Annotated in this window: 87 protein-coding genes, 1 tRNA gene and 2 rRNA genes; 53 read left to right on the forward strand and 37 right to left on the reverse strand. The window is 35.3% G+C overall.

Annotation, left to right across the window (positions count from 1 at the left end):
- The 49 genes from KJA15_01080 to KJA15_01320 all read left to right on the forward strand — a co-directional run.
- On the forward strand, positions 1-440 hold a 440-nt coding region (locus KJA15_01080; protein MBZ9571916.1), incomplete at its 5' end, for a hypothetical protein.
- 146 nt (positions 441-586) lie between these two features.
- Complete coding sequence (locus KJA15_01085) at positions 587-859, forward strand: hypothetical protein (GenBank protein ID MBZ9571917.1); 273 nt, start codon at positions 587-589, stop codon at positions 857-859.
- A gap of 213 nt (positions 860-1,072) precedes the next feature.
- A complete protein-coding gene (locus KJA15_01090) occupies positions 1,073-1,285 on the forward strand; it encodes a hypothetical protein (protein MBZ9571918.1) in 213 nt (70 codons plus the stop codon).
- A gap of 117 nt (positions 1,286-1,402) precedes the next feature.
- Positions 1,403-1,726: a hypothetical protein gene (locus KJA15_01095; protein MBZ9571919.1), complete on the forward strand. Its 324-nt coding sequence runs from the start codon at positions 1,403-1,405 to the stop codon at positions 1,724-1,726.
- Positions 1,727-1,824: 98 nt separating this feature from the next.
- A complete protein-coding gene (locus KJA15_01100; protein MBZ9571920.1) occupies positions 1,825-2,259 on the forward strand; it encodes an NUDIX hydrolase in 435 nt (144 codons plus the stop codon).
- Positions 2,260-2,374: 115 nt separating this feature from the next.
- Complete coding sequence (locus KJA15_01105; GenBank protein MBZ9571921.1) at positions 2,375-3,547, forward strand: hypothetical protein; 1,173 nt, start codon at positions 2,375-2,377, stop codon at positions 3,545-3,547.
- Between the two features lie 131 nt (positions 3,548-3,678).
- Positions 3,679-3,936, forward strand: a complete 258-nt coding sequence (locus KJA15_01110) for a DUF4190 domain-containing protein (GenBank protein ID MBZ9571922.1) — start codon at positions 3,679-3,681, stop codon at positions 3,934-3,936.
- Positions 3,937-4,531: 595 nt separating this feature from the next.
- Entirely contained in the window at positions 4,532-5,128 is a 597-nt protein-coding gene (locus tag KJA15_01115) for a hypothetical protein (protein ID MBZ9571923.1), read from the forward strand.
- A gap of 139 nt (positions 5,129-5,267) precedes the next feature.
- A complete protein-coding gene (locus KJA15_01120; protein ID MBZ9571924.1) occupies positions 5,268-5,495 on the forward strand; it encodes a hypothetical protein in 228 nt (75 codons plus the stop codon).
- A gap of 599 nt (positions 5,496-6,094) precedes the next feature.
- Positions 6,095-7,342, forward strand: coding sequence for a DUF642 domain-containing protein (locus tag KJA15_01125; GenBank protein ID MBZ9571925.1), 1,248 nt, complete (start codon positions 6,095-6,097; stop codon positions 7,340-7,342).
- 53 nt (positions 7,343-7,395) lie between these two features.
- Positions 7,396-8,370, forward strand: coding sequence for a hypothetical protein (locus KJA15_01130; GenBank protein MBZ9571926.1), 975 nt, complete (start codon positions 7,396-7,398; stop codon positions 8,368-8,370).
- Positions 8,371-8,444: 74 nt separating this feature from the next.
- On the forward strand, positions 8,445-9,506 hold the full coding sequence (locus KJA15_01135; protein ID MBZ9571927.1) for a hypothetical protein: 1,062 nt from the start codon (positions 8,445-8,447) through the stop codon (positions 9,504-9,506).
- Between the two features lie 239 nt (positions 9,507-9,745).
- Positions 9,746-10,228, forward strand: coding sequence for a hypothetical protein (locus KJA15_01140; protein ID MBZ9571928.1), 483 nt, complete (start codon positions 9,746-9,748; stop codon positions 10,226-10,228).
- Between the two features lie 98 nt (positions 10,229-10,326).
- Positions 10,327-10,935, forward strand: a complete 609-nt coding sequence (locus KJA15_01145; GenBank protein MBZ9571929.1) for a hypothetical protein — start codon at positions 10,327-10,329, stop codon at positions 10,933-10,935.
- Positions 10,936-10,940: 5 nt separating this feature from the next.
- Positions 10,941-14,282 (forward strand): DUF11 domain-containing protein, encoded by a 3,342-nt coding sequence (locus KJA15_01150; GenBank protein ID MBZ9571930.1) that lies wholly within the window; start codon positions 10,941-10,943, stop codon positions 14,280-14,282.
- A gap of 240 nt (positions 14,283-14,522) precedes the next feature.
- A complete protein-coding gene (locus KJA15_01155; protein MBZ9571931.1) occupies positions 14,523-15,122 on the forward strand; it encodes an HD domain-containing protein in 600 nt (199 codons plus the stop codon).
- Positions 15,123-15,396: 274 nt separating this feature from the next.
- Complete coding sequence (locus KJA15_01160; protein ID MBZ9571932.1) at positions 15,397-15,648, forward strand: hypothetical protein; 252 nt, start codon at positions 15,397-15,399, stop codon at positions 15,646-15,648.
- Positions 15,649-15,826: 178 nt separating this feature from the next.
- Positions 15,827-16,399 (forward strand): hypothetical protein, encoded by a 573-nt coding sequence (locus tag KJA15_01165; protein ID MBZ9571933.1) that lies wholly within the window; start codon positions 15,827-15,829, stop codon positions 16,397-16,399.
- A gap of 101 nt (positions 16,400-16,500) precedes the next feature.
- Positions 16,501-17,157 (forward strand): hypothetical protein, encoded by a 657-nt coding sequence (locus KJA15_01170; protein MBZ9571934.1) that lies wholly within the window; start codon positions 16,501-16,503, stop codon positions 17,155-17,157.
- A 91-nt stretch (positions 17,158-17,248) separates the two neighbouring features.
- Positions 17,249-18,052 carry a transglutaminase family protein gene (locus KJA15_01175; protein MBZ9571935.1) on the forward strand — a complete coding sequence of 268 codons (804 nt, stop codon included), beginning with the start codon at positions 17,249-17,251 and terminating at the stop codon, positions 18,050-18,052.
- Positions 18,053-18,083: 31 nt separating this feature from the next.
- Positions 18,084-19,685, forward strand: a complete 1,602-nt coding sequence (locus KJA15_01180) for a hypothetical protein (protein MBZ9571936.1) — start codon at positions 18,084-18,086, stop codon at positions 19,683-19,685.
- Positions 19,686-19,758: 73 nt separating this feature from the next.
- On the forward strand, positions 19,759-20,124 hold the full coding sequence (locus KJA15_01185; GenBank protein MBZ9571937.1) for a response regulator: 366 nt from the start codon (positions 19,759-19,761) through the stop codon (positions 20,122-20,124).
- A gap of 27 nt (positions 20,125-20,151) precedes the next feature.
- Positions 20,152-21,504, forward strand: coding sequence for an aspartate--tRNA(Asn) ligase (aspS, locus tag KJA15_01190; protein ID MBZ9571938.1), 1,353 nt, complete (start codon positions 20,152-20,154; stop codon positions 21,502-21,504).
- Positions 21,501-22,457, forward strand: a complete 957-nt coding sequence (locus tag KJA15_01195; protein ID MBZ9571939.1) for a D-alanyl-D-alanine carboxypeptidase — start codon at positions 21,501-21,503, stop codon at positions 22,455-22,457. Before aspS ends, KJA15_01195 begins: the two co-directional genes overlap by 4 nt.
- A gap of 16 nt (positions 22,458-22,473) precedes the next feature.
- Entirely contained in the window at positions 22,474-23,535 is a 1,062-nt protein-coding gene (locus KJA15_01200; GenBank protein ID MBZ9571940.1) for a hypothetical protein, read from the forward strand.
- Between the two features lie 323 nt (positions 23,536-23,858).
- Complete coding sequence (locus KJA15_01205) at positions 23,859-24,107, forward strand: hypothetical protein (GenBank protein MBZ9571941.1); 249 nt, start codon at positions 23,859-23,861, stop codon at positions 24,105-24,107.
- A gap of 140 nt (positions 24,108-24,247) precedes the next feature.
- Positions 24,248-25,678 carry a hypothetical protein gene (locus tag KJA15_01210; protein MBZ9571942.1) on the forward strand — a complete coding sequence of 477 codons (1,431 nt, stop codon included), beginning with the start codon at positions 24,248-24,250 and terminating at the stop codon, positions 25,676-25,678.
- Between the two features lie 33 nt (positions 25,679-25,711).
- Positions 25,712-25,849: a hypothetical protein gene (locus KJA15_01215; GenBank protein ID MBZ9571943.1), complete on the forward strand. Its 138-nt coding sequence runs from the start codon at positions 25,712-25,714 to the stop codon at positions 25,847-25,849.
- Positions 25,850-26,001: 152 nt separating this feature from the next.
- Positions 26,002-27,372, forward strand: coding sequence for a UDP-N-acetylmuramoyl-L-alanine--D-glutamate ligase (murD, locus tag KJA15_01220; protein MBZ9571944.1), 1,371 nt, complete (start codon positions 26,002-26,004; stop codon positions 27,370-27,372).
- A complete protein-coding gene (locus KJA15_01225; GenBank protein MBZ9571945.1) occupies positions 27,356-28,465 on the forward strand; it encodes a cell division protein FtsW in 1,110 nt (369 codons plus the stop codon). The genes murD and KJA15_01225 overlap by 17 nt, the downstream gene beginning before the upstream one ends.
- Positions 28,462-29,586: a UDP-N-acetylglucosamine--N-acetylmuramyl-(pentapeptide) pyrophosphoryl-undecaprenol N-acetylglucosamine transferase gene (locus tag KJA15_01230; GenBank protein MBZ9571946.1), complete on the forward strand. Its 1,125-nt coding sequence runs from the start codon at positions 28,462-28,464 to the stop codon at positions 29,584-29,586. Before KJA15_01225 ends, KJA15_01230 begins: the two co-directional genes overlap by 4 nt.
- 25 nt (positions 29,587-29,611) lie before the next feature.
- Complete coding sequence (locus KJA15_01235; protein ID MBZ9571947.1) at positions 29,612-31,228, forward strand: glutamate--tRNA ligase; 1,617 nt, start codon at positions 29,612-29,614, stop codon at positions 31,226-31,228.
- A gap of 311 nt (positions 31,229-31,539) precedes the next feature.
- Positions 31,540-31,884, forward strand: coding sequence for a hypothetical protein (locus KJA15_01240; protein ID MBZ9571948.1), 345 nt, complete (start codon positions 31,540-31,542; stop codon positions 31,882-31,884).
- Between the two features lie 394 nt (positions 31,885-32,278).
- Positions 32,279-32,536, forward strand: a complete 258-nt coding sequence (locus KJA15_01245; GenBank protein MBZ9571949.1) for a hypothetical protein — start codon at positions 32,279-32,281, stop codon at positions 32,534-32,536.
- 13 nt (positions 32,537-32,549) lie between these two features.
- Positions 32,550-32,999 (forward strand): DUF1385 domain-containing protein, encoded by a 450-nt coding sequence (locus tag KJA15_01250; protein ID MBZ9571950.1) that lies wholly within the window; start codon positions 32,550-32,552, stop codon positions 32,997-32,999.
- A 170-nt stretch (positions 33,000-33,169) separates the two neighbouring features.
- Complete coding sequence (locus tag KJA15_01255) at positions 33,170-33,814, forward strand: hypothetical protein (protein ID MBZ9571951.1); 645 nt, start codon at positions 33,170-33,172, stop codon at positions 33,812-33,814.
- Positions 33,815-33,963: 149 nt separating this feature from the next.
- Positions 33,964-34,317: a hypothetical protein gene (locus KJA15_01260; protein MBZ9571952.1), complete on the forward strand. Its 354-nt coding sequence runs from the start codon at positions 33,964-33,966 to the stop codon at positions 34,315-34,317.
- Between the two features lie 12 nt (positions 34,318-34,329).
- Positions 34,330-34,611: a hypothetical protein gene (locus tag KJA15_01265; protein MBZ9571953.1), complete on the forward strand. Its 282-nt coding sequence runs from the start codon at positions 34,330-34,332 to the stop codon at positions 34,609-34,611.
- 90 nt (positions 34,612-34,701) lie between these two features.
- Positions 34,702-35,121 carry a hypothetical protein gene (locus KJA15_01270; protein ID MBZ9571954.1) on the forward strand — a complete coding sequence of 140 codons (420 nt, stop codon included), beginning with the start codon at positions 34,702-34,704 and terminating at the stop codon, positions 35,119-35,121.
- Between the two features lie 364 nt (positions 35,122-35,485).
- Entirely contained in the window at positions 35,486-35,665 is a 180-nt protein-coding gene (locus KJA15_01275; GenBank protein MBZ9571955.1) for a helix-turn-helix domain-containing protein, read from the forward strand.
- Complete coding sequence (locus KJA15_01280; GenBank protein MBZ9571956.1) at positions 35,646-36,806, forward strand: hypothetical protein; 1,161 nt, start codon at positions 35,646-35,648, stop codon at positions 36,804-36,806. Before KJA15_01275 ends, KJA15_01280 begins: the two co-directional genes overlap by 20 nt.
- A gap of 12 nt (positions 36,807-36,818) precedes the next feature.
- Positions 36,819-38,318 carry a phosphatidylserine/phosphatidylglycerophosphate/cardiolipin synthase family protein gene (locus tag KJA15_01285; GenBank protein ID MBZ9571957.1) on the forward strand — a complete coding sequence of 500 codons (1,500 nt, stop codon included), beginning with the start codon at positions 36,819-36,821 and terminating at the stop codon, positions 38,316-38,318.
- Positions 38,319-38,404: 86 nt separating this feature from the next.
- Positions 38,405-38,887 carry a hypothetical protein gene (locus KJA15_01290; protein MBZ9571958.1) on the forward strand — a complete coding sequence of 161 codons (483 nt, stop codon included), beginning with the start codon at positions 38,405-38,407 and terminating at the stop codon, positions 38,885-38,887.
- Positions 38,888-38,998: 111 nt separating this feature from the next.
- The gene (locus KJA15_01295) at positions 38,999-40,549 is read left to right on the forward strand and encodes an ATP-binding protein (GenBank protein MBZ9571959.1); all 1,551 of its coding nucleotides are present in this window, start codon (positions 38,999-39,001) and stop codon (positions 40,547-40,549) included.
- Positions 40,550-40,554: 5 nt separating this feature from the next.
- Entirely contained in the window at positions 40,555-41,418 is an 864-nt protein-coding gene (locus KJA15_01300) for a hypothetical protein (GenBank protein ID MBZ9571960.1), read from the forward strand.
- Between the two features lie 18 nt (positions 41,419-41,436).
- Positions 41,437-42,552, forward strand: coding sequence for a Fe-S oxidoreductase (locus KJA15_01305; GenBank protein ID MBZ9571961.1), 1,116 nt, complete (start codon positions 41,437-41,439; stop codon positions 42,550-42,552).
- 386 nt (positions 42,553-42,938) lie between these two features.
- Positions 42,939-43,370: a RusA family crossover junction endodeoxyribonuclease gene (locus KJA15_01310; protein MBZ9571962.1), complete on the forward strand. Its 432-nt coding sequence runs from the start codon at positions 42,939-42,941 to the stop codon at positions 43,368-43,370.
- A 127-nt stretch (positions 43,371-43,497) separates the two neighbouring features.
- Entirely contained in the window at positions 43,498-43,935 is a 438-nt protein-coding gene (locus KJA15_01315) for a hypothetical protein (protein MBZ9571963.1), read from the forward strand.
- A gap of 249 nt (positions 43,936-44,184) precedes the next feature.
- Positions 44,185-45,141, forward strand: a complete 957-nt coding sequence (locus KJA15_01320) for a tyrosine-type recombinase/integrase (GenBank protein MBZ9571964.1) — start codon at positions 44,185-44,187, stop codon at positions 45,139-45,141.
- 489 nt (positions 45,142-45,630) lie between these two features.
- Here KJA15_01320 and KJA15_01325 read toward each other — a convergent pair whose 3' ends face one another.
- The 9 genes from KJA15_01325 to KJA15_01365 form a co-directional block, all read right to left on the reverse strand.
- A complete protein-coding gene (locus KJA15_01325; GenBank protein ID MBZ9571965.1) occupies positions 45,631-46,032 on the reverse strand; it encodes a desulfoferrodoxin in 402 nt (133 codons plus the stop codon).
- A gap of 21 nt (positions 46,033-46,053) precedes the next feature.
- Positions 46,054-46,638, reverse strand: a complete 585-nt coding sequence (locus KJA15_01330) for a rubrerythrin family protein (GenBank protein MBZ9571966.1) — start codon at positions 46,636-46,638, stop codon at positions 46,054-46,056.
- 153 nt (positions 46,639-46,791) lie between these two features.
- The gene (locus KJA15_01335; GenBank protein ID MBZ9571967.1) at positions 46,792-47,337 is read right to left on the reverse strand and encodes a LemA family protein; all 546 of its coding nucleotides are present in this window, start codon (positions 47,335-47,337) and stop codon (positions 46,792-46,794) included.
- Between the two features lie 83 nt (positions 47,338-47,420).
- Positions 47,421-49,217: a DUF2207 domain-containing protein gene (locus KJA15_01340; GenBank protein ID MBZ9571968.1), complete on the reverse strand. Its 1,797-nt coding sequence runs from the start codon at positions 49,215-49,217 to the stop codon at positions 47,421-47,423.
- Positions 49,218-49,835: 618 nt separating this feature from the next.
- Positions 49,836-50,306 carry a hypothetical protein gene (locus KJA15_01345; protein ID MBZ9571969.1) on the reverse strand — a complete coding sequence of 157 codons (471 nt, stop codon included), beginning with the start codon at positions 50,304-50,306 and terminating at the stop codon, positions 49,836-49,838.
- 339 nt (positions 50,307-50,645) lie between these two features.
- Entirely contained in the window at positions 50,646-50,807 is a 162-nt protein-coding gene (locus KJA15_01350; GenBank protein ID MBZ9571970.1) for a hypothetical protein, read from the reverse strand.
- A gap of 442 nt (positions 50,808-51,249) precedes the next feature.
- Positions 51,250-51,405, reverse strand: coding sequence for a hypothetical protein (locus KJA15_01355; protein ID MBZ9571971.1), 156 nt, complete (start codon positions 51,403-51,405; stop codon positions 51,250-51,252).
- A gap of 20 nt (positions 51,406-51,425) precedes the next feature.
- Positions 51,426-52,148: a di-trans,poly-cis-decaprenylcistransferase gene (gene uppS, locus KJA15_01360; protein MBZ9571972.1), complete on the reverse strand. Its 723-nt coding sequence runs from the start codon at positions 52,146-52,148 to the stop codon at positions 51,426-51,428.
- A 60-nt stretch (positions 52,149-52,208) separates the two neighbouring features.
- Complete coding sequence (locus KJA15_01365; GenBank protein MBZ9571973.1) at positions 52,209-52,439, reverse strand: hypothetical protein; 231 nt, start codon at positions 52,437-52,439, stop codon at positions 52,209-52,211.
- An 82-nt stretch (positions 52,440-52,521) separates the two neighbouring features.
- Here KJA15_01365 and rpmA point away from each other — a divergent pair, with 82 nt between their 5' ends.
- Positions 52,522-52,794: a 50S ribosomal protein L27 gene (rpmA, locus tag KJA15_01370; protein ID MBZ9571974.1), complete on the forward strand. Its 273-nt coding sequence runs from the start codon at positions 52,522-52,524 to the stop codon at positions 52,792-52,794.
- 36 nt (positions 52,795-52,830) lie between these two features.
- Here the strand turns inward: rpmA and KJA15_01375 are convergent, their stop codons facing one another.
- From KJA15_01375 to KJA15_01445, 15 genes are all read right to left on the reverse strand, one after another.
- On the reverse strand, positions 52,831-54,459 hold the full coding sequence (locus KJA15_01375; GenBank protein MBZ9571975.1) for a CTP synthase: 1,629 nt from the start codon (positions 54,457-54,459) through the stop codon (positions 52,831-52,833).
- Positions 54,460-54,599: 140 nt separating this feature from the next.
- Entirely contained in the window at positions 54,600-55,046 is a 447-nt protein-coding gene (rplI, locus tag KJA15_01380) for a 50S ribosomal protein L9 (protein ID MBZ9571976.1), read from the reverse strand.
- 227 nt (positions 55,047-55,273) lie between these two features.
- The gene (locus KJA15_01385; protein MBZ9571977.1) at positions 55,274-56,458 is read right to left on the reverse strand and encodes a S41 family peptidase; all 1,185 of its coding nucleotides are present in this window, start codon (positions 56,456-56,458) and stop codon (positions 55,274-55,276) included.
- Between the two features lie 220 nt (positions 56,459-56,678).
- A complete protein-coding gene (locus KJA15_01390) occupies positions 56,679-57,593 on the reverse strand; it encodes a hydroxyacid dehydrogenase (protein ID MBZ9571978.1) in 915 nt (304 codons plus the stop codon).
- A gap of 172 nt (positions 57,594-57,765) precedes the next feature.
- Positions 57,766-59,841, reverse strand: a complete 2,076-nt coding sequence (locus KJA15_01395; GenBank protein MBZ9571979.1) for a hypothetical protein — start codon at positions 59,839-59,841, stop codon at positions 57,766-57,768.
- A gap of 147 nt (positions 59,842-59,988) precedes the next feature.
- Positions 59,989-60,059 (reverse strand) — tRNA-Lys (locus KJA15_01400).
- A gap of 161 nt (positions 60,060-60,220) precedes the next feature.
- Positions 60,221-61,123, reverse strand: a complete 903-nt coding sequence (locus KJA15_01405) for a D-2-hydroxyacid dehydrogenase (protein ID MBZ9571980.1) — start codon at positions 61,121-61,123, stop codon at positions 60,221-60,223.
- Positions 61,124-61,125: 2 nt separating this feature from the next.
- Positions 61,126-62,271 carry an alanine--glyoxylate aminotransferase family protein gene (locus KJA15_01410; GenBank protein MBZ9571981.1) on the reverse strand — a complete coding sequence of 382 codons (1,146 nt, stop codon included), beginning with the start codon at positions 62,269-62,271 and terminating at the stop codon, positions 61,126-61,128.
- 69 nt (positions 62,272-62,340) lie between these two features.
- Entirely contained in the window at positions 62,341-63,459 is a 1,119-nt protein-coding gene (gene dnaJ / locus KJA15_01415; GenBank protein MBZ9571982.1) for a molecular chaperone DnaJ, read from the reverse strand.
- Positions 63,460-63,471: 12 nt separating this feature from the next.
- A complete protein-coding gene (gene dnaK / locus KJA15_01420; protein MBZ9571983.1) occupies positions 63,472-65,376 on the reverse strand; it encodes a molecular chaperone DnaK in 1,905 nt (634 codons plus the stop codon).
- A gap of 261 nt (positions 65,377-65,637) precedes the next feature.
- Complete coding sequence (locus tag KJA15_01425; protein MBZ9571984.1) at positions 65,638-66,333, reverse strand: trypsin-like peptidase domain-containing protein; 696 nt, start codon at positions 66,331-66,333, stop codon at positions 65,638-65,640.
- 13 nt (positions 66,334-66,346) lie between these two features.
- On the reverse strand, positions 66,347-66,691 hold the full coding sequence (locus KJA15_01430) for a hypothetical protein (GenBank protein ID MBZ9571985.1): 345 nt from the start codon (positions 66,689-66,691) through the stop codon (positions 66,347-66,349).
- A complete protein-coding gene (locus KJA15_01435; protein ID MBZ9571986.1) occupies positions 66,692-67,210 on the reverse strand; it encodes a nucleotide exchange factor GrpE in 519 nt (172 codons plus the stop codon).
- A 78-nt stretch (positions 67,211-67,288) separates the two neighbouring features.
- On the reverse strand, positions 67,289-68,017 hold the full coding sequence (locus KJA15_01440; GenBank protein MBZ9571987.1) for a hypothetical protein: 729 nt from the start codon (positions 68,015-68,017) through the stop codon (positions 67,289-67,291).
- 112 nt (positions 68,018-68,129) lie between these two features.
- Positions 68,130-68,330, reverse strand: coding sequence for a hypothetical protein (locus KJA15_01445; GenBank protein ID MBZ9571988.1), 201 nt, complete (start codon positions 68,328-68,330; stop codon positions 68,130-68,132).
- A gap of 120 nt (positions 68,331-68,450) precedes the next feature.
- Between KJA15_01445 and KJA15_01450 the strand changes: the two genes are divergently transcribed.
- Together KJA15_01450 and KJA15_01455 are read left to right on the forward strand one after the other, a co-directional pair.
- Positions 68,451-70,034 carry a glycosyltransferase family 39 protein gene (locus KJA15_01450; protein ID MBZ9571989.1) on the forward strand — a complete coding sequence of 528 codons (1,584 nt, stop codon included), beginning with the start codon at positions 68,451-68,453 and terminating at the stop codon, positions 70,032-70,034.
- A 6-nt stretch (positions 70,035-70,040) separates the two neighbouring features.
- On the forward strand, positions 70,041-71,804 hold the full coding sequence (locus tag KJA15_01455; protein MBZ9571990.1) for a glycosyltransferase family 39 protein: 1,764 nt from the start codon (positions 70,041-70,043) through the stop codon (positions 71,802-71,804).
- Positions 71,805-71,836: 32 nt separating this feature from the next.
- Here KJA15_01455 and KJA15_01460 read toward each other — a convergent pair whose 3' ends face one another.
- The 3 genes from KJA15_01460 to KJA15_01470 form a co-directional block, all read right to left on the reverse strand.
- The gene (locus KJA15_01460; GenBank protein ID MBZ9571991.1) at positions 71,837-72,631 is read right to left on the reverse strand and encodes an FtsQ-type POTRA domain-containing protein; all 795 of its coding nucleotides are present in this window, start codon (positions 72,629-72,631) and stop codon (positions 71,837-71,839) included.
- 184 nt (positions 72,632-72,815) lie between these two features.
- Positions 72,816-73,841, reverse strand: coding sequence for a peptidoglycan bridge formation glycyltransferase FemA/FemB family protein (locus KJA15_01465; protein MBZ9571992.1), 1,026 nt, complete (start codon positions 73,839-73,841; stop codon positions 72,816-72,818).
- Entirely contained in the window at positions 73,831-75,105 is a 1,275-nt protein-coding gene (locus KJA15_01470) for an aminotransferase class V-fold PLP-dependent enzyme (protein MBZ9571993.1), read from the reverse strand. Before KJA15_01470 ends, KJA15_01465 begins: the two co-directional genes overlap by 11 nt.
- Before the next feature lie 42 nt (positions 75,106-75,147).
- On the opposite strand from KJA15_01470, the gene KJA15_01475 reads away from it, so the two are divergent.
- Positions 75,148-75,366: a hypothetical protein gene (locus KJA15_01475; GenBank protein MBZ9571994.1), complete on the forward strand. Its 219-nt coding sequence runs from the start codon at positions 75,148-75,150 to the stop codon at positions 75,364-75,366.
- A gap of 72 nt (positions 75,367-75,438) precedes the next feature.
- Here KJA15_01475 and KJA15_01480 read toward each other — a convergent pair whose 3' ends face one another.
- From KJA15_01480 to KJA15_01525, 10 genes are all read right to left on the reverse strand, one after another.
- The gene (locus KJA15_01480) at positions 75,439-77,178 is read right to left on the reverse strand and encodes a UDP-N-acetylmuramoyl-tripeptide--D-alanyl-D-alanine ligase (protein ID MBZ9571995.1); all 1,740 of its coding nucleotides are present in this window, start codon (positions 77,176-77,178) and stop codon (positions 75,439-75,441) included.
- Between the two features lie 26 nt (positions 77,179-77,204).
- Complete coding sequence (locus tag KJA15_01485; protein MBZ9571996.1) at positions 77,205-77,981, reverse strand: alpha/beta hydrolase; 777 nt, start codon at positions 77,979-77,981, stop codon at positions 77,205-77,207.
- Positions 77,978-79,246, reverse strand: a complete 1,269-nt coding sequence (gene serS, locus KJA15_01490) for a serine--tRNA ligase (GenBank protein MBZ9571997.1) — start codon at positions 79,244-79,246, stop codon at positions 77,978-77,980. The genes KJA15_01485 and serS overlap by 4 nt, the downstream gene beginning before the upstream one ends.
- A gap of 51 nt (positions 79,247-79,297) precedes the next feature.
- The gene (locus KJA15_01495; protein ID MBZ9571998.1) at positions 79,298-79,849 is read right to left on the reverse strand and encodes an HDIG domain-containing protein; all 552 of its coding nucleotides are present in this window, start codon (positions 79,847-79,849) and stop codon (positions 79,298-79,300) included.
- A 67-nt stretch (positions 79,850-79,916) separates the two neighbouring features.
- Complete coding sequence (lysS, locus tag KJA15_01500) at positions 79,917-81,380, reverse strand: lysine--tRNA ligase (GenBank protein MBZ9571999.1); 1,464 nt, start codon at positions 81,378-81,380, stop codon at positions 79,917-79,919.
- A gap of 133 nt (positions 81,381-81,513) precedes the next feature.
- A complete protein-coding gene (gene mrdA / locus KJA15_01505; GenBank protein MBZ9572000.1) occupies positions 81,514-83,529 on the reverse strand; it encodes a penicillin-binding protein 2 in 2,016 nt (671 codons plus the stop codon).
- Positions 83,498-83,800: a hypothetical protein gene (locus KJA15_01510; protein ID MBZ9572001.1), complete on the reverse strand. Its 303-nt coding sequence runs from the start codon at positions 83,798-83,800 to the stop codon at positions 83,498-83,500. Before KJA15_01510 ends, mrdA begins: the two co-directional genes overlap by 32 nt.
- 2 nt (positions 83,801-83,802) lie before the next feature.
- Positions 83,803-84,582 carry a rod shape-determining protein MreC gene (gene mreC / locus KJA15_01515; GenBank protein MBZ9572002.1) on the reverse strand — a complete coding sequence of 260 codons (780 nt, stop codon included), beginning with the start codon at positions 84,580-84,582 and terminating at the stop codon, positions 83,803-83,805.
- 273 nt (positions 84,583-84,855) lie between these two features.
- Positions 84,856-84,972, reverse strand: a 5S ribosomal RNA gene (gene rrf, locus KJA15_01520).
- Positions 84,973-85,015: 43 nt separating this feature from the next.
- Positions 85,016-85,526 (reverse strand): 23S ribosomal RNA (locus KJA15_01525); the annotation flags it as partial.

Genomic DNA, 85,526 nt, shown 5'->3' on the forward strand with positions numbered 1-85,526 from the left:
ATACAGAGAAGGCAAAGCAAGCGTGCAGTGAAATTAAAGAATTTGATGAGGTTCATAGTAAAGAAGGGTGTTATAGTATGGTTGAAAGGTCAAAGGAGGAAAGGTTAGCTGAATCTGCGGTTGTTGCCTTTATGGAGGCTCGTTTACAAAGAGATTATGAAGGGGCTTTAATTTGGCTTACAGATAATGCTGGAGGACAATATCTTTCCCGAAGCGATTTACCTCTAACTGGGCTTTCTAATCCTCATTTTGCCGACTTTCAGATTCTAGAAAAAGAAAAATTAGAGACTACTCAATTTCGATTCAAAGTAAGAATTTATGAAGAATATACTGGTGAGGGAATAATTGGTTATTTTGATGAAACAGTCATTGTAATTAAAATTAATGAGAACTACATGATTGATTCGCTAGAAGAAAGGAGTGCATTTTACAACCTATAAAAAGTTAAGAATGCCCTGACCGAGGGGCGTTTTTAAAACCTCTCAAAATCCTTGGATTTTCCCTTAAAATTTGGGTTCTGGACCGAGCAGGGGAGCACCGTTCAGAAAATCGCCAAGAAGGCGATTTTTTGGTAGAATAGGAGAATATGGTTCAACAGTTTCTAAAACCAGACTGGAGAAAGATTGTTTTAGCAACTTTTCTAATGATAATTTCCTTGCCTGGTTACCCTCCTTATTATAGAGGTGGCGGAATTCCACTTCCTTATTTTACTTCTGGAAAGTGTCCTATCATCGGTCCAAATTTACCGTCTTGTGCTATAAGGTTTATTCCAGTAAATCTTGTTCTTGATATCATAATTTTATATCTTCTCTCCTGTCTCATATTCTGGATTTACGATAAAGTGAGAAAAAAATCTTAACTAACCAGATTCTAGTACCGTCCGCACAATTCCTTCATTTGTCTTAACATCCCTTCAGGATATTTAAACACTTCTTCCCATCTCAAGGTTCGAAAATCGTCCCACCCGGGGAGCTTTTTTATTTCCGCCCGCCCCGCCCTAGGGGTTGATTTTTTTTATGGGATTTGATAAATTATCTACAATAGGAGAGACAGCTCTTTAGGAGGTTAAAAAATGGGTGAAATTATTGCTGAATGGCTAAAGAAATGGTTGAAAAAGCATCAGAGACATCGAACAGTTAATAAAGGAAGCACTCTTGTTTGTCCTAAAAATATGATTACTATAGATGTTACGAATATAACTCATTTTAAATACTGTCCCTTGTGCGGAACAGACTTGGGAAAGATTAAGATAGAAGGAGAGCATAATCATTCTTGGGAGCATTAGAAAACTACCTCATAGAGACAAACCCCCATATTTGTCTCTTTTTTATTTCCGCCCGCCCCCGAGAGTTTTTCTCTCGGGGTTTTGGTTTGCGGGCGATTTGAAGTATAATTAGATAATATGAAATTAAAGCAGTTTTTAAAATCAGACCGGAGAAAGATTATAGTATTTATTATCTTATTTCTTATCTCTGCCTTTGTACCTTATATTCCATGTGAGAGACACTGGCTGAAGCATCGTTTTTATCCCGAACTTTTTCCTAGTCCTAAATGGACGTTTTGCTCGGCTTTTCCAATTGGACCTACTGAAGTTAGGTATGATTATCTCGGTATAGAAAATCCAGAGTTATCAAAATTTATAATTCTATTCTTTCTGTTTATTTTTCCCTATCTCCTCTCCTGTGTCATAATCTGGATTTATGATAAATTCAGGAAGAAACCTTAATTAAACAGGTCCTAATATCGTCCAGCCAGGGGAGCCGACCTGGACAACGCTTTACGTAAACTAACAGAAAATCGCCAACCAGGTGGTTTTTTGGTAGAATGAGAACGATAACAAAGATGAAAGAAAGCATAAAAAAAGATATGGTTGCCGGGTTGGTTATTAAGAATGGGAAGCTGCTTTTAGTCCACAATATAAAACACAATGGTTTAAGAATTGAACCTCCTGGTGGTAAAAAGAATGAAGGCGAAGAATGGGAAAAGTCTATTGTTAGAGAAATAAAAGAAGAACTCGATATAATAGTTAATCCAACAAAACTCTTTGGTATATATGACACCTCTTCTCCAGAAGGTGACTTTTCTGTTCATATGTATTTTTGTGAAATAATAAAAGGTAAACCAAGAATTACCGAACCAGACAAGATTAACGAATTTAAATGGTATTCTTTTAATCAATTAGAGGAATTAAAAAAATCTGGTCGTTTAGTTCCAAATATGTGCAAAGCGTTAATTGATTTGAAACCATTTTTAGCTTAAACAGGTTCTAACATCGTTCACGCCCCGCAGTTATTTAGCCCGAGCCCTTGGTTTGGGCTTTTGTTTATGGTAGAATAGAAACACAAGGTCGGCATAATAATCCAATAATAAAAACATGTCTAAAACAATAATTGCAATCATTATTATAATAATTGTCGCAGGATTAGGTTATTGGGTTTATCAATCAACGATAACACCTGAAGGATTAACTGAAATGGAACAAGCCTGTCTAGATTCTGGAGGGCAAGTATCAACATCATTGTGTTGTAAAGCAACTGGTGATTTCCCTAACCTATGCCTCATTGGTCCTTGTGGTTGTTCACCAGATAATAGTCATCAGGTAAAGATTTGCGATTGCGGACCTGATAAATGCTTTAATGGAAGCGAATGCGTATCTTTAGATGAGATTTCAAATCTTCTTGAAAATCTTAAGCAAGAAACTGACATAGATTTTTCAGAAGTACAAGATATTGAATTTAAGTGGATTGTTAAGGTAGATCCACAAATAGAAGAGGAAACTGTGGCTGGAAAAGGATTTGAGGCTAATAGAATATCAAGTGAACAATATGATAGTATTGAGCAGTTTTTAAAAGATAATGGCTTTGAGGTAGATCTTTACAATATAGCTGACGGTCTCTTTACTGGATTGGTGGGATATAAAAAAGACCAGATTGTCTGTACTGTTTCCGGAGGGTCTACTCCGCAAGAACCTGATATCAAAGATGTAACGGTGAATTGTGGAAAGTTAGAGAAAACCGAGATGGAATACGCAACAGAAGATTGGCAGGTTTATACGAATGAAAAGTATGGATATTCTTTAAAGTATCCTCAACCCTGTCTCTTTGGTCCTTTGCCGGGTTATTGCAAACAAAGTCCACCAGAAGAAAGACCCCGGGAATGCTTGTGCTATTTTAACGCTGAAAATCCAGACGAGGTATCTCTGGGAACCTTTACTGGCACAAAATCTGATTTAACCGGCGCTTCATTCGTTGTTTTCCATTCTATTTACGTTGATTATTATAGTCCTCCTGCTGGCACAGACCTGGTTGAATGGGTTAAAGAAAACTTTTCTTACTATGACGATATTCCTGATGAAATAAATATGGAAATAGACGGCATACCAGCTTTGAGGGTTTATACTCCTAAATCACCCATGGCTTGGTCTCAAGAAGATATTTACTTTATAAAGAATGATAAAGTCTTTCAGATTAGCATGTTAAACGTGGACAACAAAGATAATAGGGCACTGTACGATAAAATACTTTTTACCTTCAGTATCTCAGAGTAATTAATTTCACTAAACAGGTTCTAACATCGTCCGTCCCTCGGAGCCGCCGCCCCGAGAGCGAAGCCGTGAACCGAATTTATTCTGGTTCTGCGGTTTTTCTCGGGGGTTATTTTATGGTATAATAGAACAATATGGAAGAAGAAAAACAAATTTCACCACAGCCTCAAAAGAAAAATAAATGGGCATTGGCCTCTTTAATTTGTGGAGTTTTGAGTATTTTTTCCATGTTTGGAATTTTTGGTATTTTTCCCTTCCTCGCTATCGCATTCGGAACTATGGGACTTATTAAAAAAGAAAATAAAACTTTTTCAATCATTGGAATCACTCTTGGAATTTTAGCACTCATTTTTAAATCCTTTCTCTTTTTCTTAAGTTGGCTTTGGAAGTGAAGGTTTAGAGGTTCGAGTCCTTTCTGGGGAGCTTTAATCCCGAGAGTTTTTCTCGGGAGGGGTTTGTTCTTCCAGGACTTGACAAATTTAAAATCAATATGGTATAATTGAGACATAAATAAGGAGGGGCTGAATAGGAGGCGAGAAGAATGAATATCCACGCTAAAAAGGGTGACAAGGTCATTTACAAGCATCCAAATAGTGGTTACAAACACCACCAAGAGACAGCAAGGAAACACTTAGTGCTAAATCAGGTATACACCGTTGAGAGAACTGAAGTAGGTGATTGGCATACAGATGTATATCTACAAGAAGTTCCTGGGATTGCATTCAATAGTGCTCATTTCGAAGATACGTAAAAAACCAGAAATAGCATCTATATAGTCTACATGTATGTTGTCTCAAACTCTCTAACTACGGTTGGAGAGCTTTTTTATTTCCGCCCGCCCCGAGAGCGAAGCCGTGAACCGAATTCTTGCCCCGTAGTGAACTCCGTTCTACTACTGGGGTATTCTGGTTCTGCGGTTTTTCTCGGGGTTTTGGTTTTGGGATATTTTTGCTAAAATAATAATATAGTATTTTATTAGGAAAAATTATGGAAGAAGTAATTCCCAAAGAAGAATTTAATAAATTGATGAAAATTGAAGGAGAGGTAAAAGGGTCTGCAATTAAGGAGGCCATAAGATTTATTTTCAAAGAAAAAGGGGGAGAGGGAATAAAGAAATTAGAGGACACGATAATAAAGCTCGGTTATCCAAAATACAGAGAGATAAAAACAATGGATTTTTATCCTATAGGGATAGCCGCTATTACCCAGATAGTCATTAAGAGGCTTTTTAATTTCGACGACAAAAAGCTTCAGGAAATGGGAAAATTTGAGGCCAAATTTTCTTTAATCATCAGACTTTTAACAAAGTATTTATTTTCACTTGAGAAGGCAGTTAAGCAAGTCCCAGAAATGTGGGAAAAATACTATACGGTCGGAGATCTTAAAGTGGCTGAATATGATGAAGAGAAAAAATATTTAATTTTAAGACTAGAAAATTTCCGTGTCCACCCACTTTTCTGTCAAGTCTTAAAAGGGTATTTTTCCAGCATACTTCAAATGATAGTTAGGGATGAAATAACCTGTAAGGAAACAAAGTGTATTTTTCGCGGTGATGAATATGATGAATTTTTACTAAAGTGGTAAGCAGTAGCATAGGGTTTTATTAAAAAAATTTGTGAATTTCTTGGTTGACAAACCTTAGATAAAAAAAGAGAATAAAATAAGAACTTTGATTATACTCAAGGTCGAATCGAATAAATAATTTTAATTAAATAAAATTAAAATGATAGAAACTATTTTTTGGATAATTTTAATTGTCGTAGTAATAGGTCTGATTTGGTATTTTCTTCGGCAAAAAGGAGCACCAGCACCAACCGAGGAACCTGAGGAAAAACCGGAAGTTCCATCATCAGAGATTCCTTTGGAGGTTCCTCCCTCAGCAACTCCCCCTGAAATTCCACCATCAGAGACTCCACCTGAAGTTCCACCATCGGAAACACCAACCATTTAATTTTTAAATACGATATAAATATGAAATGTTTTGCCCGGTAGGACAACTTGGTTGTACTACTGGGTTTAGTTGTTAGATATTGACAGAAATTTTGAGTTTGTTATACTCAAAATTAGAGATATTTAAACCACCGAGGAGGGATTAGGAGGAAAGAAATTCAGATAATGAATCAAATTCAGCCAAAACCGACTTGGAGGGAGGAAAGGAGGTGGTTTTTTTCGTTGGTACAGTTAAAAAACTGTGTTTTTTTATTGAAGGTTTTTTATTGAGGGAAGCTACCTCTGGACACCAAGTTAGATGAGATGAGTTATCTCATTTCCTCCCTAACTTTGGTGTCCGGAGATAATTTCTTTTAATGTTTAAGATAGAATGGCCTGTGGAAAACTTTTACTTGACCTACCTTTTGACTTAATTATACAATAATTAAATTGAATAATTTGCTTAGAGGAGGAGCTAAGTAAAAAATCAGTGTCCTACCCATCAAAGTTAGGAAATAAAAATTTTATACCTCAAACAAAAACTTCTCAAGAAGGGGAAGTTTTTATTTTTTTATAAATAAAGGTCAACCAAAAATTAACAATTATAGATTTGTTAAAAAAATGAAAAAAATAATCTTAGCAATAATTTCAGCAACACTATTATTTACTATTCAGTCAACCTTAGCTACACCTACAAACTTAGTTGTCAATGGAGATTTTGAAACACCAGAAGTCACCAATTCTAGTAAATGGCAGGTTTTTTCCTCAGACGCTGTTCCAGGCTGGACAGTAGAATGGGCAGCAGAATATTCAGGAGCACCAGACCCTGCCAATCTTGAGCTGCATGAGGGTGTTCTTATGTCTGCATATGACGGCGATCAGTCTGTAGAGATGGACACTGATTGGAGTTCAGCCAATGGAGAGCCAGCTTCAGTTAAAATTTATCAGGATATTGAAACATGCGTAGGCGGTGAATACACTTTAAGTTATGCCTGGTCTCCGCGTCCCAGACACAATAATAATGCAATGGAAGTTTACTGGAATGGAAGTTTAGTTGGAAGTCATTCAGGATCAACTTCTGGTTGGAACTTAGAGACAATAACCGGTTTAACTGCCTCTGGAGCTACAACCCGAATCGAATTTATTGAAACAGGTAATCCTGATTCTTTGGGAATGTTTTTAGATGCAGTAAGCGTTGAGCAGACCAAGGATTGTCTTTTAAGGGAAGCAGAAATTACTTCGCCAGCAGCAGGAGATACTATAGTTGGTTCAGTTGATTTCACAGCTTACTTAATTGATGATGACCAAGATCCTGTCCAGTGGGCTGTTAGAAAAGGAACTTGCGCTATGGGACAAGGCACGGTTTTAGGAAATGTTGATGGACATAATGACCCCTATACTTGGACATATGATTCAGGTACCCACACTCATACTTTCTTAGCCACAGCTGATACTTGTGCCTGGGAGCCAGGAGATTATTGTTTTGTTTTTAATCCCAAAGAAGATAGCGGCGAAAGTGATATCCGCTTAACCCGTGAGTTTATAGTTGCTTCCTGCGATGAAGACGGTGATGGTATTGATAATAATGAAGATATGTGTTTAGGAACAGGGGCAGATGTTCCCGAGGAAGAATTAGGAACTAATAGATGGATATGGGATGGGACTGACTGGATAACAAACAAACCAAAAGGAAAAGGCAAAGGACTTGATAGAGATTTTACTATTGAACAAACTAATGGATGTAGCTGTTTTCAGATACTTTATTGGCTTAATGAAAATTATCTTGCGGAATATGGTGAAATGAATGGTCATTGGAAATTTGGTTGCAGTAAGAGCGTTATAGAAGATTTTATTTCTCTTACTGACTAAGTAATACAAAAATAAAAAGGTCGAACAAAATTATTTTAAAATTTTGAAAAAGAGTGAAAAAAATATTTTTAGTAACAATCATAGTAACTCTGTTATCTGTAGCAAGTATTGCAATGGCAGGTATTCCTGATGGAGCAGCTGGTCCCTGGGCAGATGAAATGGTGAGCTTTAATCAAGGAAACAGAGCTAATGGTACGCCAGTTGTGCCCGAAAGAAGCGACCCTACTCAAGCTCTTGGTCCAGCAGAAGGTACTGATACAATCAATTTTGTTTCTCTTGGTTTTGGTGGAATATTAATCTTGAAATTTGATAACTGCATTTTAAACGGCGAAGGTGACGACATAGACATTGTTGAGACAAGTTATGGCAGTCCAAGTTGTGGCGCTTATCCAGAAACAGTTAGGATTTATGCTTCTCAAGATAATAGTACTTGGGAGGATTTGGGAACGAGCTGTTTAGATGGAGCTTGTGACTTGGGGTCATTGCCCTGGGCTCAATATATAAAGTTAGTTGATGAAAGTAATACTAGTGATTTTGGCGGGACAGCTGATGGTTTTGATGTTGATGGAGTAAAAGCAATTCATACCGCTGAAGAATGTCCAGAAGAACCTTGTTGTGGAGGAAAACAGATTAATGTAGGTAATCGTGCCTTTGTCATAAATGATGTAACAGCTGTTGGAAAGACCGGTGGAAATAAAATCATTAATATTGCCAGTAAAGGTGGCTCAAATGGTGGCAACAACACCATTAGGACCGGTGATGCCCAATCTGTCGCTGTTACTACTACTGTAGTTAATTCTAATTTAAGAGAACCTTGTTGTAGAGGAAAGCAAATTAATGTAGGTAATCGTGCTTTTGTAATGAACGATGTAACAGCTGTTTCAAAGACTGGCGGAAATAGAATTATTGACGTAGCCACAAAAGGTGGTTCAAGCACTGGCCATAATTCAATCACTACTGGTTGGGTCTATTCCGGATCTTCAGCAATGACTGTTGTTAACAGCAATAAAAGAGGAATTGTCCGCTAAATAATACAAGGCTCAGGCATTTAGAGCCAAGAAAAGGTCGGCTAAAAATTTAAAAATTTTTAGAAATTAATCAAATGAGAAAAATAATTGCAATAACAGTTTTGACAGTTTTAACTCTTACTGCTTTTCCAGTAAAAGCTAATGGAAACTTAGTTGTCAATGGTGGCTTCGAAGAGCCAGTAGTTACTGATTCAGCCCAGTGGGATATTTTCCCTGACGGTACAACTGGTTTAGGTTGGACTGTTGAGTGGAGAGGAGATATTCCAACCAGCTGGGGCGGCTACCCAAGACCAGATCCTTCTTTGCAGGAGCTTCATGCCGGAGTAAATGGCTGGCTTCCTTACGAAAGAGACCAATATGCCGAGCTCGATACAGACTGGTATGGTCCAGGGCATCCTCAAAACAATGAACCGGCTTCTGTAAAAATTTATCAGAATCTTTCTACTGGATGCGGATGCCAATACGAGTTAACATTTTGGTTTTCACCTCGACCTGGAACACCCGAGAGCGACAACGTTCTTGAGGTTCAGTGGGGCGGTACGGTTTTAGGCACTATTTCTCGAGCAGGCAATAGCCAGACTGACTGGTCAGAACACACATATACAGTAACTGCCACAGGTTCTACTACAAGATTGCAGTTTACTGATTTAGGTACTGCTAACTCTCTTGGAACTTTCCTTGATGATGTAAGTGTTACAGAGATTTCTTGCCCAGAAGAACCATGTTGTGGAGGAAAACAAATCAATGTAGGAAATCATGCCTTTGTGATAAATGATGTAACAGTTGTTTCAAAGACTGGCGGAAATAGAATTATTAATATTGCCAGTAAAGGCGGCTCAAATGGTGGCAACAACACCATTAGGACCGGCGATGCCCAATCTGTCGCTGTTACTGATACGGTGGTTAATTCTAATTTAAGAGAAGGTTGTTGCGAAGGAAAGCAAATTAATGTAGGAAATCACGCCTTTGTAATGAACGATGTAACCGCTGTTTCAAAAACTGGTGGCAATAGAATTATTGATGTAGCCACAAAAGGTGGTACAAGTTATGGCAATAATTCAATCACTACCGGTTGGGTTTATTCTGGAGCCTCAGCAATGACTGTTGTTAACAGCAATATTATTAGAAGCTGGTAAGAATTAATAGAGCTCAGATCCGCGCCCCCTATAGAAACTAGTGCTTAGGGGGCGGGACTTGGGCTCTGCCTTGAGCCATGCCCCGATCCTTTAGGATTCGGGGCGAAACCCCGGGTTCTTCGGAATTCGGAGCAAGGTTCAGGTATTTAAAGAACCCAAGCCCGCCTAAATTTTTCCCAAAATTTTGGTGGGCAAGAAAGGTCGAAGGGAAAAAATGAATTAAATAACATACAAGTAAAATGAGAAAGATATTTGTTGGTTTAGCAGTTCTAGCTTTAGCCTTGATGGCAGTTGCTCCAGCTTTTGCTCGTGGGCCCAAACAGGTTGCTGTAGATAATTGCGCTTTTGTAATAAATGATGTAACAGCTGTTGGAAAGACTGGTGGAAACAAAATTATAAATATTGCCAGTAAAGGTGGCGATAACGATGGTAACAATACCATTAGGACCGGTGAAGTCGAGTCTGTTGCTTATGCTGAGACTATGGCTAATTCTAATTTACAAGAAGGTTGCTGCATGAGAAAGCAGATTAATGTAAATAATCATGCTTTTGTAATGAATGATGTAACAGCTGTTGGAAAAACTGGTGGGAACAAAATTGTTGATGTAGCCACAAAAGGTGGTGCAAGTGGTGGCAACAATTCAATTACTACTGGTTGGGTTTTGTCTGGAGCTACAGCAATTACTGTTGTTAACAGCAATATTACTAGAGGTGTAGAGTAGTAGGACCATAGATATAAGATTGATTGTTAAGAATAAGGAAGAGGGTTCCTTGCCTCTTCCTCTGGATAAGCTCTTATAAAACCTTATAAAAGATTGATATGAGGGCTTATACAAGGGAAGACTACGACCCACCCACCCTAAATATGAAAAAAAATCTTACAATTATCATTTTGGCTTTAATAATTATTCCTTTATCTGTTCAAGCTTTTTCCTTTGAAGAACTTTTTAACGAACTAGGAGAACTATTCTCCGATGAAGAATGGTTTTCTGAAGAATGGGTTTCTAATGAAAATGGCGATAGTCAAGTGATAAATAGGATTAATGTTTCAACCAATACTGGCGATACAGTAATAAATGGTGAAGTAAAAGAAGGTGAGACAAAGAGTAAAGTCTATGTAAAAAATATTATTAACGGAACAGAAATAGATCCAATTGAGATTGAATCTGAGGCAAACGAAGTTAAAGTGGAAAGCGAAATTAAAGTAGAGGATGACAAAGCCATTGTTCAAAGAGAAATCCAGATTGATTCTGAAACCGAGACAGAAACTTATGAGGTAGATTTGGAAGATGCTGATTCTTGTCTTTCTGAAATGGAAGCTTGTGAAGGGAATTTAGGAGAGACTGAAGAGAGTGTAACCGGCAGCTGGTGGGGCAACTTCGTTGATAATCTAAAATCTTTTTTCTGGAATATTTTTAGTATTTTTTAAAGAATATGAAAAAAATAAATAAATCAAAAATTATTATCTTAATTTCTTTACTAATTACAGGATTAGTGGTTTTTGCTTTCTCTGCTTTTTCAGTTTTAGCTGAAGAAGGGGAAGGTGAAAATGGTGGTATCCAAATTGAAACAGCTGAACCTTATTGTGGCGATGGTAATGTAGATGAAAGTGAAGAGTGTGACGACGGCGCAAACAACGGCCTTGAATGCCTCCCTGAATATGGCTCAACTTGTAATTATTGTTCAACAGATTGTCAAACCGTTGAACTTCAGGGTCCCTATTGCGGAGATGGCAATTTAGACGATGGTGAAGAATGTGACGATGGAAATAATGAAGACGGAGATGATTGTTCAGCTAATTGCCTAACTGAAGAAGTTAGTGAACCAATATGTGGAGATGGAGTTATAGAAGGAGATGAAGAATGTGACGAAGGAGAAAATAATGGAACAGAGTGCACTCCTGAATATGGTTCAACCTGTAATTATTGTTCAACAGATTGTGGAATCGTCGAGCTTACAGGCGCTTACTGTGGCGATGGTAATTTAGACGAAGCTGAAGAATGCGATGACGCTAACAATGAAGATGGAGATGGTTGTTCAGCTAATTGTACAATTGAAGAAGTTGCGGGCGAAGAAGGCACTGGCGAGGGAGAAAATGAACCACTATGTACCGACGTTGATGAAGACGGTTACGCAGTCGAAGGTGAAGATTGCGGAGCCATAGATTGTGATGATACTAACCCAGATGTTAATCCAGGTGCTACTGAAACTAGCGACAATCAAATTGATGACAATTGTGACGGCGAAATAGACGAAGAAGAGCAAGGAGATTCAACTGACGAAGGAGACGAGGGAGACGAAGTAGACGAAGGAAACGAAGAATGCGAGGAAGAGATAGAGGAGATTATAGAAGATTTCGAAGAAGAAAACTGCCAAGAAGAAGATTGTGCGATAGAGCTTGTCGAAAATAATGAGGCAGAAGTAGAAAATGAGATTGTAAATGCAGGGTCAAGCGGCAGTAATGAGGTTGAAAGTCCTGGCGATGCCATAATCGACACTGGAGATGTAAATTTGGTCGTTGGTTTAGTTAATACTGTAAATTCTAACGTTATTGGCTTTGATTTTGCTCAATTCTTATTCAACATTTTTTCGCAATTACAAGGAAATATTGATCTATCAGAGGAAATCGGAGAATCTTCTGAAGAAGGTTGTTCTCCAGATATGGATTGCATGAATATCGTTAGTGATAACGAGGGCTCTATTGAGAACGAAGTTTTAATTGATGCTTCAACTGGTAACAATTCAGCTAGCAGTAACAGCGGAGATGCGATTATTAACACAGGAGATGCTAATGTTGTTACCAATGTCTTTAATTTTCTCAACAGCAATATTATTGGTTCAAACTGGACCCAGATTATTATAAATGTCTTTGATAATTGGATTGGTGATTTAATTTTCCCTGGAAAAGAGGCAATGCAAGATTTTTTAGGACAAGGATCATCGGTCTGCGGAGGAGATTGCGGAGGAACCAATATAGTTAGTTCGAATGAAGGCCAAATCGAAAACGAAGTTACTGTAGTTGCAGATACCGGTCAAAACACAATCACAAGAGGCTCTGGTATAATCAATACCGGTCATGCCAATGCCCAAGCCAATGTTTTTAACGTAGCTAATTCTAATATAAATGGTGGAAGCTGGTTCCTTTTAGGAATCAATGTTTTTGGCAACTGGAAGGGGAATGTATTTAGTTTACCTCCCGGCTTTGGAAATAATGTAAGCTCTAATGGTGTTAAACTTTATAATCTTGGACCCGAAGATCTCGATAATCCATCAGAGAATAGTTCTTTGAATATCGTTAACGATAATACAGGGACCATTAAAAATAGTGTTCTAGTCAATGTTTCAACTGGTGGAAACACGGCCAATTCCAATGAAGGCTCAGCTGTGATAAACACTGGAAATGCTAATGTTCTAACTAATCTCACCAATATTTTAAATTCAAATATTACTGGAGCCAATTGGCTTTTGGGGATGATTAATGTTTTTGGTAACTGGCAAGGGGATTTAGCTTTTGGCCGACCTGACCTTTGGATAGGAATTAGTGCAGAAGCTCCGAGTAATATGCCAAAAACTGGTGAGCAAATTACATACACCTTGACTTATATTAATAATGGAAATGCTGATGCCACCAATGTTACTATGACTGACGATTACAATGAAGAGCATCTTGACGTTAATAATTCTGGTTCAGGTACGGTTATAGATAATCCGGGGGAAGTGTACTGGAACATTGGCACAGTCCCACCAGGTGGTTCAGGTTCAGTTTCATATACTACGACAGTCAATGGAAATATGCCCCGTGGAACAGGCCTTTATATTACTAACACCGCCCAAATTGACTGTTTTGAAGATGATGCAAATTATGCAGATAATATTGATGAGATTTCAATCGGAATAGCTAAAATTTATGAAAATTCTCCCTGTGGCATGTGGCCCTGCCCATCAACACCTGCTCGACCAAACTTAGAAATTACCAAAACTAATAATGTTGATGATTTTGTTTATGCTGGAAGCGAGGTTGATTATCAGATAGTACTTTACAATGACAGTAGCGGCCCGGCCTATGATGTAGTTATTGAAGATGTTATAATTATTGACCAAGATTCTTTTGAAGTATTTAATACTCAAAGTTGGGATTTAGGGAAAGTTTTTCCTTATGAAGAAATAATCATTGACTATACAGTAGCTATTGGCTCTGAAGTCCCGGTTGGTTTTTATAAAAATACTGCTAAAGCTACGGGTACAGACAGCAAAGAAAATCCTGTTTGGACTTCTGAAGTCTCTACTGTAATTGAGGTAAGGGTAGAAGAAGCCCCTCCTCAGGAAGGAGCTGGAGAGGAATTAGAAGAAGAGGAAATAGTAGAAGAGGAAATTTCTCTTGAGGAGATAGAAAATGAACTAAATGGAATAGAGGATAAGATAGAGAAAATAAGGGAAGAAATAGAGAGAAGGATAAAAGAAGCTCCCCCTGAGGTTTCGCCTGAGCCCGAAAGCACTCCAATTCATTTCCCAGAAATATTGATACCAGAAGTTTTAGCTCAAGAAGAAGAGCCCGGCCCATTAGAAGAACCCAAAGAGCCAAAAATTGAGAAAAATGGACTAGAAAAGCTTTTAGAAAAACTTCTGGGTGCAATCAGTAGAATGTCACCTGAAGATATTCCAATTGGTATTGGCCTCCTTACCCTTTCAATAATTATTTTATTCTTTTTAATGCGAGAACGAAAAAATAAAAAAGGGAAGAGAAAAAAGGGAAGAAAAAAAGTAAGTAAAACCTAAAACATTTTATCAATTAAGAAATTAAAAACGGCAAGAGAATATCTTCTCGCCGTTTTTTCTTGACTAATTTTCAAGAAATTGTATCATAATTAAGATGGCCTCAAATTCACTTCTAACCATTAAGAATACTGTTATAGAAAAAGGTGAGTTTTTAATTTAAAAATTCCGCGAGAAGCGGAATTTTTTGTTCTTAACAATCAAAGGTCGATTTGTCATCGAAAACTAAATTTTATTAAAAATATGAAGAAAAAGTCAAATGTGGAAAAATTAGCCAACTTTTTATTAGAATTAAGGGTTTTCAAGTACGCTCCTCGAGCCTCTATTTCTTATTTAAAAGGACCGATAAAAGAAAATGTAGCCGAGCATTGTTTTTTTACTACTATGATTGGGTGGGTGTTAGCGAGACTCGAAAAAGCCAATGAAAATAAAGTTATAAAAATGTGCCTTATCCATGATTTAGCCGAAACAAGAGGAGGGGAGAGAAGTCTCATTAATAAATTTTATAGCCAACCCTTGAATGAGCCAAAAATGATTCAAGAAATATGCCAGGATTGTAGTTTGGAGGATTTTCAATTTACTAAGCTTTTTCGAGAATTTTTTGAAGAGAAGACTAAAGAGGCAAAAGTGGCTAAAGACGCTGATATTTTATCCCAAATGATGTGGGAAAAAGAATGCTTAGATTTAGGAAATCAAAAGGCAAAAAAATGGGTTGATTTCTCTTTAAGCAGGTTAAAAACAAAAAGTGGCAAGAAATTGGGAAGAAAACTCAAAACAGTAGATAGCGATGAGTGGTGGATGGAAATATTTAAAAAATACATTTTAAAAACAAAATTCCTCTAAATTGATGGGTGAAGGTAAATTAAATATAAAACTTCCAAAGAGCCCCGCGCCGAAGGCGCGGGCTCTCTTGTTTTTGGGAAGATTGAGTTATAATATAAAATAGTGGTTTGGCCCCGCCCGAGGCGGGCGGGGGAGAGAAAAAGTTAAAAAATTGTGTTCAATTCAAATTTTTGGGCAAACTATCTCAAAGATGCAAAACTTGACAGTGATATCTATAAGTTTATTATAAAAATAGAGAGCACTAAAGTCTAAAATCTAAAATAATTTATAAATTATGCTTACAGAAGAAGATGTCCAAAAAATTATTGAGGCTAATCGGGAAGTTTTCCCTACCAAGGAAGATTTTGAGAATTTCAAGCAGGAGTTAAGGGAAGGCTTTTCTGATTTACAAACCTCTGTAGATGCTTACGCAAAGAAAGCTGATGACTATTTCAAAGAAATGGTAGCATTATCACATAAAGTTAACCGTCATGAGAGGTGGATTCAACAAATCGCCGAAAAACTTGGAATAAAGTTAGAATATTAAATTAAATCAAATTACCTTTTTTAAGAGCCAGCCGAAGGCGCGGGCTCTTTTGTTTTTGGGAAGATTAAGTTATAATATAAAATAGTGGCTTGGCCCCGCCCGAGGCGGGGCAGGGGATAGAACAGGTCGAACTACCCTCGTTTTCTATGTAACCTTTTTAATTAAAAATTAAAATTTTATGTCGGATGAAAGTTTAGAAAACAAAAAAATTCTTATTGGAATAAGTGGCGGTATTGCTATGTATAAAATCTGTAGCCTAGTCCGGTTACTTGTAAGAAATAGGGTTCAGGTAAAAGTAGTTATGACGGAAAATGCAACGAAATTTATTTCTCCCTTAGTGTTTCAATCTTTGACACAATCTCCTGTATATGTTTCGATGTTTAACCCTATAAGGTTGGGTTTTAATGACTTAAAACATATAAAATTAGCCAAATGGTTAGATATATTTATATTAGCTCCTGCGACAGCTAACACGATTGGTAAAATAACCAATGGTATTGCAGATAATCTTTTAACAACAGTTATTTCAGCTTTGCCCGAAAAGATACCTTTAATTGTTATTCCAGCCATGAATGTAAATATGTGGAAAAACGTTTTTGTTCAAGAAAATATTAAGAAACTAAGAAAAAGAAACAATTGTTATATCGTTGGACCCATAAAAGGAAGGTTGGCGAGCGGCGAGATAGGAGAAGGAAGAATGGTAGAAATAGAGGAAATTTTCAAAATTACGAAAAAGCTCCTTTTAAAATAAAAAATCTACTTTAAAAGGAAGATATTAAATTTGAATTTAGTTACTAGGGAATAAAGGTTCTAGTTCTATTTTTACACAAAGAGCTTTAAACTAATCACATTATGCGCCAATTGAAAAACAAAAAAATCCTTATTACCGCTGGGCCGGTATGGGTTCCCATAGATAAAATAAGGGTTATTACTAATATTTTTAAGGGTGCTTTAGGTTTGCTAATAGCAAAGGGGGCAATAAAAAGAGGGGCAAGGGTAACTCTTTTATTAGGGCCTGGATCTCTATGTTTTCCCGAGCGATGTCCTAAAAATTTAAAAGTAATCCGATTTAAATTCTTTACTGAGCTTTATAGATTAATGAGGGATGAAATATCTTCTCGAAAATACGATGTTGTGATCCATTCGGCAGCTGTGGCTGATTATATGCCGATAAAATATTATAAAGGTAAGATAAAATCTAGAGAGAATCTTGTAATAAAGCTAAGACCAACAGAAAAAATAGTAGATCAAATTAAAAAATGGTGCCCAGAAGTGTTTTTAGTAAAATTTAAACTCGAAGTCAACTTAAATAAAAAAGAGCTTATCAAACGAGCCTATAAAAGTATGATGGCTTCAAATGCTGATTTAATGGTAGCCAATGATTTTAAAGATATTAGTAAGAAAGACCATAAGGCTTTTATTATTGATATTAATAAGAATATTATTCCTTGTAATCAAAAAAAAGGAATTGCAAAAAAGCTTTTAAATGTTATCTTCAACAAGATATGAGCTCTTTCTTCTGACCCGTGCTGATTCATTGGAGCCCTGAAGATATTTCAGAAAAGGTCAAAAAAAAGAGATTATCTAAAAAAGATAATATATGAATGAGGATATTAAATGTTTTCTTAAAGAGACAGAATTTTGTGATTTTGCCCATCCAGATATTCAAGAGATAGCTTATAAGATCACAGATAGCTACACCAATAATAGGGATAAAGCTGTCAGTTTGTTTTATTGGGTGAGAGACAATATTTTATACCGGGTCGGGAACTGGCAAAAAAAAGCTTCAGAGACTTTAGTAGAGAAAGAAGGCGCCTGTACTAACAAGGCTAATCTTTTAGTTGCTTTATTACGCGCCAATAATATTCCTGCTGGTTATGGAATAATGAAAGTTGATGGTCAGAGATACTTTGGTCCTATTGCTATACCAATGTTGAGAAAATTTATAGGTAAAATCTCCACCCATATCTATGTATCGGTTTATCTAAATAATAAATGGATTAAGTGCGATCCCTCTGACGATAAAGAGCTTTGTGAAAGTACTTATTATTTTAACCCTCCAAGTAAATTAGTAGAATGGGATGGGATTCAGAATGCGATGTTAAATGTAGATGAAAAACATATTTTAAAGGATAGTTGTCCAATAGCCAATATTGACCCCTGGATGCACAAAAGACCCAGACATGCTCGAGGTATTCCTTTAGAAGTAGCTAATATTTTCATTAGATTTGCCAGAAAGAATAAACAAAAAGTTACTAATACTAAGGATTTAGAAGTTTTATTTAAAAAATGGTTAAGGGTAAATTGTCCCTTATATTTTTATTCATTTTCTATAATTTCTTGGTATAAAATTTTTAAGTCAAATTCTAAACGGTCTTGTAATGATACTATCGAAAATAATTAGTTCTAATTTAAAATAATTTATATTTTTATCAATGTTATACTTTTATGCCATAGGAGTTTTAATAGCTGGAGCTGTAAACACGTTTTTTGGGTGTATGGTTTATTTTAGAAATAAGAAGGCTTTACCTAATATTCTTTATGGGTTTTTATCTTTAGCTTTTGCTGTTTGGTGTTATGCTTGGGTCGCGATGATGTTATTAGTTAACGAAAATGTAGGCCTTGCTTACTTCCTTGCTCGTTTACTTAATCTCGGTGCTATCTTTATCCCAATTTTTTATTTTCATTGGGTATTGTCTGTTCTGGGAATTACTAAAGAAAAGAAAAAAATTATTATATTGGGGTATGTGGTAACATTTGTATTTACTATCTTTAGCTGGACCTCGTTATATATTAAAGGCGTGCATCCTATCTTGTTTTTTCCATATTGGCCTACCGCAGGTTCTTTATATAAGTGGTATTTAATATTTGGATATTTTACTTTTGTGTTTTATGGGTTATACCTTTTATTAAAATATTTTATTAAAACTACTGGAGATAGAAAAAACCAGATAAAATATGTCATTTTAGGGTCATTAATGGGGTTTGGCGCAGGTGCAGTAAATTTTCCTTTAATGTATGGCGTTAATCCATTTGGTTATTTTAGTATATTAGGAATATTTATATTTTTAGCTATCTTCATACCATTCCCAATACCTCTTAGTTATGCTGTGATTAAATATCATCTTATGGACATTAGAGTTATTTTAACCGAACTCTTGGTTGGAGTAATTGCTCTGATCCTATTAGTCCAGGCTTTTGCCGCCGAAACTCTCGGGTTGAAGATTTTTGGATTTGTCCTCTTGGGTTTATTTGGTGTTGTGGGTTACTTTTTAATCAAGAGTATTTTAAGGGAAATTGAATTGAGAGCACAACTGGAGGTGGCAAATGTTGAGCTTGAGAGATTAGATAAGGCGAGAGCAGAGTTTATTTCTATTGCTTCCCATCAGTTGAGAACTCCTTTAACAGCTATCAAAGGTTATATTTCAATGGTTCTTGAGAAAGCCTATGGAAAAATTCCAGGGAAAATTGAAAAGCCTTTAAAAAATGTCTATGAATCAAATAAGAGATTAACAAGGCTAGTTAATGACTTATTAAGCGTTTCCAGGATTGAATCTGGGAGACTGGAAATGAAATTTGAGAAAGTTTCTTTAGAAGATATAATTTCAAGTATAGTTGGAGAATTAAAGACTAAGGCAAAAGAGAAAAAACTTTATTTGAAATGGGAAAAACCAAAAATATCTTTGCCAAAAATTTCAATAGATAGAGATAAAATCAGGCAGGTTATTCTGAATGTAATTGACAATGCCATTAAGTATACTGAAAAAGGAGGAATAAAAATAAATCTCAAGAGCCAAAACTCAAATCTCAGGATTACTGTAGAAGATACTGGAGTAGGGTTAACAAAGGAAGAGTCAGAGCTCCTTTTTGAAAGTTTTGTTAGGGGAAAGGCAGGGGTTCAGTTCTGGACAGGAGGGGCAGGCCTTGGTCTTTATATATCCAAGAAATTTGTTGAAATGCACAAGGGAAAGGTTTGGGTAGAAAGCGAGGGTAAAGGAAAAGGAAGTACATTTTATATTGAATTGCCGGTAAGATAGTTTCTATTTAATAAATTTTAAAAATGGTCAAAATAAAATATAATTAATAAAATATAATTAATAATAAATTAATATGAAAAAAATACTTTTAATTGAAGACGAAAAAATTTTAGCCGATATGTACAAAGATAAATTTACTCAGTCAGGCTATAAAATAAGCATTGCTTTTGATGCCAGGGAAGGTATGAAATTAGCTAAAAAAGAAAAGCCAGATTTAATAATTTTAGACATTTTACTACCCAAGGAAAATGGAGTTTTCTTTCTCGAAAAACTAAAAGGTGACCCTGAAGTTTCTTCTATTCCAGTTGTTGCCTTTTCGAATTATGATGACCCAGGAACAAAAAAAGAAGCCCTGAGACTTGGGGTTAAAGCCTATTTTATCAAAACCAATTTCACCCCTCAGGAATTTGTCGAAAAAATAAAAGAGTATCTCATGTAAACATCCAAACATATAAACAAAATTAAGATGCGAAGAATTTTCAACATAGAGACGGTAAAGTATATTGGGAAGGAAGTGAAAATTTGTGGATGGGTCCAGAAGAGAAGAGACCATGGAGGCATAGTTTTTTTAGATTTAAGAGATAAATCAGGAATTTTGCAGGTAGTTTGCTCTCCAAAGTTGGTTAAAGATGTAAAAGATGAATATGTCTTAGCAGTAGAGGGAAAAGTAAAAAAAAGACCAATTAAGATGATAAATCCTAAATTGGAAACTGGGAAAATAGAAGTTTCGGCCTCAAAAATTGAAATTTTAGCTGAGGCAGCCCCCACTCCTTTTGACTTAAAAGATCAAGAATTAACTGTAAGCTTACCAACCCTTTTGGATTATCGACCCCTAACCTTGCGTCATCCAAAAATTAAAGCCATTTTCAAGATTCGAGAAGAAATTATTGAAAGTTTTAGAAAAAATATGAAAGCTCTGGGCTTTTTTGAATTTCAGGCCCCAACTATTGTTCCGGTTGCTACTGAAGGAGGGGCTGAGGTTTTTCATATCGATTACTTTAATTATGATGCCTATCTTGCTCAAAGCCCTCAGCTTTATAAACAGATTTTAGTTGGGGTTTTAGAGCGAGTTTTTACTGTTACCGGAGTCTACCGGGCTGAGCCCAGTATTACTACCCGCCATCTTTGTGAATACACCAGTTTAGATATAGAAATGGGCTTTATTGATTCCTGGGAAGAGTTAATGGATGCCTGCCAGGTTTTAATTTACAATATTTTTTCCGACCTTAAGAAAAACTGCAAAAAAGAGTTTGAGATTTTTGGTCAAAACATTCCCAAATTAAATCCAAAAATCCCTCGCCTAAAATTGCGAGAGGCTCAAAAAATTATTTTTAAAAGAACCAAAAGAGATAACCGAAAAGAACCAGATTTAGAACCAGAAGACGAAAGGGAAATTTGCCGCTGGGCAAAAGAAAAAAAGAACTCTGAATTAGTTTTTATTACCCATTTCCCAGTTGAAAAACGACCATTTTATACCTATCCTGACCCTAAAAATCCAAAATATACTTTAAGTTTCGACCTCCTTTATAGAGGATTAGAAATAGTTACCGGTGGCCAGAGAATTCACCAATATAAAAAACTCTTAAAAAATATAAGAAAATTTGGCTTAAAAATAAAAGATTTTAAATATTATTTGCAGGCCTTCAAATATGGAATGCCACCTGAAGGAGGTTTTGCCCTAGGGGTTGAAAGAATAACAAAACAAGTTTTAGGATTAAGAAATGTCCGGGAAGCCAGTTTCTTCCCTCGGGACATGGGAAGAATTGACCAAAAACTCTCTACCTTACAACCAAGGAGGAAAAAGAAAAAAAAGAAATGAGGAAAAATCTAAAATATTTTTTAATTGCTTTTTTGATTAGTCTTCCTTTTTTTTGGGAAATAAATCTTTTAGAAAAAAGCTTAGAAGATTTTTTCTTTTGGCATGAAATTTCAAAAAATCCCCAAATATTAACTGCAAAAATAAATCTATCTGAAATCAAAAGAAATTCAAAATCTTTTGAAATTAAAGAGGGGGAAGTTGAGGAATTCCAGGCCCAGGCAGAATCAGTAATTTCTACCTGGATTGGGCCAGATAATCAAAAAGAAATTCTTTTTAAAAAAGAAATTGAAAAAAGATTACCAATTGCCAGCCTAACCAAATTAATGACTGCCAATGTTGTTTTAGAATACTATGATCTTTCCCAGGCTGTTAAAATCTCCAAAGAGACAGTTTTCCAAGAAGAGGAATTTGGAAAATTGAAAGTGGGAGAAATTCTTACGGTAAAAGATCTTCTTTATCTTTTACTAATAGAATCGAGTAATGATGCGGCTTATGCCTTATCTGAGGTAATTGGCCAACCTGCCTTTGTTGAATTAATGAATTTGGAGGCAGAAAATTTACTTTTAAAAAATACTCATTTTTCAGATTCCATTGGCCTCGATCCCAACAACTATTCAACCGCTACAGATTTAGTGAAATTTACTCAGTTTTTACTCCAAAAACCTTTAATCTGGGAAATTCTGGCTCTCCCTGAATTCAATCTTTACTCTCCAGAGAACATTTTCCACCATAAACTTTTAAATACTAACGAATTTTTAAGAGAGTGGGGAAATGACCTGGAAATAGTTGGGGGCAAAACTGGCTATACCCCTGAAGCCAAAGATTGCTTCCTGTTAGTTTTAAAAGTTCCAGAAAAAGAAGAGTTCTTAATAAATGTGATTTTGGGGTCAGAAAATAGATTTGAAGAAATGAAAAAACTGGTTGATTGGATAATCACAAACTACAAACTATAAACTACAAACTGAAATTATGCCGGAATTAGCTATTAATGTTATTAAAATTTTTACTCTGGGAGCAGCTGGATTTATTTTAGCATTTTTACTTACACCGATTTTAACCCATTTTTTATATAAATATAAACTTTGGCGAAAATCAGTAAGGGAAAGGGCCATTGATAGGGGAGAGGTACCCTTTTTTAAAAAATTTCATGGAAAAGAAGAAATTAGTATTCCGAGATTTGGAGGCTTACTTATCTGGGTAACAACTCTGATTTTAATTTTTTTATTTTTCATAATCTCAAAATTTACTGACATTTGGTGGCTTAAAAAACTAAATTTTTTAAGCCGAGGACAAACTTGGTTGCCTCTATTTACCTTAGTTGCAGCTTCTCTGTTAGGGCTGGTTGATGATATTTTACAGGTTTTTGGCAAAGGGAAATATGTTGGTGGGGGATTGAGCCTTAAAACCCGCCTTATTTTGGTTTTCTTAATTGGTCTGATTGGTGCCTGGTGGTTTTATTCAAAACTTGACTGGACAACTCTGCATATTCCGGGAATAGGGGATTTTAAAATTGGAATCTGGTACATACCTTTTTTCATTTTGGTGATGATGGCAACTTATTCAGGAGGAGTAATTGATGGGCTAGATGGTTTAGCCGGTGGAATTTTTGCCACGATTTTTGGAGCCTACTCAGCAATTGCCCTATTTTTAGGCCAGATTGATTTAGCTGCCTTCTCGGCTGTAATTTTGGGAACAATCTTGGCTTTTTTGTGGTTTAATATTCCGCCGGCCAGATTTTATATGGGAGAAACAGGAATTTTAGGACTTTGTGCCACTTTAACCGTTATTGCCTTTTTAACTGATTCAGTGTTGGTTTTGCCAATAATTGGATTTTTATTAGTCATTGAATCGGGATCAGTAATTTTACAGCTCCTTTCCAAGAAATTTCGCAAGAAAAAACTATTTTTAGCTGCCCCAATCCATCATCACTTTGAAGCCAAAGACTGGCCCCACTACAAAGTCACAATGCGATTTTGGGTTATCGGAATTGTAATGGCAATTATAGGAATAGCTATCAGATTGCTTGGATAATATGTAAAACCGTCACAAAAGAAAAATAACCCAAAATCGGAGAGGGGCGATAGGGGAACTGGGTGTTCCCCCGAGGTGGAAGTATTGAAACCGCAAGGTTTCAAGGAGCGGAGCGAAGCCCCAAAGGGGGCGCTCGAGCGAAGCGCGAGAGAGCGGAGCGACGATTTTGGGTAATTGCCATTGTAATGGCAATTATAGGAATAGCTATTAGACTTTTGGGCTGAGCTTGAACCGTAGTATATTTTCTACGATCGTAGAAATCGCACTATTGACAAAGTTTTTAAATTTGCTATAATCGAAATAGTAAAAATGGGGGAAATGGAATGGAACTTAAAGTAGGAACGTTGGTGGTGAACAGATATCACAAAACTTTCGGAATTGTCGTAGAAGAAAAAGGAGGAGGAGAGTGGGTGCTACGATGCTGTTCTCCTCTTGGAACTGATGTTCGGGATGTTCTTAGTAAGGCTCAATTAAAGCCGCTCTTGGATATTCCAGAATCGGAGCGAGAGCTTCCTATTAAAGAAATTCTTGAAAAATATCAATGGGGCATACTTGCTAGGGCGTTTTGCTAGAACATTTACTTAAATTGAAAATTCTTCAAAAATCCTTAAAAACATCGAAACCACCACCTTAAATTCCCAAAAAGGGGTTATCCAAAATAAGGATTGACCCCGTTTTTTATTTTAAGAAAATTTTGTTAAAATATTATAAGATGCCAAAGAAATATCTTATTTTAAGAAAAAAATATCCAAGATTTGTTTTTAATAAGTATTCTTGGAGAATCTTGAATAAAAACTTATACATCTCTTTTGATTTTAAAATTACACCTGATATCTCCTTTAAACCGAAAATAATCATAGAAAATGTTGATAAAAATAGAATTAAAAAAATAGGAGATGGGGTATTGAACAATTTAATCTTTAATTTAGGTTTAATTGAAACCTTGAGTTATTGGAAAGCAACCTGTTCACCTGAAATTAAAATTTTAGCTGGCCCTTTAGATAAAAAACAAATTAAATGGTGGAAAGATTTAATCTTAAACGGCATGGGCCAGTTTTTTTATGAAAACAAAATTAATTTTCGAAAACCAAACTTCCTCAAAATAACAAATTTACAGAGGACGGGCCTCTGGAAGCTTTGTCACGGAGAGTTAAGAAATCGGGTTTTGGTTCCAATTGGGGGAGGGAAAGATTCAATTGTTACTTTGGAAATTTTGAAAAAGGCGAGAAAAAATATTACCTGTTTTTCTCTTAATCCAACAAAGGCCTCAAGAAAGATAATGAGAATCGCCGGCTGTAAAAAGCCAATTATTGTTCGAAGAGAAATTGATAAAAAGTTATTTGAATTGAATCGCCAAGGATTTTTAAATGGTCATACCCCTTTTTCTGCCTATTTAGCCTTTTTAAGCGTTCTTTGTGCAGTGATTTTCGATCAAAAACATATTGCTTTTTCAAATGAGAGAAGTTCAAACGAAGGGAATTTAAGATATTTAGGGAAAGTAATTAACCATCAGTATTCAAAAAGTTTCAATTTTGAGAGAAAATTTCGAGATTATTCAAAAAAATACTTAGCCAAAAATGTTGAATACTTTAGTTTTTTAAGACCACTTTACGAAATTCAAATTTCTAAATTATTCAGCAAATATCCTAAATATTTCTCTTCTTTTATGAGTTGTAATGAAGCTTTTAAAACTTATTCCGGGACAAAAAAACCTTTAAAGGGGTGGTGCAAAAAATGCCCAAAATGCCTATTTATTTTTACAAGTTTATATCCATTTTTAGGAAAATACCGATTGGTTAAAATTTTTGGAGAGAATATCTTTGAAAAAATTTCTTTTTTGCCAACAATGTTAGAATTAACAGACTTAAGAAAATTCAAGCCTTTTGAATGTGTTGGAACAAAAAAAGAAAGCCTGGTTGCCTTTTATTTGAGTTGGAAGAAAAATAGGGTAGGGAAGAGGTTTTTTCTTTTAAAATATTTTGAAAAAAATATCTTACCAAGACATCTAAACCTTAAAAGAGAATCAAAAAAAATAATGAATTCCTGGTCAAATCAACACAATTTACCAAAAGAATTCGAAAAAATATTAAAAAACCCCGAAATTATGGGTTATTTCTTGACAAATTTTGATGATTTGCTATAATATAGATATAAATAAAACGGCGGAGGTGTAACAATGAAAAGTAGTATAGTGGTCATTGACAAGAAAATGAAGGAACTATTGAGAAATAGCACCCATAGAGTGAATGGGGGAACAGTAGCTCCAATAAGAAACAAAAAAGAAAGAGACGGCCTAAGAAACTTTGGACGCTGATCTTTCTAAGGTTGTCTCCTATCTCCTTTAGTCTCTAGTGGAAATCCTATTTTTTTTCAGGGATATCCTACTAGAGACTTTTTTTATATTTTTAAAATAGTGTTTATTTTCACTAAAATTTATGGTATTTTATAATTAGATAGGGGATAAAAATGATTTTGAATGAATTAAAAAACAAAAGAGTATTGATTTTAGGCTTTGGAAGAGAGGGGATAGATAATTTTAGATTTTTGAGGAAATTGTTTCCAAAGAAAGTTTTTGGGGTAGGGGACAGGTTAAAATTAAGCGAATTAAGTAATCGAGCAAAGAAAGTGATTAAGCCGGATAAAAAGGTTAAACTTCATTTAGGCAAAAATTATCTAAAATCTCTTAAGAATTATGATCTTATAATTAAATCACCGGGAATTCCACCAAAAGAAATATTGTCCTTTTTAAAAAAGGGACAAAAAATTACCTCTCAGACTGAAATTTTCTTTGAAAATTGCCCAGGAAAAATCATAGGAATTACCGGAACAAAGGGGAAAAGCACAACTGCCTCTTTGATTTATCAAATATTAAAAAAAGGGGTCGCCTCAAAGAAGCGAACCTCGCCCCTCGGGCGGGGGCTAAAAGTTCATTTAGTTGGAAACATTGGAAAGCCGGTCTTGCAACTCTTATTTTCAGCTACCAAAAAGGATGTTTATGTTTACGAATTATCCAGCCATCAATTGTTAAATCTTAAAAAAAGCCCAGGTTTTGCCGTATTTTTAAATTTATATCCTGAGCATTTAGATTATTACAAGGATTTTAAAGAATATATTTCAGCTAAAGCCAATGTAACTCGCTATCAGACAAAAAAAGATTATTTAATTTTTAATTCGCGAGACAAAATTGTCAGAGAAATTGCTAAAAAGTCAAAGGCTAAAAAAGTTCCAATCAATACGAAAAGTATTGAAAAAATTATTAAAATCAAAGATATTCCTTTGAAAGGCAAATTCAATCTCCAAAATGTGGCAGCAACAATTGAAATCGGAAAGATTTTTGGAATTTCATCAAGAGATATTGCTTTGGCAATTAAGAAATTCAAACCCCTGCCTCACAGATTAGAATTTATTGGCAAATTTAAAGATATAAAATTTTATAACGATTCTCTGTCAACAATTCCTGAGACTACAATTTTGGCAATGGAGGCTTTGGGGGAAAATATTCAAACAATTATCCTTGGAGGGTTTGAGAGAAATCAGGATTTTAAGAAGTTAGTAAAGAAAATTCTAAATAGTAAAATCAAAACTGTAATATCTTTTCCAACTACCGGAGAGAGAATATGGAATAACATCCTTCAACAGAAAAAAGGTAGACTAGCACCTAAATATTTCTTAGTCAACAATATGAGAGAAACAGTAAAATTAGCCTATCAATACACGAGCGGGGGAAAAATCTGCCTTTTATCTTGTGCCTCCCCGAGTTTTGGTATTTTTCGAGATTATAAAGAAAGAGGTAATTTATTCAAGAAATATGTAAAGAAATATGCCAAGAAACCCTAGTCATTTAGATTATGCTTTAGTTGGGATAACAGTTTCGCTCTTAGTGTTAGGGGTCTTGATAATATCCAGTGTCTCAGCCTCTGTCTCTCAAGAAAGATTTGGTCAAACTCTTTATTATCTAAAACACCAGGTTCTTCTTGGAATTTTACCGGGGGTAATTTTAGCAATTGTTTTTTTGAAAATTCCTCTAAATTTTTTAAAAAAAAGGGTTCCGGTTTTGTTTTTAATTAATCTTGGGGTTTTGGGGATGGTTTTTTTACCTAAAATTGGAGTTTCTCTTGGGGGAGCAGCTAGATGGATAAATTTAGGACCTATTTCTCTACAACCAACAGAGTTTTTAAAACTTACTTTTATACTTTATTTAGCCAGCTGGTTAAGTAGTAAAACTGAGAAAGTAACTTTAACTAAAAAATCAAAAAAGTTTAGCCAAACTCTGGTCGCCTTTTTAATAGTAATGGGATTAACGAGTTTACTTTTAATCCGTCAACCAGATATTAGCACTTTGGGAGTAATTGTTTTGGTAGGAATACTAATTTATTTTTTAGCTGGTACGCCTCTTTGGCATAGCATTTTAATGATTTTGGTTATGATAGCTGGCTTATTGGTTTTAATAAAAATTGCTCCTTATCGAGCAGAGAGGCTTTCAGTTTTTTTTAACCCCGAAATTGACCCGATGGGAATGGGTTATCAAATAAAACAAGCCTTAATTACCGTAGGGTCAGGAGGAATAACAGGTCTTGGATTAGGAATGTCTAAAGCAGGCTTTTTGCCTCGCTCAATGTCAGATTCAATTTTTGCCATTTTTGCCGAAGAGACAGGATTTATAGGAAGTTTAATTCTAATTTCCCTTTTTTTGATTTTTTTCTGGCGAGGGTTTAAAATTGCAAAAGAGGCTCAAGATAAATTTTCTCAATTAGCTGCTTTAGGAATTAGCTCCTGGATTATCATTCAAGCCTTTGTTAATATTGGATCAATGGTAGGTATTCTGCCCTTAACTGGCATTCCTTTACCATTTATTAGTTACGGTGGATCACATTTAATTTCAGAACTCATCGGAGTAGGAGTACTATTAAATATATCAAAACATTTATGAAAATACTTTTCACTGGTGGAGGCACCGGTGGTCATGTTTTTCCAATAATTGCAATTTGTAGAGAACTAAGAAGAATTTATCCAAAGAAAGATCTCCAACTCTTTTATACGGGTCCAAAAGATGAATTTGGGGCAATTTTACTTTCCCATGAAGGAATAAAAGTTAAAACAATTTTGGCTGGGAAAATTAGAAGATACTTAGGAATAAAAAGTTTCTTTTTAAACTTTATTGATCTTTTCTTCAAAACTCCAATAGGAATTATTCAGGCATTTTTCTCCAACTTCTTTTTAAACCCTGACTTAATATTTAGCAAAGGGGGGTTTGGTTCAATTCCGGTAGTAATTTCTGGCACGATTTTGCAAATTCCAATTTTTTTACATGAATCAGATATTTCACCGGGCCTAGCTAATAGATCTTTAAGTAGATTTGCTCTAGAAATCTTTATCTCTTTTCCTAGAACCGAATATTTTTCTCCAAAAAGAATGATTTTGGTTGGCAATCCAATTAGAAAAGAAATTTTGGAAGGAGAAAAAGAGAAAGCAAAAGAGATTTTTAGATTAAGTTATGATCGACCTATAATTTTAATTTTGGGGGGTTCCCAGGGGGCTCAAAGAATCAACGATGTCATACTTTTGATTTTGCCAGAAATCCTTAAAAATTTTGAGTTAATTCATCAGTGTGGAGAGCGAAATTTTAAAGCGGTGGAAGCCCAGGTAAATGCTATAATTTCTGAGAGATCAAGAAAATACTATAATCTTTTCCCATTTTTGAAAGAGGAAGAATTAAAACAGGCTTACAAAGTTTCTGATTTAATTGTTAGTCGGGCAGGGTCAGGAAGTATTTTTGAGATTGCAGCTTTAGGTAAACCAAGCATTTTAATTCCCCTTTCTGAAGCTGCCCAGAATCATCAGTTAAAAAATGCCTATTGCTTCGCTCAAAATAAGGCCTGCCTTGTAATGGAGGAGATAAATTTCACTCCCCATTTTTTCTTAGAAAGAATAAAATATCTATTTTCTCATCCCCAGGAAATGGAGATTATGAAAAGCCGAGCCAAAGAGTTTTCTAAACCCCGAGCAGCTAGAATAATTGCTGAATATATTTCAGAATATTTAAGCCAATAAAAATTTTGATAGACTAAAATAGAAAATGGAAACCTCTGATTTTAAATTTATTAAACCGGGAGAAATTCGAACAAGAATAGCTCCTGCCCCTACTGGTTTTCTACATATTGGTACAGCCAGAACTGCTCTTTTTAATTATCTCTTTGCTAAAAAAAACCAGGGCGTTTTTATTTTAAGAATTGAGGACACTGACATTGAAAGATGCAAAACCGAATATGAAAAAGATATTATGGAGAGTTTAAAATGGCTAGGAATTGAGTGGGATGAAGGACCAACAGAAAATAAAAAATATATTAGGGATTATGGACCCTATAGACAAAGTGAAAGATCAGAGATTTACAGAAAATACCTGGAAAAATTATTAGATGAGGGTATGGCTTATCGTTGTTTTTGTTCAAAAGAGGAGTTAGAAGCCCAGAGGCAGTATCAAATGTCAATTGGTGAACCTCCGCGCTATTCTGGAAAATGCTCCCAGCTTTCTTCAGAGGAAATAAAAAAATATTTAGCTGAGAGGAAAAAATCGGTCATTAGATTCAAGATGCCCTCAAAAAAGGTAGTTTTTGAAGATATGATCAGGGGACGTGTAGAATTTGATTCTGGCCTAATTGGAAATATTGTCATTGCCAAAGACCTTTTTACTCCTCTTTATAATTTTGCCTGTGTCATTGATGATTTTGAAATGAAGGTATCTCATGTAATAAGAGGGGAAGACCATCTTCCTAACACTCCCAAGCAAATTCTAATCCAAAAGGCCTTGGGCTTCCCTCAGCCCAAGTATGCTCATTTACCTTTGATTTTAGGCCCAGACAGGACTAAATTAAGTAAAAGACATGGTGCAGTTGCTATCGCAGAATTTAAAAAAGCCGGCTATTTACCCGAGGCTTTAATTAATTTTATGGCCTTTTTGGGGTGGAATCCCGGAGGGAAAAGAGAAATTTATTCCCCGGCTTCTCTAATAAAAGAGTTTTCAATGGAAAGGGTCCAAAAAGGAGGGGCAGTTTTTAATACTAAGAGGTTAGATTTTTTAAATGGATTCTATATTCGCCAAAGATCGATTGAGAAACTAACTGAGCTTTGTCTACCTTATCTAATTGAAGCAAGATTGATTGAGGAGTTAGAACAAAGTCCTGGCGATAGAAAAATATTAGGGTTTTTTAAAACTAAGGGAAAAAAGTTTAAAATTAAAGAAACAGGAGAGATTATAGATTTAGATTATTTAAAAAAAATTGTTTCAATATATCAAGAAAGATTAAAAAAATTATCTGAAATTTCAGAATTAACTGATTTTTTCTTTAAAGAAAAATTGGGATATGATAAGAATCTTTTGAAATGGACGCTACCCTTCCGTCATCCTCTGACAGAGCAAACTCCTGAGATGATAAATAAAGAAGTCAGAGTTTGTCTTGATAGATTAAGAAAGATATTGTCTAAAATAAGAGGGGGGAATTGGAATAAAGAAAATTTAGAAAGGTTTTTAATGCCAGAAGCCGTGAAAATAGGGGATAAGGGAAAGATTTTATGGCCTTTTAGGGTTGCCTTGACTGGCAAAGAAGCTTCGGCCGGACCTTTTGAAATTGCTGAGATTTTGGGGAGGGAGAAAGTCTTAAAAAGAATAAAAGAGGCCAGAGAATTAGTAAAATAACCAGAAAATTGGTGAAATAAAAAAGGCCAGTTCTTTTAACAGAATCTGGCTTTACAAAAAAGTTTATTGGGCTTCTGGTTCTTCTAAGATCTCTAAGCCTTCCTAGTTGCTCTAAGTCCCTTAAGACTCCCTGAGTCTTCTTGGTTCTTCTAAGATCTCTAAGCCTTCCTATGTTTTCTAAGATCTCTAAGACTCCTTGAGTCTTCTTGGTTCTTCTAATATATCTAAGTCTTCCTATATTTTCTAAAGTCTCTAAAACCCCTTTTCCTGTCACTTTTTTCACCTCCAAAGAGCTATTTATTTAGCAGACTATGTCCGCTAAACATAATCTATTATATAAAATTGTAATAATCTTGTCAATGGCTAGTTTAATTTTGCCTATTTTCTCATTGGCCAGGGAAACTGAGGACGTAAAAGTTGTAGTAACGCATGAAAAACCAATAGGGGAAAGGCTTGATGATTTACTTCAGGGTTTAAAGCAGGGTTTAATAGGGGCTTGGCAGGAAGCTTTGGGAATCTGGAAAAAAATGTTAGATGGGGTGAAAAATCTCTGGGAGCAAAAAATCTGGTCCTTTTTCTTTAGAAAAATAGAAGAAGGAATACAAAAAATTGGAAACGTTATTTTAGAAAAATTCAGAGCATTATTAAATAGATAATACTAGGATAGAATAATATTGTGCGACATTTAATTAGCGGGCATAACCGTTAGGCCTGCCTGCCGCGGGCAGGGTAGGGGACTAACGGTTTTTGTTTGCCTCGGCTTGCTATTGACAAATTTTGTATATTTGCTATAATTAAAATATAAAGTGAAATAGTTCTTTAAAATAAAATATGGGGAAGGGAAGAATTTCATCTCCCGCAGAGAGGAAATCAAAAACTGGTTTTTTGCCTGCGGGAGAGTGAAAAAATGAAGAGAAAAATGTGGGAGAAAATACTGAGATACTTCGCTGTGGGAGGAGTCTTTGTAATTATCATACTAGCAAGCGCGGGGGTGATAGTGTTTCTAATAGCATTCTCAGGCCTTGGTCTAGCGTCTCTACCGTTAGTAGCATGCTTTATCTGTATATTTGCATTCTTCCTACAGGAAAAAGGGATAAAAGCGATACTCGAGTTATTGTGAGCAATTCTCCTTTCCCCTCTTTTTTCGAGCCCGCAAATAGTTGTGGATTCGAAAAAGGAGTTAGTTCTTTAAAATCAAATATGGGGAAGGGAGAGAATTTATCTCTCGCAGAGAGGGAGTTAATAAAAATAGCTTCTTGCCTGCGGGAGATGAAAAGAGTTGCGGAGGAAAACGGTTGGGAGAAGTAATTTTCTCGGATTCATGATTCGCGATAAACGGGAAAGGAAAGTAAGAAGTAAACATTATAGGAAAGGGAAGATAATACTCCTCGGAATACAAGTGGGTATCATTATTATCATCGGGGGTTCCTTGCTTGATTTAGCGATTATCAGAATTATAAGTGGATTATGGTTTTTAACATTTTTAACACTAACTGCTTTTGTTTTTTTACTATTTTCAAACTGGTTAATTTATAGTTTGCTGGCCCCTATGCCTTATATTGGCAGGAGTTTCAAAGAATGGCACGCGACAGAGCATAAACTCATATACCTGCTAGAAAATGGTGAAAGATTGACATTAGAAAATCTAAGAGCAGCACCATCGCGTAATCGTAGATGCGCAAGCAGAAACATGTGGCTAAAGGAACCTTCGGACGATAAACTAGAAGAAGCCTTTAGGGTAGGCCGTGAATATCTCAATCTGTTTACTTGACGAATTTAAAAAATCTCCACTTTCCCTCTTTTTTCGAGCTCATAAACCTTGTGGGCTGAAAAAAGGAATTGTTCTTTTAAAAATATAAAAAAGGGGAAGTTCACGTAGGTGAATTGTCTATCAAAATTTGGTAAATAGCTCACCTACGTGAAAGGAGGTGAAAATCAAGTATGAGTGCAAGTGTAACAAGTAAGAAAAGTGAGACAAGTGAAACGAGAGAAGAAGAACAAGTGAGGCAAGTGAGAAAGGCGTTTGAGAAAATGCTCGCAAGTTTTATGTTCGAAGTTAAAAAGAAAGATAAGGTTGATGATATAAGGAAGATGATAAAAACTTTCATTGAGGCTGGAATTCTCCAAGAACGAGCAGAACGAGCGCAAATATCCTTTGACATTCGAAAAGGAATCGCTTCTGTCAGTCTTCTTTCCTACGAGAAATATTTTACTAAGCTGTGGAAAGATACGTTAGAAAAAATGTCTAAATGGTTCGAGGCCACAATAAAGAGAGAAGCAAAGGCTTTGGGGTTCAATTTTAATTGGCGAGAAGTCGATGGATTCTTTCTTGACATTCGTACGTCTGACGAAAAAGAAGATCACGAATATGCGAGAGCAACATTATACCGTCCTGAGGCATTTAAGGAAGCACAAAAGATAATGCACTATACCCACACGAAGCTAAATGAGTTAGGATTTTCTGCGCAAATCATCAAGGTCGTTACTCCTGGAAAAGTTTACACCATCGATGCATTAAAATACATTGTCCGAAACATCACTGCCGTCGCTTACTTAAGAACGGGAGTCGAAATTCGTTCCCTCTAATACAGAATCTTTAGATTTCTCCTACTTCCCCTTTTTCTTTCTATTCAAAAAGCCCGTTGCTGGGCAGTTTTTATTTTGCTCGGTACGCTATTGACAAAGAAAAATTTAGTGTGCTATAATATAAACACAAATTAAGGAGGGATAGATGAATGCTGTTTGTTTGGGTAAGGATAACGCTTCAAGAAGTATCTAAACATGTAGCGGTGATAAAGGAGCTCATTGACAATCTACCAGGAATAGTAGCAGAAGCATTGAGCGTACCAGGTACTGATGGGGAATTGACTTCAGATGAGATAGAAGTAAAATTCGAAACCTTTGGGCCGTTCGATGTTCATAGCAAAGACATAGAAATCATAATCTTGGCTAACGATTACCCGGAAAGAAAGAAAAATCTTGACGAAAGACAAACGCTTATCAAAGAAGGGGTGAAAAGAATCCTGTATTCCGGCATTACCGGTTTCGTCTGGGTACTTCCGTTGCCAGGTTCTTTCGGAGAATTCTAGCCAAAATCGGTGATGGAAATGAGAGTCAGCCTCAAGGTTGTAAATATTGAAGATGGGCTAGAGAAAGCTAGAGTTGCCAAGATTCACCTTTTCAAAGAAGGGGACAATGATGAAAAGTTCGCTGAAGCCGAAAGAATAGTCAGGGAAATCTTTGGTGATATACGAGAAGGGGTAGAATTTGTAGCCAAGGGTGAGAAGACTACTGAGATTCATATCCGTCCGAACGCTCGTTTCCTTGAGAAATTCAGAGAAGCAAACCGAAGAATCAGAGAGATTTTCTTTCATAAAGCGTAGAAGTATAAAAAACTACGAATTTCCATTAAGGGGCTTTCCAAAAAGGATTGACCCCATTTTTTATTCTTAGGGTAAGGAACTGGCGGTTTTTTGATAATATTGACAAAGGGAAAATTAATATATTATAATGAAATATCAACTGAATATGGAGGGAAAGAAATGGAAATTAAAGAGAATGTACTTGTGGCGGTTAGTTCTCCAAAGCATACTTTAGGAAAAGTAGTGAGCAGAGAGGAAAAAGAAGGTGTCTGGATAGTTGACTGTTGTTCCCCTGTCGGACTTATTAAGGTCTCCGAGAACTTTCTGATACCGATTATTGAACTCCCTGAATCAGATCAAAAACTTAACCCTGAAGAGCTTGCCCGAAAATGTAGCCCCAGTATTTTAGCCTATCTCTTTGTCGAAAGACAAACAACCTGGGGTTCCATCGGTTCACTGCATAAGGATCTCGAAAAGCTTTACGACTCTGTAAGAAAAATACAAGAAGGACTTAAACAAGCAGTAAAATAACCAACCGTCCTGAAATTTCCAGCAAGGGGTTATCCAAAAAGGATTGACCCCGTTTTTTATTTTAACTCCCTCCAAACAGGTTCTAACATTGTCTTGCAACATGTGTTGTTAGGCCGAGCGTCTCACAAGACATATTAAGCGACATTTCTTTTGATTTTTTGATTTTTTAATCAAATTTTTGACTACTTTTATCTTAAATCGAAGCGCTTCACTTTGAAAAAAATCAAATTTAATCAAATTTTTTCAAAAAGTCGATTGCATACCCTGGGATGCAAGGGGTAATATTTATCAACATTTTATTTTGATCTTGACAAAAATTGACAAAATTTGACAGGGAGTAATTTAAAACTTAAAATAAAACAACATGGATCATCTTTTAACCATTAAAGAGGTTGCTAAATATCTCAAGGTCAGCGAGAGGTCTATTTTGCGTTATATTGAATCTGGTCGACTTAGAGCTTCTAAGATCGGCCAATGGCGTATCAAGAAAGGGGATTTAGAAAAATTTTTAAAAGAAAACTCAAATGTCAAAAAGAAAATTTAAAAAAAGAGATGGCTGGGATTTTACAGAGGTACCTTTAAGAATCAGACAGGGTGGGGTTCATTTCTTTCATCACTATACAGCTAAATTTATACCTCAAATTCCAGAAAAATTTATTAAAATGTACTCCCAAAAACGAAATAATATCGTGGTCGATCCGTTTATGGGCTGTGGGACTACTTTGGTAGTTGCTAAATTGATTGGTTGTCATTCCTACGGTGTAGATACCAATCCTTTAGCAGTTAAAATTACTAAAGTAAAAACAATGGTCGTTAACAAAAAAATTGTAGAGGAAATAGATGATTTCATTCATTGGATTTCATCTCGTAAAGAATATAGAAAAACAAATAATACAAAATCTCTTTCCAAGACAGATTTTCGACAAGGGGAGAAAGGCACATTTCTATTTGAAGGCAGTAAAGAGTGGTTTAGAAATGACGTAGCGGGCAAGATTAAAAACATATTAAATCGAACAAAAGTTTACGACGAACATGTACGGGACTTTATAAAAGTCGGGGTTTCGGATTTATTAAAAGGTATGAGTAATGCCCGTATGGATATCAATGTTCCCACGCTTCCATCTCGCCCGATTTACATAGATAAAAAGCATTATTATAGAAGGGTAAACAATCGGACAAGATACATTCCGGTTTATTCAAGAGTATTATCGCAAGTTTTAAGAATGAAAAAAGCAATTTTAGAGTTTAACAAGAACATAAATCATAATTTAATTTGTAAACCTAAGCTGGGCGATGCTAGAGAGTTAAGTAAACACGTAAAGTCGTGTAATCTTGTTATAACTTCTCCACCATACTGGTCAGCTCAAAATTATCAGAAACTTCACATGCTCTCATTTAAGTTATTTGGTCTGAACATAGATGAGGAAGATGAAATTGGAAGGAATGGTCATGACCATTATCAAAAGGACATGGTAAAAGTTCAAGAAGAAATCGCAAAAATTCTTAAAGGATACTATGGTCTTGTTATAGGTAAAGATAAGCGGAATCGAGAACATTTGAAGCTCGTAGAATCGGCTAAAAGAGTTGGTTTTAAATTAGTTGATAGGTTTGTTAGACGCTTAAGCAACCAAACATTTTTTTCTAAACAAATTAAAAATGAGTTTATTTATGTTTTTAAAGTTTAAATTTTGATTATTATGAAAACTTTTGATTTTAGCAAATCAGTAATTCAGGAGGTTATAGATGAATTCGATCGAGCAGAAAAATACATAAAAATAGCTATGTTTCAAATCCACAATGATTTAGTTATTGATAAATTATTCAAAAAAATTAAGGAGGGGTTAATAGTAGAAATAATAACATTACCTTATGATAGTATTCACGAGAACGTAAGAGAACATGTAACAGAGAGACTAGAAAAGCTTAAATCTAGAGGGGGTAATATTCTATTCTGTAAATGGAATGTTGGAGACCCTGAAAGAACCACGACAGCAGTGGGAAGGTGGTATTTATTTCATGGAAAGTTCATCGTAACGGATAAGGCAGCGATTAGTCTTTCTGCAAATTTTATCCAAACTCCTGAGCTAGACGCAATCCTAATTTTCAGAAATGAGCAAGATAAGATTCAAGAATTTAATAATAAATTCGAGGAACTAAAAGAGTTATTCATAATTGAAAATAATGGTTATGAAGGGAATATTAGACAAAAAATATCGGAGACAAAGCACCCAAGAGCTAAAGAAGTTTTTGCACTTCCAAGGGGAATAAGCGAAGTATATAAAAAAACATGGATACAACATTATCCATCTGAATTATGTCCTAAGGATGTAAATATAGAAGAAAAACTATATATAACTCCATTTGATTGTAGGGGAAGAAATTTTCTTATGAAGATTATTGATGAGGCCGAAAAATTCGTTTATATTTCCTCTGAAAGTTTCACTGATAAAGAATTTCCTAATTTCTTAAAAAAAATTAGATTCAAAAATATAGAGATAAAGTTATTAACTGAATTTGGAAGCATGGATTTTTCTGATAGAATACAAATTTTTATGAAAGAATTATTAGCAGCGGGCGTACAAATGAATACAACAAGAGAAGATTTACATGCCAAACTAGTAATTACAGATAAATTAATCGCTATAACCTCAATAAATCTTAATAGAATAAATTTAGGATTTAAGAAAACCGGAGATTTTTGGAGAGAGAACACAGAGACAATACTAATATGTAGAGGTCACAACATAATAAGGAAAGCAAGACAGAAATATAACGCAATTTTTAATGCATCGGAAAAAATTATTGATAAAATGGCTGAGAGAAATTCATCAGTTGCTGGGAGACTATTTAGGGATGTGTTCAAAATTAGATCGGGTTCAGATGCTAAGCTATTTTTAGCTAAACTGAAATTGAATGTAGATATTAACAAAGAGAAATTTTTATTAGATGTTTTAAAACTAACCATTAAGCTAGCTAATAATTTTAATGTGAGAATAATTTCAAAAAAAGAAGTATTGATGGCTTTAATATTAAATTATCTAAGTGAGAGGAAGCATGATTTCAATGAATTATCCGAGAAATTAGATCCAATTATAGAGCGAGCAGAAATAGAACCCGTCTTAGACATTCTTGTTTCACGTAATCTAATTGTAAAGCAAGGAGAATTTTACAAGATAAACGTTGATGCAATTTTCTAAGGCAAAAAAGCCCATCGCTGGGCTGTTTTTTTATCCAGTTTGACACTTATTAAAAAGCCAGCTACTTTGAAAGTGGGAGATTACTTATGAAAGAAAAAAATAAATTAAAAAAGATAAAATATAAAATTAAAACAGCTCTCGATCAATTATACAAAACTGATTATTTTCTATTCGAAAAAGATTTGTGTGAAAGATGTATAAATCATAAATTTGCAATATATTTGGAACAACAAAGTTTTGGTAAAGGATACTTTATCGACTGTGAATATAATAAATCCCATCTTAATCAAAGAACTAGCCCAAAAAGAGTCTCTAGTGAGAAAGGAAACTATATCGACATCATTATCACCAAAAGAGACGGTAATTATAGGAACGATTTTATTTGTTTTGAGGTTAAGAAATGGAAGAATTATAGAAAGAAAAATAAGGATATAGAAAAATTACAAATTTTAACCAAAGGAATACGATTTGGCTATGATTATGGTTTTTATGTCATTTTAGGAAGGACAAGAGATGAAACAAAAGTTGAAATATATAAAGGAGGAAAACTTTTAAAACACACTTTCTAGGATGATTTAAATGGTGTTGGAACATCCTTAAGTGTCGGGCAAGGTATTTATGCGAGGTTTAGCAAAAACATAAAAGGTCGAAGAATTAATTGAGAAATAACAAAAAATATTATGGCGAAAAGATTTAACAAAACTGACAAAGTTGTAATAGAACCAAAAGAAGAATTTGCTTATGGATATATCATCAAAGCTTTAGCAGGAGGACTATACCCAAACAAGTTTCATGTTATTAGAGAATATATTCAGAATGCTTTTGATGCAGTAGTTAATTGGAAAGATACTCATAATGGCTCAAATGTTATTGTAAAAATAACAGTTAAAAAGCCCTCTATATTTATATTTGACAACGGAACAGGCATGAATAGGGTTACGCTTAACGAGTACAGGAAAGTAGGATATTCAAGGAAAAAAATAGGCGAGGCTGTTGGATTTAGGGGCATAGGGAAACTAGCCGGTATTTCAGTGGCCAGAAAATTAATAGTTACAACAAGTCCTTATGGCGTTAAAGAAAAATACGCTCTGGAATTTGATGCCGAGAGAATGCTTAAAGAGATCGATGATTTAAAAAAACGTAAGCAGAACATACCCCTCAATACACTGATAGAAAAATATACGAACATAAGCTCCGATGTCGAAAAGGCAGACAAGCATTATACATTTATAGAGCTTCATGGAATAAAGCAGGATTCGAAGATTCTTTTTGATAAAAATAAGCTAAAAGACTACATTTCGAAAAATACACCCGTTCCTTTTGATCCAAACTTTGTTTACGGAAAAGAAATCGAAGATGGAATTAAGAAATTAGTTGATGACTATAACTGCGTAAATATTTTTGTAGACGGTGATAATATCTATAAGCCTTACATTCCGAACCTAAACAATCCTAGACACATCGTAGTCTGGGAAAAAAACAAAACAAAAATATTAGGATACTGCTGGTATTGCGAAAACAAAAAAAGGGGGCAGATAAAGCCTATTGACAAAGCAGGTTTGGTTTATAGATACAAAAATTTTGCAGTTGGAGACCATGATTTGCCTAGGCGAACATTGTGGGATACTTCTACCCATCTAGCTTTTTACTTTATAGGGGAGATTTACATTTGTGATAAGAATATGTTACCAACTGCACAAAGAGATGATTTTGAGCAGACATCAGCTCGTAGTAGATTTTATAATGAAGGTGTCCAGATTTCAAAGGAAATTAACAGAATAGCTAGGGCAAGTTCTGGAATAAGAAGGGCGTTGCATTATGTCGATGTTGGAAAGAACCTAATTTCAGAAGTTAAACAGGACCTTCAGAAGCAGGAGCATTATTTAAAAGACCTCGGTGCGGAAAAAGTCGCACAGATTTACAATGTCATAAAAGGCATAAAAGAAAGAAAAAAGAATATTCCTAAAAAAAATAAGAAGAATAGAATTCTGGCAGACAAAGTCGTTAAGCAAGGGGAATTGTTGCTTAAGAAATTTGGAGGTGTCAAAAGATTAAGTAGGGAGTATGATATAACAAGAAAAATCAATCTCAATGCTCAGGCTAAAGATGTATATTCTGTGGCTATCAGAACTCTGAAAGATTTTTTTATTGGTAACCAGCAAGAACTAGAAAAGGCGATAAGGCTTTTTCAGAAAAACTTGACGACCTTTTTCTCAAAAAAGAACAAATGAAATTTATGAAACATAGACAGTATGAATCTACCGAAAATAAAGATAGGGTTAGAAAAGAAGATAAGGAGTTGATAGAAAAAGAATTTAAGAAAAAGAAAGCTAAATTATCGTACCTCGGCATGCCTTCTGGAGAATTGAAAGATATTTTAGAATGGCGAGATTATTTAGACAGATGTACGGCAGTTGAAAATAATTTTGTTCAAAGACATGAGCTGGCATTAAATGTTGTTCGTTTTAATTTAAATGGTAAAATTGATATTCTTTTTGGAGATATAGACGATATTTTGATAAAGGGGAAAGATAAGTACGATAATAAATTGATATTTCCTTATGATATTATATTTCTTGATTATTTCGGCGGCATTTTATATAGAGGACTTAGAAGAGTCAATGCTATAGCTTCTCTTATTTCTAAACAGAGAGGGAATTCTTTTTTGTTGTTCCTAACTTTTAATCTTAAGGAGAGCAGATATGCTAAGAATACAATCGTGGATACGCTTAGAAAGATTAAACAGGAGTTGTCAGTATTCTGCTGGGATGAAAAAACAAAAAAACAAATAGTAGAGATTACTAAGTGGTATGAGGATGCGGAAGAGATTTACAGACAGAAAATATTCGTACCATATTTTATTAAAACTAATGCTGAAAATGTAGGATTTGAAGTGTATGCTTACCCACCTGTCTTTTATGAAGGTTTTAGAAAGAATCCCATGTTACATTTCGCTTTCAAGTTAGTACCTGAAGGAAAATTTCCCACAAAGGCAGTGAGCAAGCAGACAATAATTGATATAATAAATCTTGATCTAAAAGGAGTTTCCAGGGGGATGGTAAGTGTTTTAAAAAAGAGGTCGCCAAATTTAAAAATATAATATATTACACTTTTAAATATGAACAAAAGAGGCAAAATGAAAGTCCTATTAGTCGAACCAAATTTCCCAATACCACCCAAAAGTAAGAACCACAGGGATTTTTTGCCTATCGGCTTATTGAAGCTAGCGAGTTATCATAGGGATAAAGGTGATAAAATAAAGCTTGTTAGGGGCGACCATTATTTTTTTGATTTTTATCCCAATCAAGTAAAAATAACTTCGCTTTTTACATATTGGTTTAATTATGTATGGGAGAGTGTAAAGTTCTATAAAGAAAACTATCCGAAGGCCAAAGTAATAGTAGGCGGTATCTACGCGTCATTAATGCCAGAGCATTGCAGAAAATCAGGTTGCGATGAAGTATTTATTGGAGTGGATAACAAGGTTGAGAAATTCAAGCCTGCTTATGATCTTGTGGATGTGGATTATCAAATTGTCCATGCTTCAAGAGGCTGTATTAGGAGGTGCAAATTCTGCGGAACTTGGAAAATCGAACCGAAATTTACTTATAAAAAGAGCATAAAAGATGAGGTATGCAGTAATAGGATAATATTTTATGACAATAACCTTTTGGCTAATCCGCACATAAAGGAAATCCTTGAAGAATTGAAAAATGCCAAGCACAACGACAGGGTTGTGTATTCGGAAAGCCAATGCGGTATTGACGGAAGGCTTCTGACTCCTGAAGTGGCTAAATTATTAAAACAAGCGAGATTCCTTAATCCAAGGATTGCTTGGGATCACGGTTATGCACAAAGGCGTATGATAAAAAAACAGATTGATATGCTTGTTGATGCGGGCTATCCTGCAAAAGAAATTTATGTTTTTATGATTTATAACTTCGAACAGGATTATTATGAAATGCTGAAAAAGCTGAAGCAATGCAAGGGATGGGGTGTGCAGATAGCTGATTGTAGGTATAGGCCCCTGAATCAAATTTTTGACAATTACAATCCAAGAGAAAAGCAGACAGACAAGGATTATTTCATATATCCAAAATGGACAGATAGGCAGATAAAGCTCTTCAGGAAAAAAGTAAGGCAGCAGAATATTATGATAAGACATGGTTTTAGTCTTTATAGTAAAGAGCTGGAAAGATTGGGGGCAAAGAGAAGGATGAATAAGTCCCACTAAATCTGCTACCGAACCAATTAATTAACAATCCTCCTGCACTCTGGGGAGTTCCGGAGGACAAGAAATAACTCCTTAGAAAAAATTGAAGATTTCTTACGGGGCAGGGAATTAATTGAGAAATAAAACTATGGGCAAGTCAGGTAGAAAGATAAGGTCGACAGGAAATAATTTAAGAACATGCGAAGTATTAACCAAGGATGGTGTGTGGAGAGCTGGGTTTTTGTTTATCGATTCTTCTGATTATCTTGTTCTTGCTAATAATATTTATAACGACTCATTGATGGGTCCACTTAAACAAAGAAAAATCAGATGTATACATAAAGAAGCTGATTTTACAGTCTTTCCTCGTGAGAAAGTGTGTAATATAAAATTTTTCTAGCGGAGGTATGATTATTTCATCCCCAACACTTGAATATTTAATTATTGTTCCGGACAAAGCACGTTCTTTCCGATCTCGTTACGCTAAAACATATCGGGAAAAAGTACGCGAATGCGCCAAAGCTGTCATCAAAAAAATGTTTTACAGTGACGATATCAATCTTAAGATGGACTATTTCTACAGAGGAAATCGAAACGTCGATATGGATAATGTTACCAAGAATGTAATGGATGCATTGACGGGTTTAGTTTATCCAGATGACAAATTGGTCAAAGATCAGAGTTCTAGGGCGCATCGGATCGATAAGGTTACGAGTATAAAACGAGAAGTGTTCGATATATTCAAACCATTGCTTCATTACAAAGAATATCTAGCGATACGTATAAGCTCGAAGAGTTGCTTTCACAGGAAACAAGCTAGCAAAAGAACGAACGATTAATGTCGCACAATACACCTTGTAAGACAAAGAAAACCGTTAGGGTAGGGAAGTAGCGGTTTTATTTTTATTATTGACAAAGTCTATATTTAGCATATAATGTAGGTAGCACAAAATTGGAGGGAGATAGTTGGGTATAAAACAAGTTGAGGAAGCTAGTCTTGAAGGATACGAGGGACCAATTTTTCCTGAAGAGATCAAAGAACTAAACAAAATACTCAGGGCAGTAGTGCGAAAGCATCTCCGACAAAAGGACATAGATACATTGAAAGAAATCGAAAATGTAGAGAGAATTTCTTATGCTATCGTTACCACAGACCGTTATCGTTGGAACTTCGCTTTATTTGCCAGAATGCGAAAGAGTGGAGAAGTTATTGTTGTTTTTCCACGATTGACATCCTTTGTTTTAGATAGGTCTGTCGCCGTCTATGTTAAATCAAAAGCTTCAATTAGTGTTCAGGAAGTCAATGTGTTCCTTGAAAGGATTCAACTCAGATTTCACAGAGCCTGGAGAAGACAAACGAGAAAAGAACTTCAGGAAATCCTTGACCCAATATCTAAAGACTAAAGGGAGGTAAAATCACAATATTTTTTCCTCCCGTTTTTTTATATATAAACTCTGTAGGGGAGTAGAGGCCTTCCACTTGACATAGCCTCTTCGGCTATTTATTATGAATATAGAGAGGGTCGCACAATGTAGGTTAAGCGACACTTTATATCTGAAGAGAAGTACCGCTTAACCTGACGCAGATTTTGCGCACATTTAAGTAAATATCGCAAGAATCTGCTCTTTCTTATATTTTTATAAAAAATAATTATGAAAAAATCAGACAAACCAATTATAAAACATATCCCCGACTTTTTGGATTATTGCGAAATAGAAAAAGGATTATCAGAAAAAACTCAAGAGAATTATGATCGCTACCTCCGGAAGTTCGTTTTCTGGCTGAAAAGGACCAAAAAAGAGGCTCTTTTGCCCCACGAGCTAAGTGCTGATGATATTTGGCATTATAGACTCTATTTATCGAGATATAAGGATAATAAGGGCAAAATCCTTAAAAAAACCACCCAGAACTACTATTTAATCGCTCTGAGAGCCCTTTTAAGCTATTTTACAGCCAAAGATATAGTTTCACCTCCGGTGGATAAAATAAAGCTCCCAAAGGATGCTAGAAGGGCAAAAACCGTCAAATTCCTTAAATTAGAGCAGGTTGAGAAGCTTTTAATGACCCCTAATACTAAAAACAAGATTGGTTTAAGAAACAGGGCTATTTTAGAGACATTATTCTCAACCGGCCTAAGAATAGCTGAACTTGTGGCCCTTAATAAAGAACAATTCGCTAATATAAGAAATAAAAAGGATTTGGAGCTTTCAATTATAGGCAAAGGAGATGTTCCCCGAACAGTATATTTTTCAGAGCGTGCCTTATCTTGGGTTAAAAAATATTTGGAGACTCGCAAGGATAAGGAAAAAGCCCTATTTATTCATTATAGGGCTAGAAAAGACGTAGAATGCCGTTTAACAGCTCGTTCTATAGAAAGAATTGTTAAAAAATATGCAATCTTGGCTGGGGTGCCGATTTTTACTACTCCCCATACCATCCGCCATTCTTTTGCCACCGATCTCTTAGCGAAAGGCGTTGACTTAAGAACCATACAGGAATTCTTAGGCCACAAAAATATTGTTACCACTCAGATATATACCCATGTGACAAGTAAGCGCTTAAGAGACATCCATCGCAAATTTCATAGTGGAAAAAAATTAAAAGAATAAAAAAAACGGGGTTAATCCTCTCTATGGGCTAACCCCTTTTTGGGAATCTTTAAGGTACTGTCCTTAGCATCGCTAAACTGATAATTATATCAACAAGGTATTTCTCAACAATTCTTACAGGTACTAGTCCTTGGTCTCTTTTAGGGATATCTGGTACGAGAGGTATCAGAGTTGTGCCAGATACAGCATTACGGACAGTAGCATGGCCACACCATCGTATCGTCCACCGATCTTCGCCTTCGTGTACAAGAGTGACTGCGAACTTTTTATGAACCGTATCCACTGCTAACATATTCTCTTGAATTTCCATTTTCTCTTGAATCTCCATTTAGTCCTCACCTTTCATATTTAGATTATAGCAAATAATTTTCATTTGTCAATAGCACGCCAAGTGAAATATAAAAAACCGTTAGTTCCCTACTCTAACGGTTTTTCACTACCTAATAAATGTCGCACAATATTATCTAGAATCTGCCTCCTCCAACAATCTCAACTAATCTTCCATAACCCGTGAATATTGCAATAAGCCCTTGCGCCGACAATTTCCTTTCTGGTATAAAATTCTACTTCTGGCTTATCACCTGGCTTTAAAAACTTCCTGCCTCTTTTGCCATCTGCAGGAATAATTTCTATCCATTCAATATAATGATTTTCTTCCATTGGATGTTCTACCTCCCCTACTTTTATCTTCACCCCGTCTTTTCCTTGACATATGTTTGCCGGTAATTCTTCAATTACTGGCACATGTTTTTCAAGACCCTCATCTTTGTTTTTTTCTTCTAACAATTCCATTGGCTGACCACAACAAACAAGCTGCCCAGCACCCGTATGTAAAACCTCAACAATGTTTCCGCAGATATTACATTTGTAGATTTGATTTTGTTCTGTCATATTATTGCTTATTTTTTAACTTTAGTATTCTTCGCATTTGATTTGATAAAAATTTCTCGCGTGGTCGCAAGAGGGACATCTCTCTGGTGGTTCTGTTCCAAAATGAACATAACCGCATTCACGGCAGACCCACCAAACTTCTCTTTCTTTTTTGAATACAGTGCCAGCTTCCACTTCTTTTAAAAGTTTCTTATACCTTTCCTCGTGATGTTTTTCTGCTATAGCAATCGCCATTAATCTTTTAGCAATTTCAGGAAAACCTTCTTTTTCTGCCACATCAGCAAATTCTGGATACATCTGAGTATACTCGTAGTTCTCGCCAGCAATGGCAGATTTTAGATTATCAGCAGTATTGCCAAGTATTGTTGGAGCTACAGCTGTAACCTTAATCTCATCTAAACTTTCATTACTTTTCTTTTTCAGCTCATTTATATGTTCAAAAAGTCTTTTAGCGTGTTCTTTTTCATTCTCTGCTGTAATAAGAAAAATTTCTGCAATCTGTTCAAAGCCTTCTTTTTTAGCCACTTTTGCATAAAAAGTATATCTATTTCTTGCCTGACTTTCGCCAATAAATGCTTTAGTTAGATTTTCGATTGTGTTCTTCATAATCTTTTTTATCTTTTTTAATTTTAGTTTACGACCTTTCATTTCTATTCTACCAAAAAACCGCCTTCTTGGCGATTTTTTATTACCCAATCAAACGTCGCACAATATTAAAGGCTCTTGACTAATAGAAGACCTAAATTCAATGAACCTAATCTAAAATTTTGTTTTAGGTGCTTCCCTTTCTTCTACTTCTTCAATTTCAAAAAATTCAGTCTTTTTAAAGCCGAACAGCCTGGCTATTAAATTATAAGGAAACTGCTCTTGTCTAATATTGAAATCCCTGACATTGCCATTATAAAATCTTCGGGCTGCTTGAATTTTATTTTCCGTATCAGTTAAATCTCCCTGAAGTTTTTTGAAGTTCTCGGAAGCTTTCAATTCTGGATAATTTTCAGCCACCGCAAACAAAGTTTTTATAGCTCCGGTTAATCCTTTTTCTGCCCCACCTGCTTCAGCAGGAGTTTTAGCAGTCAACGCCCTTGCTCTGGCCTCGGTTACTTGTTCAAAAACTTTTCTTTCATGAGCTGCATATCCTTTAACCGTTTCTACTAAATTAGGAATAAGATTGTGTCTTCTTTTTAATTGAACATCAATATCAGCCCAAGCTGCTTTGGTTCTGTTTTTCAAACTAATCAAGCCATTATAAATGTAGATGGCTAAAACAACGATAGCAATGATAATCCAAATAGCAAAACACATAATTTTGAGTTAATAATATTAAGTTTTTACGATCGACCTTGCTTTAATTATATTAAAAATCATAATTTTCTTTATAGGTAAATCTATCCAGCGCCCCCTCCCCCACCTCCACCACCACCGCCAGCAGCGCCTCCGACACCACCTACTCCTCCTGTACCTGCTCCTCCGCCAAAAGTTCGGGAAATAGAAGATGTAAAAGAAGAAATGCTTGAAGAAAAAGAATTAAAAGATGCTGGAGCACCACCTTTACCACCCCCACCATATGCATAGACAACTGGCACATACCAATTTTGTTTTTGATAAGAAAAATCAGAAAATCTTTCTGCCCATTTCTTTTCTACACCAAGAATCAAAGCAAAAGGAAGATATTTGGAAAAAGTCTCTAATGTCTCGGCCCCAAGCCTAAACCTCTCAGCCGTTTGAAGATACTCTTTAAAACCCAGTAATTTCCATTTAGCTTCTAATCCTTTTTGAGTTAAGCTCGGCATATAGTGAGCGAAAATTAAGATAATCGTTGCTGAAATAATCAAACTTAATCCAAGAATTGAAATCTGAGCAAAATATCTCACAAGCCCTGTGCCTAAAAGAAAAGACAATATAAGCCAGCCGAAAAAAATGACTAAAGCCAGAAGGAAAATCTTATTAGAAGTTTTTCCATATTTTTTTCTGACATTAAGGATATTGCCCATAAAATAACCTGTTTCTCCAACTTCTTGATGAAGTGACTTTTCTATTCCGGGAATCTTCTTATAAAATTTATTTTTCAAATCATCGCTAGAAACCACATTTTTATTTTTAAAAATGTCTCTTATTATTTTTTGTTCAAAAAGTAAAAGGTCGCTTTCGTCTTTTAACTTCTCGAGAGTGTATTCTCGTGTCTTGAAAATAGAGAAACCTTTTTCTTTTTCTCTAATTCTCAAATAACCCCTGACAGCTAAATCAATAATTGTTGCTGTAATATCTTTCATGTGAACGGCCTGGTCAATCAATACTCCGAATACGGCAGGAGGTAAGTTTTCTGGAGGAGAGTATTGGGCTATAATAGTTTTGCCAATTTTAGGATCTTTACCCCTTTTTCTCCAAAGAATATACATTTTAACAAAAAAGGAAATTGGCAAAGCAAAAGCAATCAATAAGATTATCCAGTTAATTATCTGGTTGCGATAAAGAAAGGGTTTAGCAACTATTCCCTTGGGCCAAGTTACAACTATGGTCAAAAAATTATGCGGCATTATATTATATCCCCAAAATCTAACCGTTTGACTACCAATGACTTGATAATTACTACTTTCGGTTTTACTCCCCAATGGCCCAATAAATAATTTTTGCCCTATTTGTTCTCTTTCGATCCCCCTGGGTAAATGAACTACAACTTCGGCCTGCCTTACTTCAACTTCTCTGTCTTCAAAAATAGCATTCCAATAAAGCTCATCCCATTTCTCATAAAAACCTAGGCCACCATGAACTTTATACTTTATTGTCCAAGACCTTAACTCGTTATCAAACACTTTCCTGGGAAAGTTCCATTGAACACTCAATCTGTTTCTTTTGTAGGAGATTTTATACTCATTTTTATCTAATTTTTTCCCTTGGCCATCAAAAACCTCAATATCGGAAATGTGGTCTAAGTCCTTCAGTTCAATATCACGATAAAAATAACCGAAATCGCCCTTCAGGTTGTAGGTCTGTTTTTCCGTAACATCAAAAGTGCTATCTTGATTAATTTGGATATCTACCTCAATTGAGTGATAATAATAACTTTTATTTAAAGCAGCCTGGCAAAAATCATAACTTCCTACTTCTAAAAATAAGAGGGTAAAAAATATTAAAAAGAATAATCCTAAACTAAACTTCTTTAATTTTCCATTTATTTTAAACATACCTTTCAATAAAAAATGTTTATACATCAAATTATATCACGAAAAAAGCCCGAGAACAACCCCCGGGAAAACACATCCTCTACTCTATTAAGTTTGTTAAATTTTTAGAAATAAAAAAAGGAGGCACATAGCGATGTGCCTTTAAGGATGACTAAGTATATTAAGGTGCTATATCCCCATTCAGAAAAAAAGGGGAAGAGAGCTTTCTTTGGGATGGTGTTCTCACCCACCAAGAGGCCCCATGCGAAGAGTAGGCTCTCGGTAAACGCACGTGCAAACAGGGTTTCATACATGCAGAAAGGCCCAAAGAAAACCCTCTAATTTCTATCATTGCTTAAAATAATACTTCTGTCAAGTCAATAAAATCCACATGAGGAGAATTAAAAATAAAAAAATGCCCGGTAATGGACTTTTTAAAATCTCTTTTTAAATTAGAAGTAGTGAGGGGAGAAGTGAACTATGCGTATCGCTCCTGCTTCTCCCCCCTTTGGGTCAAAGATTTGCCCTCATTATTATTGGGCTCACCTCCTTTTTCCAACCGACAATGTGCTTCCTCGGCATATTCGCTAAAGAGGCGAAATTGCAAGCTAGAAAAAAGAGGGGAAGGAGAAATTGTTATTAATCAAAGTTTTGTAAAGTTCTTGGAATCATTTTTATTGGAATCGCTTTTATTGGAATCACTTTTACTTGGATTACTTCCAATGTTTTCTTTGCTGATGCTAATTCCTTTTCGATTAATGCCAACTCCTTTTCAGATTCATCAATCATCCCTCGCATTAATATTTCTGTGGCAATATACTGCCCAATGGTTATTTTCTTTATACCCTTTTTTTTCCACAATCTTACGATGGCTTTTGATAATCTTAATTTGGGTTTGTCAATATCTATTACTTCTCTTAGTGCCTGCCTTATTTCGCTTCCACTCAACTTTAGATGTTTCATAATATCTCCAAAAGTATTGTGTTCAGCACATATTTGCCTCGCACAATTATCGATCTCTTCTTTTTTTACCCCGATAGCCTCATGGGATGTCTCTTTCTCGTGTCTTATTTTGTCCAAGATTATAATTATATTTTTTTTCTTTTCCAATTTTTTTCGCCTCTGCAGACAAGAGACCAATGGTTCGATAAACTCACCACAAGTTTTTGATTTCCTCTCTGCAGAGGTGAATTTCTTCTCCTTCCCTTTTAATTTTGTTAAAGAGCTATTTAATAAAATTTAAGATTTTTTTCTGATAAATCTTGCCTGTCATACATTTTCTACGATCGTAGAAAACACGGTCCATTTTATAGCTACTCCTTTTTCCAGACCGCAATTTTCATTACGAGCTCGAAAAAAGAGAGGGAGGAAGAGGTTTATATCTCTTACGACGAGACAGACCAAGGTACTTCTTCATGAAAAACAAAGAGATGGATTATGACGGCAAGATTAGACATTAGAAAGTGTTGCTTTAAGGATTAACATTTTTTTAACTTCCTCTGGTATGGGCTTCTGTACTAGGGCATCGCAGAAGGGACATTTGTATCGGTAGACTTTGATAGTGATTATACCAGCTTCGTTACTAAAAGAAACATGTTGCTTGAACTCCATTTCGCAGTTTTTGCACTTCCTATCAAGTTCTATGGAGGGCATTTTTTATTCCTCTTTGGACGAGCGAGCTATCTACCACAATTGATAGACAATTCGCTCGCCTAAAATCCTTCCTTCCCCATAAATTTTATCAAAGAACTATCTCATTTTACATCTTAATTATACCATATACGTTTTAAATTTGTCAAGCCCTGGACAACAAAAACCCGAGGAAACTCTCGGGCTGATATTTACTGGGTTTTCATTCTATTTTTTTTCCTTAAATTGAAGTAATAAAAGAAAATATAAGAAATGCAATTATAACTAAAATACAAAATTTCAAACCTTCGTTTTCAGTACGGGTCAAATATTCAATCAGACTAACTAAGAAAACAATTATGAATGCTGTAATGAGAGTTATATATAAAATATTCATTAAGATGCTTTTTTAATAATTATTTTTCTATTTTTTCCTTTTCAACTCTTCGATATCGTATTTTAAATCTCTAATCTCGTTCCTAAGGCCCTCGATAGTCTCTTTAAGGTTATAAAGTATATCTCGAATTCTTTCTACCTCTCTTTTTATAGCATAAACTTCATTTCGAATTTCTTCTTTCATATTACTTTATAATATAATTTTTAACCTATAGCGTCTCCGCCAAATCTTCTTTTGCGTCGGGAAAATTCTTTCAGGACTTCATCTAAATCTTTTTTAGTAAAATCGGGCCAAAGTTTTTTTGAAAAATAGAGTTCTGAATAGGCTGCCTGCCAAAGTAAAAAATTAGATAATCTTTTTTCTCCTCCTGCTCGAATAACTAAATCGGGGGTTGGCAGACCGGTAGTTAAAAGAAAATTTTCAAATAAATTCTCAGTAATCTTTTTAGCTGGAACTTTTTCTTTAATGATTTTTTGAATTGCCTGTAAAATATCCCATCTTCCACCATAACTTACAGCTAGATTCAACCGGAGTTTTTTATTATTTCTGGTTAAGTTTTCAACTTGCTTTATTATTTTTTGCAAGGATTTTGGTAACCTTTCTTTCTGGCCAATTATCTTTATTTTTACTCCCTCTTTATGAAGTTTTCCTATATCTCCTTTATTTGATAAACCCTGCTCAAACAATCCCATCAAATAATTAACCTCTTTCTTTGACCTTTTCCAATTTTCGGTTGAAAAACCAAAGGCAGTTAAAATTTTCACTCCCCGGTCTCCACACCACCTGGCAAATTTCTTTAAATTTTTATAGCCCTGCTGATGTCCGGCCAAATTTGGCAATCCCTTTTTCCGAGCCCAGCGCCGATTACCATCGGGAAACAAAACTATGTGATAGGGAATTTTTTTAGATTTTTCCTTTTTTTTCATATCCTGGAGAGCTCGAGAACCTTTTATAAAGGGTCTCGAATATATACGCGAGGCCACGGGTTATAAGGTCCCGGGACTCGCGTATCCTTTCATTTTTGGCGGTTGGACACCTTTTTGAAAAAGGGGTCCATTGAGCAAACTTGTCTCTTTTATAATAATTGGCTCTTTCTCTTTTTGCCTGGCTACAATGAAACCGATAGCAAAAGAAAGTAAAGAAATTAAAATTACTCCGATTAACAATATTATATCATCCTGGTGGTCTTTGACAAATTGTTTTATTCTTGCTAACATGATTTAGGTTAGTAGCTTATTAGAAAAAGAATAATGTAAATCTCTAAAAAGCTAAGAAGCTACAATCTAACAAGCTAAAGATATGGCGAAGACTAAAGCAAAAGGATCAACAAGATTAGGAAGGGATTCTCGACCAAAATATTTAGGTGTTAAGCTTTTTGAAGGTCAAAAGGTTAAATCAGGAATGATAATTATCCGTCAGCGAGGTACTAAATTCCTTCCTGGAAAAAATGTCAAAAAAGGAAGAGATGATACCCTTTATGCTCTAAGAGAAGGGGTTGTTCGCTTTGGAACAAAAAGAAAAAGAAACTTTGACCACTCCCAACGCCTAGTAAAAATTGTAAATGTAGAATAAAAACTTAAAATTTTAATTTTTAAAAGCCGTAGAATTTTACGGTTTTTTCTTTTTTAAACAAGCTCTGACAAATTCTTTAAACAATGGGTGGGGTTTCAATGGTCTTGATTTGAATTCAGGATGAAATTGGGTTCCAACGAAAAAGGGGTGATTTTTCAATTCAATAATCTCAACTAAATCTCTTTCCGGGTTAACACCTGCCATTATCATTCCTCCTCTTTCTAAAGCCCCTCTAAATTCGTTATTTAGTTCGTAGCGGTGACGATGACGTTCTGAAATATAATTTTTTTTGCCATAAGCTTTCCAGCTCAAAGTATTCCTTTTTAACTTACATTTATATTCTCCTAATCTCATTGTCCCGCCATATTTTTTTTCTCTTAAAAGAGCTTTTTGTTCAGGCATAAAATCAATTACCCCCTGACAATTTTTACAAAATTCAGTAGAGTGAGCCCTCTTCCATCCTAAAACATTTCTGGCAAACTCAACCACTGCCAGTTGCATTCCCAGGCATAACCCTAAAAAGGGAATTTTTTGTTTTCGACAAAATTCAGTTGCCTTTATTTTCCCCTCCACTCCCCTACTCCCAAAACCTCCGGGAACAATTATACCGTCAAATTTTCTCAGTTCATTAACTGATTTCGGATTTTTTTCATAATTCTCAGCTGAAAGCCAGACTATCTCTGGTTTTCTTTTAAAAAACCAGGTGGCATGCTTTATTGCTTCAATTATCGAGATATAAGAATCCATTAAGGTAAAGCGACCAGTCTCAAAATATTTTCCAACCATACCAATTTTAACCAGCGATTTAGCGCCTTTTATTACTTTGACCAGCGCCCTCCAGTTTCTTAAACTACTCTTTCTTGATCTTTGACCAAATTTTTTTAAAATTTGATTACCTAAATTTTCCTTTTCAAAATTAAGAGGTATTTCATAAATTACTCTAATATCGGGAGCAGAAATAACATCCTCTTTAACTACATTACAAAAAATTGAAATCTTTCTTTTCCGCGGTTCATCCAAAGGAACCATAGACCTGGCCAAGATAATATCTGGTTGGATACCAGCTGTATTTAAGGTTCTCACTGCATGTTGGGTGGGCTTTGTTTTCATCTCCCCAATGATTTTTGGAATCGGTAAGTAACTAACCAAAATAAAAAGAACATCTTTAGGATGTCTCAACTTCATCATTCTGGCTGCCTCTAAAAAGAGCATATTTTGATACTCCCCTACTGTTCCTCCGATTTCAATTAAGACAAAATCGGCTTTTGTGTTTCTAGCTACCCGCAAGATCCTGGAGATCACCTCATTTGGAATATCAGGAACAACCTCAACGCAACGGCCACCGTATTCTAAATTTCTTTCCCGATTTATCACTGCTTGATAAACTCGACCGGTGGTAATGTAATTATCAGTAGTTAAATCCTCATCTAAAAATCTTTCATAATTCCCCATATCTTGATCACATTCTATTCCGTCCTTGGTGACAAAAACTTCCCCATGTTCAATAGGATTCATTGTTCCAGCATCAACATTGATATAGGGATCAATTTTAATGGCAGAAATCTTAAAATTCTTGCTCTGTAAAATTTTCCCAATTGAGGCAGTAGCCACTCCTTTACCAATACCAGACATGACCCCTCCGGCAACAAAAATATATTTTGGCATTTTGGAAAGTTCGAAAACCTTTTTTAAAAGGTTTTCGAATGTATGCCTTTGGCTACGGGTTATAAAATCCCGAGCCGAAGGTAACCTTTAATTTTTTGGAGCTTTTTACACCCTTTTTCTAAAAAAGGGGTCCAAATGATTTATTTTTCCTCGATAACTATTATTCTTATTTCCGCCTCTAAATTATGTTCAAAATGAATTTTAACCGGGAACTCTCCCAATTCTTTAATTGGTTGCGGTAAATCAATCTGGCTCTTTTTAATTTTAAATCCTAATTCTTTTAATTTTTCTGAAATTTTTTGGACATTAATTGACTCAAAAAGCTGACCTTCTGGGCCAATTTTAACAGGAATTATAACCTCCCGGCCATCAATGGTAGAAACAAAATCTTGGATCTTCTTTAATTCTTCTTCGGCTTTTTTTAATTCAATCTCTTTTTGAGTTTTAAGCCATTTTAAGGCCTCTCTTGTTGCCTGCTTTACTAATCCTTTAGGAATCAAAAAGTTTCGGGCATAACCATCCTTTACTTCTTTAATTTCATACTTTTTGCCGAGATTTTCAATATTTTTAAGAAGAATTACCCGCATATTAGATTATTTTATTATAAATCTTTAATTATTTCAATCGCTTTATTTAGTTGTGGATCGCATCCGTCGCTCCGCTCTCTCTCGCTTCGCTCGAGCGCCCCCTTTGGGGCTTCGCTTCGCTCCTTAGAAACCCTCGGTTTCTAACGCTCGACCTTCGGCCTCCCTGTTTTCCTACACGGGAGGATACCCAATCCTCCCGACCCCTCCTGTGAGATCGCGATCCACAATTATAATTGCTTAACTACTTCAATTGCTTTACCTAGTTGTGGATCGCGATCTTCCTCATAGTCCTCGAGAGTCATCTCCACTTCTATATCGGGTTCAAGCCCCTGGTCAGTAATGAGCTCGCCTTTTGGGGTCAACCATTTGGCTACTGTAATTTTTAAAGAAGAGCCTCCTTTTAATTCTTCCAGTTCCTGGATAGAGCCTTTACCAAAAGAAGTTTCCCCAATTATTTTTATGCCTCGATTATCTCGTAGCGCACCAGCTAAAATTTCTGATCCCGAAGCCGACCCCTGATTAATTAAGATAACGGTTGGATGGGGTAAAAGCCAGGAATTCCCTCCGGCTTTATATTCCTTTTTCTCTTTACCAACACCGAAATCTTCAATTACCACTACATCTCCTCTTTCTAAAAACCAACCGGCAATATCCTGGGCCACCTCCAAATAGCCCCCGGGATTATTCCTTAAATCCAAAATTATCTTTTTTGCTGGACTATCTAAAATCTCAATAGCTGCCTTCTTAAAATCTAAACTTGCCTTTTCAGAAAACTGATAGATTTCTAAGTGGGCAATATCTCCTTCAATTAATTCCCATTTTAAAGAAGGAATTTCAATTACTGCTCTCACAATTTTAATTTCCTTTGGTTCTTCCCAACCTTCCCGAAAAATTGTTAAGGTAACCTCAGTTCCCTCTGGGCCCCTAATGAGTGAAACTGCCTCATTAATTGTTAAATCAGCAGTTAAAATATCTTCAACTTTTAAAATTTTATCGCCCGATCTCAAACCAGCCTTTTGAGCCGGTGTTCCTTTCAATGGAGCGATTATTAAAAGTTGACCTTTTTTAATTCCGATTTCAGCCCCAATTCCTTCAAAAACCCCTTTGACTTCCTCAATAAATTTTTCTGTTTCTTCAGGATCCAAAAAAATAGTATAGGGATCATCTAGAGACCTTACCATTCCCGAAATTGCCCCATAAATCATTTGCTGAATATCAAACTTCTGAGGCTCAGCAAATTTCTCTTCCAAAACTTCCCAGGCCTCCCAGAAAAGAGAAAAATCAAGTTCTTCGGGTGGACAAACTGGACAAACCACCTGTAATTCTCCAAATAAAAAACCTAAGCCAAAACTCACTAAGATTCCGACCACTAAAAAAACAAAAATTATTCTTTTCTTACTAAAAATTGGCATATTAGATTTTTATAGCAGAAATTAATTAGAAAGTCTAATCTCCATAAAATTATTGTAAACCCAGTATGACAACTCTAACAAGGTTTTCTTTCAGAAAACCTTATATTTGCGGAGTAAGTCAGAGTTGCACTACTGGGTAAATAAAAACTGAGCTAGTTTTAAGATAAGCTCAGTTGAGAAAAGTAGAAGACTGAGGAGTGCTGGAGTAAAATTTTGGATATTATCTAAGGGAATTGATAATTTTCTCTGCAATTGCAATGGCTATTGCTTTCTGGGTTTCTTTAGTTTGCGCCCCTATGTGAGGGGTACAAACTACATTTGGTAATTTTACTAATTCTGAATTTTCGGGCGGTTCAACTTCGTAAACATCTAATGCCGCTCCTCTCAGTTTTCCGGATTTTAGCGCTTGTAAAAGAGCCTTTTCATCCACAACTGAACCTCTAGATGTGTTGATTAAGCAAGCTCCCTTTTTCATAAATTGAAACTCCTTTGTCCCAATCATGTGAAAGGTTTGCTCGGTTAATGGAACATGTAGCGTGATTACATCGCTTCTTTGTAATGATTCTTTGAGTGGAACGAATTCTGCTTCAAGTTCTTTTAGTAACTCTGGGCTCGGCGGATTCCGTTTTGTAATAAGTATTTTCATTCTTAAAGCTTTCGCTATCTCAGCTACTCTCTTGCCAACGTTTCCCAAGCCTATTATGCCAAGAGTTTTATCTTTCAGCTGCCAACCCATCAGTTCCTCCTTAATCCACTTTCCCTCCTTTATGGCCCGGTCAGCAGATGGGATATTTCGCGCTAACGAAATCATCAATCCTATTGTTAGTTCGGCAGCGGCTTGGGCAATGGCTTCTGACGTATTTAAAACAATGATTCTTCTTTTTTTCGCAGCCTCCATATCAATGTTGTCTAAGCCTCCACCAGCCCGACCTATAACTTTTAGTTGCCATCCAGCTTTAATGATTTCCTTTGTAATTTTGGTCCGACTTCGCACGATTAGTGCATCGTAGCCTGAAACTACTTTTTTTAACTGCTCAGAGGAAATCGTAGGGTTTAGGTCAACTTCGAAACCTGCTTTTTGCAACCTTTCTATCCCTGCCTTATGAATTGGGTCACAGATAAGAACCTTCAATATTTTTCACCTTCTTTAAAAAAGAACTATTTTGATTATAGCATTACTCAAAATTTTTTCAATATTTAGTTGGTTAGTTATTTCACGAGCTTAAAATAAAAAACGCCAGAAAATGGCGCTTTATTATAGAAAAAAAGGGGGGATTGAAGTGTTTTATCTTCGGGGGCTTGAATTTTTATGACGGCGGTGTCCATGGTGGGGCTACATAGCCAAACTGTTTTGCTATGACTACTACATCGAAGATGTCGATTATCTGGTCCTGTTTTAGGTCAGCTCTAGAGTTCCATTCTGGACGTGACTCGCCTGGTAGATAGTATGATCCGAAGGCCTTCGCCATGACGACTATATCGAAGATGTCCACAGATCCGTCCGAGTTTAAGTCCTCTGCAGGAAGGTCCTCTTTCCACATTGGATAGAAGTCGATGCCTGGATATAATGGGTCGTGGTCCCATCCTTGAACCCAGTCCCTCTCCCAGTGACGATCCAAAGGGTTGTCCAACGGAACGCTTGGACAATCCTCAATGTAGATTTCTTGAAGTTCAGAGTAGATTGCTTTTCTTATTTCTAGATCCGTTTCCATTTCTCCCTTTTCGACCAGTTCGTCAACGACAGAATTGTTGTATCCTTGCAATACTGCGAAAGTTCCATAGCTGTACATAAACGGGGAGATGAAGTTATGTGGATCTGTAGAGCCAGCGAACATATTAGTAAACCAAACCGGTAACTCCGTAAAGTCATTCGATACTTCCACAACATCGATGTGAAATTTCGGGTTTAGGCTCTCAATGTTCATCTCCAGAAATTGGCACGCCATCCCCATCTCTATGTTTCCCAGCTCGTAACAGATGGCCATTGTGAAGCCGTTGGCCCACAGTTGTCCACCCCAAGCACTTCTGAAGTGTTCTTCTGCTTTGGCAAAGTCAAGATAGTATCCGAATTGACTCAGACCCTGATCATAACCAAGTATCTCTGGTATTATGGGTGTAACTATCTGATACGCTTCTCTCATGCACACTTCTTCGATGAACATATCGTAGTCAAAGCTGTAGGCAAAGGCCTTCCTAACGTCAATGTCGCTAAAGAAATCCGGTGGAATTCCTGATTCATCTAATGTGCCTGGAGATAATCCTCCTGGTACACCCATGTATGGACTCGTCGTCGATATCTTGAAGTTGAAGAACATGGCATCAACAGAGAATGTAGGTAGAGGATAGACGCAACGTATCCCTGGTTGTCCAAAAAGTTCTTCGGCATACATCCTTGGAACATCTATTATATCAAGGTCGCCAGCTAAGAACATTAGTTTTCTTGTGGACCATTCTGGGATTATCTCACCTTCAATCACATTGCAATAACCCCGAGAATCCTCAGCCGGCCACCCAGAATGATAGGCTTCGAATTTTTTCAATCTCCATCTTATTCCTGGTTCCCAGAAGTCTAATTCCCAGGGACCAGTTCCATTCATTTTAGGGTCGTCGGGCTCTTCTGGTTTTGGTTCTTCAGGCTTACTAAGGTTATAATCAAGGGGCGATTTCTTGTCCTTTAACAAGTTACCGTATTTTTTGACCCATTCGGTTATTTTTTTTGGGTCAACTCCAAGCCCAGGGAACTCTCCGCTCTGTTTTAGTAACCAACTCTTAGGCATTATCGACGCGCTTCTGTGTTTCAACAGACGATGAAACGTCTTTGTCAAAGTATACATCTTCTTCTTAAAGTGAAAAATGATGCGGTTCTCTTTAACTTTTATTGCTTCATTTATTAATTCTAAGATTTTCTTCGCTTTTTCTTCATCTTTCAAATCATCAAGAGAGAGCTGTTTCTTATCAAAGAACTGTAAGAGCTGTTCCTTATCAATCAGAAGATCAAGAAGATTTGCTGCTGTATTATGACCTTCTATCGCCAGTCCCATTATCATTAACCTGGCTAAGGAGTGCTTTACGTCCTCTGCGGTCAGAGTTTCTTCGCCGTGAAATTTAACGTCTTTTTTTATTTCTACCATGGCCTTCTGATTATCTTTGGACCACTCGAGACCATCTTTTGTAATAAGTGCGTATTTTTTCTTTCTTTTACTTAACAATGTTTCATAGACATTGGATACAAGGTCGCTTTCTTGTTTAAGGTCAAGGGCCGGATCACAGGTTTTAGGGTCGCTCCTGCCTACTTTTACTTTCTCCTTGTTTTTCTGCGCTTGAACTGAAACTTCGAATTGAAGACAGATCGAAAGCAGTAGCATCAAAGCCAAAGCCAACATTATAGCTTTTTTGTTCGTTACTTTTTCCTCCTTTTCTATTTATTTTGTCAAATAGCCAATTACTTTCTTACCATTTTCAAGAAAAAAAGTCAATATTTTATCAATTCGAATTAGCAAAACCTCGCTCAAAGCGAGGTTTTTAGCTTGTGCCCCCACCCCGACTTGAACGGAGATTTACTGCTTAAAAGGCAGTTACTCTACCATTGAGTTATGGGGGCTTAGTCGCTCCGCTCCCTCTCGCTCGCTTTACTTGCTCGAGCGCTCGCCTTCGGCTCGCTTCGCTTCGCTCCTGGACCCCTTTCTTCAAAAGAAAGGTGTCCAACCTCCAAAGAAATATAAGGTAAAAATTATTTTAGATGAACTTGCTGTCATTCTCTTCCTAAGAGGACTTTTTTATTGCTTCGCTTATTATTCTTACTACTTCCTCGCCTATTCTTTCTTGAGCTTCTTTAGTAGAAGCGCCAATATGCGGGGTAAAAGTTAAATTCGTTAGTTTAATTAATTCTGAAACTTTTAGTGGTTCAACCTCAAATACATCAAGACCTGCACCTGCAATTTCTTTGTTTTTTAAAGCGTCGATTAAAGCGTTTTCGTCGACAACACAACCTCTAGCTGCATTTATTAGGATAGCAGTAGATTTCATCTTTGAAAATTCATTCTTACTAATCATATGTCTAGTCTCATCGGTTAAGGGCGTGTGAACAGAAACATAATCCGATTTCCGCAAAAGTTCATCAAGAGTCACCATCTCTATCTGTTCCACTTTAGTATATGGGTCATATCCAATCACCCTCATACCCAGTCCTTTTCCAAGTTGTGCTAATTCTCTGCCAATTCTCCCTAATCCTATGATTCCTAATATTTTCCCGTATAACTCTTGCCCTTTTAGTTCTTTCTTTTCCCATTTTCCTTTTTTTATCCCGGTAGTACCCCTGACAATATGTCTGGACAGAGCGAACATATGAGCTAAAGCTAATTCGGCAACAGAAATAGATGAGGCGGCAGGAGTGTTAAACACCTTTATCCCTCTCTTTTTAGCATGAGCAACATCTATATTATCAAGGCCGACCCCACCCCTTATTATCAGTTTCATATTATCCATCTTGTCTATCATATTCTTTTGAACCTTTGTCGCACCCCTGACAACCATAAAATCATAACCTTCTACCTTATCTGTTAATTCCTCTTTTGGCAACGACGAAAAGTCAGAAACCTCCAAGCCTAATTTTTTTAATTTCTCTATAGCGCTCTTAATTATGGAATCTGCTATCAATACTTTCATATTTAATCTAAATTTTTTAGCATCTCTTTTGCTATCTTAACGCTCTGGCCTAATTTTATTGGATATCCTAAATCCTTCAAAGAAAATTCAAGGGCTGATATGGCGGTTATAATATCAAATCGTCCTACATATCCCAGGTGGGCTATACGGATAACCTTGCCCTTTAAATGTGCCTGTCCACCAGCAACCTGAACTCCATATTTTTTATCAAGGGTATCTTTTAAGGTAGCTCCGTCAATTCCTTGAGGAACCTTTATTACAGTTAGAGCAGACGCAGGATTCTTTGAAAAAAGTTCTAATCCTAAGGCCTTGACTGCTTCTCTGGTGGCCTCGGCAAGTTTTTGGTGCCTTAAAAGTACTTTGCCTATGCCTTCTTTTTTTATTCTTGAAAGCGATTTATCCAAGGCCCTTATAATAGATATTCCAGGAGTAAATTTTGTTGGAAGTTTCTTTTCAAATGCTTTTAAGTATTCCTTGAAGTCAAAATAATACTTTGGACATTTTGAACTACCTGCAAATTTCCAGGCCTTCTCTGATATACTGACAAATGCAAGTCCGGGTGGAAGCATAAGACCTTTTTGAGAAGCCGATACACAGATGTCAACGCCCCAATTATCAGTTTGGATATCGCAAGCCCCGAGCCCAGATATTGCATCCACCACCAGGATGGTTCCTGGTCTATTACGAACAATTTCTCCATATTTCTCAATAGGAAATAATGTTCCGGTTGATGTTTCACAAAGGGTTGCAAAAACAACCTTTATATCCGGATATTTGTCAAGTAAATTTTTTACCTTCTCTGGTTTTACATAATCTCCCCACTCAACATCCAAACTTATTACTTCAATTCCAAATGCCTTGCATATTTCTACCCACCTCTCACCGAACTTACCACCCATTATACATAATGCCTTATCTCCAGGAGAAAGGGTGTTTACGACCGCACCTTCCATAGCCCCTGTCCCAGATGAGAGAAAAGTAAGGATTATATTTTTAGTTTTAAATACGGTTTTCAAATCCTCGCTTATTCTCTCAAATATCTCCAAAAACTCTTTTGTCCGGTGATGAATAATAGGCTGGGCTTCAGCAAGCCTAACATCATCTGGTATAGGGGTTGGTCCTGGAGTAAGAAGATATCTTTTTTTCATATATTAATTAAAATAAAAAAAATCAAATAATTGTTAAATCTTAAAAGGCATTAAGAGAAATAATTAAAATTATATTCCTTCTTTTTTTAATTTTTCTAATAGTTCTTTTTGTTTCTTTGTTAATCTCCTTGGGGTCTTAACAAGCAACTCCACATAAAGGTTTCCTCTGCCATGACCTGAAAAACGAGGAATTCCTTTTTTTGAAATTCGCAAAATCTTTCCTGATTCAGCCCCCCGGGGAATTTTTAATAAAATTTTCTTTCTTTCTAAAGTTTCAATTTCGATTTCATCTCCTAAAGCGACCTGAGAAAAAGAAATTGGAACTTTAATATAAAGATCATCACCCCTTCTTTTAAAAATTGGATGTTCTTTAATAGAAATCCTAACGTATAAATCCCCCGGTCTTCCTCCTCTTTTACCGGCATTACCCTTTCCCTCAACTTTTATTATCTGGCTTGAATCAACTCCAGCCGGAATAAAAAATTTAATATCTCCTTCCCCTCTTATCCTTCCTTCTCCTTTACAAACATTACAAGGAGTCTCTGGTCTTTGACCTTCTCCTTTACATTCAGGACAAATAATAAATCTAGTAAAAGATCCAAAAAATGTTCTTTTGACTTGCTGAACTTGACCTGTTCCTCGACAAGAAAAACATTCCTTGATTTTAGTCCCTGGCTCTCCCCCTTTACCCTGACAACGAGAGCATAAAATCATTTTAGTTAAAGAAATTTGTTTTTCCTGATTCTTTAAAGTTTCTTCTAAGGGAATTTCAAGAATAATTTTAATATCCCTTCCTCTTTTTAAATCTTTTTTTCTTGTTGGAGCACCGAACCCAAAAATTTCCTCAACCATTTCGCTTAAATCTCCGAGGTCTCCAAAATCAAACCCCCAGCCAGAGGCTGGTCCGCCTTGGGCGGAAAAATCCCCCTTAGGTCTTCCCCAGGCCCAGGTAAAATCAAAACCTGGCCCAAATCCTTTTCCTTCGAAAACTCGACCAAATCTGTCATACTGGGTTCTTTTTTCTCTATCTGAAAGAATCTGGTAGGCCTCATTTATTTCTTTGAAACGCTTCCCATCCCCTCCTTTATCTGGATGATATTTATGAGCCAACTTATAATAGGCCTTCTTGATTTCTTCTGGCGAGGCTTTACGAGAAACACCCAAAATTTTGTAATAATCCTTTTGCATTTTAAAATGAGTTTATTTTTCTTTAAATTCTCCTTCCTCAGCTGTAGGTTCATCTTCTTTTGGTTTTTCTTTCGGTTTTTCAGGGCTGGCTTTTTTGTACATCTCAGCTCCAATTTTTTGAATTGCCTGAGATAATTCTTGGGTCTTATTTTTTATTTCCTCTATATTATCACCTTCTTTTACTCCTTTCAAATCTTTAACTTTTTCCTCAACTTCCTTTTTTGTCTCTGAAGAAATTTTATCTCCGGCCTCTTTCAGGGTCCTTTCGGTGGTATAGATTAAATTATCAGCCAAGTTTTTAGCTTCGCTTAATTCTCGCTTTTTACGATCTTCTTTTGCATGTAATTCTGCTTCTTTTTTCATTTTCTCTATCTCTTCTTTTGATAAACCTATTGATCCCTCAATTCTAATCGACTGAGAGCGAGAGGTTCCCTTATCTTTGGCTGTAACAGTTAAAATTCCATTAGCATCAATATCAAATTTCACTTCAACTTGGGGAATTCCTCTTGGAGCAGGCGGAATTCCATCTAAAATAAACCTTCCCAATGACCTATTATTAGTTGCCATTGACCTTTCCCCTTGCAAAACATTTACTTCAACCGATGTCTGACTATCAGCTGCAGTTGAAAATATTTGAGTTTTTGCTGTAGGAATAGTGGTATTTTTGGAAATCATGGCTGTATTTATTCCACCCAAGGTCTCAATTCCAAGAGAAAGCGGTAAAACATCCAACAAAAGAACACTCTTTATTTCTCCTTCTGGCGCTCTTCCCTCTTCCTTTGCTCTCAAAATCTCTCCCTGAATAGCTGCTCCCATTGCCACTACTTCTTCAGGATTAATAGTTTTGTTAGGCTCTTTGCCAAAAAAATTCTTAACCGCCTCTCTAACAGCTGGAGTTAAAGTTGTACCTCCAACCAAAATAACTTCATCGATGTCGTCTTTACTTAATTTTGCCTCTTTTAAGGTTTTTTTCACTCTTTCAATTGATCTTTCAACCAAATCTCGGGTCTGGTTCTCCAGCTGAGCCCTTTTCAATTTATAATACAAATGCTTTGGCCCCGAAGTATCTGAGGAAATAAATGGGAGGTTAATTTCTGTTTCTATTGCCGAAGATAATTCTATTTTCGCATTTTCGGCTGCCTCTTTTAATCTTTGTAAAGCCAAGGGGTCTTTTGATAAATCAATTCCTTGATCTTTTTTAAATTGCCCAACTATCCAGTCAATTATTCTCTGGTCAAAGTCATTTCCCCCTAAATGAGCCTCTCCGCCGGTAGCTAAAACTTCAACTGTATCTGGAGCCACATTCAAAATTGTCACATCAAAAGTTCCTCCTCCAAAGTCATAAACAACAACTTTTTCTGGCTTTTTCTTTCCCAATCCATAAGTCAGAGCAGCTGCCGTAGGCTCATTAATAACTCTCAAAACTTTAAATCCGGCAATTTCTCCGGCTGTTTTAGTTGTTTTTCTTTGGGAGTCATCGAAATTTGCTGGACAAGTAATAACAGCTGTTTCCACTTTCTCGCCTAATTTTTCTTCTGCATCTAATTTTATTTTTTGTAAAATCATTGAGGAAATTTCAATCGCTGTGTGCCATTTATCACCCATTTTTATCTCAACCCCACCATCTGCCCTTGCTCTTGTCTCGTAGGGTAAGCGTTTTAGCTCTTTTTGAACTTCGGGGTCAGAGTGTCTTCTACCAATAAACCTTTTTACTGCGAAAATAGTATTTTTGGGATTGGTAATTGCTTGCCTTTTGGCTAAAATCCCAACAAGCCTTTCTCCATTTTTTGCCAATGCCACAATTGAGGGTATCAGAATTGAACCCTCTCTACTTTCTATACATTTTGGCTCACCTGCTAAGATGGTGGCCATCTTTGAAATTGAGGTCCCTAAATCAATACCTAGTACTTTACTCATAGTTAGTTCGCGGCACGACTCGCTCACTTTGTTCGCTCGTCTAACACCGCTCTTTAAAAACCCTAGGACGGAAGTTTCCGCAGAGCTAAGAACTCTCGCGTCCCTTCGGTTTTTAATATTTTCCTATACGGGAGAGCCGGAAGGTTCTCCCAGACGGGGCTTTCCGACTCAACCCGCTTCGCAGGTTTCGCGGAGAAGCCTCGCGTCTTGGCCGACCCCCTTCCGATATGGGGGTGTTAAATTTTAATTCGACCTTTGAAATTATTTATTAATCAAATCAACAGCGTAGTTAGTAGGTCTACAAATTCCCATATTTGCTGGAATATCAAACTTTTTTCCACTAGGTAACGAAGCCCGTTGAGATATCCTACCACTTGTTACCCCTATAACTTTTCCGCTATCCAGGGAAAATACTGGTGAACCACTTGAGCCTTTATTAATGTGAGTATCGATCATAAAGAAATGTAGCGAGCCATCTTTGCCACGTCTCTTCACTGAACTAATAATACAGTGGTTTGTGTTCATTGTAATCCCAAATTTCATACCTAATAGTACTGTAGCCAAAGGATATCCTATAAAAACAACCTCATCCCCTTCTTTAACTGATTCTGAATCACCGAATCCTTCAATTGTTTCAAAATTATTCTTATCGGAAATTATTTGCATTAAAGCTAAATCGTTCTCTTCGTCTTTGTCTAATAATTTCACTTTGTATCTGTCATAATGCGTTATCCCTTTTTCATCGGTTTTACCCGGCACTGAAACCTCCAGATAACGAAGTTCGTTTTCAGGAATGTTTTTATATACATGCCAACAAGTTAAAAATTTACCATCATGAGAAACTATAAAACCAGTCCCTCTAATACTTACTTTGCCTTGATTTTTCTCTCCAGGTATATAGAGGGCCACTAAAATAATTGGTTTTTTATTTTGTTCTATAATTTGACTGATTTTCATATTATTTACATTATTATTGATTATTTTTTATATCTTCAGGGAAATTTTTTATTTTTTTTGTAATGGATGTTCCCTCAGTGAAAATAAAATAATTATACGTACGATATTCGACTTTTGATTCAGATCTCGATTCAGCTTTCGAAGTGGAATTTGATTGGGGGCTATCTTTTTTAAATAATCTTTTAAAGAAAGTTATTGTCCTTGGCTCTACAAGTATAACTAACAAAATACATAAACCTCCGACGAAAAGATAGGTATAACGATTCCATTCTGAAAATTTAAAATTATTAGTTATTACAACTTTTAGCAAAATCATCCCTATTATTAAAAATGCGATTATTCTTCCTATGATTTTCATTTATTTAACTATTTTTACCTTAGCTGGTCTCAAGACCTTGCCGTGTAACAAATAGCCTTTTTGAACTTCTTCAATGACAATTCCTGAATCTTTGTCTTTTATTTCAACTTCTTCAACTATTTCCTGGAAATTTGGGTCAAATTTTTGCCCAATTGTTTTTATTTCTTCTACTCCCTGACTTTTTAAAAAATCTTTAATTTGGGCCTTAATTTGCAATAATCCTTTTACATTCTCATCATTTTTTAAATTTGCCGGTATCTTTTTTTCAACTATTTCAAAATTATCTAAAATTGACAGGATTTTTAAAATTAAATCTATATTGGTATATTTTAACATTTCTGAAACTCTCTCTATCTCTTCTTTTTTGTAATTCAAAAAGTCAGCCCTAGTTCTCTGCCAACTAGCTAAATATTCATTTTTTAATTTTTGACATTCTTTAAGCTGTTTTTTAAAATCTTCAATATTTAACCTCTTTTTTTCTTTATTTTTAACGCCTAGTTTCTTCTTTTCCTCTTTCATATTCCGTAATTTATAATTCAGATAGAACTATAAAATTAATTGTAATACATTTTCTACAATCGTAGAATTTATACTACATTAATATTCTGCCAATATTTTCATTAATGAGTTAATCAAGCCAATGTTTTTCTGATAAGCCATTCTTTTTGGGCCCAAAATTGCTAAGGTTGCCTTTTTTCTTTTGGGAAATTTACTTTGAGAAATTATTAAACTAAAATCTTTTGATTTTGGGATTGGATTTTCTTTACCAATATAAACTTTTATTTTAGGCAGGTGTCTATTTTCGAAAATAAAATCCTCAATGTTCTTTTCAAAACTCTCAACCATTTCCAAAAAATTTTTAACATATTCAATATTTTCAAATTCAGGCTCATCGAAAGTTTCTTGCCAACCTTCTTTCCAAAAGATTTTCTCATCAAAAAGATAAGAAAGGGCTAAATTGGAAGAAAGGGAGGCTAAAATTTTGGTAATTTCCCGAGAAAACTTCAGAGAATCTTCAATTTGGCGTTCTATTCTTTTAATTTCTTTAAAAAATTCTTTATCAGAAAATTCTAAAAATTCTTCTTTAAATAAACGATCAACAAAAAATCTAAAACCTTTATCAGTAGGGATTCTACCAGCTGAAGTATGAGGTTGATACAAAAATCCAAGATCAGTTAATTTTTGCATCTCGATTCTAATTGTTGCCGGAGAAATCCTAAAATCATACTTTCTCTCTAAAAGTTCAGAGCTAATGGGTTTTGCTAAATCGATATAATCATTGACTACACTATTTAATATTTGTTCTTGGCGCTCAGTTATTTTCATGTATCCATTATAGCAAACCAAAATTAGCGGTCAAGACCCGAGAGTGATAATTCGGGTATGAAAAAAAGAGGAAGCTAGTTAAGTATTTTTTGATACTTTTTAGGCTTCCTTTTTAGAAGACTTCGACAAGAGATGAAATCCGTGCTACTATAACTCCATTTTTATAGAGAAAAATATCTTTCAAAGTGATCTCAACTTTATCACCTTCAACAGGAGGAAGCTTCGTTGGGGAGCAGCCTGAACGACCGGTTACTTTTTGTAGTACAAACTTTTCTTCCATCTTGTCGATTTTATAGATCGAACTTTCTGTCATAAAGAGCAATTTTTCATCTCCTTTATTCAATTTTCAAACTCTTTAATTATAGCATCTATAAAAAATTTGTCAAGAACTGAGGAGGTATATTTTTTAAATTGAATCTGCTAAAATAGTTTAATGGATAAAAGGACTCTGATTTTATTAATTATTATCCTTATTATTGCTGCCTTTTTTAGACTATGGCAGTTAAATTCAATTCCGCCAGGACTTTATCCTGATGTGGCAATAAATGGAAATGAAGCCTTAACTGCTCTGAAAACTGGGAATTTTAAAGTCTTTTATCCTGAAAATAATGGCCGAGAAGGCCTTTTTATTAATTTAATTTCCTTATCTTTTTCAATTTTTGGAGTGAAAATCTGGTCAATAAAAATAGTAGCTGCAATAATCGGTATTTTCACTGTCTTTGGATTTTATTTATTAGTAAAAGAGTTATTCGCTCAAACTCCAAACTCCAGGCTCCAGGCTACAAATATTGCTCTTTTGACCAGTTTCTTTTTGGCTACTTCTTTCTGGCACACTAATTTTTCTAGGATTGGCTTTCGGGCAATCTTACTTCCTTTTATCTTAGTTTTTTCTTTTTATTTTCTATTAAGAGGCCTTCGCCGAAGAAAGATTTTGGATTTTATAATTTCGGGGATATTCTTTGGTTTAGGTTTTTATACTTATATTTCTTTTAGATTCGCTGTCTTAATTCTTCTGGTTATTTTAATTCCTTTTTGGTTTATTTACAGAAAAGAGGGGCAATCAAAAAAAATTCTGTTTTTTGTCTGCTGTTTTTTGTTTTCTGTTTTTATTACAGCTTTACCAATTGGAATTTATTTTTTAAAAAATCCCCAATACTTTATTTCCCGGGCCGCTCCTATTTCGATATTTGCCACTGAAAATCCTATCAAAGCCTTTAGTGTAAGTCTTATTCAACATCTGGCAATGTTTAATTTTTATGGCGATTCAAATTGGCGTCACAATTTTTCAGGTTCACCGATGCTCCCTTGGCCATTGGGGATTTTATTTTTAATTGGAATTGCTATTTCATTCAAAGAATGTATATCGTCAACAAAAAATAAAAACTGGGTACTGGTCACTGATTACTGGTTACTACTGTCCTGGTTCTTTATCCTACTCTTACCAGGTATTTTAACTTTCGAAGGAGTCCCCCACTCTCTAAGAGTAATTGGCATAATTCCAGTAGTTTATGTTTTTGTTGGGCTAGCTAGCTGGAAAATTTACCAATTTTTTGAGAAAAATACTAAAAGAAAAAAAATGTTATTTTTCGCCTGTCTTTTATTCCTTATTGCTATCTCTTATTCTGAATTTAATAAATACTTTTTTGATTGGGGAAAAAGCCCAGAAGTTGAAGGAGCTTTTACAAAAAGATTTGCTGAAATTGGTTATTTTTTAAATTCTTTACCGAAAGAAGCAAAAAAATATGTAATTGTTAATGAGCCAGGAGTTTCTGTTCCTTGGCCAGATGGCATTCCGATGCCAGCTCAGACCATCATGTTCATTGAGAATATAAAATATGATTCCCCTCAATCAACTTATCTATTGCCAGAAGACTTAGATCAGATTAAGATAGATAAAAAAACAGTAATTGTCCCGATGAAATACGACCAGAATATATTTGGTGAATTTTCAAAAAGATTCCCTGGAGGAAAAATAGAAGAAAAAGAAGGATTTTTTGTATATAAAATTAATTTTTAACTAAATATGTCTAATCGCCTCACCAATTTTATTGCCGCTCTTTTGTTAATATTTGTGTTCTTCATAACTATTTTCAGTATGAAAGATGATTCTGCCACCATGGATGAGGTTGCCCATTTACCATCGGGTTACTCATATCTGACCCAAAAGGATATGAGATTAAATCCTGAGCATCCTCCCTTAATAAAAGATTTATCTGCCCTTCCCCTGCTTTTTATCAAAGGTATAAATTTTCCACAAGATATTAAAAACTGGAAAGAAGATATTAATGGCCAATGGGGATTTGGCTATCACTTTTTATATAAAACTGGTAATCCGGCAGACCAAATGATTTTTTGGGGAAGAATTCCAATGATTTTAATCTTAATTTTACTTGGATTTTATATTTTTTTATGGACAAAAGAGCTTTTTGGTAATAAAGCTGCTCTGATATCTCTATTTTTATTTTCTTTTTCACCGACTTTTCTTGCCCACGGAAAATTAGTAACCACTGATGTTGGAGCGGCAGCCGGAGTATTCATTGCTACTTATTATTTTGTTAAGTTTTTAAAAAATTCCTCCAAGAAAAATTTAATAATTGCTGGAATCTCCTTAGGCCTTGCCCAATTGGCAAAGTTTTCAGTAATTTTCCTCTTTCCCTGTTTTGGAATTTTAATTTTAGCTTGGGCAGTAATTAAGGCATTTGATTTTAAATCATTTCTAAAATTTTTTGGTATTTATCTTTTATGTTTTGTTTTAATCTTGGTTATTGCTTATCTCTTAATCTGGCCAGTTTATCAATATCACGTTTTAGATTATCCCAAAGAAAGACAGGTCAGGGATACTGAATTTTTACTTTCCTCTTTTGGAAACAAAAGCTTAGTTAATTTAGTAAGTTGGATGGCAGATAAACCAATTTTGAGACCCTATGCTCAATATCTTTTAGGGCTTTTTCTGGTTTTACAAAGAGGAGCAGGTGGCCATACAACCTATTTTCTGGGAGAGATTTCAGCCACTGGCTGGAGAAATTATTTTCCAATAGTCTATATCATAAAAGAGCCTTTGGCCTTTCATATTTTAACAATTCTGGCCTTGCTTTATATTAGCTGGCTGATTAAAAGACTTTTCTGGGTCAATACTTTTCGAAGACTTTTTGATTGGCTAAAAAATCATTTTCCAGAATTTGCCATGCTCTGTTTTATTGGAATTTACTGGACAGCCAGCCTGATTTCTAATCTCAATATTGGGGTTCGCCATCTTTTACCAACATTTCCTTTTACTTTTATTTTAGTTAGTATCGTTATAACCTCCTGGTTAAAATCCCCTCCTTTTGGAATAAAATATTTAATTTTAGGAATCCTGATTCTATGGCAAATAACTTCAGTTATTTCCATTTATCCTCATTTTTTATCTTACTTTAATGAAATAGCTGGCGGACCTGATCAAGGTTTCATCTATAGTGTTAATTCTAATTTAGATTGGGGGCAAGATTTAAAAAGATTAAAAAAATGGGTCAATGAAAATAAAATCGAAAAAATTTATGTTGATTATTTTGGTGGCGGGGATGCTAAATATTATTTAAAAGAAAAATTTGCCCCTTGGTGGGGCACTAAAGATCCAAGAGAATTGCCAAAAGGAAGTTATTTAGCTGTATCAGTCACTTTTTTGCAAGGTGGCCGGGGAATACCAGTCCCTGGCTTTAATCAACCTCATAGTTACTATCGTTGGCTTGACCAAGAAGAACCCATAGAAAAAATTGGTCATTCAATCTTCGTCTATTATATAGATTGAAAATGGACCCCTTTTTATAAAAAAGGGGTCCACTATCGTTTGTATCTAAAGGTGGCTAAGTTGCCAAATCTTAGCTCAATATATTCTAAATCCTTTCGATTTTCTGAAGGGATTTTTTCTTTTAAGACTAAACTCAGTTTTGTCAGTTGCCAAGCGATGTCTCCTTTTAGATCAAAATAAATTTCCCAACTCTCAATGGTTTTAACATTTAAACGTTCACTAAGGGCGATAAGTTCCTCAACTTCAATTTTAAGTTCTTCTGAAATATTTTTTTGAATTCTTAAAATTTTCTCAAGATAATCTTTTTCAATCACCTTTTCTCCTAAAACAGAAAGGGGAATATTTTGTCTATCTTTAATTTTGAGTAAATTTGTCTCTAACTGAGCCTTCTCAAAGATAATTCCTTTATTATCCAGCAAAAAACAATTCTCCTCTTGGCAAAAAGTAGCAATTGCCAATCTCTCTACCACAATAATATTTAAACTATCAGGGAATCCCCGGCTAATTTCAATCTCAGCTATTTGAAGAAAGCTATTTAAGACATCTTTTTTAATTTTATTTAAATTAACTAGAAAAATGCTTTTGGTAGGAAAAAATAAAATTTTTTCCTCTAAGTTACTTTCAACTACAGCTTTAATATTTTCTTTTGAAACCTTCTCATTACCAGAAACAATAACTCTTTCTACCTGAAAAAATGAGGAGAAAATAAAAAAATAAAAAATAACTCCAGAAATAATTAAAATTAAGAGAGTTAACCAGAAAAACCGATTTTTCAAAATCGATTTTTTTCTTTTAATTTTATAAGGTCTTCTAAATTTCTTTCTCATCTTAAAAACCTCTTTTGTCGCTCGCCCTCATCCGGCCTTACGGCTGGCGGTTGCCTTCGGCAACCTTCGGGCTCACTCCTAAGAAACCTTTGGTTTCTTACGTCGGTTGTCTCCAACAACCTCCTATTTTTCCACCACGGGAGGATACCCAATCCTCCCGACCCCTCCTGTGTAAAAGAGGTTTCTAAAAACCTCTTTTTGTTTTTCTTATTTTTTCAAAAATAAAAGTTAACCAATATTTTTGGGAAATGGGAAAATCTTGAGTTTTAACATATTCTTTTTTATAACCCCCAAAGCCTTTTTTAAATAAAGTTAAACCAGCCCAGGGATGTTTTGGATTTTCTTTTGAAGCTATTCCCCAAAAATTAAATTTTTGACAGCCTCTTTTTTTTGCCTTTAATATTGCCTCCCAGAGTAAAGAATAAGAGGCCGGAATCTTTGAATATCTTAACAAAGAAGCTCCATGATGATAAAAGGCTAAATTTTGCCAGAAAATGAAAATTCCAGAAGAAATAATTTCATTTTTGTATTTTCCAAAAAAAATCAAAATTTGATTATCGGGTGAAAAACTCGAAAATTCATTTTTTAAATATTTTAGAGAGAAAGGGATAAATTTTTGGCGTGAAACTACATCCCGATAGAGTTTATAAAAAATTTCAAGATCTTTTGGATTTTGACTACTGAATATTTCCACTCCCTCTTTTGGAGATTTGCGAATTAAATAACGGGTAGTTTTTCGCATATTTTTCAAGAGTTCCTCTTTCAAGGGTGAAATATCCAATTCCCAGGTCAGTTCTGGGTGGATATGAATAGGAGCGTTTCTAAAACCTAAATTTTTGAAAATTTCAATATTTTCTTTAGTTCCCTCTAAAATTGGACCTACCCTAATAAAACTTGCATTTTCCTCTTTTGCAATCTTTTTTAATTTTTCTAATAATATTTTCAAAACTTGTTGCTTGTTGCTTGTTGCTTGTTGCTTGAAAACCAGGCTGTGGGGCAAAAACAAAAAAGTTCCTCTCTTAGCCTGAATTTTATAGAAAAAGGCAGTAGAAATTAAGTTGTCATTTTCAAAAATTCCAAATCTCCAGATTTTGTTTCCCATCATTTTTTGAAATTCTCCCCAATTCCAGGATTGCAAAAATGTCTTTTCTTTACATCCCGAAAGGAAACCTTCCCAAACTTCTTTAATTTGAATTTTTTTAATCTCCATAGATTTTTAAGAAATCAGCAATTTTTTTGGCTTGTTTTTGAGAAATGTTGATATGGGTTGGCAAGTTCAAAATAGCTTGAGCTACTTTTTCAGATTCCGGACAGCTACCTGAAAGATATCTCATCTTTTCAATGTTAGTATCTAAAGGGACTATTGGGCTTTTTCTCCAACCATCATCCAGATAAATTTTTCTCTTTCTGGCTTTTTTTAAAATTTCATCTGTATCAAAATTTAGCAAAATTGGATAACGAAGGAAAGTCGGAACCCTTTCTTCTCTTGCTTTAGCTAAAGGAAGAAGAAAATTAGTATTTTTAAGTTCTTTTTGATAAAAATTAGCAATTTCTCTCCGGTGCTTGTTAAACCTTTCCAATTTTCTAAATTGATTTAGAGCTAAAATGGATAGTACATTTGGGAGACGTTTTGGGAAATATTTCGGAATCCTTCCCTTTTTTTCTTCTCTATGAACTGCTTTAGAGAGAATAGAGAGTTTATGGGATAAGCCCAGAAGAATTCTTCCTAAATTAGGACCTAAACCGTAAGCTGGTATTATTAAATAATTTACCAAAATTGGATGCAGAAGTTGTTGAAAAATCCAGAAATTGGAGGGGTAATCTATTCTTTCTTGGAATTCTTTTATTTTTTCAGCTAGTTTCTCATTATTAGTGACTGCCATTCCTCCAAATACAGAAGAAATTATTTTATCTCGGCCAAAAGAAAAAAAAGCTACGTCGCCAAAAGTTCCACAAAACTTTCCTTTAAATTTGGCTCCCAATGAATGGGCAGAATCTTCAATTAAGAATAAATTATGCTCTTTAGTAATTTTTAAAATCTCGCTTATTTTAGCTGGCCAACCAAAATTATGTTGAATCATTACTGCTTTTGATCGAGAAGTGATCTTTTTTCTCAAGTCTTCTGGATCCATATTTATAGTATCATCTATATCAACAAAAACAGGTTCAGCTCCCTTTTTCAAAATTGGATTTATTGCTGCATTACAAGTGAAAGCTTGTAATAAAACCTCGTCTCCTCCTCCTATTTCTAAAGCCTCTAAAATTGCCAAAAAAGCTGAGCGGCCGCTATTAAAAGAAAAGGTATTTTTTACCCCTAAATATTTTTTAAAATTTTGTTCTAAATTTTTAATTTCAGGTCCTTCTTTCCATTTCTTTGGCTGAAAAATTAATTTTAAAGCTAAATCAATGTCATCTTTTTCAGTATTTGGAGATAAAGAAATTGTAATTGGCTTAAATCCTTGACAAAATTTCATAAGGGTGTATAGTTAAATTACAAAAAATAAGGAGGTGAGAGAATGAAAGCTTTTTGTCTCTATCTTCTGAAAACAGAACAGGAAAGACACAAGGAACTCATAGGGGTAGTCTTAGCTGAATCTAGAAGCAAAGCTCTTAAAAAAGTGGCTACAAAGTTCCACGGTGATTATAAGCCCGGGGGAGATATTGTTCGAGGTAGACTTCTAGGAGTACCTAGCGTTTTCCTCGTTGATGAAGAACTAACATATCTCATTCAATAGAATCCTTAATTCAGCAGCTCTTTAACAACTCTCGTATTCCAAAGGTGCCGCATTTATCAAATGCGGTATTTTTTATTCAATTAATAAATTAATTAACTGATTAGGTACCCTACTTTCTAAAAGTATTACATCTTCCTTCGCCCTTCGGGCTTCGGAGGACAAGTCTCCCTCAATAAAAATTTTGATCTTCTCAAAAATTGCTCTAGGATCTTTTAAAAATAAAATATTTTCCTCTGATATCCCACTCTTTACTGCTTCTTCTTTTATCTCTTTAAATCTTTCTTTTGTGGTAATAATTGCCAAATTGCAAACCTGACCAATCCTCTCCCCTATTCTCTTGTGAACCTCAATTGTTGTCTTACCTAATTCAATCAAACAAGGCATAACAATTATTTTTTTTCCTTTCCAGATTTTTAAATATTCCAAATGATAGATTACTCCATCAGGATTGGTTGAATAAGTTGAATCAATAATATTTAAACCATTTTTTCCCTGCCTCGCCGGCAGGCGGGCTTTTAATAATTTCACTCCCCCTTGCCAAGGTTTAATTTTCTGACAGGCTTTGGAAATTTCTTGAAATGACATTCCCAATTCTTTGGCAACACAAATTGCTGCTAAAAGATTTGGGGCATTTTGAGCTCCTAAAAGATTTACTTTAAAATTAGCCCAATCCCCATCGTTTGAAAAAACTTTAAAAGAAAGAGAGTCTTTCTCAACCTTAATCTCTTCTGTCCAAATGTCCCCCTGTAGTGTATTTTCTACGATCGTAGGAAATGTACTACGATAGATTTTTTTTGGTATTTTTGTTTTTTGATAAAGTTGGACACAATATTTATTATTACCATTAAAAATGGCCAGACCATCTCCTGGTAAAGATTCAATGAGTTCATATTTTGTTTTAATGATATTTTCTTGAGAGCCAAAGGTAGCCAGGTGCTGTTCATTAATTCCAGTTAAAATGCCAATTTTTGGCTTAGTAATATCACAAAGAAGCTTTATTCCTCCCCGATTGTAAGCCCCCATCTCAACAATAAAAATTTGGTGTTCAGGTTTTAAATCATTTAAAATACATTGGGAAATGCCAATTTCACTATTTTGATGCCCGAAAGTTTTTAAAACTTTGCCGCCTTCGCCAGAGGCTACGGCGGATCCTCCATAGTTCGTTTTTTGACGAATAGAGGGGGAAAACTTTTCTTCTAAAATAGTTGCTAGAAATTCTTTGGTTGAGGTTTTGCCGAAGCTTCCGGTAATGCCAACAACTATTAAATCTTTAAATTTCTCTCTTTTTTTCTTGGCTTTTTGAATAATGTGCCATCTTGCCAAAACTGTTAAAGGTTGAAGGAGAAGAACTATTAGAGAAGCAATTAGTGGAGTCAAGATATCAAAAACAAGAAGCCAGAAAGCAAATCGGGTAATATTCTTTATATTAAAAAAGAGGGTAAAAAGGAAAAAGATTTCAAAGAACAAAATTACTAAGATTAAAAGGGTAGTTTTTTTAGTCAAAACTGGCTTTTTTAGTTTCTTTTGGAGAAAATTTCTAAAGGCCTGGCTTGATTCAATGAAATACAAAAATAATAAAAGAATGGGGAGGGAGGCTGGGAAAATAAAAAAAATGAGAATTAGGACTATTTTTAAAAAAATAAGTGGATTAAATATTAGTTCCTTTCCTTTTTCTGTTTGAAAATGAGCTCGAAACCTTCCAATATGATATTCTTTTAGTTGCCAAAGGTAAAGATAAAATAAGAAAATTTTGGTTTTACTGATAAACCAAAAAAGGCTTAAAAAAATACTTAAAGGAAAAAAATTAGCCATCTTTTAACTTAAATATGACATATTTCTCACGATCGTAGGAAATGTGTTATGATTTCAGCTAGTTTTTCTGGAACTTCTAGATTAGGGGTGTGAGGGGCTTTTGGGATAATCTCTAAAATTGAGTGGGGAATTCTTTCTTTCATTAAATAGGCATCTTCTAAGGGAACTGACTTATCTCTTTCTCCCCAAATAATTAGAGTCTTTGTTTTAATCTGAGAAAGTTCAGGAAGAAGATCTTCTGCCACTACTTTTTTGAAAGTTTCTTTCATTACTCCTTTTACCTTTTGATAATCTCTCTGGCGTAAAAATAAATAGAAAATATTTCTAGCTGAGTCTTTAAATCTTTTTAAAAATCCTTTAGAAAATAAAAAATTTCCGAGACGGGCTAAATTGAAAAATATTTTCTGGCGAGTATTGAAACTATGTTTAATTCCTGCTGAAGCGCACAAAATTAAATTTTTTAACTTTTCAGGATATAATCTGGCAAATTTTATTGTTATTCTCCCACCAAAAGAATGACCCATTAAAATTATTTTTTCTAACTTGAGATTTTTAATAAAATTTAATAAAAAATCACTATAATCTCTCACTGTCCAGGGAATGGGAGGGCTAATACTTTTCCCAAATCCCGGTAAATCGAGGCAAATTACTAAAAACCCCTGATTGGCTAAAATTTTCCGAACTTCAATCCAGGAATCTGATGATCCTCCCCAACCATGCAAAATTAAAAGAGGTTCTCCCTCTCCCTCTATTTTGAAATTGACTTTTAAATTGTTAATTAAAATTACTTTTTCCTCTGTCATCTTTTAATTACTTTGAAAGGAAGATATTTTTGTAGAACTTTCGGAACATTAATTTTTCCATCTTTTCTTTGATAATTTTCGATGATGGCAGCTAGAATTCTTGGCACAGCAATCCCAGTATCATTTAGTGAGTGGGCAAATTTAATCTTACCATCTTTGGTTCGATAGCGAATGTTTAAGCGGCGGGTTTGGAAATCGAAGAGGTAGGAGTCTGAATGAGTCTCGCGATACCTCTTCTGAGAAGGAATCCAAGCTTCAATATCGTATCTTTTAACCTGACCATCAGCCAAGTCTCCTGCACAACAATTAACTACTCGATATGGCAAATCCAAAGCTTGCATAAGTTCCTCAGAGTTTTTAAGAAGTTCTTCATGCCATTTTATTGACTTTTTTTCATCGTTTTTACAAATAATAACCTGTTCAGTCTGCCAAAACTCATGAACCCGAAAAATTCCCTTAACATCTTTACCATAACTCCCTACTTCTCTCCGAAATGCCTCAGAGATCCCAACATATTTCTTTGGTAATTCTTTTTCTTCTAATATCTCATTGGCATGATATGCCATTAAAGGAACTTCTGTAGTTCCAGCTAAGAATAAATCATCACTCGTTACATAAGTATCTTCCCTACCCCTCGGAAACATTCCTGTCCCAGTCATAGCAAACTCTTTCACCATCACTGTTGGCCTGAAGGGGATAAAACCTTTTTTGATTAAGTAATCAAGCGACCATCGAAGAAGAACTTGTTCAAGTAAAACTGCCTCATTTTTAATCACATATTGCCTGAATCCACCAATCTTCGTCCCACGCTTAAGATCTAAAAGGTCTAAAGACTCCATAAGAGTAATATAATCTTTTGGAGAAAAATTAAATTTTGGTAGTTTTCCCCAAAATTTCACCGGGACGTTATCTTCCTCTGTTTTTCCCTCGGGAACATCAGGGGCTGGCGGAATGGGAACTTGAAGCATTAAATCCTGCAACTCTTTTTCAATTTCTTTTAATTTTTCATCGTAATTCTTTATTTCTTCTCTTTCCTCCCTTCCCTTTTCTATTTTTATAGATATTGGCCCTGGCCCAGTGACATCTCTCGCCACTATACTACTAGTATCGCGATGTTGAGCCCTCAATTCATCTCTTTTTTTTATAAGGTCTCTTCTTTCTTTATCTAGCTTCAAAATTCGATCAATATCAACTTTGACCTGTTTTTTTTGGCATCCCTCTTTGACAATATCTGGATTGTTTCTTATAAATTTTATATCTAACATATTTAGGGTGGGAGGGTGGACTAAAGGGCGATGGGTGGGTCGTAGTCTAATTTATAATCCCAATTGATCGCTTATCTCCTTCATTGCTTTAAGACAGATTGCGACAAATCCTTCTAAGCTTAAACCAATTTCTGAACATTTGGCAATAATTTCTCTTTTAGCGCCCCTGGCAAAAGCCTTTTCTTTAAATCGATTTAAAACATTTTCTGCGGTTAAATCATTTATCTTTTTACCAGGTAAAACTAAAGTAGCGGCGACAATTAAACCAGTTAAAGGATCAACACAAAATAAGGCTTTAGCCATCAGTCCTTCAGGTTTTATTCCATGAATTTCATTATGGGTTTTGACTGCCTGGACAATTTCCGAATCTAACCCTAACTTTTCAAGAATCTGGGCTCCTAATATTGAGTGCGCTTTTGGGTCATCTTTGGTTTCTTCATAATCAATGTCATGTAATAACCCGGTTAAGGCCCACTTTTCTTCGTTCTCATTAAAATGCCTAGCCAAAGCCCTTAGACAAGCCTCAACAGCTAAAGAATGCTTTATTAAATTTAAATTTTTTATTTTTTCTTGAACTAATTTTAAAGCCGTTTCTCGATTCATTTTGACTTCACCCCGTTTAGAAATCTTATTTTTATTTACCTGAACAATATTTAGCCCCTGGAAATTTCTAACGGGGCCTCATGGTTGGAAATAAAATCGCTTCTCTTAAGCTATAAAAATCGGTTAATAAAGAAACTAATCTATCAATACCCATTCCAAAGCCGGCAGCTAGCGGCATACCATATTCTAAAGCCTCTAGAAAATCCTCGTCCATTCTCTGGGCTTCCTTAAAACCTCCTTTAAAAAGTTTTTCTTGTTCTTTAAATCTTTTCCTTTGCTCAAGTGGATTATTAAGTTCAGAAAAGGCATTAATCATCTCCCAACCAGCAACAACTAACTGGAAATTGGCTAATTTTTCTGGATTTTTCTCCAAAGCCTTAGCTAAAGGCTGAAACCCCAAGGGAAAATGAATAACAAAAGTTGGTTGCCAGATTTTTGGCCGGCAAAATTTTTTATAGATTTCATCAGCAATTTCAGCCTTCGGGGCTCCTTTTTTAATTAAGACTCCTAATTTTAGGGCTCTTTTAGCTAAAGCATCCCGGTTTATTTCGTCTAAATTTATTTTTGTCTTTTTTTTAATGAGTTGAGAAAACTCAATTCTCGGCCAAGGAGTTTTAAAATTGACCTTTTTCCCTTGATATGAAATTTCAAGTTTGCCAAATAATTTTTTGAGTATGGCTTCAAGCATCCTTTCGGTTAATTTCATTAAATCTTTGTAATTAGCATAAGCCCAGTAAAATTCGAACATGGTAAAGTCAGGATTGTGAGACCTATCCATACCTTCATTTCTAAAACACTTTCCGATTTCATAAACCTTTTCGAACCCCCCCACCAAAAGACGTTTGAGATAAAGTTCAGGAGAGATTCTTAAATATAAATCAATATCTAAGGCATTCAAGTAGGTTTTAAAAGGTCTTGCCCTTGCTCCTCCATAAATTGGCTGTAAAATTGGGGTCTCAACTTCTAAGAATCCTTCTTTCTCTAAGAAATTCCGAATTTCTCCTATAATTTTTGAGCGAATTTTAAATTTCTTCTTAACCTCAGGGTTAAAAATTAAATCCAAATATCTTTTTCTAAATCTTTCTTCAATATCTTTTAAGCCATGCCATTTTTCCGGAAGGGGTAAAAGGCCTTTGGCCAACATTTTAAAATCTGAAGCCTCAATCGTCTTTTCACCTTTTTTGGTTTTAAATAAAATTCCTCTCACCTCAATAAAATCTCCGATATCAAAATTGCCCAAGAAAAATTTATAGCCTTTTTCTCCTAATTTATTTTTTCTAAGGTAGGCCTGAATTTTAGCAGTTCCATCCTCAATATGTAAAAAAGTTGAACCACCATGTACTCTTTGAAATTTAATTCTTCCTACCAGAATTATTTCTTTCTTTGATCGGGATATCGCAGAGAAACCTTTTAAGGCTTCGGCTATTTTATGGGTTCTCTTTGTCTTTATCGGATAAACCAAAAGGCCAGCTTTTTCAATTGCCTCCAGTTTTTTTAGGCGATTTTTTCTTATTTCATCAATTGTCGCCATAAGACTATTTTTATTTTAACTAATTTTATTATTGAGGTCAAAATAAAACGAGGGGGATAATTTAAAAAATGAAAAACTTTAGAGCGAGGCTACAAATTGACGTACCCTAAAAAGTGATAGCCAAGCGATTTTCCTAAAAATTAACCCCCTGAGTGAAATACCAATTTAGCACCCTCTGTGCCAATGGCAGAGCAGCTACTTGGGCTTCTTTTACATTCTCAATAACAAGGGTTAAAACTATCTGGGGATTATCATAGGGAGCGATTACTGTTACCCAGTTGTGATAATAATCGTTTTCTAATTCAGCCGTTCCAGTTTTGGCAGCACTCGAAACTGGTAAAGAATTTAACAAAACAGCTGAGGCATGAGGGCTATTTTCTCCAGTCACTGCCTGCCTCATTCCTTCCCTGACAATTTGAAGATTTTTTGGATCAATAAAACCTTGACGAATAGTTTCAGGTTCAATTTCCTCAATCAAATTTTTTTCACTATCAACAATTTTCTGGACAACCTGAGGTTTCAAAAGTTTTCCATTATTGGCAATTGCGGCAAAGCCGGTGGCTACCTGAAGAGGGGTAACTGAAATGTAACCCTGGCCAATAGAAAGATTATAAGTATCCCCATCCCGCCAGACTTGATCTTCTTTTCTTTCAAAATAAGATTTTTTCCAAATAGGATCAGGGATTAACCCTTCCTCTTCTCCGGGAAGATTAATTTGAGTTTTATTTCCCCAGCCAAAAAGTTCTAAATATTTTTTAATTCTTGAAGGGCCCAGTCCTTCTTGTTTTCCATACCCTCCCCCAACTGTATAAAAATAAACGTTACAGGACTCAGCAATGGCTTTTTTGAGACCGGTCCAGTCATGGACCCTCCAGTCCTTATACTCATAAATAACTTCTGGGATATATTCATGGGGAACTTGAATTAATCCCTGGCAGTTAATTTGTTTTTCTGGCCTAATTATTTTTTCTTCCAAAGCAGCTGAGGCAATTAAGGGCTTGATAGTGGAACCTACTGGATATTTCCCAGAGATAGCTCGATTAAAAAGAGGCTCTTTTGGATCGATCAAGAGATTGGCGAGGGCAACTGGATCTGAGCCTTTTTGAAATAGATTATTGTTAAAATCAGGAATGGAAACTAAAGCTAAAACTCCTCCAGTTTTTGGATCCAAAACTACTGCCGCTCCTTTTTTTGCCCCGACCGCTCTAATCCCTTTTTCCAACTCTTCTTTAATTTTTTCCTGGAGTTCAGAATCTAACCACAAAACTAGACTCTTCCCAGGTTCGGGAAATTGAATAATTTCTTTGGAGATTATATTCGAAAGAACATCTTTTTCAATCCGGAGTTTTCCTGGGTTTTTTCGTAAAATCTTCTCATAAGATTTTTCTAGACCATCTCGACCAACGTAATCAAAAATTGAATAATTTTCTGGGTCTGCTTTCAATTCTTCGCTCCTTATTTTTCCAGTATAGCCAATAAGGTGAGCGAAAATTTCTCCATCTTTATAATTTCTTATTGGATTTTTTACAATTTGAAAACCGGGGAACTCTCTAATTTTTGTCTCTAAAATTATTAAGGTTTTATGGTCAAGACCTTCCGAAATTAAGATCCGAGAGGATTCACTTTCTGAAATTTCTTTTTCCAAATTTTCAAGATTTTTATCAATGATTTCGGAGATTTCTTTTAAAACTTTTGTTTTTTCAAAATCAGATTGAGGCAAATCTCTAACATCTAAGACTAAATCAAAACTGGGTTTATTCCAGACTAATTGGTTCAAATTCCGATCATAAATCACTCCCCGTTCAGCTTGGATTAAATAAATTATAAATTTATTTTCCTCAGCTAAAGTAAAAAAGTGTTTACCTTCCAACACCTGAAGTTGAAATGTTTTTAAAAAAAGAAGGGAAATTAAAATTAAAGAAATTACCCAGAAACCTTGAAGAATCTTTTTGGGAACCGGAACTTCAAATTTTTTTTCTGATATACCTAACTCCTCTTCTTTTTTTTGGGCAAGTTTATCCAAAAGAATATCATGAGGTTCGATATCAGGGATCCGCCGAATAGGCGGGAGAGTGGAAGGGCTGTGGTCTTTAAAATAGGCTTTCGCTTTCCTTTTTCTAGATTTTTTTGATAATTTGAATTCGAACATATCTTTTTAAAATTAATTTTATAAAAACTGCCATTCCCAGCAAAATTAGAGTTTGGAAGCCAATGAATTTTTCAGAAAAAATATCTAGAAAAAATCCTCCGAAAGCAGCTACCAAAATCCCATTATTTTTTTCTGGTCTCTCAAAAAGATTTAAAATTAAAGCCGAAATTAAAACAAAATTTGGAATTATCCCAAAAATATTAAAATGAATTAAAAAACTGGTCTGAATTAAAACTAAAAGATAAAAAAATAGAAAATAAATTAATATCATATTCAATATTCTAAAATTACAAAAACTTTTTCTACTTCGTTGAGGCTAAACATAGGGGAAATTTCTGCTTCTTGAAAGGGTAAGATATCACTTTTTCCTACTTTTCCAATTTGGCCAACCAAAATTCCTGGTGGAAAAATTCCCCCCAGAGAAGTGGTAACAACTAAATCGCCTTCTCTAATTTCTTTATCTTGAGGGATAAGATCAAGAAATACTTTCAGGCTTCCTTTACCTTTTATTACTCCGTAAATCTCACTCTCCTGGATTTTAGCATCAAAAGAGTTCTCTTTATCAGAAATAAGGGAAACTTTTGAGAAGTTTTGATAAACTTCACTAATTTTTCCCAAAAGAACTCTTGATTGAGTAATTACTGGAAAACCCTCAGATATTCCATCTTTTGAACCTTTATCTATTAAAATTGAATCTTTTATTGAATCTTTTCCAAGAACTTGGGCGAAAGATAAGGTAAATTCCTTTTGAAGCTCAATATTTAAGGCTTCTCTTAAAATTTCATTTTCCTTTTTTAATTCTTCCAAGAAAGCAATTTTAGCAAGTAATTCTTGGTTTTTAAGTTTGAGCTCATCTGCCTCTTTTTTTAATTTATTTATTTTAGTAATTGTCTCAAAAAAACCAGATACCCTATCCCCTGCCCCCCATAAAACTCTTTGAATTGGTTCAGAAATTTTGTAAAAAAAATTTCTGATTTCCTTTTGAAAAAAATTTAGGAATAAAAAAAGTAAAATCCCAATAACTATAATTAAAATTTTATTTTTTTTAGACATTTTATAAAGATTACTTCATTATAAGAACCTTTCACTAATTGTTCAAGAACCTTTCACTAATTGTTCAAGAACCTTGAATGTCTCGTATCTCTTTAAAAGACTGTGATTTCTACGATCGTAGGAATCACGGCCCACTAAGAGAAAAAAAGGGTTAAAGAAAAATATAAGAACTGTGCCTTGCTCTGCTCGGCGGAACCTTGAAATCGCCGAAAAATAAAAATAGCCTCCGACAAAATTTACGTCGGAGGCCTAGGATTCGAAAAAAAGGCGCTTTAGTGGCGGCTACCTACTTTCACACCTCAACAAGGAAGCACTATCATCGGCCTTGGAGTATTTCACTTCTGTGTTCGGAATGGGAACAGGTGGAACAACTCCAGTATAGCCGCCACTAAAGCGCCTTTAATATTTCTGTAATGACGATTATTAATTGCTAGCCAAAAAATATATGATTTATTAGTACTGCTCGGCTCAATGCGTTGCCGCACTTACACCTACAGCCTATCAACCTCGTAATCTCCGAGGAATCTAAGAGTCCTAATCTTGAGGTTTGCTTCGTGCTTAGATGCTTTCAGCGCTTATCAGTTCCCAACGATAGCTACCCAGCGATGCTCCTGGCGGAACAGCTGGTAGACCAGAGGTTGGTTCCTCCCGATCCTCTCGTACTAGGGAGAACTCCTCTCAAGACTCAAACGCCTGCGGTAGAGAGGGACCGAACTGTCTCACGACGTTCTGAACCCAGCTCACGTATCACTTTAATTGGCGAACAGCCAAACCCTTGGGAGCTTGTTCACCCCCAGGATGTGATGAGCCGACATCGAGGTGCCGAACAGGGCCGTTGATATGGACTCGCGGGCCCTACTAGCCTGTTATCCCCGGGGTAGCTTTTATCTGATGATCTTCGGCGATTCTACTAACCACCGTCGGTTCACTAAGTTCTGGTTTCC

It is taken from the genome of Patescibacteria group bacterium, from assembly GCA_020148145.1.
GTDB lineage: Bacteria > Patescibacteriota > Minisyncoccia > Minisyncoccales > JAHCRE01 > JAHCRE01.

Coding starts and splice junctions, on each gene's coding strand:
- KJA15_01155 (MBZ9571931.1), top strand. CDS start 14,523: ATGAAGAAAAAGTCAAATGTGGAAAAATTAGCCAACTTTTTATTAGAA.
- KJA15_01110 (MBZ9571922.1), top strand. CDS start 3,679: ATGGAAGAAGAAAAACAAATTTCACCACAGCCTCAAAAGAAAAATAAA.
- KJA15_01290 (MBZ9571958.1), top strand. CDS start 38,405: ATGAAAGAAAAAAATAAATTAAAAAAGATAAAATATAAAATTAAAACA.
- murD (MBZ9571944.1), top strand. CDS start 26,002: ATGATTTTGAATGAATTAAAAAACAAAAGAGTATTGATTTTAGGCTTT.
- KJA15_01480 (MBZ9571995.1), bottom strand. CDS start 77,178: ATGGCTAATTTTTTTCCTTTAAGTATTTTTTTAAGCCTTTTTTGGTTT.
- KJA15_01145 (MBZ9571929.1), top strand. CDS start 10,327: ATGAGGGCTTATACAAGGGAAGACTACGACCCACCCACCCTAAATATG.
- KJA15_01470 (MBZ9571993.1), bottom strand. CDS start 75,105: ATGAAATTTTGTCAAGGATTTAAGCCAATTACAATTTCTTTATCTCCA.
- KJA15_01185 (MBZ9571937.1), top strand. CDS start 19,759: ATGAAAAAAATACTTTTAATTGAAGACGAAAAAATTTTAGCCGATATG.
- KJA15_01265 (MBZ9571953.1), top strand. CDS start 34,330: ATGGAAATGAGAGTCAGCCTCAAGGTTGTAAATATTGAAGATGGGCTA.
- lysS (MBZ9571999.1), bottom strand. CDS start 81,380: ATGGCGACAATTGATGAAATAAGAAAAAATCGCCTAAAAAAACTGGAG.
- KJA15_01165 (MBZ9571933.1), top strand. CDS start 15,827: ATGTCGGATGAAAGTTTAGAAAACAAAAAAATTCTTATTGGAATAAGT.
- KJA15_01255 (MBZ9571951.1), top strand. CDS start 33,170: ATGAGTGCAAGTGTAACAAGTAAGAAAAGTGAGACAAGTGAAACGAGA.
- KJA15_01350 (MBZ9571970.1), bottom strand. CDS start 50,807: ATGGAGTTCAAGCAACATGTTTCTTTTAGTAACGAAGCTGGTATAATC.
- KJA15_01085 (MBZ9571917.1), top strand. CDS start 587: ATGGTTCAACAGTTTCTAAAACCAGACTGGAGAAAGATTGTTTTAGCA.
- KJA15_01445 (MBZ9571988.1), bottom strand. CDS start 68,330: ATGACAGAAAGTTCGATCTATAAAATCGACAAGATGGAAGAAAAGTTT.
- KJA15_01215 (MBZ9571943.1), top strand. CDS start 25,712: ATGAAAAGTAGTATAGTGGTCATTGACAAGAAAATGAAGGAACTATTG.
- dnaK (MBZ9571983.1), bottom strand. CDS start 65,376: ATGAGTAAAGTACTAGGTATTGATTTAGGGACCTCAATTTCAAAGATG.
- rplI (MBZ9571976.1), bottom strand. CDS start 55,046: ATGCGGGTAATTCTTCTTAAAAATATTGAAAATCTCGGCAAAAAGTAT.
- KJA15_01210 (MBZ9571942.1), top strand. CDS start 24,248: ATGCCAAAGAAATATCTTATTTTAAGAAAAAAATATCCAAGATTTGTT.
- KJA15_01485 (MBZ9571996.1), bottom strand. CDS start 77,981: ATGACAGAGGAAAAAGTAATTTTAATTAACAATTTAAAAGTCAATTTC.
- KJA15_01230 (MBZ9571946.1), top strand. CDS start 28,462: ATGAAAATACTTTTCACTGGTGGAGGCACCGGTGGTCATGTTTTTCCA.
- KJA15_01180 (MBZ9571936.1), top strand. CDS start 18,084: ATGTTATACTTTTATGCCATAGGAGTTTTAATAGCTGGAGCTGTAAAC.
- KJA15_01250 (MBZ9571950.1), top strand. CDS start 32,550: ATGATTCGCGATAAACGGGAAAGGAAAGTAAGAAGTAAACATTATAGG.
- serS (MBZ9571997.1), bottom strand. CDS start 79,246: ATGTTAGATATAAAATTTATAAGAAACAATCCAGATATTGTCAAAGAG.
- KJA15_01240 (MBZ9571948.1), top strand. CDS start 31,540: ATGTCCGCTAAACATAATCTATTATATAAAATTGTAATAATCTTGTCA.
- KJA15_01260 (MBZ9571952.1), top strand. CDS start 33,964: ATGCTGTTTGTTTGGGTAAGGATAACGCTTCAAGAAGTATCTAAACAT.
- KJA15_01435 (MBZ9571986.1), bottom strand. CDS start 67,210: ATGAAAGAGGAAAAGAAGAAACTAGGCGTTAAAAATAAAGAAAAAAAG.
- KJA15_01295 (MBZ9571959.1), top strand. CDS start 38,999: ATGGCGAAAAGATTTAACAAAACTGACAAAGTTGTAATAGAACCAAAA.
- KJA15_01245 (MBZ9571949.1), top strand. CDS start 32,279: ATGCTTTATCTGTATATTTGCATTCTTCCTACAGGAAAAAGGGATAAA.
- KJA15_01430 (MBZ9571985.1), bottom strand. CDS start 66,691: ATGAAAATCATAGGAAGAATAATCGCATTTTTAATAATAGGGATGATT.
- KJA15_01310 (MBZ9571962.1), top strand. CDS start 42,939: ATGATTATTTCATCCCCAACACTTGAATATTTAATTATTGTTCCGGAC.
- mreC (MBZ9572002.1), bottom strand. CDS start 84,582: ATGTCTAAAAAAAATAAAATTTTAATTATAGTTATTGGGATTTTACTT.
- KJA15_01405 (MBZ9571980.1), bottom strand. CDS start 61,123: ATGAAAGTATTGATAGCAGATTCCATAATTAAGAGCGCTATAGAGAAA.
- KJA15_01275 (MBZ9571955.1), top strand. CDS start 35,486: ATGGATCATCTTTTAACCATTAAAGAGGTTGCTAAATATCTCAAGGTC.
- KJA15_01465 (MBZ9571992.1), bottom strand. CDS start 73,841: ATGGAGATTAAAAAAATTCAAATTAAAGAAGTTTGGGAAGGTTTCCTT.
- KJA15_01305 (MBZ9571961.1), top strand. CDS start 41,437: ATGAACAAAAGAGGCAAAATGAAAGTCCTATTAGTCGAACCAAATTTC.
- KJA15_01455 (MBZ9571990.1), top strand. CDS start 70,041: ATGTCTAATCGCCTCACCAATTTTATTGCCGCTCTTTTGTTAATATTT.
- KJA15_01280 (MBZ9571956.1), top strand. CDS start 35,646: ATGTCAAAAAGAAAATTTAAAAAAAGAGATGGCTGGGATTTTACAGAG.
- KJA15_01510 (MBZ9572001.1), bottom strand. CDS start 83,800: ATGATATTAATTTATTTTCTATTTTTTTATCTTTTAGTTTTAATTCAG.
- KJA15_01125 (MBZ9571925.1), top strand. CDS start 6,095: ATGAAAAAAATAATCTTAGCAATAATTTCAGCAACACTATTATTTACT.
- KJA15_01135 (MBZ9571927.1), top strand. CDS start 8,445: ATGAGAAAAATAATTGCAATAACAGTTTTGACAGTTTTAACTCTTACT.
- KJA15_01495 (MBZ9571998.1), bottom strand. CDS start 79,849: ATGAATCGAGAAACGGCTTTAAAATTAGTTCAAGAAAAAATAAAAAAT.
- mrdA (MBZ9572000.1), bottom strand. CDS start 83,529: ATGTTCGAATTCAAATTATCAAAAAAATCTAGAAAAAGGAAAGCGAAA.
- KJA15_01320 (MBZ9571964.1), top strand. CDS start 44,185: ATGAAAAAATCAGACAAACCAATTATAAAACATATCCCCGACTTTTTG.
- KJA15_01460 (MBZ9571991.1), bottom strand. CDS start 72,631: ATGAGAAAGAAATTTAGAAGACCTTATAAAATTAAAAGAAAAAAATCG.
- KJA15_01105 (MBZ9571921.1), top strand. CDS start 2,375: ATGTCTAAAACAATAATTGCAATCATTATTATAATAATTGTCGCAGGA.
- uppS (MBZ9571972.1), bottom strand. CDS start 52,148: ATGAAAAAAAAGGAAAAATCTAAAAAAATTCCCTATCACATAGTTTTG.
- KJA15_01300 (MBZ9571960.1), top strand. CDS start 40,555: ATGAAACATAGACAGTATGAATCTACCGAAAATAAAGATAGGGTTAGA.
- KJA15_01170 (MBZ9571934.1), top strand. CDS start 16,501: ATGCGCCAATTGAAAAACAAAAAAATCCTTATTACCGCTGGGCCGGTA.
- KJA15_01200 (MBZ9571940.1), top strand. CDS start 22,474: ATGCCGGAATTAGCTATTAATGTTATTAAAATTTTTACTCTGGGAGCA.
- KJA15_01115 (MBZ9571923.1), top strand. CDS start 4,532: ATGGAAGAAGTAATTCCCAAAGAAGAATTTAATAAATTGATGAAAATT.
- KJA15_01150 (MBZ9571930.1), top strand. CDS start 10,941: ATGAAAAAAATAAATAAATCAAAAATTATTATCTTAATTTCTTTACTA.
- KJA15_01450 (MBZ9571989.1), top strand. CDS start 68,451: ATGGATAAAAGGACTCTGATTTTATTAATTATTATCCTTATTATTGCT.
- rpmA (MBZ9571974.1), top strand. CDS start 52,522: ATGGCGAAGACTAAAGCAAAAGGATCAACAAGATTAGGAAGGGATTCT.
- KJA15_01235 (MBZ9571947.1), top strand. CDS start 29,612: ATGGAAACCTCTGATTTTAAATTTATTAAACCGGGAGAAATTCGAACA.
- KJA15_01285 (MBZ9571957.1), top strand. CDS start 36,819: ATGAAAACTTTTGATTTTAGCAAATCAGTAATTCAGGAGGTTATAGAT.
- KJA15_01195 (MBZ9571939.1), top strand. CDS start 21,501: ATGAGGAAAAATCTAAAATATTTTTTAATTGCTTTTTTGATTAGTCTT.
- KJA15_01475 (MBZ9571994.1), top strand. CDS start 75,148: ATGAAAGCTTTTTGTCTCTATCTTCTGAAAACAGAACAGGAAAGACAC.
- KJA15_01440 (MBZ9571987.1), bottom strand. CDS start 68,017: ATGAAAATAACTGAGCGCCAAGAACAAATATTAAATAGTGTAGTCAAT.
- KJA15_01095 (MBZ9571919.1), top strand. CDS start 1,403: ATGAAATTAAAGCAGTTTTTAAAATCAGACCGGAGAAAGATTATAGTA.
- KJA15_01120 (MBZ9571924.1), top strand. CDS start 5,268: ATGATAGAAACTATTTTTTGGATAATTTTAATTGTCGTAGTAATAGGT.
- KJA15_01365 (MBZ9571973.1), bottom strand. CDS start 52,439: ATGTTAGCAAGAATAAAACAATTTGTCAAAGACCACCAGGATGATATA.
- KJA15_01100 (MBZ9571920.1), top strand. CDS start 1,825: ATGAGAACGATAACAAAGATGAAAGAAAGCATAAAAAAAGATATGGTT.
- KJA15_01410 (MBZ9571981.1), bottom strand. CDS start 62,271: ATGAAAAAAAGATATCTTCTTACTCCAGGACCAACCCCTATACCAGAT.
- KJA15_01090 (MBZ9571918.1), top strand. CDS start 1,073: ATGGGTGAAATTATTGCTGAATGGCTAAAGAAATGGTTGAAAAAGCAT.
- KJA15_01205 (MBZ9571941.1), top strand. CDS start 23,859: ATGGAACTTAAAGTAGGAACGTTGGTGGTGAACAGATATCACAAAACT.
- KJA15_01385 (MBZ9571977.1), bottom strand. CDS start 56,458: ATGCCAATTTTTAGTAAGAAAAGAATAATTTTTGTTTTTTTAGTGGTC.
- KJA15_01225 (MBZ9571945.1), top strand. CDS start 27,356: ATGCCAAGAAACCCTAGTCATTTAGATTATGCTTTAGTTGGGATAACA.
- KJA15_01355 (MBZ9571971.1), bottom strand. CDS start 51,405: ATGAAAGAAGAAATTCGAAATGAAGTTTATGCTATAAAAAGAGAGGTA.
- KJA15_01425 (MBZ9571984.1), bottom strand. CDS start 66,333: ATGAAAATCAGTCAAATTATAGAACAAAATAAAAAACCAATTATTTTA.
- KJA15_01330 (MBZ9571966.1), bottom strand. CDS start 46,638: ATGAAGAACACAATCGAAAATCTAACTAAAGCATTTATTGGCGAAAGT.
- KJA15_01140 (MBZ9571928.1), top strand. CDS start 9,746: ATGAGAAAGATATTTGTTGGTTTAGCAGTTCTAGCTTTAGCCTTGATG.
- aspS (MBZ9571938.1), top strand. CDS start 20,152: ATGCGAAGAATTTTCAACATAGAGACGGTAAAGTATATTGGGAAGGAA.
- KJA15_01395 (MBZ9571979.1), bottom strand. CDS start 59,841: ATGTTGGCTTTGGCTTTGATGCTACTGCTTTCGATCTGTCTTCAATTC.
- KJA15_01325 (MBZ9571965.1), bottom strand. CDS start 46,032: ATGACAGAACAAAATCAAATCTACAAATGTAATATCTGCGGAAACATT.
- KJA15_01160 (MBZ9571932.1), top strand. CDS start 15,397: ATGCTTACAGAAGAAGATGTCCAAAAAATTATTGAGGCTAATCGGGAA.
- KJA15_01175 (MBZ9571935.1), top strand. CDS start 17,249: ATGAATGAGGATATTAAATGTTTTCTTAAAGAGACAGAATTTTGTGAT.
- KJA15_01340 (MBZ9571968.1), bottom strand. CDS start 49,217: ATGTTTAAAATAAATGGAAAATTAAAGAAGTTTAGTTTAGGATTATTC.
- dnaJ (MBZ9571982.1), bottom strand. CDS start 63,459: ATGCAAAAGGATTATTACAAAATTTTGGGTGTTTCTCGTAAAGCCTCG.
- KJA15_01335 (MBZ9571967.1), bottom strand. CDS start 47,337: ATGTGTTTTGCTATTTGGATTATCATTGCTATCGTTGTTTTAGCCATC.
- KJA15_01375 (MBZ9571975.1), bottom strand. CDS start 54,459: ATGCCAAAATATATTTTTGTTGCCGGAGGGGTCATGTCTGGTATTGGT.